This is a genomic window from Campylobacterota bacterium, from assembly GCA_040752835.1.
Classification (GTDB): domain Bacteria; phylum Campylobacterota; class Campylobacteria; order Campylobacterales; family Sulfurimonadaceae; genus Sulfuricurvum.
On record JBFMGG010000005.1, the window covers coordinates 113,371 to 213,060 of the forward strand.

General features: G+C 53.9%; 109 protein-coding genes and 5 tRNA genes (1 of these 114 only partly in view). 96 read left to right on the top strand and 18 right to left on the bottom strand.

What is annotated here, in order from left to right; translation table 11 throughout:
• From AB1763_03770 to rpsI, 13 genes are all read left to right on the top strand, one after another.
• A protein-coding gene (locus AB1763_03770) for a DUF507 family protein (GenBank protein ID MEW5831935.1) crosses the window boundary here: on the top strand, window positions 1-361 show its 3' portion. The gene continues 191 nt to the left of window position 1, outside the view; the window shows 361 of its 552 coding nt (coding positions 192-552); the start codon falls outside the window, past its left edge; it ends in the stop codon at window positions 359-361.
• Window positions 361-1,488, top strand: a complete 1,128-nt coding sequence (gene carA / locus AB1763_03775) for a glutamine-hydrolyzing carbamoyl-phosphate synthase small subunit (protein MEW5831936.1) — start codon at window positions 361-363, stop codon at window positions 1,486-1,488. Before AB1763_03770 ends, carA begins: the two co-directional genes overlap by 1 nt.
• Before the next feature lie 292 nt (window positions 1,489-1,780).
• Window positions 1,781-3,262, top strand: coding sequence for a cytochrome-c oxidase, cbb3-type subunit I (gene ccoN, locus AB1763_03780; protein ID MEW5831937.1), 1,482 nt, complete (start codon window positions 1,781-1,783; stop codon window positions 3,260-3,262).
• Window positions 3,263-3,277: 15 nt separating this feature from the next.
• Window positions 3,278-3,970, top strand: a complete 693-nt coding sequence (gene ccoO, locus AB1763_03785; GenBank protein ID MEW5831938.1) for a cytochrome-c oxidase, cbb3-type subunit II — start codon at window positions 3,278-3,280, stop codon at window positions 3,968-3,970.
• Between the two features lie 10 nt (window positions 3,971-3,980).
• On the top strand, window positions 3,981-4,196 hold the full coding sequence (locus AB1763_03790; protein MEW5831939.1) for a cytochrome c oxidase, cbb3-type, CcoQ subunit: 216 nt from the start codon (window positions 3,981-3,983) through the stop codon (window positions 4,194-4,196).
• A complete protein-coding gene (locus tag AB1763_03795; GenBank protein ID MEW5831940.1) occupies window positions 4,196-5,107 on the top strand; it encodes a c-type cytochrome in 912 nt (303 codons plus the stop codon). The genes AB1763_03790 and AB1763_03795 overlap by 1 nt, the downstream gene beginning before the upstream one ends.
• 10 nt (window positions 5,108-5,117) lie before the next feature.
• Window positions 5,118-5,324, top strand: a complete 207-nt coding sequence (locus AB1763_03800) for a DUF4006 family protein (GenBank protein ID MEW5831941.1) — start codon at window positions 5,118-5,120, stop codon at window positions 5,322-5,324.
• 122 nt (window positions 5,325-5,446) lie between these two features.
• Complete coding sequence (locus AB1763_03805; protein MEW5831942.1) at window positions 5,447-6,148, top strand: 3-dehydroquinate dehydratase; 702 nt, start codon at window positions 5,447-5,449, stop codon at window positions 6,146-6,148.
• Window positions 6,141-6,647 (top strand): FixH family protein, encoded by a 507-nt coding sequence (locus AB1763_03810; GenBank protein MEW5831943.1) that lies wholly within the window; start codon window positions 6,141-6,143, stop codon window positions 6,645-6,647. The genes AB1763_03805 and AB1763_03810 overlap by 8 nt, the downstream gene beginning before the upstream one ends.
• A 2-nt stretch (window positions 6,648-6,649) precedes the next feature.
• Entirely contained in the window at window positions 6,650-9,001 is a 2,352-nt protein-coding gene (locus tag AB1763_03815) for a PD-(D/E)XK nuclease family protein (protein ID MEW5831944.1), read from the top strand.
• Window positions 8,991-11,693 carry a RecB-like helicase gene (locus AB1763_03820; GenBank protein ID MEW5831945.1) on the top strand — a complete coding sequence of 901 codons (2,703 nt, stop codon included), beginning with the start codon at window positions 8,991-8,993 and terminating at the stop codon, window positions 11,691-11,693. Before AB1763_03815 ends, AB1763_03820 begins: the two co-directional genes overlap by 11 nt.
• 81 nt (window positions 11,694-11,774) lie before the next feature.
• Window positions 11,775-12,197: a 50S ribosomal protein L13 gene (gene rplM, locus AB1763_03825; protein ID MEW5831946.1), complete on the top strand. Its 423-nt coding sequence runs from the start codon at window positions 11,775-11,777 to the stop codon at window positions 12,195-12,197.
• Between the two features lie 9 nt (window positions 12,198-12,206).
• Complete coding sequence (gene rpsI / locus AB1763_03830) at window positions 12,207-12,596, top strand: 30S ribosomal protein S9 (GenBank protein MEW5831947.1); 390 nt, start codon at window positions 12,207-12,209, stop codon at window positions 12,594-12,596.
• A 169-nt stretch (window positions 12,597-12,765) separates the two neighbouring features.
• Here rpsI and AB1763_03835 read toward each other — a convergent pair whose 3' ends face one another.
• Window positions 12,766-14,670, bottom strand: coding sequence for an LTA synthase family protein (locus AB1763_03835; protein ID MEW5831948.1), 1,905 nt, complete (start codon window positions 14,668-14,670; stop codon window positions 12,766-12,768).
• 111 nt (window positions 14,671-14,781) lie between these two features.
• Between AB1763_03835 and AB1763_03840 the strand changes: the two genes are divergently transcribed.
• The 18 genes from AB1763_03840 to lsrK all read left to right on the top strand — a co-directional run bounded on the left by AB1763_03840 (window position 14,782) and on the right by lsrK (window position 33,068).
• Window positions 14,782-15,168: a PepSY domain-containing protein gene (locus AB1763_03840; GenBank protein ID MEW5831949.1), complete on the top strand. Its 387-nt coding sequence runs from the start codon at window positions 14,782-14,784 to the stop codon at window positions 15,166-15,168.
• Window positions 15,165-16,358, top strand: coding sequence for a TolC family protein (locus AB1763_03845; GenBank protein ID MEW5831950.1), 1,194 nt, complete (start codon window positions 15,165-15,167; stop codon window positions 16,356-16,358). The genes AB1763_03840 and AB1763_03845 overlap by 4 nt, the downstream gene beginning before the upstream one ends.
• Complete coding sequence (locus AB1763_03850) at window positions 16,355-17,407, top strand: efflux RND transporter periplasmic adaptor subunit (protein MEW5831951.1); 1,053 nt, start codon at window positions 16,355-16,357, stop codon at window positions 17,405-17,407. The genes AB1763_03845 and AB1763_03850 overlap by 4 nt, the downstream gene beginning before the upstream one ends.
• A complete protein-coding gene (locus AB1763_03855; GenBank protein ID MEW5831952.1) occupies window positions 17,407-20,466 on the top strand; it encodes an efflux RND transporter permease subunit in 3,060 nt (1,019 codons plus the stop codon). The genes AB1763_03850 and AB1763_03855 overlap by 1 nt, the downstream gene beginning before the upstream one ends.
• Window positions 20,463-20,750, top strand: a complete 288-nt coding sequence (locus AB1763_03860) for a DUF3240 family protein (protein MEW5831953.1) — start codon at window positions 20,463-20,465, stop codon at window positions 20,748-20,750. Before AB1763_03855 ends, AB1763_03860 begins: the two co-directional genes overlap by 4 nt.
• 2 nt (window positions 20,751-20,752) lie before the next feature.
• Entirely contained in the window at window positions 20,753-21,406 is a 654-nt protein-coding gene (locus tag AB1763_03865) for a response regulator transcription factor (GenBank protein ID MEW5831954.1), read from the top strand.
• Window positions 21,390-22,595 carry a hypothetical protein gene (locus tag AB1763_03870; GenBank protein ID MEW5831955.1) on the top strand — a complete coding sequence of 402 codons (1,206 nt, stop codon included), beginning with the start codon at window positions 21,390-21,392 and terminating at the stop codon, window positions 22,593-22,595. The genes AB1763_03865 and AB1763_03870 overlap by 17 nt, the downstream gene beginning before the upstream one ends.
• A 108-nt stretch (window positions 22,596-22,703) precedes the next feature.
• Window positions 22,704-24,263, top strand: a complete 1,560-nt coding sequence (locus tag AB1763_03875; GenBank protein ID MEW5831956.1) for a phosphoethanolamine--lipid A transferase — start codon at window positions 22,704-22,706, stop codon at window positions 24,261-24,263.
• Window positions 24,250-24,945 carry a phosphatase PAP2 family protein gene (locus tag AB1763_03880; protein MEW5831957.1) on the top strand — a complete coding sequence of 232 codons (696 nt, stop codon included), beginning with the start codon at window positions 24,250-24,252 and terminating at the stop codon, window positions 24,943-24,945. Before AB1763_03875 ends, AB1763_03880 begins: the two co-directional genes overlap by 14 nt.
• A gap of 89 nt (window positions 24,946-25,034) precedes the next feature.
• Window positions 25,035-25,760 carry a carbonic anhydrase family protein gene (locus AB1763_03885; protein ID MEW5831958.1) on the top strand — a complete coding sequence of 242 codons (726 nt, stop codon included), beginning with the start codon at window positions 25,035-25,037 and terminating at the stop codon, window positions 25,758-25,760.
• A gap of 36 nt (window positions 25,761-25,796) precedes the next feature.
• Window positions 25,797-27,296 (top strand): peptide-binding protein, encoded by a 1,500-nt coding sequence (locus tag AB1763_03890; GenBank protein ID MEW5831959.1) that lies wholly within the window; start codon window positions 25,797-25,799, stop codon window positions 27,294-27,296.
• A complete protein-coding gene (locus AB1763_03895) occupies window positions 27,293-27,937 on the top strand; it encodes an HAD family hydrolase (GenBank protein ID MEW5831960.1) in 645 nt (214 codons plus the stop codon). The genes AB1763_03890 and AB1763_03895 overlap by 4 nt, the downstream gene beginning before the upstream one ends.
• Window positions 27,938-28,061: 124 nt before the next feature.
• Window positions 28,062-28,619: a pyruvate flavodoxin oxidoreductase subunit gamma gene (locus tag AB1763_03900; GenBank protein MEW5831961.1), complete on the top strand. Its 558-nt coding sequence runs from the start codon at window positions 28,062-28,064 to the stop codon at window positions 28,617-28,619.
• 10 nt (window positions 28,620-28,629) lie between these two features.
• Window positions 28,630-29,046: a 4Fe-4S dicluster-binding protein gene (locus AB1763_03905; protein MEW5831962.1), complete on the top strand. Its 417-nt coding sequence runs from the start codon at window positions 28,630-28,632 to the stop codon at window positions 29,044-29,046.
• Window positions 29,046-30,266 carry a 2-oxoacid:ferredoxin oxidoreductase subunit alpha gene (locus AB1763_03910; GenBank protein ID MEW5831963.1) on the top strand — a complete coding sequence of 407 codons (1,221 nt, stop codon included), beginning with the start codon at window positions 29,046-29,048 and terminating at the stop codon, window positions 30,264-30,266. The genes AB1763_03905 and AB1763_03910 overlap by 1 nt, the downstream gene beginning before the upstream one ends.
• Before the next feature lie 10 nt (window positions 30,267-30,276).
• Window positions 30,277-31,233: a thiamine pyrophosphate-dependent enzyme gene (locus AB1763_03915; GenBank protein MEW5831964.1), complete on the top strand. Its 957-nt coding sequence runs from the start codon at window positions 30,277-30,279 to the stop codon at window positions 31,231-31,233.
• Between the two features lie 102 nt (window positions 31,234-31,335).
• Complete coding sequence (locus AB1763_03920; protein MEW5831965.1) at window positions 31,336-31,539, top strand: hypothetical protein; 204 nt, start codon at window positions 31,336-31,338, stop codon at window positions 31,537-31,539.
• Window positions 31,536-33,068, top strand: a complete 1,533-nt coding sequence (gene lsrK, locus AB1763_03925) for an autoinducer-2 kinase (GenBank protein MEW5831966.1) — start codon at window positions 31,536-31,538, stop codon at window positions 33,066-33,068. The genes AB1763_03920 and lsrK overlap by 4 nt, the downstream gene beginning before the upstream one ends.
• On the opposite strand, the gene AB1763_03930 is transcribed toward lsrK, so the two are convergent.
• Window positions 33,065-33,370 (bottom strand): putative quinol monooxygenase, encoded by a 306-nt coding sequence (locus AB1763_03930; GenBank protein MEW5831967.1) that lies wholly within the window; start codon window positions 33,368-33,370, stop codon window positions 33,065-33,067. The genes lsrK and AB1763_03930 overlap by 4 nt on opposite strands.
• A gap of 10 nt (window positions 33,371-33,380) precedes the next feature.
• Window positions 33,381-34,553, bottom strand: a complete 1,173-nt coding sequence (locus AB1763_03935) for a class II aldolase/adducin family protein (protein ID MEW5831968.1) — start codon at window positions 34,551-34,553, stop codon at window positions 33,381-33,383.
• Between the two features lie 95 nt (window positions 34,554-34,648).
• Here AB1763_03935 and luxS point away from each other — a divergent pair, with 95 nt between their 5' ends.
• Genes luxS through AB1763_03955 form a run of 4 tightly spaced genes read left to right on the top strand, consistent with a single transcriptional unit; the run spans window position 34,649 to window position 36,676 of the window.
• Window positions 34,649-35,155 (top strand): S-ribosylhomocysteine lyase, encoded by a 507-nt coding sequence (luxS, locus tag AB1763_03940; GenBank protein ID MEW5831969.1) that lies wholly within the window; start codon window positions 34,649-34,651, stop codon window positions 35,153-35,155.
• Entirely contained in the window at window positions 35,155-35,457 is a 303-nt protein-coding gene (locus AB1763_03945; protein ID MEW5831970.1) for a hypothetical protein, read from the top strand. The genes luxS and AB1763_03945 overlap by 1 nt, the downstream gene beginning before the upstream one ends.
• Window positions 35,454-35,933 carry a hypothetical protein gene (locus AB1763_03950; GenBank protein ID MEW5831971.1) on the top strand — a complete coding sequence of 160 codons (480 nt, stop codon included), beginning with the start codon at window positions 35,454-35,456 and terminating at the stop codon, window positions 35,931-35,933. Before AB1763_03945 ends, AB1763_03950 begins: the two co-directional genes overlap by 4 nt.
• Entirely contained in the window at window positions 35,930-36,676 is a 747-nt protein-coding gene (locus tag AB1763_03955) for an MnmC family methyltransferase (GenBank protein ID MEW5831972.1), read from the top strand. Before AB1763_03950 ends, AB1763_03955 begins: the two co-directional genes overlap by 4 nt.
• Here the strand turns inward: AB1763_03955 and AB1763_03960 are convergent.
• From AB1763_03960 to AB1763_03975, 4 genes are read right to left on the bottom strand one after another with little or no spacing between them, the layout of a single operon-like run.
• Entirely contained in the window at window positions 36,651-36,962 is a 312-nt protein-coding gene (locus AB1763_03960; GenBank protein MEW5831973.1) for a hypothetical protein, read from the bottom strand. The two genes, AB1763_03955 and AB1763_03960, sit on opposite strands and share 26 nt — an antisense overlap.
• 44 nt (window positions 36,963-37,006) lie before the next feature.
• On the bottom strand, window positions 37,007-37,621 hold the full coding sequence (locus tag AB1763_03965) for a riboflavin synthase (GenBank protein MEW5831974.1): 615 nt from the start codon (window positions 37,619-37,621) through the stop codon (window positions 37,007-37,009).
• Between the two features lie 12 nt (window positions 37,622-37,633).
• Complete coding sequence (locus tag AB1763_03970) at window positions 37,634-38,317, bottom strand: tetratricopeptide repeat protein (GenBank protein ID MEW5831975.1); 684 nt, start codon at window positions 38,315-38,317, stop codon at window positions 37,634-37,636.
• Between the two features lie 43 nt (window positions 38,318-38,360).
• Entirely contained in the window at window positions 38,361-38,558 is a 198-nt protein-coding gene (locus AB1763_03975; protein ID MEW5831976.1) for a hypothetical protein, read from the bottom strand.
• 119 nt (window positions 38,559-38,677) lie between these two features.
• Between AB1763_03975 and mnmG the strand changes: the two genes are divergently transcribed.
• The 9 genes from mnmG (at window position 38,678) to AB1763_04020 (ending at window position 47,034) form a co-directional block, all read left to right on the top strand.
• Window positions 38,678-40,555, top strand: a complete 1,878-nt coding sequence (gene mnmG, locus AB1763_03980; protein ID MEW5831977.1) for a tRNA uridine-5-carboxymethylaminomethyl(34) synthesis enzyme MnmG — start codon at window positions 38,678-38,680, stop codon at window positions 40,553-40,555.
• The gene (locus AB1763_03985) at window positions 40,552-41,421 is read left to right on the top strand and encodes a hypothetical protein (protein ID MEW5831978.1); all 870 of its coding nucleotides are present in this window, start codon (window positions 40,552-40,554) and stop codon (window positions 41,419-41,421) included. The genes mnmG and AB1763_03985 overlap by 4 nt, the downstream gene beginning before the upstream one ends.
• Before the next feature lie 61 nt (window positions 41,422-41,482).
• Window positions 41,483-41,983: a Rieske 2Fe-2S domain-containing protein gene (locus AB1763_03990; protein ID MEW5831979.1), complete on the top strand. Its 501-nt coding sequence runs from the start codon at window positions 41,483-41,485 to the stop codon at window positions 41,981-41,983.
• 10 nt (window positions 41,984-41,993) lie between these two features.
• Window positions 41,994-43,244: a cytochrome bc complex cytochrome b subunit gene (locus tag AB1763_03995; protein ID MEW5831980.1), complete on the top strand. Its 1,251-nt coding sequence runs from the start codon at window positions 41,994-41,996 to the stop codon at window positions 43,242-43,244.
• Entirely contained in the window at window positions 43,244-44,122 is an 879-nt protein-coding gene (locus AB1763_04000) for a c-type cytochrome (GenBank protein MEW5831981.1), read from the top strand. Before AB1763_03995 ends, AB1763_04000 begins: the two co-directional genes overlap by 1 nt.
• Window positions 44,123-44,132: 10 nt before the next feature.
• The gene (locus AB1763_04005) at window positions 44,133-44,528 is read left to right on the top strand and encodes a hypothetical protein (GenBank protein ID MEW5831982.1); all 396 of its coding nucleotides are present in this window, start codon (window positions 44,133-44,135) and stop codon (window positions 44,526-44,528) included.
• 145 nt (window positions 44,529-44,673) lie between these two features.
• Complete coding sequence (gene moaA, locus AB1763_04010; GenBank protein ID MEW5831983.1) at window positions 44,674-45,639, top strand: GTP 3',8-cyclase MoaA; 966 nt, start codon at window positions 44,674-44,676, stop codon at window positions 45,637-45,639.
• A 1-nt stretch (window position 45,640) separates the two neighbouring features.
• Window positions 45,641-46,399 carry a 7-carboxy-7-deazaguanine synthase QueE gene (locus tag AB1763_04015; protein MEW5831984.1) on the top strand — a complete coding sequence of 253 codons (759 nt, stop codon included), beginning with the start codon at window positions 45,641-45,643 and terminating at the stop codon, window positions 46,397-46,399.
• 53 nt (window positions 46,400-46,452) lie between these two features.
• Entirely contained in the window at window positions 46,453-47,034 is a 582-nt protein-coding gene (locus AB1763_04020; protein MEW5831985.1) for a 6-carboxytetrahydropterin synthase, read from the top strand.
• Here AB1763_04020 and glp read toward each other — a convergent pair.
• Window positions 47,031-48,248 (bottom strand): gephyrin-like molybdotransferase Glp, encoded by a 1,218-nt coding sequence (gene glp / locus AB1763_04025; GenBank protein MEW5831986.1) that lies wholly within the window; start codon window positions 48,246-48,248, stop codon window positions 47,031-47,033. The genes AB1763_04020 and glp overlap by 4 nt on opposite strands.
• 90 nt (window positions 48,249-48,338) lie before the next feature.
• On the opposite strand from glp, the gene AB1763_04030 reads away from it, so the two are divergent.
• The 24 genes from AB1763_04030 (at window position 48,339) to AB1763_04145 (ending at window position 65,562) form a co-directional block, all read left to right on the top strand.
• A complete protein-coding gene (locus AB1763_04030; GenBank protein MEW5831987.1) occupies window positions 48,339-48,752 on the top strand; it encodes a hypothetical protein in 414 nt (137 codons plus the stop codon).
• On the top strand, window positions 48,749-49,411 hold the full coding sequence (locus AB1763_04035) for an RsmE family RNA methyltransferase (GenBank protein MEW5831988.1): 663 nt from the start codon (window positions 48,749-48,751) through the stop codon (window positions 49,409-49,411). The genes AB1763_04030 and AB1763_04035 overlap by 4 nt, the downstream gene beginning before the upstream one ends.
• A 107-nt stretch (window positions 49,412-49,518) precedes the next feature.
• On the top strand, window positions 49,519-49,719 hold the full coding sequence (rpmE, locus tag AB1763_04040) for a 50S ribosomal protein L31 (protein ID MEW5831989.1): 201 nt from the start codon (window positions 49,519-49,521) through the stop codon (window positions 49,717-49,719).
• A gap of 85 nt (window positions 49,720-49,804) precedes the next feature.
• Window positions 49,805-50,617: a 16S rRNA (cytidine(1402)-2'-O)-methyltransferase gene (gene rsmI, locus AB1763_04045; GenBank protein MEW5831990.1), complete on the top strand. Its 813-nt coding sequence runs from the start codon at window positions 49,805-49,807 to the stop codon at window positions 50,615-50,617.
• A gap of 58 nt (window positions 50,618-50,675) precedes the next feature.
• Window positions 50,676-51,353: a 23S rRNA (guanosine(2251)-2'-O)-methyltransferase RlmB gene (gene rlmB, locus AB1763_04050; protein MEW5831991.1), complete on the top strand. Its 678-nt coding sequence runs from the start codon at window positions 50,676-50,678 to the stop codon at window positions 51,351-51,353.
• Complete coding sequence (locus AB1763_04055; GenBank protein MEW5831992.1) at window positions 51,350-52,153, top strand: hypothetical protein; 804 nt, start codon at window positions 51,350-51,352, stop codon at window positions 52,151-52,153. The genes rlmB and AB1763_04055 overlap by 4 nt, the downstream gene beginning before the upstream one ends.
• A gap of 11 nt (window positions 52,154-52,164) precedes the next feature.
• Window positions 52,165-52,803 (top strand): hypothetical protein, encoded by a 639-nt coding sequence (locus AB1763_04060; GenBank protein MEW5831993.1) that lies wholly within the window; start codon window positions 52,165-52,167, stop codon window positions 52,801-52,803.
• 70 nt (window positions 52,804-52,873) lie between these two features.
• Window positions 52,874-54,097, top strand: coding sequence for an LL-diaminopimelate aminotransferase (locus AB1763_04065; protein ID MEW5831994.1), 1,224 nt, complete (start codon window positions 52,874-52,876; stop codon window positions 54,095-54,097).
• Window positions 54,094-55,353 (top strand): homoserine dehydrogenase, encoded by a 1,260-nt coding sequence (locus AB1763_04070; protein ID MEW5831995.1) that lies wholly within the window; start codon window positions 54,094-54,096, stop codon window positions 55,351-55,353. Before AB1763_04065 ends, AB1763_04070 begins: the two co-directional genes overlap by 4 nt.
• Window positions 55,354-55,547: 194 nt before the next feature.
• Window positions 55,548-55,661 carry a 50S ribosomal protein L36 gene (gene rpmJ, locus AB1763_04075; GenBank protein ID MEW5831996.1) on the top strand — a complete coding sequence of 38 codons (114 nt, stop codon included), beginning with the start codon at window positions 55,548-55,550 and terminating at the stop codon, window positions 55,659-55,661.
• Between the two features lie 2 nt (window positions 55,662-55,663).
• Window positions 55,664-56,035, top strand: coding sequence for a 30S ribosomal protein S13 (gene rpsM, locus AB1763_04080; protein ID MEW5831997.1), 372 nt, complete (start codon window positions 55,664-55,666; stop codon window positions 56,033-56,035).
• Window positions 56,036-56,046: 11 nt separating this feature from the next.
• Window positions 56,047-56,439 (top strand): 30S ribosomal protein S11, encoded by a 393-nt coding sequence (gene rpsK / locus AB1763_04085; protein ID MEW5831998.1) that lies wholly within the window; start codon window positions 56,047-56,049, stop codon window positions 56,437-56,439.
• Between the two features lie 11 nt (window positions 56,440-56,450).
• Window positions 56,451-57,077: a 30S ribosomal protein S4 gene (gene rpsD / locus AB1763_04090; GenBank protein ID MEW5831999.1), complete on the top strand. Its 627-nt coding sequence runs from the start codon at window positions 56,451-56,453 to the stop codon at window positions 57,075-57,077.
• A gap of 23 nt (window positions 57,078-57,100) precedes the next feature.
• The gene (locus tag AB1763_04095; GenBank protein MEW5832000.1) at window positions 57,101-58,093 is read left to right on the top strand and encodes a DNA-directed RNA polymerase subunit alpha; all 993 of its coding nucleotides are present in this window, start codon (window positions 57,101-57,103) and stop codon (window positions 58,091-58,093) included.
• Window positions 58,094-58,119: 26 nt separating this feature from the next.
• Window positions 58,120-58,470, top strand: coding sequence for a 50S ribosomal protein L17 (gene rplQ / locus AB1763_04100; protein MEW5832001.1), 351 nt, complete (start codon window positions 58,120-58,122; stop codon window positions 58,468-58,470).
• A gap of 131 nt (window positions 58,471-58,601) precedes the next feature.
• Window positions 58,602-58,877 (top strand): NifU family protein, encoded by a 276-nt coding sequence (locus tag AB1763_04105; GenBank protein ID MEW5832002.1) that lies wholly within the window; start codon window positions 58,602-58,604, stop codon window positions 58,875-58,877.
• Window positions 58,878-58,925: 48 nt separating this feature from the next.
• A complete protein-coding gene (locus AB1763_04110; GenBank protein ID MEW5832003.1) occupies window positions 58,926-59,519 on the top strand; it encodes a hypothetical protein in 594 nt (197 codons plus the stop codon).
• The gene (locus AB1763_04115; protein ID MEW5832004.1) at window positions 59,509-60,804 is read left to right on the top strand and encodes a UDP-N-acetylmuramoyl-L-alanyl-D-glutamate--2,6-diaminopimelate ligase; all 1,296 of its coding nucleotides are present in this window, start codon (window positions 59,509-59,511) and stop codon (window positions 60,802-60,804) included. The genes AB1763_04110 and AB1763_04115 overlap by 11 nt, the downstream gene beginning before the upstream one ends.
• Window positions 60,805-60,933: 129 nt before the next feature.
• Window positions 60,934-61,308, top strand: a complete 375-nt coding sequence (locus tag AB1763_04120) for a (2Fe-2S) ferredoxin domain-containing protein (GenBank protein MEW5832005.1) — start codon at window positions 60,934-60,936, stop codon at window positions 61,306-61,308.
• Window positions 61,309-61,312: 4 nt separating this feature from the next.
• On the top strand, window positions 61,313-61,678 hold the full coding sequence (gene panD / locus AB1763_04125) for an aspartate 1-decarboxylase (protein MEW5832006.1): 366 nt from the start codon (window positions 61,313-61,315) through the stop codon (window positions 61,676-61,678).
• Complete coding sequence (locus tag AB1763_04130; GenBank protein ID MEW5832007.1) at window positions 61,678-61,983, top strand: YbaB/EbfC family nucleoid-associated protein; 306 nt, start codon at window positions 61,678-61,680, stop codon at window positions 61,981-61,983. The genes panD and AB1763_04130 overlap by 1 nt, the downstream gene beginning before the upstream one ends.
• A 59-nt stretch (window positions 61,984-62,042) precedes the next feature.
• Window positions 62,043-62,897, top strand: coding sequence for a polyprenyl synthetase family protein (locus AB1763_04135; protein MEW5832008.1), 855 nt, complete (start codon window positions 62,043-62,045; stop codon window positions 62,895-62,897).
• On the top strand, window positions 62,894-64,810 hold the full coding sequence (gene tkt / locus AB1763_04140) for a transketolase (GenBank protein MEW5832009.1): 1,917 nt from the start codon (window positions 62,894-62,896) through the stop codon (window positions 64,808-64,810). Before AB1763_04135 ends, tkt begins: the two co-directional genes overlap by 4 nt.
• A complete protein-coding gene (locus tag AB1763_04145; protein ID MEW5832010.1) occupies window positions 64,810-65,562 on the top strand; it encodes an RNA methyltransferase in 753 nt (250 codons plus the stop codon). Before tkt ends, AB1763_04145 begins: the two co-directional genes overlap by 1 nt.
• On the opposite strand, the gene AB1763_04150 is transcribed toward AB1763_04145, so the two are convergent.
• A complete protein-coding gene (locus tag AB1763_04150) occupies window positions 65,546-65,869 on the bottom strand; it encodes a thioredoxin family protein (protein ID MEW5832011.1) in 324 nt (107 codons plus the stop codon). The genes AB1763_04145 and AB1763_04150 overlap by 17 nt on opposite strands.
• Window positions 65,870-65,881: 12 nt before the next feature.
• Between AB1763_04150 and AB1763_04155 the strand changes: the two genes are divergently transcribed.
• From AB1763_04155 to fusA, 22 genes are all read left to right on the top strand, one after another.
• Window positions 65,882-66,763: a radical SAM protein gene (locus AB1763_04155; GenBank protein ID MEW5832012.1), complete on the top strand. Its 882-nt coding sequence runs from the start codon at window positions 65,882-65,884 to the stop codon at window positions 66,761-66,763.
• A complete protein-coding gene (gene mgtE / locus AB1763_04160; GenBank protein ID MEW5832013.1) occupies window positions 66,760-68,112 on the top strand; it encodes a magnesium transporter in 1,353 nt (450 codons plus the stop codon). Before AB1763_04155 ends, mgtE begins: the two co-directional genes overlap by 4 nt.
• 9 nt (window positions 68,113-68,121) lie before the next feature.
• Window positions 68,122-69,270 (top strand): sodium:proton exchanger, encoded by a 1,149-nt coding sequence (locus AB1763_04165; GenBank protein MEW5832014.1) that lies wholly within the window; start codon window positions 68,122-68,124, stop codon window positions 69,268-69,270.
• The gene (locus AB1763_04170; GenBank protein MEW5832015.1) at window positions 69,270-70,007 is read left to right on the top strand and encodes a YaaA family protein; all 738 of its coding nucleotides are present in this window, start codon (window positions 69,270-69,272) and stop codon (window positions 70,005-70,007) included. The genes AB1763_04165 and AB1763_04170 overlap by 1 nt, the downstream gene beginning before the upstream one ends.
• A gap of 68 nt (window positions 70,008-70,075) precedes the next feature.
• Window positions 70,076-70,151, top strand: a tRNA-Thr gene (locus tag AB1763_04175).
• 57 nt (window positions 70,152-70,208) lie between these two features.
• A tRNA-Tyr gene (locus tag AB1763_04180) sits at window positions 70,209-70,294 on the top strand.
• A 3-nt stretch (window positions 70,295-70,297) separates the two neighbouring features.
• Window positions 70,298-70,374, top strand: a tRNA-Gly gene (locus tag AB1763_04185).
• A 98-nt stretch (window positions 70,375-70,472) separates the two neighbouring features.
• Window positions 70,473-70,547, top strand: a tRNA-Thr gene (locus AB1763_04190).
• A gap of 94 nt (window positions 70,548-70,641) precedes the next feature.
• Complete coding sequence (gene tuf, locus AB1763_04195; GenBank protein ID MEW5832016.1) at window positions 70,642-71,841, top strand: elongation factor Tu; 1,200 nt, start codon at window positions 70,642-70,644, stop codon at window positions 71,839-71,841.
• Window positions 71,842-71,878: 37 nt separating this feature from the next.
• Window positions 71,879-72,031 carry a 50S ribosomal protein L33 gene (rpmG, locus tag AB1763_04200; protein ID MEW5832017.1) on the top strand — a complete coding sequence of 51 codons (153 nt, stop codon included), beginning with the start codon at window positions 71,879-71,881 and terminating at the stop codon, window positions 72,029-72,031.
• Window positions 72,032-72,058: 27 nt separating this feature from the next.
• Window positions 72,059-72,134: transfer RNA gene (locus tag AB1763_04205), tRNA-Trp, on the top strand.
• Window positions 72,135-72,195: 61 nt separating this feature from the next.
• On the top strand, window positions 72,196-72,381 hold the full coding sequence (secE, locus tag AB1763_04210) for a preprotein translocase subunit SecE (protein ID MEW5832018.1): 186 nt from the start codon (window positions 72,196-72,198) through the stop codon (window positions 72,379-72,381).
• A 9-nt stretch (window positions 72,382-72,390) separates the two neighbouring features.
• Window positions 72,391-72,921, top strand: coding sequence for a transcription termination/antitermination protein NusG (gene nusG, locus AB1763_04215; protein ID MEW5832019.1), 531 nt, complete (start codon window positions 72,391-72,393; stop codon window positions 72,919-72,921).
• Between the two features lie 21 nt (window positions 72,922-72,942).
• Window positions 72,943-73,368, top strand: a complete 426-nt coding sequence (rplK, locus tag AB1763_04220; GenBank protein ID MEW5832020.1) for a 50S ribosomal protein L11 — start codon at window positions 72,943-72,945, stop codon at window positions 73,366-73,368.
• Window positions 73,369-73,433: 65 nt separating this feature from the next.
• Window positions 73,434-74,129 carry a 50S ribosomal protein L1 gene (gene rplA / locus AB1763_04225; GenBank protein ID MEW5832021.1) on the top strand — a complete coding sequence of 232 codons (696 nt, stop codon included), beginning with the start codon at window positions 73,434-73,436 and terminating at the stop codon, window positions 74,127-74,129.
• A gap of 113 nt (window positions 74,130-74,242) precedes the next feature.
• Window positions 74,243-74,722, top strand: a complete 480-nt coding sequence (gene rplJ, locus AB1763_04230) for a 50S ribosomal protein L10 (protein MEW5832022.1) — start codon at window positions 74,243-74,245, stop codon at window positions 74,720-74,722.
• 81 nt (window positions 74,723-74,803) lie between these two features.
• Window positions 74,804-75,175 (top strand): 50S ribosomal protein L7/L12, encoded by a 372-nt coding sequence (gene rplL, locus AB1763_04235; protein ID MEW5832023.1) that lies wholly within the window; start codon window positions 74,804-74,806, stop codon window positions 75,173-75,175.
• 167 nt (window positions 75,176-75,342) lie between these two features.
• Window positions 75,343-79,488, top strand: coding sequence for a DNA-directed RNA polymerase subunit beta (rpoB, locus tag AB1763_04240; protein MEW5832024.1), 4,146 nt, complete (start codon window positions 75,343-75,345; stop codon window positions 79,486-79,488).
• Window positions 79,481-83,989, top strand: coding sequence for a DNA-directed RNA polymerase subunit beta' (gene rpoC / locus AB1763_04245; protein ID MEW5832025.1), 4,509 nt, complete (start codon window positions 79,481-79,483; stop codon window positions 83,987-83,989). Before rpoB ends, rpoC begins: the two co-directional genes overlap by 8 nt.
• A 163-nt stretch (window positions 83,990-84,152) precedes the next feature.
• Complete coding sequence (gene rpsL, locus AB1763_04250; GenBank protein MEW5832026.1) at window positions 84,153-84,530, top strand: 30S ribosomal protein S12; 378 nt, start codon at window positions 84,153-84,155, stop codon at window positions 84,528-84,530.
• Between the two features lie 77 nt (window positions 84,531-84,607).
• Window positions 84,608-85,075 (top strand): 30S ribosomal protein S7, encoded by a 468-nt coding sequence (gene rpsG, locus AB1763_04255; protein MEW5832027.1) that lies wholly within the window; start codon window positions 84,608-84,610, stop codon window positions 85,073-85,075.
• A gap of 121 nt (window positions 85,076-85,196) precedes the next feature.
• Entirely contained in the window at window positions 85,197-87,281 is a 2,085-nt protein-coding gene (gene fusA / locus AB1763_04260) for an elongation factor G (GenBank protein MEW5832028.1), read from the top strand.
• Window positions 87,282-87,328: 47 nt separating this feature from the next.
• Here the strand turns inward: fusA and AB1763_04265 are convergent, their stop codons facing one another.
• Window positions 87,329-87,937 (bottom strand): fumarylacetoacetate hydrolase family protein, encoded by a 609-nt coding sequence (locus AB1763_04265; GenBank protein ID MEW5832029.1) that lies wholly within the window; start codon window positions 87,935-87,937, stop codon window positions 87,329-87,331.
• A gap of 68 nt (window positions 87,938-88,005) precedes the next feature.
• Here AB1763_04265 and AB1763_04270 point away from each other — a divergent pair, with 68 nt between their 5' ends.
• Window positions 88,006-88,554 (top strand): cytochrome b/b6 domain-containing protein, encoded by a 549-nt coding sequence (locus AB1763_04270; protein ID MEW5832030.1) that lies wholly within the window; start codon window positions 88,006-88,008, stop codon window positions 88,552-88,554.
• Here the strand turns inward: AB1763_04270 and AB1763_04275 are convergent.
• Both AB1763_04275 and prfB read right to left on the bottom strand, forming a co-directional pair.
• On the bottom strand, window positions 88,551-89,276 hold the full coding sequence (locus AB1763_04275; GenBank protein MEW5832031.1) for an arginyltransferase: 726 nt from the start codon (window positions 89,274-89,276) through the stop codon (window positions 88,551-88,553). The genes AB1763_04270 and AB1763_04275 overlap by 4 nt on opposite strands.
• A gap of 12 nt (window positions 89,277-89,288) precedes the next feature.
• Window positions 89,289-90,395 carry a peptide chain release factor 2 gene (gene prfB, locus AB1763_04280; GenBank protein ID MEW5832032.1) on the bottom strand — a complete coding sequence of 369 codons (1,107 nt, stop codon included), beginning with the start codon at window positions 90,393-90,395 and terminating at the stop codon, window positions 89,289-89,291.
• A 70-nt stretch (window positions 90,396-90,465) separates the two neighbouring features.
• Here prfB and panC point away from each other — a divergent pair, with 70 nt between their 5' ends.
• Both panC and AB1763_04290 read left to right on the top strand, forming a co-directional pair.
• Window positions 90,466-91,287, top strand: coding sequence for a pantoate--beta-alanine ligase (gene panC, locus AB1763_04285; protein MEW5832033.1), 822 nt, complete (start codon window positions 90,466-90,468; stop codon window positions 91,285-91,287).
• A gap of 2 nt (window positions 91,288-91,289) precedes the next feature.
• Window positions 91,290-91,820, top strand: a complete 531-nt coding sequence (locus AB1763_04290; GenBank protein MEW5832034.1) for a hypothetical protein — start codon at window positions 91,290-91,292, stop codon at window positions 91,818-91,820.
• On the opposite strand, the gene AB1763_04295 is transcribed toward AB1763_04290, so the two are convergent.
• From AB1763_04295 to flgB, 4 genes are read right to left on the bottom strand one after another with little or no spacing between them, the layout of a single operon-like run.
• Complete coding sequence (locus AB1763_04295) at window positions 91,817-93,646, bottom strand: penicillin-binding protein 2 (protein ID MEW5832035.1); 1,830 nt, start codon at window positions 93,644-93,646, stop codon at window positions 91,817-91,819. The two genes, AB1763_04290 and AB1763_04295, sit on opposite strands and share 4 nt — an antisense overlap.
• Before the next feature lie 13 nt (window positions 93,647-93,659).
• Complete coding sequence (gene fliE / locus AB1763_04300; protein MEW5832036.1) at window positions 93,660-93,962, bottom strand: flagellar hook-basal body complex protein FliE; 303 nt, start codon at window positions 93,960-93,962, stop codon at window positions 93,660-93,662.
• Between the two features lie 23 nt (window positions 93,963-93,985).
• Window positions 93,986-94,480, bottom strand: a complete 495-nt coding sequence (gene flgC, locus AB1763_04305; protein ID MEW5832037.1) for a flagellar basal body rod protein FlgC — start codon at window positions 94,478-94,480, stop codon at window positions 93,986-93,988.
• Between the two features lie 10 nt (window positions 94,481-94,490).
• Window positions 94,491-94,922, bottom strand: coding sequence for a flagellar basal body rod protein FlgB (flgB, locus tag AB1763_04310; GenBank protein ID MEW5832038.1), 432 nt, complete (start codon window positions 94,920-94,922; stop codon window positions 94,491-94,493).
• 122 nt (window positions 94,923-95,044) lie between these two features.
• On the opposite strand from flgB, the gene AB1763_04315 reads away from it, so the two are divergent.
• From AB1763_04315 to AB1763_04325, 3 genes are all read left to right on the top strand, one after another.
• Window positions 95,045-96,223: a putative peptidoglycan glycosyltransferase FtsW gene (locus tag AB1763_04315; protein MEW5832039.1), complete on the top strand. Its 1,179-nt coding sequence runs from the start codon at window positions 95,045-95,047 to the stop codon at window positions 96,221-96,223.
• Between the two features lie 101 nt (window positions 96,224-96,324).
• On the top strand, window positions 96,325-97,350 hold the full coding sequence (locus tag AB1763_04320; protein ID MEW5832040.1) for a UDP-N-acetylglucosamine--N-acetylmuramyl-(pentapeptide) pyrophosphoryl-undecaprenol N-acetylglucosamine transferase: 1,026 nt from the start codon (window positions 96,325-96,327) through the stop codon (window positions 97,348-97,350).
• The gene (locus AB1763_04325) at window positions 97,340-97,960 is read left to right on the top strand and encodes a DedA family protein (GenBank protein ID MEW5832041.1); all 621 of its coding nucleotides are present in this window, start codon (window positions 97,340-97,342) and stop codon (window positions 97,958-97,960) included. Before AB1763_04320 ends, AB1763_04325 begins: the two co-directional genes overlap by 11 nt.
• Window positions 97,961-98,045: 85 nt before the next feature.
• Here AB1763_04325 and AB1763_04330 read toward each other — a convergent pair whose 3' ends face one another.
• Window positions 98,046-99,284 (bottom strand): type II secretion system F family protein, encoded by a 1,239-nt coding sequence (locus AB1763_04330; GenBank protein ID MEW5832042.1) that lies wholly within the window; start codon window positions 99,282-99,284, stop codon window positions 98,046-98,048.
• Window positions 99,285-99,434, bottom strand: a complete 150-nt coding sequence (locus AB1763_04335) for a hypothetical protein (protein ID MEW5832043.1) — start codon at window positions 99,432-99,434, stop codon at window positions 99,285-99,287. It lies immediately after the preceding gene.
• Window positions 99,435-99,690 lie beyond the last annotated feature (256 nt).

Genomic DNA, 99,690 nt, shown 5'->3' on the forward strand with positions numbered 1-99,690 from the left:
AGAGCAGATCGATTTCTACCTTGCCGACGAACGCCAGCTTTTTTTCATGATCAAAAAGAAACTGGCTCCGGAATTCGGCGTCATCCTTTCGTACGAAGACCGTTATTCGGACATTGCCCACCAGATTCTCGACGCCCTTTATGAAGAAGACCTGATCCGTTACGACGTCAGCGAAAACCGGATCAAAAACGTCATTTACGACGCGATCACCGCATCGATCGCCGATACGGCCGAGATCGAATCGGCCGTATTCCAGAAAATCAAAAGCTACAAGCGCCATCTCATTCCCGGGACCGACGAGTTTGAGATCGTTTACGACAAACTCTACAAAGAAGAGCTGGTACGAAGGGGGATCGCATGATGCGCGACGTATGGATTTATCTTGAAAACGGCACTTACCTGCAGGGGAAGAGTTTCGGTGCCGACACCACCGCCGTCGGTGAAATCGTTTTCAATACGTCTATGAGCGGATACCAGGAGATCATCACCGACCCTTCCTACGCGGGGCAGTTTGTGACCTTCACGATGCCTGAAATCGGGAATGTCGGGGTCAATGCCGAAGATATGGAAAGCACCCGTGCCCACTGCAAGGGGATCATCGTCCGTCAATACCAGGCGCGATACTCGAATTTCCGCGCCGAAGAGGCTCTGCACACTTTTCTCGAAAAACACGGTATTATCGGGATCTGCGAAGTCGACACCCGTTTCATCACGAAAATGCTCCGTACCGAAGGGGCGATGATGATGATCGCTTCTACAAAGGTAAGCGACAAGGGCGAACTCAAAAAAATGCTTGAAAGCTCTCCGCGCATCGAAGAGATCAACTACATCGAGGAAGTGAGCACGAAGAGCCCCTACAAACACCGTGACGGCGTCTACGATCCCGTAACGTTCCGCTACAACGACGCCTCTGAAGCCAAAGCGCGTCTTGCCGCGATCGATTTCGGGGTAAAACGCAACATCCTCAACGAACTCACCGAAGTGGGATTCGAAGTGGAAGTGCTTCCCAACACGTTCAATGCAGACGATTTGATCAAGCGCTATGAAGCCGGAGAGATCGACGGCGTGTTCCTCTCCAACGGCCCCGGAGACCCGCTGGTCCTGAAAAAGGAACAAGCCGAGATCAAAAAACTGATCGAGCGTAAAGTTCCGCTGTGCGGCATCTGCCTCGGGCACCAGCTGCTCAGCATCGCCCACGGGTACGATACCCACAAACTCAAATTCGGCCACCACGGCGGGAACCACCCCGTTAAAAACGTCAAAACGGGAATGGTCGAGATCACGGCGCAGAACCACAACTACAACGTTCCCGAATCGGTGCGCGAAATCGCCGACGTGACCCATATCAACCTCTTCGACAATACGATTGAAGGGCTTCGCTACAAAACGGGTCCCGTCTTCTCGGTGCAACACCACCCCGAATCGAGCCCGGGACCGAAAGAGGCCCGCACCATTTTTACCGACTTCCTTCAGCTCGTTCAGCGCTGATTCGGAGCGGCAGCGACCGCCCCATCAGCGATTTCTTCCCCCGGATATCTCTCTGTGTTACTTTTTTTCTCCTTATTCTGTATAAAACCTTAAATTTATCGTTAAGTTTTCATATGGCGAAAAACCTTTAAAAATTTAAGATTCCTTAAATACTGCGATTGCTATTATTAGAGTGTCTAATAGCCTACTTTTGTTACAAAAGTGTTAAGGGCACCCCTGAAAATCGGCTTTTACGGTTTTCAGGGGTGCCCTAATCAGGCTCTTATGCTTTGAATCTTTAAGGAGGTCGTAAATGGAGAATCGTCCATTGGAGTATGATTACACGGTCGCTAAGATGTTTATGCTTACTACTGTGTTACTCGGAATCGTCGGAATGCTCGTCGGTGTTATTTTGGCATGGCAAATGGCATTTCCGGCAGTAAATCTTATGCTGGGTGAAGGGTTGGCGGAGTACACCAACTTCAGCCGTCTTCGTCCGTTGCATACCGACGCGGTAATCTTCGGGTTTACCCTGAGCGGTATTTGGGCTACATGGTATTATGTAGGTCAGCGTGTTTTGAAAGTATCGATGGCGGAATCTAAATTCCTCATGTTCCTCGGTAAACTGCACTTCTGGCTCTATCTGCTCGTTGTTGTAGCGGTTGTCGGTTCACTCTTGATGGGTATCACTACCTCGAAAGAGTATGCGGAATTCGAATGGCCGATCGACATCGCTGTCGTAGCGGTATGGGTTATCTGGGGTATGAGCGTTTTCGGTTTGATCGGTATCCGCCGTGAAAAATCGCTTTACATCTCTATCTGGTATTACATCGCTACGTTCCTCGGTATCGCTATGCTTTACCTGTTCAACAACATGGCTATCCCTACGTATTTCGCTTCCGGCGGTATCGGTAACTGGTACCACTCTGTTTCGATGTATGCGGGAACCAACGACGCTCTGGTACAGTGGTGGTACGGACACAACGCGGTTGCATTCGGTTTCACCGTTCCCATCGTTGCGATGATCTACTACTTCCTCCCGAAAGAATCGGGCCAAGCGGTTTATTCGTATAAACTCTCTTTGCTTGCGTTCTGGGGTCTGATGTTTGTTTACCTCTGGGCCGGCGGACACCACCTGATCTACTCTACTGTACCCGACTGGATGCAGACTATGGGTTCTGTTTTCTCGGTAGTTCTGATTCTTCCTTCATGGGGTTCTGCGATCAACATGCTCTTGACCATGAAAGGTGAATGGCAGCAGGTAGCGGCAAGTCCGTTGATCAAATTCATGATCCTTGCGTCAACATTCTACATGTTCTCGACTCTTGAAGGTCCGATCCAGGCGATCAAATCGGTCAATGCGCTGGCTCACTTCACAGACTGGATCGTCGGTCACGTACACGACGGTGTTCTGGGATGGGTTGCGTTCATGATCATGGCCGCTCTTTTCCATATGGCTCCACGTGTTTTCAAACGCGAGATCTATTCTAAATCACTGATGAACACGCAGTTCTGGATTCAGACTCTGGGTGTTGTTCTGTACTTCACGTCTATGTGGATCGCAGGTATTACACAGGGTATGATGTGGCGTGCTCACGATGAGTTCGGTAACCTAGCTTACTCGTTCATCGATACGGTTTCTGTATTGCACCCGTATTTCACTATCCGTGCAGTTGGTGGTACATTGTATCTGATCGGTATGTTCTTGTTCGCGTACAACATGTACAAAACAATGACAAGCGCTCGTCGTGTTGATGAGAGCGAACTTCAAACCGCATCGCCTATGGGCGCTTAATCAGGAGGGAGAAATATGTTTCACTGGTTAGAAAAACACCCGTTCTTTTTCGCGGTTGCTGTATTCGTCGTCATTTCATTCGCAGGGCTCATCGAGATTCTGCCAAACTTCGCGCAGGCGTCTCAGCCGGTTGTCGGGACAAAACCCTACAGCACGCTGGAACTTGCGGGTCGTCATGTTTACATTAAAAACAGCTGTAACGCGTGTCACTCGCAGCTGGTTCGTCCGTTCAAATCTGAAACCGACCGTTACGGTCACTACAGCCTGAGCGGTGAATACGCTTACGACCGTCCGTTCCTTTGGGGTTCAAAACGTACAGGTCCTGACTTGATGCGTGTAGGTAACTACCGTACAACCGACTGGCACGAAAACCACATGTGGGAACCTTCAGCGGTTGTCCCTGGTTCGATCATGCCGGCGTACCGCTGGATGTTCAAAAATACGGCGGATATCGATACGGCGTATGCTGAGCAGGTAACGGTCAATAAAGTATTCGCGGTTCCTTACAACCAAGAGATCCCGATGGCTGACGGTACAAAAGCGACCGTTAAATTGGGTGCGACGTTGGAAGAAGCAAAAGCCGAAGCGCTTGAAGAAGCCAAAGCGATTGCAGCGGATATGAAAAACCAAGACGTCAAAGATGCGGTAGCGGCGGGACAGATTCCTGAAATCGTTGCGCTTATCGCATACATGAACAGCCTGAAATAAGGGGCAGAGCGTGGATATCGGTACGATTCAGGCGTATGCGTATTTTTTCTTCACGGCGTTTTTGGTGGTGGTGCTGTACGCGTACATCTACCACCTCTACAGTTCGCAGTGGAAAGGGAAGCGCGATTATGAAAAGTACGGAAATATCGCGCTTCACGACGAGATCACGGACAAACCTGTCGAAGAGATCTCCAAAAACGATGAGATAAATAAGAAGGAGCCATAATGAATAAGTTGATGGTATTCGGTGTCGTCTTCGTCGCTGCGCTGCTCGGCCTTACCTGGGTAATCGCCGGCGGCAACATGGGTGATGACATCGTCAACAAATTGGCAATGCTCGGTGCGGTCGCAACTGCGACCATCGCTATCTTCGTAGCATTGAAATACATCCGTCAGATGCAGACGGACAAAGCGGGCGGTAAGCTTGCGGACGAAAACTGGGACGGTATCGGTGAATATAAAAACGAACTTCCTTTCGGATGGGCGGTTATTTTCCTCGGTCTCAACATCTGGGCTATCTGGTACTTCCTCGCGGGTTATCCCGTCAACGCGTATTCGCAAATCGGTGAATACAACGAAGACGTAGCGGCGCACGATGCGAAATTCGAAGCGCAGCATGCGAACATGGACGAAGAGACGCTCAAAGAGATGGGCGGATCGATCTTCATCGTTCAGTGTGCTCCGTGTCACGGTCTGCAGGCCGACGGTATCGACGGCAAAGCGGCGAACCTGACGGTGCGTCTGGAAGAGAAAACGGTTAAACACGTTATCAACAACGGCCAGGGAATGCTCGGATATCCGGCGCCGATGCCTGATCGTAACGGTTTGATGAACGCCAACACGGGTGCCCTGATCACCGACGCTGAAATCGATGCAGTCGCAAAATACGTTGCGGGCGGAATGAAAGGTACCGAAGGTGCCGATGTATTCGCCGGAACGTGTGCGGCATGTCACGGACCTGACGGTAAAGGTATGGAAATGGTTGCGCCAAGCATCGCCGAGTTCAATCCTACTTTGGTTGCCGACGTTCTCAAACACGGTAAAAAAGGTGCGATCGGTGCAATGCCTGCATTCAACAACTTGACCGAAGTTCAAGTCAAAGCGCTTGGTGCGTATGTCACCGGCCTCAGCAAATAAGGAGAGTCTTATGGAAAATCGTAGCATTTTTGCATTGGACGGCATCACCGGGATGTTGATTGCAACAGTATTGTTGCTCTCCATCCTTGCTTTCCTCACGGTTTTGGGACTCGGCGCGCAGCAAAACAATGCCGCCAACTTCTACAAAATCGAAAATGAAAAAGAGATCAAGATGATTAGCACCGATAACGCTAAGCATCGGGTCAACGTAGAGTAAGGGGTTTAGTATGGCAAGTATCATGGATAAACTCATCACTTGGACATTGGTGATTTCCGCAGCGGTAACGCTGTGGGCGGTTGTTACGCCCAATCACCTGTTCGTCGGGTAAAGGGTAACGTTTGTTACTCTCGCGAGGGCTGGCGGCCCTCACCTTCATTTGTATCTTCGCATTTTCTCTTCATGCAGAATTCTTATATAAAGACGATGTTGTCAAAAATCCGGCATTTACCGAACAGATTAACGCGATCGGCACGGAGCTAAAAGCCAAAACGGGCGTTTCGCTCTACCTTGTCATGGTTCGTGACCTCGACGGCAACCAGAGCATCGCCGACTTCGAAAAGCAGCTGGCCCGGGAAATCAAAGAGCCCGCCGTCATCATGACTTTTATCGAGCTGGAACAAAAAGTCGATATCCTGGCGCGTCCCGTCTCTTTATATGAGCATTTTAACAAACAGCAGGTCCTCAGTCCCAACGCAACGTTTATCGGTGCGGTGGTGAGCGCGGTGATGTTCGCCCGCAGCTACGACGAAGCCAAAGAGCTGATAGCCAACCGCGGCGGTACGATCCTCCCGATCCTGGCCGAAAAAGCCAAAGGGGACGATATCGTCTCAAAATACTCGGTTGCCATGTACAACGGCTATGCCGACGTCGCCGAGCAGATTGCCGCGCATCAGGGGGTGAGCCTCAGCTCATCCGCCGGAAGCGGCAGCAAAAATTTCATCGATATTTTACGCGTCATTTTTTACGGTATCATTCTTTACGCAATTATCCTCTATATTCGGGGAAAATATTTTCGTAAAGAAGGTAAAAAGGATGAATAAAGACGCCGGCCGCAAATGGCCGATCATCATCGCCCTATCGATCCTCGGGATCATCGGTGCGTGTGTCGTAACGATCAAAGTCGCCCTCAATAACCCCGTTCAGATGTCCGATTACGGGCTCCAAAGCTACCACGATTACGATGCGAACGTCAATGAGATAATCGAGGCAAAAATCGCGTTCGACCGGAAATACGACGTTGCTTTGCTGACTCCGAAGATCGTTGAAAAAGGGACGGTAATCACTTACCGCGTGAGCGACAAATCGGGCAAGGCGGTCGAGAACGCAACAATCGAAGCGGTTTTGACGCGTCCGGATACGAGAGAGTTCGACATCACCCTCTCTCCTGAAACACCAAAAGACGGGAACTACACGTTTAAAGCGGTTGATCTGCCCAAACCGGGTCGCTGGGACATTCTGGCCAAAGTCAGCGTCGGCGGCGATACCCGCTATTACAACCTCAAAGCCGATACCCGAAACCCCAGCACGTTCGAATTTTAACGATGTTCTCCCGAGAGTGCGTCGTTTACCCCACCACCCGATGCATCCGTAACGCGCTGGAATCGGCGAGCGAGGGGATGCTTCCCCGCCACATGAGCATGGGGGAGTTCCTGAGCCGATGCAGCATTGCTCCTGGGCGGATCGTTCCCGATGAAGATCTCCGGCTGCTCGCACTGCACGAAGCGAGCGACTTCAAAGCGTTCGCATCCTTAGAGATCGAACGCAGCTTCTTTAGTTTTATCCAGAACGCACAGTATATTTTCCGCTTTTTCGAAGAGCTCGCCTCCGAGCAGGTCAGCGTCGATACTCTCCGCGACGTCGACGTTTACGGTGAATACGAAGAACACATCGCCATATTGATCCGTCTGCGTGAGCGTTACCGTGAAATCTGCGAGCGAAACGGCTGGGCGGACCCCATATTCGCCGCTGAGACGATGGATGTCGACACGGCATTTCTGAGCCATTTCGATTCGGTGCGCATCGAGGTGGAAGGTTACCTGAGCCGGCGGGAGATCGATATCCTCAGAGAATGTGCCCGTACGGTCGAGCTTCAGATCGTCTACAACGCGACCCCTTATAATCGTAAAATGAGCTCGCGTCTTGCCGAAATGGGATTCGATATCTCCGAGGGGAAACATTACCGTCTCTCGCTCAGCCAAAACCGCGTTCTCGAGGAATCAGAACTGCGCCAAAACCGTGCGCTCGTATGCGATACTTTCCAAAGCCGCCTCGCGCAGGTGGGATACGTCAAGGCGACGGTCGAAGCGTTCGTCCTGGAGGGGATCCCTCCCGAACGGATCGCCGTCGTACTGCCCGATGAATCGTTTGCCCCTTTGCTGGGGGCGTTCAACGATGAAGGGAATTTCAACTTCGCGATGGGGAGAAGTTTCGAGACGGCGCAAGCGTACCGCGACGTCGAAAGCGTCATGCTGTATCTCGACGAGCCCAACGTCCTCAACCGTGCTCGGATCCGCCATGTCGGCGCCGAGCGGATTGAATGGATCAAATCGCGCTATCCGAGGCCTTTTGCGATGGAAGAGCTCGTAGAGCTGTGGGAGACGGCGTCGGAAGACCAAAAGGATGACGATGAGCGCGAGATCGTTCGCGAGGAGCTGCGCCGCTTTTCCCACCTCGCGTCGGCGCTGGAGAACCTCGATTTCAAAAGCGTCCTGCGTATTTTTATGAACCGGCTGCGCAACCGTACGTTTGATGACGTGCGCGGCGGAAAAGTGACGGTCATGGGGCTATTGGAGACGCGGGGCAGCGCGTTTGATGGGGTGGTCGTGGTCGATTTCAACGAAGGCTACGTCCCCCACAAGAGCGACAAAGATCTCTTTTTGAATACCCAGACCCGCAAATTCGCAGGATTGCCGACTTCGGGTGACCGCGAATCGCTCCAGAAGCATTACTACGCGATGCTGTTCAATCGGGCAAAGCGGGTTGCGATCGCGTGTGTCCAGAATGCCGAATCGGTCCCCTCGCGCTTTTTGCTGCAGATGAAGATACCGCTGCGAAGTGCGCAGTACCGCTACGAAGAGGCGCTTTTCCCGTCGTTTGCGCCGAAAGAACGTATCCGGGCCGCCTATGAGGGGGAGTACGACTTTACCGCCCATCCCCTCTCGGCCAGTTCGCTCAAGAGCTTCCTTACCTGTCGGCGGCAGTTTTATTACCGATACGTCCTCCATCTCGTTCCGCATGAACTGCCGCGAGACCTCTCCGAGGAGAGGGACATCGGCAATGTCCTGCACGCGTCGCTCGAAGCGCTTTACCGCGAACGTGACGCCTACCGTGCCCCCTCGGAGATCAAAAACGCCCTCGAAATCCTATGGGAAGATCACAACGGCGACGATGCGCTCCAACGCCACATGAAGCGGCTGTGGCTTGAAAAGCTCGAAGGATTTTACCGTTCCGAAATCCGCCGTTTCGAAGAGGGGTGGCGGGTCGCGTACCGTGAAAAAGAGCTTTCGGCAACGATCGAGGGGATCAAGCTGGTCGGGAGGGTCGATCGGATCGACGTGCGCGAAGGGGACTTCGAAGTGATCGATTACAAAAGCGGCAACTATCCCGACGTCGACCGCGAGCCCAAAGAGGAGGATACCGATTACCAGCTCAGCGTGTATTCCTTTTTGGCCGCCACGCTCGGGCAAGTGCAGGGATGCGGTTATTATGATCTGGGGCGCGGGGAACTGTTTCGGGAGCGCTTTTTGGAGGCTAAAAACGCTCGGCTCCGGGAGATCCTGAAAACCCTCTCCGAAGGGAAAACGTGGGTCTGGGAGATGTGCGATGATCCGGGGCGCTGCCGCAATTGCGCCTACGTCTATCTGTGCAACCGGGAGGCGATGCGTGGCGTTTGAACCCTTTTTGGCGTACGAGGCGAGCGCGGGGAGCGGCAAGACTTTCAACCTCGTCGTACGTTATCTGAGTCTGCTGTTTCTGGGAGAAGACCCCCGAACGATCGTGGCCCTTACCTTTACGAACAAGGCGGCCAACGAGATGCTCGAACGGATGGTGCAGACGCTCGAACATCTGCACGAGAGGGGGGAGCTGCAGGCGATCGCCGAAGTGTGCGGCATCCCGGCCGGGGAGATCCTCGCGCGGCGGAGCGAAGTGTTGCGCCGTTTTTTGCACGCCGACGTACAGATTTCGACCATTGACAAGTTTTTCGGGCGGATTTTACGTAAATTCGCCCTCAACGCCGGATTGATGCCGACGTTCAGGACGACCCAGAACCATCATGAAGTGCGGCTTCTGGAGCGGTTTTTGAACGAGGTGGAAGTCGCGCGCTCCACCCCGGCGCTGGTTCATCTGTCGATACTGAGCGAAAAGCGGCTGGGTGCGCTGTTTACGCTGCTCTCGCAGCTGTACGCAAAGCACAAGGAGTTCGACCTCGACGCGTACGCCGGCGTCGAAGCGGGGGAAGAGAGGAGCGCGCAGATCATGGAGTACGCCTTCGCACTGCGTTCGATGCTGATCGCCAAACCCCTGAGCGATCGTTCCCGTGCCACGATGGAGTTTAGCGACCTGGCGTCGTTACTGGAGAAGACGTGGGTCTTCAAAGAAACTCTCGAATACTGGGATTTCAAAAAACATTACGAACCGGCGATGGACGATCTCCTCCGCAAGCTCCAGTCGGCTCTTCAAGAGCATTTCCGACGGCGCGAAGCGCTCTATTTCAAAGAGCTTTTCACCCTTTTGAAGCTCTATATAAAAAGCCGTCGCGCGATCGCGCTTCAAAGCAACGAACTTTCGTTCGACGACATCACGCTCAACGTTCACACGCTTCTGCGTGAAAAGCTGGAGAGCGAATTCCTCTATTTCCGCCTGGATGCGCATCTCAAGCACCTGCTGCTTGACGAGTTTCAGGATACGAGCGTGATCCAGTTCGACATCCTTCGCCCGCTGATCGAGGAGCTGCGTGCGGGTTCCGGGGTCAAAGAGGGGGGCAGTTTCTTTTTCGTCGGCGACGTCAAACAATCCATTTACCGCTTCCGCGGAGGGGTGAGCGCGCTGTTTCACCGGGTCGCGGAGCTTTTTGACGTCCGGATCGAGCCGCTGCGGGTCAACTACCGCTCGCGCAGCACGATCGTCGAATTCGTCAACCGGACGTTTGCGGAGAAAATCGCGGGGTACACCCCGCAGCAAAGTCCCGAAAAGCTCGCCGGAGGATACGTGGAGACCCTCGCAGGCGCCGATCCGCTCGAATCGCTTTTGGGGTGCGTGGAACGGCTGATCGGCAACGGCTCCGCACCCGAAGAGATCGCCGTTTTGACGGTCACCAACAGCGACGGGGGGGCGGTCGAGGAATACCTTTCGCAGCGGGGGTATGAGGTGGTCACCGAAACGACCGCGAAACTGGTGTCGCAGAGGAGTGTGCGTGCAGTCATCGAGTATCTGCGCTACTGCTATTTCGATGCGCCGATTTACCGGTTCAACGCCGCCGCGCTGCTGGGGGTCGGGGCCGACGATGTCCAGCGCGTCCTTCTCGCCGATCCCGTGGAGGCGGCGATCGGTTTCGTGCGCCGTTACGAAATCGCCGACAAAAGCGCGCTGATGTTCATCGAGGCGCTGCGGGGTTACCGCGATCTGGAAGAGGCGGTGTTCGAGGTCGACCGGCTCGAAACCGCTTCGCCGCAAAGCGATCTGCGGGGGATACGGATCATGACCGTCCATAAATCCAAGGGGCTGGAATTCGAGCATGTGATCGTCCTCGACCAGCTGGGGCGTCCGCGCGCGAAAAACGATCCCATCGTGTACGAATACGACGGTGCGTCGCTGATCGGGCTGCATTACCGGATTAAAGAGCGTGAAAAGCTCGATCCCCGTTATGCGGCGGCGCTCGAAAAAGAGAAAAAAGCGGCCGAAGAAGACCGTCTCAACGCTCTGTACGTGGCGCTGACCCGTGCTGTCGAATCGCTCCACATCATCGCGAAGGAAAAAGGGTCGTGGTTCGAACCTCTCGGGCTGGTTCCGGCGCAATGGGGGGAGCTGCGGCGGCGGGAAACGGCGCCCAAAACGCCGCAGACGCTGGAGAGCCTTTCGTACCGGGGAATGCGGTTCGGCACGCAGGAGGAAGCCGCTTCGCTCCCGCGTGAAGAAGCCTTCGACTACGATGCGGCGCAGTTTGGAACGGCGTTGCATTACGTTCTTGAAATGCTGGGGAGTTTTTCGGCCGATGCCCTCGGCGACGCTCTCGAAGCGGCCCGAAACCGCTACGGCGCGACGCTGCGTCCCGGAGCGATCGACGAGATCGCCCAGAGGGCCGGACGACTGCTGGCCGATCCGTTTTTCCTCCGCATCACGCGGGGGGAAGTGCGCAAGGAACAGACGTTGCGCCATCGCGGCGCGATTCACGTAATCGATCTGCTCATCCGCAGCGAGGAGGGGTGGATCGTCGTTGATTACAAATCGGGGCGGGAGGATGAGGGAAAATACCGTGCCCAGGTCCTCCGCTACGCCGACGCGGTCGCTGCGGCGACGAACCAAAAGGTCCGCGGCTATCTGTGTTATCTCCTCTCCGAAGGGATCGAATGGGAAGAGTGCTTATAAAAAACTTAATTTAAGCTATCTATAAGAATAAACAGGTACAATTGCGCCACTATTTATAGAGACTTTAAAAGGAGGCTCGTGATGAAATTTACAAAAATTGCCACACCAGAGCAAATCGAGCGTAAATGGGTTTTGATCGATGCGGAAGGGAAAACGTTCGGTCGTCTCATGACAGAAATCGCTACCCGTCTTCGCGGAAAAGACAAACCGTATTTCACCCCAAACGTTGACTGCGGCGACTTCGTCGTCGTCATCAACGCGTCAAAAGCGGTTATCAACGGTAACGGTAAAAACGCGACCAAAACATACCACCGCCACACCGGTTACTTCGGTAACGTCAAAAGCGAAAAGTTCGTCGAACTGATCGCGACAAACCCCGAGAAAGTATTCAAACTCGCGGCTCGCGGTATGCTTCCCAAAACGAAACTGGGCCGCGTAATGCTCAAAAAACTCAAAGTCTATGCAGGTGGAGAACACCCACACTCTGCGCAGATCGCTAAGTAAGGATAAACGATGGCAAAAACGTATGCAACCGGCAGAAGAAAAACTTCGATCGCAAAAGTATGGCTTGCTCCGGGTACAGGTAAAATCACTGTAAACGGTCTTTCACTCGACGCTTGGCTCGGTGGTCTCGAAGCGAAAAAACTGCGTGTTACGCAGCCTCTTTCACTGACAAAACAGGATACATCGGTCGATATCGTCGCGACAACGCTCGGCGGCGGTTTTTCAGGACAGGCCGATGCGCTTCGCCACGGGATCTCTCGTGCACTCTGCACTTTCGATCCTTCGTTCCGTGCGATTCTCAAACCTTTCGGTATGCTTACCCGCGACTCTCGTGTCGTCGAACGTAAGAAACCGGGTAAACGCAAAGCGCGCCGTTCTCCTCAGTTCTCGAAACGTTAATCGTTTCTTTCTCTCTTCGGAGAGAGCCCCTCTTTCTTCTTCATCGATTTTCTTTTTCCGATTCTTTTTTCTTTTTTTACCGTGACCTTCATCGGCTTTTTTCCCTATCGAATGCAGTTTCATTCCGGCCGATCGGCTCTTTGGATGGAAGGACGGGAAAGCCGCGCGTTTAACGGGCGCGGAAAAGTTTTTTGCTGTACATGTCATCCAAAACGGTAATAAACGCCAGAAGATCTTTTTCGAGTTCGGCGTCATGGGCCGAGGGGTGCAGGCGAGCCTGTGCGTAGAGGAACGTTTCGGGCGCTTTGCCCGGCTGCACAACGGCGATGCGATCTTCGGAGCGCAGGGCGAAGGTATCGTTGAACATCATCAGCGAAATTTCCTGTTTCGCGTCGCTGAAGACCGAATGCCCCAGCACCGGATAGGTCAGGTCGGTTCCGATCAGATCAAGCGCCGTGGCGAGGACGTCGGGTTGCGAGGAGAGTTTGTCGAACGTCTGGGGTTTCAGCCCCGGCGCGACGATCAGCGCGGGGATATGGAACATGTTGACCGGGACGACGTCGTCCCCGTAAACACGGACGTTGTGGTCGGCGACGACGACGAAAACCGTGTTGTTGTAATACCGCTCTTTTTTGGCCAGTTCAAACAGTCTTCCGACGGCGAAGTCGGCGTATTTGACCGCGTTTTCGACTCCGTATTTTGGTTTGCCCGGTAGAAATTCGATTTTTCCTTCGGGGAGTTCGAAGGGGGAGTGGTTCGAACTTGAAAAGAGGACGCTGACAAATTTCTCCCCTTTGGCGGCGTGTGCTTTGAATTTTTCGTTCGCTTTCATGACGAGGTCTTCGTCGCTTACCCCCCAGGTACTGACGAAGGTGGGATTTTTGTAGTCTTTTTGCTCGATCACTTCGTCAAACCCGTTCCCAAGGTACCAGCCGCGCATGTTGTCAAAGCGCCCCTCGCCGCCGTAGATGAAACTCGATTTGTATCCGAGCGGTTTGAGCAGGGAAGCGACGGTGAAAAAGTCGCTTTGGGATTTGTTGCGTTTGACCACTTCATCCCCAGCGAGGGGGAGCCATCCCGACGTCACCCCGGCCAGTCCCCGGATACTTCGGGTTCCGTTGCTGTAGAGGTTGGTAAAGGCAAGCCCTTCACGGGAGAGTTTTTCCATGTTGGGCGTCACGGCGGCGTCCCCTCCGCAAAATCCGACGAACTGCGCTCCCATCGACTCCTGGATGAAAATGACGAGGTTTTTGGGCTCTTCGGAAGGAAAACGGGTCGGTTCGCTGCGGGTGAAGGGGAGGGGCGAGCCCAGCGGGATGTTGAGACGCGCGGAGACCCGGGCGTAGGCTTCGCGCACGTCCATTTTGCCGTAGCGTTTGAGGATGTCCTCTTCCTTGGCATAACTTTTGTAGGCATATCCGACGCTGTAAAGGGAGTTCTTCGCGATTTCGTTGGCCAGGCGGTTGGTGCTGTAGAGGGCATCGGAGATGTTGGCCGGGCGGTGGCCGAAAGAGGAGCGGATTCCGATGAAAAGGACCAGCAGGATCGGAAAGAGCAGCAGCAGTCTCTGCCACTGCGGCGGTTGCATCGCTTCGACGAAACGTCGGGGGAAGAAGCGCACGTAAGCCCATGCAGCGAATCCCATCATTACCCCGGCGAGGGCGAGTTGCAGCGGGTACTCTTTGAGGATCATCGAGCTTACTTCCTGCGGGTATTTGAGATATTCGACGAACAGGTAGTTGGGGCGGACGTCGTACTGCGCGACGAAGGGGAACGTGGCGTTTTCGACGAACAGCGCCAGCAGGAGGAAAACAAGAACCCACCCGTCGATGAGGCGTTTGCCCCATGCTGCTCCGCGGCGGGGCATCGCGGTGAGGATCAGGGCGGGGATGACGAGGATGATCGAGACGGCCATCGTATCGAGTTTGAGACCGTAGAGAAAACTGAGGAGCGATTCGGCAAGCGTGATGTCACCCAGACGGTCGAAATAAAGGAGATAAAGCCCAAGCCGCCCCAGAAAAAAGAGGGCGATGAAGAGGAGGTAGAGTTTGAAGAGTTCTTTGACGATCCGCACGTACGAAATCCTGATTTTGGTTTTAAGATACAGAGTTATATCATAAAAACAGGTAATAGTTTCAAAGGGTTCCATACACCGTTTCTAATGATTTTCTCATAGTAAAAGCCTATGATTACGGATAAAGATCAGGAGGTTCCCATGCGTTACGCCCTTTTGCTTGCAGCGTTGCTTTCTTCGGCGGTTTTCGCCCGAATCGATTCGTCGGTCAAAGTTCCGGCTCCTCTGCATGAACTCGCCGTTTTCGGCAATCATGCCTCCCATCCGGTCCAGAAGATGAAAGTGCGCCAGCAGCTTCAACGACTTGCGCCCCTGAGCTGCGAAGAGGTGAAAACCAAACTCTCGGCACAAGGTTTTCGGATCGAGCAGATCGCTCTGCGCGACGTTGCTTCGAATCTGCTGTACGTCGGATGGGGATACGACACTAACGAGAAAGCGGTCAAAGTGTTCGTCGATCCGGCGACCGGCACGGTCGTCCACCGTGAAGAGCGCTCATGATACTTCGGAGTTTTTGGACCGCCGCTTTATTGGCGATTCCCGCGACGCTGGGTGCGATGACGTTTGACGAACTCAGTCGTATCGCTTACGAACGCTCTCTTGAACAAAGCGCGGCGCAGGGGCAACAAGAAGCGCTTCAGCATGAAAAAAGCGCGTACGGTGCATTCGAACCGCTTTATCTGGAAGGGGCCACACGCCGCATCCGTGCCGACGATCCCAGTGGGAATGGGAACGAGTATTCGATGATGGTGGGCATGACCGCAAAAAATCCGTGGGTCAAAGAGGCCAAAAATGCCGAGTTCGATGCCGCCATCCGTAGAGCGCAAGGGGATTCTGAGCTTCGCAAGACCCTGATACAAAGCCGTCTCAAGCACGAGTACCTTTTGGCGGAACTGGCCCGGGAAGAGGCGGAAATCTACCGCCGAAAACAGGAATCGGCCGAACAAGGGTATGCGATCGCGCGGAAAAAACACGAAGCGGGGAGAATATCGCAGATGGAGCTTGTCCGGTTTGAGACCGAGCTCGGCGTCGCCCGCAAAGAGGCATCCGAAGCGCTGATCGCCTACCGCACGCACCAGGATACGCTCCGCGAAATGACCCATATTGATACCGAAATCCGTGTTGACGATCTGTCGTTTCGGTTCGTCGATGCCGGGACTTGGGAAGAAACGATCAAACGCTCGGCGGTGCTGGAGCAGTTTTCACTTGCCGAAAAAGAACTCTCCTCGCAGATCGAAACGCTTCGCCGTTCGATGGTCGAAACGGTCGGCTTCGGTGTGGGAATGACCCGCGAACCGACGCAGCACAGCGTCGATGTGCGCGTGAGCATCCCTTTGTCGTTCGGAGCGAAAAACGAGCGCCGTATTGCGGCACTGATGGCGATGCGCAGCGCGGCGGCGGCTCAAAAGGAGCTGACCGCCCGAAAACTTTCCATTGCGGCGGAACAGTCGTTCCGCAAGCTCGGAGAGTTACAGCGCCTGATCGGGGAGGCTTTGGCGATGCAAAAACGGCATGAAGCCCTTCATGTAATGGCGGCTAAAGGGTTCGAAGGGGGCGTGGTCGGACAATTCGAATACCTGGAGACGAAAAACCGTTTTTACGCTGCTCAGGCCGAAACGCTTCGGCTCAAACGCGATTATCTGGACGAGATCGCCAAAACGGAAGAAAAAGTCGGGAGAATATGGGAATGAAAATTTTAGTGATGGCGCTTTTGTGCAGCGTTGCGGCTTTCGGGACGATCAAAATGAGTGACGCCCAGATTAAAAAACTGGGGATCAGGGCTCAAAAGGTGCAGTCGGTTCAGAGCGACACGATGGGCCCTTTCATCGGGACGTTCGATTATGCCGACGAACGCTCGTCGGTCTATACCCTCAGCAGCGAAGCGACGGTGGCCGGGGTCGTCAAAAAACCCGGGGACGCGGTCAAAGCGGGAGAGATTGTGTGCACCATCGCTTCATCCGAACTTCTCGCGGCCAGTTACGAACTCACCGACGTGCGGCAGCGTCTGAAAATCGTCCGCGAATACGCCAAAAAAGACGAAGCGCTGTTCCGGGAGGGGGTTTTATCGTTGCGTGAAGCCCAAAGAAGCGCCCTGGAGGTATCGAGCCTTAAAGCCAAAGAGGCCGAAGTATCCGGTCGTTTCCGGTATGCGGGAGCCGACAGTCGCCCAAGTGAGGGGATGACGTTTGCCATTCGGGCGAAGAGAACGGGCGTCATCTCCGAAGGGCCCGTCATGGGGGGCGAAAAAATCGCCGCGTTCGTTCCGTATCTGAAACTCTCGGATGCGTCGGTACTCAACGCGCTCATCATGGTTCCCCCCAAGCAGCTCGCTTTTATCCGAAAAGGGGCAGCGGTGAACGACAAAAACGGAAAACGGATCGGGACGATTACCTCGGTCTCGGTCTCGGTCAATCGGATGAACAATTCGGGTGCGGCCGTCGCGCGGATCACGAACCCCGATCCCTCTTTCCGCGCGGGTACGTCGGCGGAGATGTACATTGCGGCGGTTGAAAAAAGCCGCTGGGTGCTTCTGCCTCGCTCGTCGCTGACCAAATACAAAAACCGCGACATCTGTTTTGTCCGGGTTCAAGGGGGATTTGCCCCCAAAACGGTCGAAGTACGCAAATACTTCAAAGATCACGTCGCGGTAAGCGGCGAGGGGTTCACCCCCGCAACGCAGGTGGTCAGCAGCGGAACCATTTCGCTCAAAGGCGCGCTCGGCGGAATGGGATTTGAGTAATGCTAAACGCCCTCATCGAATTTTCGCTTAAACAGCGGCTGATCGTCATCCTCCTCTCCCTGGCCCTGTTCGGGTACGGGGTCTATTCGTTTCTCAAAATCCCCATCGACGCGTTCCCGGACATCTCATCGACCCAGGTCAAAATTATCATGAAAGCACCCGGAATGACCCCCGAAGAGGTTGAAAACCGGGTGGTAAAGCCGATGGAGGCTGAATTGCTCGGGCTGGAAAACCAAAAACTCCTCAAGAGCACTTCCAAGTATGCGATTGCCGACATCACGATCGATTTTAACGACGGTACCGACATTTATCGCGCCCGTGCGCAGGTGGCCGAGAAACTCTCTGCCCTGCTCCCCGATCTTCCCAAAGGGGTAAGCGGCGGAATGGCCCCCATCACGACGCCGCTGGGGGAAGCGTTCATGTTCACCGTGGAGGGGAACATCACCCAGTCGCAGAAACGGGAGTTGCTCGATTTCGTCATCCGTCCCGCACTGCGCGGGGCCAAAGGGGTGGCCGACGTGAACTCCCTGGGCGGCGAAGCCCGGGCAATCGTCGTTCAACCCGATTTTCAGGCGATGCGCAACCTTGGGATCACCCTCAGCGCCCTCGAAGAGACCCTCTCGAACAACCTCAAAAACGACGGGGCGGGGCGCGTGGACGCTTATGAGGAGAGTTATCTCGTCAAAGTGCAAAGCGGGGTCCGGGAACCTGCCGAAATTGCCAATATCACGATCCATTCGCACAACGGGCCGATCCGGATCGGCGATTTTTGTGCGGTCGAGGAGGGGGCCCGGACCCGGCTTGGTTACGTTACCAAAGACGGAATCGGCGAAGCGACCGAGGGGTTGGTGTTGACGCTCAAGGGGGCGAACGCCCAGGAAACGGTCACGCAGATCAAACAGCGCCTCGAAGCGCTCAAGCCCCAGCTCCCGGAGGGGATCGAAATCGTACCGTTTTATGACCGTAGCGAGCTGATCGAAAAAGCGGTTTCGACCGTCTCGAAGGCACTGGTCGAAGCGATCGTTCTGGTCATAGTGTTGCTGATGCTCTTTTTGGGCGATCTGCGGGCGGCGATCGCAGTGAGCGTCATATTGCCCTTTTCCCTCGCGATCGCTTTTGTAATGATGAAATATTTCGGTCTCAGCGCTAATCTGATGAGCCTGGGCGGGTTGGCCATCGCTATCGGGATGCTCGTCGATTCGGCGGTCGTCGTGGTCGAAAACGCTTTCGCCAAACTGGGGGAAGGGGAATCGTCGCTGCCGAAACTGCACCAGGTTTACCGTGCGACCAAAGAGGTTTCCGCCGCCGTTTTCAGCGGTATTTTGATCATCGCGGTCGTTTTTCTGCCGCTTCTGACGCTCGAAGGACTGGAGGGGAAACTGTTCGCCCCGGTTGCGATGACGATCGTTTTCGCACTCTTCGGATCGCTGCTCCTCTCCCTCACGCTGATTCCGGTGGTGTGTTCGCTCGTCCTGAAAAGCACCCCCCATGAAGAGACCCGTTTGGGCCGTTTTTTCAACCGTCTCTACGCTCCGCTGCTCGATTTTTCCCTGAATCGCAGCCGGACGCTTTTTACCGGAGCGGTAGCCTTTTTGGTGATAAGCTTCAGCTTGTTTTTGTTCGTCGGGAAAAGCTTCATGCCCACCCTGGACGAGGGGGACATTATCCTGGGGGTCGAAACGCCCCCTTCTATTTCGCTCGAAAAATCCAAGGAGCTCAACCTCCAGATCCAAAAAGCGATTCTCCGGCACGTTCCCGAAGTCAAAAGTATCGTCGCGCGGACCGGTTCGGACGAGCTTGGGCTTGACCCGATGGGATTGAATCAGACTGACACGTTTATCACCCTCAAGCCCCAGGACGAGTGGGAAGCCGAATCGAAAGAGAAGATCAAAGAGAAGATTCAGGCCGCTCTGGTCGATTTTCCGGGAATCAGCTTCGGGTTTACCCAGCCGATCGAAATGCGTGTTTCGGAGATGCTCACGGGGACCCGAGGAGACCTCGCGGTCAAGATTTACGGCAACGACATCCAAGAGCTTAACCGCCTCAGCGAGGAGATCGCCGATACCCTTTCGGGGATGAACGGGGCAACGGAGGTGTTTACGACGCTGAACGAGGGGGTCAACTACCTCACGCTCAAACCCAACCGGATCGAATCGGCCAAAACGGGAGTCGATTCTGCCGAGCTTGGACTGTTTTTGAAAGTCGCGCTGGAGGGGGTCAGTGTCGATGAATTGCCGATCGGCAATGCCAGGATTCCGGTCATCATGCGGATGAATCCCGAAATCGCTTCGGACATGGAACGCTTCAAGGCCCTGGAACTTCCCATGGCGGAAGGGTTTGCGGTTCCGATTGCGAGTATTGCCGATATCCAGACGAGTGAAGGGGCGCTCAAAGTCGACCGCGAAAACGGCGAACGTTTCAGTACCGTCCGTTCCAACGTCGAGGGGCGCGATTTGGTCGGTTTTGTGGAGGAAGCGAAAGAGAAAATTTCCCAAAACGTCCGTCTCCCCGAAGGATACCGGATCGTTTACGGCGGCCAGTTCGAGAATCAGCAGCGGGCGGCGGCCAAACTGATGATGGTCATCCCCCTGTCGATCGCGGTCATTTTCCTGATCCTCTTTTTCACGTTCCGCTCGGTGCCGGTTACCCTGCTGATTTTGCTGAACATCCCGTTCGCGGTTACCGGAGGGGTGATTTCGCTGTTCGTTTCGGGCGAATACCTCTCCGTTCCCGCCTCGGTCGGATTCATCGCCTTGTTCGGGATCGCCGTCCTCAACGGGGTTGTCATGGTCAGTTATTTCAACGCCCTGCTCAAAGGGGGATGCGGTATCGAGGATGCGGTACGTATCGGTGCGATGCGGCGTCTGCGCCCCGTATTGATGACCGCATTTATCGCGGCGCTGGGGCTGTTGCCGCTGCTGTTCGCCACAGGGGTGGGCAGTGAGGTACAAAAACCGCTGGCTATCGTCGTTTTGGGAGGATTGGTCACATCGACCGTCCTGACGCTACTGATCCTGCCGCCGGCATTCAGACTCCTCTATGAAAGGACGCACCGATGAACCTCAAAGGGCTGGACATCTATTTCGAACTGGAATCCAAAGACGTGCTGGTTGATTTTTTACTCTCCAAAGGGTATGATGATTTTTATTTTTTCCCCTGCAGCCGCTATTCGGCCGGGGCATTGCTGATCAATGCCCAAGAACAGGTGAGCGCACGTCGCGAATACGGGCTGTTTCGTCTTTTTCTCCATGCGGACGCGGCGCAGACGCTCGCGGATGACATCAAAAGCTCGCTGAAAAACAAGAGCATCAAAATCTTCGTTCGCGAGTGTGAGGAACTGTAACCATGCGTATATTGATCGCCGACGACGAAAAAGAGCTGTTGGAGCTGCTGAAAATGTCGTTGGAAAGCGAGTGGATCGTCGATATCGCCTCGAGCGTCGACGAAGCCAAGGGGTATCTTGATGCGTTTCATTACGCCGTTGCGGTTTTCGACCGGACGTTCGAGGGGGCTGATCGGGTCAAAGAACTGATTTCGTATGCGAAATCGGGTCATGCGGGGACGGCGGTTCTCGTGCTAAGCGCTTTGGGCGGGGTTGACGACAAAGTCGAAGGGTTCGGATACGGCGCCGACGATTACCTTGAAAAACCGTTCGACATCAAAGAACTCCGTGCGCGCATTGCTGCCCTTTCCCGCCGTTTCGCGGTTCGGAAGCTGACCATCGAGGGGATCGAGATAGACCCTGACGCCGAAACGCTCAAACGCGAGGGCGAAGCGGTCGTTCTGAGCAAAAACGAGCAGGCCCTTTTCTTTTACCTCCTCTCCAAAGCGCCGCAGGTGGTATCGCGCGAAGAGATCCTCGACGCGCTCTACGACAACCCTCAAAACATCACCTCCAACGCCGTCGACGAACTCGTGGCGCGGATCCGCAAAAAACTCGATCCCAAAGTGATCAAAACGGTCAAAACGAGAGGATTCGTCATTGAACACGGCCTTTAATACCCTAAAGTTTAAAATCGCCTTTTTGTTTTCGCTGCTGATCGCGATCGCCTTTGCCGTGAACTGGCAGGTCGCGGCGCGGACGATCCACAGCGAAAAAATCGAAGACCTCGAACAGGTGCTCAACCATCTGCTCATCGAGAGCCGGGACGAATACCTGATCGTCCCCCCCACGCCGCAGAGCGACCTGCGTTTTCTCCACGCGATCCCGCACAACGTCCTGATCTTGAAAGATTCCGAAGCCAGCCACGTCCGTTTCCGTGTGGCTGCCGCCCCTTATGCCCCTGAGGATACCGAAGTGAGCGCTTCCGTGGCACTTTCCAACGGGATGTTTCTCAGCGTTATCAGCGACCACGACAAGATCGATGCGGCGGTGGCGAGATACGGCGCGAAACTGGCGGCCCGCTATCTCGTCTCGCTGCTGTTGATCCTCTCGGTCGGTTATCTGTTGCTGGAGCGTTACATGAAACCCCTCGCACTGCTCGCGGAGCGGGCGCGCGGCTGGAAAAGCGGCGATTCGTTCGAACTTCCCCTCGATAATCCTCCCCGGGAAATCGATGAGCTTTCCCGTGCGTTTTCCGCACTCGTCCATCGTCTCGAAACCTTTCGTATCAAGGAAAAAGTCCTTTTCAAAGAGATGGCCCACGAACTCAAAACGCCCATCGCCCTCATGCGCGCGCGGCTGGATGTTTTCGAAGGGAGCGAACGGATTTCAAAAGAGAAGATCGTCTCCGAGCTGGGAGGGGATATCGAGCGGCTGATGTCCGAGCTTAAAAACGTTCTGTTTTTTGAAAGTACCGATTTCGAAGACTCCTCGCCGTTTACAATCGATGAGATCCTCTCCGAAGTGATCGCCAAAGTCGGCATCCTGACCCGGCGACGGCATCTTGCGATCCGCATAGAAGGGCAGGGCTTTGACCTGCACGCCCCCCGCAAACTGTTCGTCAAGCTGATGACCGCCCTGATCGAAAACGCCCTGACCTACGCCAAAGAGGGGAGTACGATCATAGTCGCGCTCGACCCCGAAAGCAGGAGCATCGCCCTGACGAACGAAAAAGGGGGCGAAAAATACCTCTTCAGCTCCCGCATAGGTCAGAAAATGCTCGACCGTATCGCCCGCGAGATCGGGATCGAATACCGGATCGAAGAAGACGCAGAACGCTATCGTATCCGCCTTTTTATCCGTTAACCGACTGTTAGCCGTCGATTAGCTCTCCATTGTCCGGAGGCTGTTTAGAATACCTCTTTTTAAAAGAGGAGCAATCTTTTGTTTTCCAGAACGTACAGTAGCAGGGCCGTGATTGTCGGGGTATCACTGTGGTGGGTCATCGCGGCCAATTATTCATTTTTCCGGCATGTTGTGGAAGTTTATCCGCTTGCCTGGGCCTCGGCGTTGGAGCTGTTTTCGGTCGCTTTGGTGCTCTTTGCAAGCAGCGTACTCATATTGACGCTGTTGACAAACCGCTGGGTATTCAAACCGTTGGTTATTCTCATGTTGATGGTTACCGCGGCGGTCGCTTATTTTATGGACACATACGACATCGTTGTGGACAGTCACATGATCACCAATGTGCTTCAGACGAACGCCAGCGAATCGGCCGATTTGCTGAGCGCGAAGCTGGCCCTCTATCTCGTATTGATGGGAGCACTTCCGTCGTGGATCGTCTATCGCCTCGACGTCGTCTATCCGTCGTTTCGGAAACAGGCACTCGAAGACGTCAAAACGCTTGGAATCGTATTGGGCGTGGTGATTGTATGCCTACTTGCATTCAGTCCGTTTTACACCTCGTTTTTCCGCGAGCATAAACCGCTCCGTTTTTATGCGAACCCCTCGTATTACCTCTATTCGGTCGGTAAATACGTTTCCAAATCATTTTCACACGATTATACGGGGTTGAAAATCGTCGGAGAAGATGCGAAAATACCCGCGAGCGACAAAGATCGCGAGCTGGTGATCCTCGTCGTCGGGGAGGCGGCCCGTTGGGACCATTTTTCCCTGAATGGCTACAAACGCGAAACGAATCCGCTGTTAAAAAAAGAGGAGATCATCAACTTCTCCAATTTCAGTGCGTGCGGTACCGAAACGGCGGTTTCGGTGCCGTGCATGTTTTCCTCGCTGACCCGGGAGAATTACGAGGGGGGGCGTGCCGAACATACCGAGAACGTACTGGACGTTTTGTCCCATGCGAGGGTTAACGTTCTGTGGCGGGACAATAACTCTGATTCCAAAGGGGTTGCCCTCAGGGCGCAGTATGAGGATTTCAAATCCCCCGACAAGAACCCCCTCTGCGATGTCGAATGCCGTGACGAGGGAATGCTTGCAGGGCTTCAGGAATATATCGACGCCCACCCCAAGGGGGATATCGTCATTGTCCTTCACCAGATGGGAAATCATGGACCTGCCTACTACAAGCGCTATCCGAAATCCTTCGAGAAGTTTACCCCGGTCTGTAAAAGCAACCAGCTTGAACAGTGTACTCCCCAGGAGATTACCAATGCCTACGACAACGCTATTTTGTACACGGATTATTTCCTTTCGCGCGTCATTGCACTGCTAAAACAAAACGATGAAAAATTTGAAACGGCGATGTTTTACGTGAGCGATCATGGTGAATCGCTCGGAGAAAAAGGATTATACCTTCACGGCTTTCCGTACGCGATCGCCCCTGAAGCACAGACACACGTTCCGGCCCTGATGTGGTTTGGAAAGAATTTTGCGATCGATAGGGCGACGCTGCGAAAAAAAGCGCAGCAATCCTATTCCCACGATTCGTATTTCCATACGGTTCTTAATTTTACCGAAATCGACAGTAAGGTCTACAACCCTGAATTGGATATTTTGTATGGCGTCCACTAAAAACATCCTGCTCACCGCAACGCTTCTTGTATGCGTCATCCTCTTTTTCGGATGGAATCCCTCCGTCGATGTGTGGGTCCAGAACCACTTTTACGATCCGCTGAATCATCGATGGCTGATTGTGGAGGGGGAATGGCCTTGGCTCGATTTTATTCTGTACGACGGTATAAAAAAGCTTTTGATCGTTATCTATTCGGCCCTTTTGCTGGTTGTCCTTTTTGGATACAGAAAAAACTGGGTCCAGCGTTACCGCAGGGCGATCATCATTCTGGTACTCTCAGGCATCCTCGTTCCCTCGGTCGTGGTGGGATTGAAAACGCTGACGAATGTCCCCTGTCCTCGTGACTGGCAGATGTATGGCGGCGAATACCCGCATGTCGGGGTACTGGATTCCTATCCTGAAAACTTTTGTCGGGAACACCGTATCCGATGTTGGCCTGCCGGTCATGCCAGTTTCGGCTTTTCGCTGTTGGCACTGGTTTTTGCCTTTAGACGCAAACAGGCCAAAATTCTGGCACTGATCGGCACAATGGGGATAGCATGGAGCATGGGAATTTATAAAATTCTCAAGGGCGACCATTTTCTCAGCCATACGATAATCGCGATGATTATGGGATGGCTGATTATCCTTCTTATCGTCCGTTTGATCGATCTCCTGCAGCGTGGCAGGCGTGTTCAATGAAATTGAACGTTTTACCCAATTAATTTGATTTGACCCGTCCCGTCGTTCCCCGATACAATAAGTCCTACTTATTTCAGGAGAATACCCGGATGAAAACGATCCTTGCCTTATCGGTTTCGGCGCTTTTGCTATGTGCCGGAGCCCACGCCGCAGAACACCATCAGCCCCATTGGGACTACGACGACCACGGGCCCGCGCACTGGTGCGACTTCAGCGCAATCTGCAAAGACGGAAAAGCCCAGTCGCCGATCGACATCAAAACCTCGGAGACCGTTTCGATCGCCCCGTCGCACGTCATCAAACTCAATGAAAACGTCCAGGCTTCAAGCCAGATCGTCGATAACGGCCACGCCATCCAGGTCAACGTCGAAAACGGCGGGAAAATCACCGTGGAAGGGGTCGATTATCAGCTGGTGCAGTTCCATTTCCACGGCAAAAGCGAAGAAAAAATCGACGGCAGACAGTACGATCTCGTTGCCCACATGGTACACAAAAGCGCGTTCGGGAACCTTCTTGTCGTCGGCGTCTTGTTCGAAGAGGGGAAAGAGCGCAACGCGATCCTCGACACCGTGATCAAAGGGGTCGGAACCAAAACCGTCCTCAACCCTGCCGCGCTTCTGCCAAAAGAGAGCGGCCGCTATTTTCATTACATGGGTTCGCTCACGACCCCTCCGTGCAGCGAGAACGTCCGCTGGTACGTGATGAAAGAGATCCAGAGCGCCACACCCGATCAGATCGCGGCAATGCGTAAATTCTACGACCACAACTACCGCCCGGTTCAGCCGCTCAACGGCCGTGTCGTCGAATCGAAATAGGTTTTGCTATAATCTCACCCAAAAAGCGGGTTGAGATTGAAACTTTTATTCCTCCTCATCCAAAGCGTCTGGCTTGCTGCCGCGACGCTTCACCTGAGTGCCTCGTCCAATCCCGCACGTCTCAATCCCCTCATCGCCACCGATTCGGCCAGTTCGTCCATCGCCGGATTTTTGTTCAATTCGCTCGTGAAATACGATGAAAGCGGGACGAAAATCGTCGGCGACCTCGCCGAATCGTACCGTTTCATCACCCCGACGCTGATCGAGTTCAAGCTCCGACGCGGCGTGCTATGGCACGACGGAGCACCCTTTAGCGCCCGCGACGTCGCTTTTACCTACGAACTGATCCGCTCCCCCAAAGTGATCACCCCCTACGCCAGTGATTTCCGGATCGTCAAATCGGTGCGGATAATGGATGAATACACCCTGCGCGTCGCTTATGAAAAACCCTATTTTAAAGCATTAGAGATATGGATGATGGGGATCGTCCCGCGTCATATCCTCGAAAAAGAGGGTGACGTTATGGGGAGCCGCTTCAACACGGCTCCCGTCGGAACGGGTCCTTACGTACTCAAAAAACTGGAGTTCTCCAAGCAGATCGTTCTGGAGGCCAATCCCCGCTATTTCGAACATCCGCCCAAAATCGGGAAAATCGTTTTTCACGTCATTTCCGATCCGATGACCCGCTTTTTGATGCTCAAATCAAACCGGATTGACGTCAGCTCTCTCGAACCGATGCAGTACGAACGCCAGTTGGACGGGGCGTTTCATAAACGTTTCAAAACGCTGGAACTCCCTTCCCACAGCTACACTTACCTTGGGTTCAACCTGCGGCTCAAAAAATTTCAGGACCCCCGTGTCCGCGAGGCCCTCTCGCTTGCCATCGACCGCAAAGCGCTGATCGACCTGCTCTTCCTGGGGCACGGCAAAATCTGCACCGGGCCGTTTCTCCCCGGAAGCAAAGGCTATAATGCGAAGGTAAAAGCCCCGAAGCGGGATCTGGCCCGCGCCAGGGCACTGCTCAAAGCGGCGGGATATGATGAGAAAAATCCCCTTTCGTTCGAAATCGCCACCTCCAATTCCAACATGATCCGCCCCTACGCCGCCGAGATCATGCAGCGGCAGCTTGCCGAGGTCGGGGTTCGGGTGAGTTTGCGGGTGATGGAATGGCAGGCTTTTTTGAATACCGTCGTCGCCCCCCGGAAGTTCGATACGGTGCTACTGGGATGGGCCCTGTCGCTCACCCCCGATCCCTACGCGCTGTGGCACAGCGACAGTGACGTTCCGGGGGGATTTAACCTCGTGGGGTACCGTTCGTCCAAGACCGACCGGCTGATCGAGGAGATGGAGGGATCGGTCGACCCCGAAAAGATCGCTGCGCTGCAACGGCGTATTTATGAGCGTATCGCGCACGACAACCCTTATCTTTTTTTGGTGGTGCCCAATGACATCAATGTCTACAGCCGCTCGATTCGCGGCATCAAACCCACCATTAACGGGATCTGGGAAGATTACATCGACTGGGAGAAACAGTGAACACTACCATACTTTTTGATCTTGACGGAACCCTGATCGATTCGACCGAGGCGATCGTCGAGAGCTTCCGCCATTCCCTGGCGTGCCACGGAGACGTCGGGGAAGTTTCCGAATCGCACATCACCTCCCAGATCGGCCACACACTCGAGACGATGTTCGCCGCGGTCGGGGTACCCGATGGGCGGATCGCGGCGCATGTCGAAACCTACAAACTCCATTACCGCGAGATTTCCCGTTTCAAAACATTCCTGCTTCCGGGGGCAAAAGAGGCGATCGAAGAGGCTGCGGCATTTGCGCGGCTGGGGATCGTCACGACGAAAACGGGGCTTTATTCGCGGGAATTGATGGAGCATTTCGGGGTCATGGGGTATTTCGAGGTGCTGATCGGGCGCGAACACGTCGAGAACCCAAAGCCCCATCCCGAACCGATTTACAAAGCGCTCGAAGCGATGAAGCGTCCAAGGCACACCGCATGGATGATCGGCGATACCCGGCTCGATATCGAAGCCTCTGCCCGGGCCGGCATCGGATGCGTCGCCGTGACAAGCGGATACGATAACGCAGAACAATTACTAACATTAACGGATATTATACAACCTGATGCCCTCGAAGCGGTCCGTTTTATCGCTGCACGGGGCTGAAAGTAACACTTTTCCTTTCCGCGTTTCCCTCCCATAAAGTGAAAAGCTACATTTAAGAGCAACTTTCATAAAATACACGCATTGATAAAAATCAACTTAAAACTTAAGTCATGAGGGAGAATTCATGCTAGAGATTCGATGGCACAGTCGAGCCGGACAGGGTGCCGTAACGGGCGCAAAAGGTTTGGCCGACGTTGTATCCACCACCGGTAAGCATGTTCAGGCATTCGCGTTCTACGGTTCAGCCAAGCGCGGAGCGGCGATGACGGCCTACAACCGTGTCGACGACAAAGTGATTTTGAACCATGAGAAATACATGAGACCTGACTATGTTTTGGTCATCGACCCCGCTCTGGTTTATGTCGCGGACATTACGGCGAACGAAAAAGAGGATACGATCTATATCGTTACGACGCACATGAGTACCGAAGAACTGATCGCTTCCCAGCCGAAATTGGAAGGGAAAAAAGTTTATACCGTCGACTGCATCAAAATCGCCCAGGAGACTATCGGACGCGCGATCCCCAACACGCCGATGCTGGGTGCATTGATGAAAGTATCGGGAATGTACGACATCGAGTTTTTCAAAGAGAGCATGGTCAAAGTTCTCAAAAAACTCCCTCAAAAAATTATCGACGCCAATATGATCGCGATCCAACGCGCGTATGATGAAGTGAAATAAGGAGCACATGATGGAAAAAAAAGGATGGGATGGATTCGAAATCGGTGCCATGCTCCGATCGTTTGACGGGGCGACACGCGATATCGCGACGACGCTTCCCGAAAATCGCCCTTATTCACAGTCGAACTCGTTTACCGCGAGCGTTGCGGACTGGCGCATCGAGAAACCTTTGTTCAACAAAGACTACTGCATCGATTGCCAGTTTTGCTGGGTTTACTGCCCGGACATGTCGATCATCTCGCGCGACAAAAAAATGGTCGGTGTTGATTACGACCACTGTAAAGGGTGCGGTATCTGTGTGGAAGTCTGTCCGACGAATCCGAAATCGCTCTTGATGTTCCCCGAACAAAAAGACGAAGACGCAGCACTTGCCGAATGGCCTCAAAAAGATAAAAACGCTAAAGCAGAAGAACCAAAGGAAGACTAATGGCTGATACAATGGAACTACGCGACATTGAAGTCTGGGACGGTAATATGGCCGCGAGCCAAGCGCTCCGCCAGGTACAGGTAGACGTCGTTGCGGCTTACCCGATTACCCCGTCGACTCCGATCGTTGAAAACTACGGAAATTTTACGGCAAACGGCTATGTAGACGGCGAGTTCGTCATGGTTGAATCCGAGCACGCGGCGATGTCCGGCTGTATCGGTGCGGCTGCGGCCGGCGGACGTGTCGCTACGGCGACCTCTTCTCAAGGGTTTGCCCTGATGGTCGAAACGCTTTACTCGGCATCGGGGATGCGTCTGCCGATCATCCTCAACGTTGTCAACCGTGCCCTGGGCGCACCGCTCAACGTTAACGGCGACCACTCGGACATGTATCTCGGACGCGACAGCGGATGGATCCAGCTCGATGCCTACAACCCGCAAAACGCGTACGATCTGAACTTCATCGCGTTCAAAGTCGCCGAAGACCACGACGTCCGTCTGCCCGCAATGGTTCACCAAGACGGGTTCATGACGTCGCACACGGCTCAGGGCGTTGCGACCCTCACCGACGAAGCGGCCTACAACTTCGTCGGCGAATTCAAACCGATGAACGACATGCTCGACCTCGACCACCCCGTTACCCACGGGGTACAGACCGAAGAAGACTGGCACTTCGAACACAAAGCACGTCAGCAGCACGCCCTGATGACGGCGGTTCTGCCGAAAATCCAGGCGGCATTCGACGAGTTCGAAAAACTCAGCGGACGCAAATACAACATCGTCGAAACCTACAACATGGAAGACGCCGAACTCGCCGTCGTGTGCATGGGTACGTCGGTCGAAACGGCTGAAGAGGTTTCAAACGAACTCCGCGCCAAAGGGATCAAAGCGGGCGTCGTGGGAATCCGCGTATTCCGCCCCTGGCCTCTCGAGCAGATCGCCGCGGCCCTCAAAGGGGTCAAAGCGGTCGCCGCGCTTGACCGTTCAAGCCCGCACGGCGCGATGGGGACTCTGTACAACGAACTTGCCGGTACGCTGATCAACAGCGACACCAAAGCGGTATTGACAAACTACATCTACGGTCTGGGCGGACGTGACCTGACCAAAGCTCACCTCGTCGGGATCTTCGAAGATCTCAAGGCAAACATGGACGCAGGCAAGCCGACGACTCCATTGCAACAATACATCGGTCTGCGCGGACCGAAACTCGCGTTTTTCTAAGGAGTAAGCGATGTCAGAAATGAAAAAAATCAAAAACCTCAAAGAGTTTTCGACCTCTGCTGACCGTTTCGAAGGGGCGAACCTCCTTTGTCCGGGGTGTGCCCACTCGATCATCGTGCGCGAAGTCCTCAATGCGACCAACGACGATCTGATCCTGTCGGCATCGACGGGCTGTCTGGAAGTTTGTACGGCGGTTTACCCGTATACTTCATGGGACGCTTCGTGGATCCACATCGGATTCGAAAACGGTTCAACCGCCGTTGCGGGTGCCGAGGCGATGTACAAAGCGCTCAAGAAAAAAGGGCGCCTGAAACAGCCTGATCGTACCCCGAAATTCGTTGCGTTCGGCGGCGACGGTGCAACCTACGACATCGGTTTTCAGTGGATTTCGGGCTGTTTCGAGCGCGGACACAACATGATGTACGTTTGTCTGGACAACGAAGTCTACGCCAACACGGGCGGACAGCGCTCATCTTCGACGCCGATCGGCTCGTCAACGACGACCGCGCCTGCGGGTAGCGTGAGCTACGGCGAAAAAATGAACAAAAAAGACATGCTCGCCATCATGGCGGCGCACGGCGCTCCTTACGTCGCCCAGGTCGCTCCGAACAAATGGAAAGACATGGTCGCCAAAATCCAAAAAGGTTTCGCAGCGGAAGGCCCGGTTTACATCAATGCGATGTCGGCGTGTACGACCGAGTGGAAATTCGCTCCCGAAGATACGATCGCCGTATCCGACCTGGCGACCGATTCGCTTGTTTTCCCTCTCTATGAAATCATCGACGGAAAAGAGCTCAACATCACCTACCGTCCGAAAAACGTTATCCCGGTTCGTGACTATCTGGGGGCACAGGGGCGTTTCAAACACCTCTTTACCAAACAGTACGAACACATCATCGAAGAGTGGCAGCGCCGCGTCGATGCGCAGTGGGAATACCTCCAGCGCCGTGAAGAAGCACGCGTCTAAGACGCGCTTCTTCCCCATCCCTTCTTCCCTTTCTTCCCCTTTTTTTATTTTTGGAACCTTCTTTGCTTTAAAACGTCAAATACCGTTTATGGAAAGCGCATCATGTATCGAATGACTTACAACCACAAAGGCGTTACCGGCTGTTCAGCACGTGGAATCGCCAAACGCAACACCAAAGAAGAGCTGCTCAAACTGGCCGAAGAGCTCAAAGATTCCATCTGCAACATCGACATCCGTCCGATCGAAAACTACAGCGAAAAGAGACTTCCGCTGGAAGTGTTCGCCAACACCAAAGAGTTGCGATGAAAGGCTACTTTCTGGTCCTCGATGCGGGAACGGGGAGTATCCGCTCGGTCATATTCGATACCCTGGGCAATCAGGTCGCCATCGCGCAGTATGAATGGGAACACGTAGCCGAGGAGGGGGTCGCGGGGTCGATGGGATTCGATTATGTCCGGGGCTGGGAACTCGCCAAGCGCTGTATCGGCGAGTCGATCGCGTCCGCTAAAATCGACGCTTCCGCGATTATGGCGGTTTCGGCTTCGAGCATGCGCGAGGGGATCGTCGTTTACGATGCGCAGATGCGTGAGATATGGGGGGTCGCGAACGTCGACAGCCGTGCGGGATCGGAAGTGGCGTATCTCAAAAGCCGCGATCCGTTTTTGGAAAAGGAGTGTTACCGCAGCAGCGGGCAGACGTTTGCCCTCTCGGCGGCTCCTCGACTGTTGTGGCTCAAAAACAACCGGCCCGCACTGTATGAACGTGCCCGATATTTTACGATGATCAGCGACTGGATCCTCTTCAAACTCAGCGGGGAACTCGCCTCGGAACCCTCCAATGCGGGGACCGCCGGAGCGTTTAGCCTGACGCGGCGCGACTGGAACAAACGCGAATTCGAACAATGCGGTCTCAAGGATATGTTCGTACCGATCCGGGAGAGCGGGGAAGTTTTGGGGAAGGTGAGCGTACAGGCTGCCCGGGAAAGTGGATTGAGCCCCTCGACACTGGTGGTGATGGGTGGCGGCGACGTACAGATCGGAACCGCGGGCCTGGGAGCTTCAAAGCTCGGCGACGCCGTCGTGCTGGGCGGAAGTTTCTGGCAGCAGGTCGTCAATATCCCCTCCGGGGCGACTCTTTCGGATGCGATGTTGCTGAGGGTCAATCCGCATGTGGTGGCGGGAATGTCCCAGGCGGAGGGGATCACCTTTTTTACGGGGCTGGTGATGCGCTGGTTTCGCAATGCGTTCGGATGCGGTAAAAGCTATGCGGAACTCGAACGGATGGCCCAGAACGTTCCGCCGGGTTCGCACGGGATCATCCCGATCTTCAGCGACCGGATGAATTACGGGGAATGGATACACGCCTCGCCGTCGTTTCTGGGACTCGGGCTCGACGAGAGCAAGTACAACGTCGCCTCGATGTTTCGGGCCCTCGAAGAGAACGCGTGCATCGTAAGCGCGATCAATCTCGATAACATCAAAGCGTTCAGCGGCGTTTCGCCCACCTCGCTGACCTTTGCCAGCGGTGCCTCCAACGGGACACTATGGTCGCAGATCCTCGCCGACGTGAGCGCTCTGGAGGTGCGCGTTCCGGTGGTGAAAGAGGCGACGGCGCTGGGGGTAGCGATGGCTGCGGGGATCGGTGCGGGCATTTACGAAAGCTTTGAAGAGGCGGGGAGCCGCATCGTCACAATCGAGCGGGTGTATGAGCCGAACATGGCAAACCACGCACGCTACGCCGAAGTCAAAGAGCGGTGGCTCAACGCCTACGCCAAACAGATGGAACTGGTCCGCGAGGGGACGCTGGAGCCGATGTGGAAGGCTCCGGGGATTTAAAATCCGTACGCCTTTTCATCCAGAAGATCCAGCTCTTCGGTGTATTTGTCGTCGACGAACGGCTCGTAATGCGATTTGTAGTAGGCATAATGTTCCGTATGCTTGTGCCCTTCGAGCGCTTCTTCGTTTTCCCACGATTCGACGGCGAAAAATTTTCTCGGATTGACCTGCGACTGAAAGATGTAGTAAAAGAGGCATCCGGGCTCTTTGAGCGAAGGCGCAACCATGTCCTCAAGCAGTTTTTTGACCGTTTGGATGTGTTCTTCTTTGGCGATAAAGGTCACTTTTTTCGTAATTTTCATAGATTGATCCTTATTTTTTGAGTTTTGCCTGTTCCAGCTCCCAATATTCCATCTGAAACATTTGCGGGAGGCTAAGCGACGTCCATCCCCCCAGCTGTTCGGCTGAGAGGATTGCGGTGAGAGTGTGTTTGACGATGTCGCCGATGATCAGCGACTCTTTGTCGTCTTTACCCAGTACGACGATTCCCACCCCTTTAATCACAGCGTAGCGGGGGGCGAGATCAAGGCAGATGTGCTCGCTCAAGGCGTTGGCGTGGAAATAGGCTTTGTATTCCTGGGCAAATTGCACGATACCCTGGGCGATGTCCCCGTCGATGATGGCGGGGAAGGGTTTGATCCGGATAACGTGTTCGGGAGTCAGTCCCCCCTTTTTGACCAGGGATGCAAGATTGGGAAGGATGCTGAACAGCTGTGCGCGGGGTGAATCGATCAACATCGGGGAGAGATCGCATCCGCGCAGTTTCGACGCTTCCGCGGCTACGGCCGCAGCCACAGCGGGATCGCCTTTGCCTTCGCAATCGCCGCAGGCAAGGGTGACACGCTCGGCCAGATACGTTTCGGCTGCGGTGACGATTTCGATCATTTTTTCATAGGCCCGTTTGGCGTCATTGTCAAACGTAAAGACGCCGTGGTGCATCAGAATGATCCCGGACAAGGTACTCCAGTCGACGCTCCGGGTGAGTTCATGGATATGCTTGGCCAGTTCGAACCCCGGCATCACGTAATCGACGATGAGCATATTTTTTCCGTACAGCTCCTGCACCAGCGTTTTGCCGCCCGGGGTGTTGGTGAGGGTTACGACCGCGTCGGCATGGGTGTGGTCGACGTAATCAAAGGGGATGATGGCGTGGAGAATCGCTTCGATCGAGGGGTTGGGGGCGCTTTGGTCCGACATCGCTTCGCGCTGTTCTTTGACCATTTGGGTGTCCGAGAGGCTTTCGCGCTCGGCCATCGCACACAGCGCCCCCAGATTGACCGGGGAAAACCCCGGTTTTTCGATCGTATCGAGATTCCATCCGCTCCCTTTGACGTAGAGGGTATCGCCGATTTTGACGGAGGTGTTGCCTCCTCCGTGCAGGACCAGGCTTTTTTCGGCTCCCAGCAGTCGGGAGGTATACACCCGCATGGCGAGAGGATCGTTCCCGAAGCGGGCGGCAGTGGCGTCGTCGAAAAGGCTTTTCATAGGGTTACACCTTTGGTTTAATCCACGAATTATAGCGATGCAATAGTGAAATATGCTACTATTACCCCCAATAAAGACCGAATTTAAGGATATACATGCCGCTACTTGACAGTTTTTGCGTCGATCACACCATTATGCCCGCTCCCGCCGTCCGCCGTGCCAAAGGGATGAAAACGCCCAAAGGGGACGACATCACCGTTTTCGATCTGCGTTTTTGCCGCCCGAACGAAAAGACCCTCTCTCCCGAGGGGATCCACACCCTCGAACACCTTTTCGCGGGATTCATGCGGGATCATCTCAACTCGGATAAAACCGAGATCATCGACATCTCGCCGATGGGATGCCGCACCGGATTTTACATGAGCGTCATCGGAACCCCCAGCGAGGAAGAGGTAGCCGACGCATGGGAAGCGTCGATGAAAGATATCCTCGATGTCAAATCCCAAAACGATATCCCCGAACTGAACATCTACCAGTGCGGTACCTACAAAATGCATTCGCTCGAAGACGCCAAGGCGATCGCAACCGAAGTGCTGCGCAAAGATATCGATATCATGGACAACGAAGCACTCAAACTCGACCTATCGAAGGTAGAAAAATAATGGTCCTTTTGTTGCCGATGAACGGTGACGATACCCAGGAATCGGAGCTCAGCGGTATTTTGAGCGCCGAATTCTGGGCGACGGTCGAGGTCGAAGAGGGGCGCGTCGTGGAGATCAACTTTTACCGGGACCGCTCCGCGATCGAGACCCCCTGCGATGCCGTCATCGTTATCAACAATTACGAACCCGTGATGGAATTTCTCGATCAACAGATGATGGTTCTCGTCGCCCACGCGCAACGCACCGTCGACGATATCGTCGAGGCTTATCTTTTCCGTGAGTTGCACGATCTGGCACTATGATCACCTCGCTGCTCCATCCTACGCCCCATACGAAAATCATGGTGGTGACCAGTCATCTGGACTCGATGGCGGAGGAACTGGGGCGTTTTCTCTCCCCCTATGAGGGGCTTATCGATCTTTCGCTCTTCCCCGGGGAACATCGGGACCTCGTCCACGGCACATTTCACAAAACATTCCCGATCAAAGACTACCGATCCCCCGCCGCAGGCGTTCCCCGCGATTACGCCGCCGTGATCGTTCAGGATGTGCTGCACCGTCATGAGAATCCGCACAAATTTTTGCAGATGGCTTACCGGACGCTCCTCAACGCTTCGGAGATCATCATCGTCCAGCAAAACGGCTCGATGCCGCCGGCCGAGGTCGAATCGCTGCTCGATCAGGCTGAATTTCGGGCAATTAATGCGATCATGGATTTGATCGAAGGGTACGATGTGATCGTCGGAAAAAAAATGCACATGTGGGGTAAAGGGCTATGAAGCGATGGGTGCAAAGCGACGACGGCAGCTATACCGCGTATAGCAGCGAGTACGACGAACACTACCACTCGACCAAGGACGGGGCGCTTAACGAATCGCTCAAAAAACATATCGAGCCCGCTTTTAGGCTGCATGCGCAAAAAGAGCATCTGCGCATCATAGACATCTGTTTCGGGTTGGGATTCAATACGCTTCTGAGCCTCCATTACCGCGATGCCTATTATCCCGATACGACGCTCGAAATCTATTCACCCGAACTTGACGGCGATCTGGTCGCTTCGCTGGTCGATTTTCCCTACCCCGAAATATTTGAACCGTACCGAAACATCATCACCGACATCGCAACGCTCGGCGGTTATGAGGACGAGCGGACGCAGATCACCGTGGAGATCGCAGACGCGAGGGTAGCGATACGGGAACTCTCGGGGGAGTGGGACGTCTGCTACCAGGACGCGTTCAGCCCGCAGACCAATCCGATGCTGTGGACGCGGGAATATTTTGCCGATGTGGCAGGGCTGATGGGGGAGGAGGGGGTCGTGACGACTTATTCGACGGCGCTGGCCACCCGATTGGCTTTACATGAAAACGGATTTCACGTCTATCTCAATACGGGCAAGGGGTATCGTAACGCGACGATCGCTTCACGGCGAGAACTGGCCGGGTACACGAAAGTCGATATGGCACACAAGATTGCCTGCAACCCCGATGCACGGAGCCTTAGCGACGAAAGTCCGGGTCTTTGAAGCGGTAGTGCTCGATCAGGTGGCGGAGGCGGTTCCCGTTGAAGCGCCAGAAGTGCTTGGGATCGAATTCAGGGTGTGATGTCATGCGCTGAAAGAGGGCTTCTTCATCCAACCCCGGCTCATTTCGATCGCACTCGACCATGATCCGCTCGAGCAGCTCCACCGATTCTGGGGTCGTATCGTCGTCGCTGAGGCGTCGGACCGGGAGAAAAGCGTACAGCTTCCAGACGGTGAGGATCACTCCTCCGACGAACGATCCCAGCATAATCCATTCGAGCGGTTTCATGAATATTTCCTTAATGAAGGGATTTTATTCCTTCGTCGTTCAAATTAGTATAAAGAATGGATGCGGTCGATGTCGTCCCAGCTCATCCCTTTGGGCTTCGAAGCGCTCAGGATGTGGCGGATGTATCGCGCGAAAACGTCCGTTTCGATGTTGACGCGGGTCCCTTTTTTATAGGTACCGAAGAGCGTTTCGCGCATCGTGATCGGGATGATGGTGAGGCGGAAGGCATCTTCGTATACGTCGTTGACGGTGAGGCTCACCCCGTCGATCGTAATCGAGCCCTTGGGCGGGATCAGCGGGATAAACCCGCTATCGACCTCAATGATCACGTCGTAGCTGTTGCCGTTGTCGGTAATGGAGCGGACGGTACCGATCGTGTCGACGTGCCCCTGGACGATATGCCCCTCGAACCGGTCTCCCATTGCCATTGCCGGTTCGATGTGTACTTGACCTGAGAGTTTTTCGGTCGCGATGTGCTCAAGGGTTTCGGGGGAGAGTTCGACGGTAAAGCCGTCGTTTTCGATGCTGACGACCGAGAGGCAGGTGCCGTTGATTGCAATCGAATCGCCCAGTTTCGGTTTGTGGCGCGCTTTGAGTGCAAGGCGGTTGGCGCTGAAGTTTTTGACACTCGCCATCTCCCGGATCAATCCCGTAAACATGAAACCCCTTCGTTAAAATACTATTTTACCCTCTTCCTGCAAGGAACGGATAATTTGTTTGGCTTTTTCGTGGCCGTTATAGGCCGCTTTGCGGCACCATTCGAGTGCGGCGTCGTGGTCTGCGTCGCACCCGAGCCCCTGATCGTGCATCAATCCGAGGTTGTACTGCGCTTCGGGGAGGTTCATTTGCGCGGCGCGCGAAAAACAGACGAAGGCACGGGCATAATCCTGCGGGACGCCGTACCCCTCTTTATAAAGGACACCGAGGTTGTTAAAGGCGTTCGCGTTCCCCCGTTTTGCCCCCTCTTCGTACCAAAAGGCCGCTTCGGAGAAATTCTGGACGCATCCCAGTCCCCGCTCCAGGCTCAGTCCCGCTTCGTATTGCGCCTGGGGAAATCCCAGGATCGCCGAACGCAGGAGCAGTTCGTGCGCTTTGAACTGGTCGTGCGCCACCCCCGCCCCGTCGGCGTACATCAAGGCGAGGTTGTAGATCGCCGCGGGTTCGTCGTGTTCGGCCGCCTGAGAGTAGAGGGCGAACGCTTTGTCGAGCGAGGGTTCGGTCCCCAGCCCTTTTTGGTACATGTATCCCAGCGATGCCACCGCGGTGGGGTTTCCCTCCCGCGCGAGCGCCTCGAACCGCGTCAGCGCGGCTGCGTAATCGCCGTTATTGAAAGCTTCCAATGCATCGTGAAGCATCGATTCGCTCCTTTGCGTTTTTCGGGATTATAGCGGCGCACCCTTAACGGCGCACCTTCCGGTGGCTCCGCTGTTTTTCCTTAAGGAGGGTTACAACATCTTTGAGCTCCTCTTTTTTCTTGAGCAGCTCGTCGCGGATCATGTGCTCCTCATCGCCGTCGATTTCGGGATCGTACTCGACGGGTGAGGGGTCGTAGTTTTTCAGCATCTCTTCCAATGTCAGGGGTTTGTCGTTTTTCATGGCAATCGCTCGTCATCAAAAGGTTTTCTTAATTCTAGGCTATTTTTCCTTTGGATTTTATAGGTTTCAACAATCAAGGTTATAATTGCGTTCAAAGAATGTAGTAAAGAAGCAAAATCATGCAATATGACGTAATCGTAGTCGGCGGAGGACACGCCGGAATCGAAGCGGCCCTGGCCGCAGCCCGGATGGGACACAATACCCTGATGGTCTCCATACTTGCCGAACAGGTGGGAGCGACGAGCTGCAATCCCGCCGTCGGGGGACTGGCCAAAGGGCACCTGGTACGCGAACTCGACGCCCTGGGCGGGGAGATGGGGCTGCTCACCGACGAAGCGGGGATACAGTTCCGGATTCTCAACATCACCAAAGGGCCCGCCGTTCGCGGAAGCCGCGCCCAGATCGACATGGACCGCTACCGCGTCATCGCGCGCAACACCATCCTCACGACCCCCAACCTGAGCCTGATCCAAGAGACGGTGACGTCGCTGCTGATCGAAGACGATACCGTCGTGGGGGTACAGACCCATCTGCTCAACGAATACCGCGCTTCGCGGGTGATTCTTACGACCGGGACGTTCCTCAACGGAGTCGTTCATATCGGCGAAGTGACGCAGGAGGCGGGGCGGTTCGGAGAATTTGCCGCCAAAGGGCTCAGCGATCAGCTCCGTTTGCTTGGGGTGAACGTCGGGCGGCTCAAAACGGGGACATGCCCCCGCGTCGACAGTTCCTCGATCGACTTTAGCGTGATGGAACTCCAAGACGGCGACGAGCTCCCCGCACCGTTCAGTTTCCGGACCGACCGTGAGGCGTTTGCCCGTACCAAAAAACAGCTCCCCTGCTACATCGCCTACACGAACGAGGAGACCCACAGCCTGATCGAGGGGAATTTTCACCGCGCCCCCCTCTTTACCGGACAGATCGAAGGGATCGGGCCGCGCTACTGCCCCAGCATCGAAGACAAGATCAACCGTTTCCGGGACAAAGAGCGTCATCACCTCTTCATCGAACCTCAGACGGCGGAGAACACCGAGTGCTACATCAACGGGATGTCCACCTCGCTTCCCCCCGACGTGCAGCGCGCCATGATACATTCGGTCCGCGGGATGGAAAATGCCAAAATCGTCCGATACGGCTATGCCATCGAGTACGATTACGTCGACCCGACGGAGCTTCGCCATACTCTCGAGACGAAAAAGATCCGCAACCTCTATTGCGCCGGGCAGATCAACGGGACCACCGGATACGAGGAAGCGGCCGCACAGGGGCTCATGGCCGGGATCAACGCCAGCCTCAGCCTGCAGGGGAAAGAGCCGCTTGTGCTGCGCCGTGATGAAGCCTACATCGGCGTCCTGATCGACGATCTGGTCACCAAGGGGACCAAAGAACCTTACCGGATGTTTACTTCCCGCGCCGAATACCGGCTGCTGCTGCGCGAGGAGACCGCCGATCTGCGTTTGGGCAAATACGGTCACGCGCTGGGGCTCATTTCGGACGCTCAAATGGAACGGATCGACGCGAAACGGCGACAGATTGAGGAGGGGTTGGCACTTCTGGAAGAGACGGTCTATACCCCCAACAAAGAGTTCCTGGCCTTTTTGGAAGAGATCGGCGAAGAGAAAATCAGCGACAAACTCGCCGCGACCCAGCTCGTTTCGCGTAAGACGTTCGACGAGGAGAAACTCCTGAAACTGTTCCCGCAGTTCAAAGAACTCGACCCCTACATCGTCGAGCAGATCCTGATCGAGGCCAAATACGCCCGTTACGTCGAAAAACAAAGCGACGACATCAAGCGGATGGAGTCGATGCTCCACATCGCGATCCCCTCCGATTTCAATTTCGGCTCCGTTTCCGGACTCTCTAAAGAGATCGTCGAAAAACTGGAAAAATTCAACCCGCCTACGTTGCAGGCGGCATCGCAGATAAGCGGGATCACCCCCGCCGCCCTCGACATCCTGCACATCTACATCAAAATGGCCGCCAAAGGAAAAAAATGAGATATTTCTACTACGTCCATACGGGGCACCGTATCGGTCTGGATCGCTTCCACCGCGCCGTTGCGATCGTCAACGAACTTCAAAAAGAGATCGACATCACCCTGCTGTGTTCGGATTTCCGGATCGCATCACAGGCGAGAGAATACGGGATCAAACGCGCCGTCGGGGTCGATGTCGTGCGCAACATCCCCCAAATCGCCGTTCACGGCGACAAGATCATTTTCGATTCGGCCGAGCTCAATCCGGTCTTGCACGATGACATGTGCCGTTTTTTCTCGACGTTTGTCCGAATCGGCGACGACCCTTCCGATGCGAAGCACCCGGGCGAATTCCTGATCTCCCCCTATCTCGAAGGAGAAGGGATCTGCCGCGGCGTGGTGATCGGCGAACAATACTTCCGCCCGCTTCCCAAGACGATCGCGATGGCTCTTTTCTTCGGGGACGACGACTACGAAAAGGACCTCGAAAAACTCCAGGGGATATTCGCACCGCATAAGATGGACCTGCTGATGGGCTTTTATCATTTCCTGGGATACGAGAATAGCCTGAAAGAGAGTTTCGGGACGATCCATGATTCAGAGACATACGATGAGGTGATCCGCTCGACGAACGTTTTACTCAGCGCCTCGCCGCAGGCGGTTTTGCAGAACCTCGCCGCCGGAGGCCGCCCCGTTTACCTTCAACGCCCCGATTATCCGCACGATTTTCTCCCCCTTTTCAAAGAACTGAATATCCCGGTCGTGACCGATCTTACGCAAGAGAAGCTTATGCAAACCATAAGTATCGCTTTATCAAACAACTATCACTTAATGGATAAAAACAATACGAAAGTAATCGAATTCATAAGGAAAACTTTCAATTTATAGAAACTTTAAACCTTTTTCACTTATGATAGAGTGTTAAATTTCCAAATTAAGTGAGATGACAATGATGGATGAAAGCAGAAGAGGGTTTATCGGAAAAGCCTTTGGTGCCGTCGCCGCCGTCGGAGGGATCGCATCGCTGATCGCGATGAAGAAGACATGGGATCCGCTTCCGAGCGTCATGTCTGCCGGTTTCACGACAGTCGACGTATCAGGGCTCGAAGCCAATAAACTCGAAGTCGTCGTATGGCGGGGCAAACCGGTGTTTGTCCTTAAATATACCGAAGATATGAAACCGACCGACGGACGCAGCGTCAAAATCGGGGATCACTATTTCTCTGTAATGATCGGGCTGTGTACCCACCTGGGATGTATCCCGGCTTACCGTGCCGACCAGCACGATTTCAAATGCGCCTGTCACGGCGGTGAATTCACCGATGCGGGCATCAACAAGTTCGGACCGCCGCCGCGTCCGCTCGACATTCCTCCGTTCAAACTTGACGGCGTAACGCTTGTACTGGGTGAAGAAGGCCCTGAATACAAAGCGATGATGGCAAAAGCGTAAGGGGGGAAATATGGCAGAATTTAAAAAAGCAGACTCGATGCTCGAGTGGTTTGACCAGCGTCTGGGTGTCGTCAACTTTGCAAAAGTGATGATGACCGAGTATTGGATTCCCAAAAATATCAACTTTTTGTGGGCGATGGGGGTATTGCTGACCGTATTGTTCACGTTCTTGCTGGTGTCGGGGATCTTTTTGTTGATGTATTACAAACCGGATGTCAACCTAGCATTCGACAGCGTCAACTACACGATCATGCAGGAAGTCGCCTACGGATGGCTGTTCCGTCATATCCACGCGGTGGGTGCGTCGGTCGTCTTCCTTGTCATTTACATCCATATGTTTACCGGGATCTATTACGGCTCGTACAAAAAAGGGCGTGAGATGATTTGGATTTCAGGGATGTTGCTGTTTGTCCTTTTCTCGGCGGAAGGGTTCAGCGGATACATGCTTCCGTGGGGCCAGATGTCGTATTGGGCGGCGTACGTAATTACCGAAATCTTCGGCGGGATTCCCGTGATCGGAGACGAACTGGTGGTTTGGATCCGCGGTAACTTCTACGTTTCCGATGCGACCCTGACCCGCTTCTTCATGCTGCACGTGCTGCTCATCCCGTTGCTGATCCTCGGTGCGATCGCGTTCCACTTCTACGCGCTCCGTTTCCCGCATGTCAACAACGAAGACGGCGAGTTTTTCGACTTCGACGAAGAGGCCGAGAAATACAAAGCAGGCAAGAAAAAAGAGTCCAAAGTCGTCCCTTTCTGGCCGGTGTTCCTCTCGAAAGACTTTTTCGTCCTCGGGTTCTTTATGCTCTTCTTTTTCTACCTGGTCTTCTTCCATTACGGGTTCGCGATGGATGCGATCAACTTCGACAAAGCCGACGGCCTGAAAACCCCTGCCCACATCTACCCTGAGTGGTACTTCCTGTGGAGTTACGAAGTGTTGCGCGGATTCTTCTTTGAAATCGCCGGTATTTCCGGAAAAGACCTCGGTCTGATCGCATTCGGAATCGCGAACGCGATTTTCTTCTTCATGCCGTGGCTGGACCGCTCGCCGATGGTTAAACCGGCGAACAAGCGCCCGTATTTCAAATACTGGTTCTGGTTCATGATGGTTGACCTGATCGTCTTGACGATTTACGGAAAACTGCCTCCGACCGGTGCCAACGCATGGGTAGGGTTCGCGTCATCTTTGACGTTCCTGACGCTGTTCGCGTTGCTGCCGTTTATTACCAAAGCAGAAGCTAAAAAAGTGGGGGGCAAATAATGAAAGAGTTTAAAATCTTGGCCGTCATTGTTGCTCTTGTCGGCATTACCTATTACGGGATCGAACCGTATGCACACCACGTGATGCATCCGGAGGTCGCACCCGCCGATTTCACGTTCAAAGATCTGAAAAACGTTGATACGTCGATTGCAGGGAACCCCGAAAACGGGAAAGTCCTCGTCGAAGCCAACTGTATCGCGTGTCACTCGATCGAAACGGCGGGCCATCCGCAGATGATGCCCAACGCCGATGCTGCCGCCAGCTACGGCGTCGTTCCTCCCGATCTGAGCGGAGCGGGGTGGATTTACGACAAAAACTATTTGGCCAATTTCATCTTTGACCCCGTCAGCGCGATGAAACTTCAGCACAAATACACGCCTGAAAGCGGCAAACAGTTCCCGATGCCTTCGTACAACTGGATGTCGGCGCAGGAAATCATGGATATCGTCGCGTACCTGCAGTCGATCGCTCCCAAAGCGAAATCGGGGACCGAATCGCATAAAAATACATTCGAAGCGGCATGCGGACGCTGCCACTCCATGGCGTATGCGGGACTCGAATCGACCACGCCTCCCGATGTGATCAAAAACTACATGGGAGCCACACCGCCGGATCTGTCGCAATACATCAAAAGCCGCGGCGAGCACTACCTTTACAGCTTCATCAACGACCCGCAGGTTCTCCTGCCCGGAACGTCGATGCCCAGAACGGGTCTGAACCAGAAAGCCCAAGAAGAGGTCATCGCCTACATGGAAGAGATCGGCGACCGCAAAAAAGCCGAACGCGAAAGCCTCGGGCTTTACGTGATGCTTTATACCGCGGTATTCGCTCTTCTGGCCTGGGCGTGGAAACGCAAAATCTGGTCGGAAGTACACTAAGGAGTCAGGGATGAAAATGATTAAAATGATGGCTCTTGCCGCACTGCTCGGCAGTGCGGCCATGGCAAACGAAACGCTGGCCCTGAACATGAGCCAGATGGAAAACGGCCTGAGCAACGTCCAAAAAGGGTTTTTGTACAATGCACCCGTCCTTATCAAAGGGGGCATCAGCGAAATCCAAAAAGCCAACGCGTTGTTTCATAACGCCGATGCGACCAAAAAGTATCTTCCTAAAGAAAAACAGCATATGAGCAACATCGCCTTCAATGCCGCGAAGCGTATCGACGCTTCGAGCAACGAGCTCATCAAAGCGCTGAATAAAAAAGAATACTCCAAAGCGAGCCAGTCGTATTCGGAGATCGTCAACGCCTGTACCGCGTGCCACGCCGTCGTTCGCGGCTGGTAAAGCGTACCTGCGCCCCGCGGGGCGTTCCTTCGTGTCTGCGCCTTTGGTTGTGCAGCTTTCTCTAATTCCTCCGATAAATAAAACTCCAAACAACATTTCGCTACACTCCCGCCATAATGGATAAGGTTTAGATACAAGGATCACTTTGCTAGTTGACAGTTACGGCCGTACGGTCGATTATTTGAGGGTGTCGGTGACGGAGCGGTGCAATTTCCGCTGCCAGTACTGCATGCCCGAAAAACCCTTTTCGTGGGTTCCCAAAGAGAATCTGCTCAGTTTCGAGGAACTGTTCGAATTTATCCGCGTGGCGATTGACGAAGGGGTGAAGAAGATCCGCATTACGGGGGGTGAGCCGCTTCTGCGCGAAGACCTCGACGCCTTTATCAAAATGATCCACGACTACAAAAATGACATCGATCTGGCGATGACCACGAACGCCTACCTGCTCAAAGGCTCCGCCCAAAAGCTCTACGATGCGGGACTTCGGCGGCTGAACGTCTCGATCGATTCGCTCAAACCCGACGTAGCTGAGAAAATCGCCAAAAAAGACGTTCTCGGTCCCGTACTGGCCGGCGTGGAAGAGGCGCTCAAAGTGGGGATGAAGGTTAAGGTGAACATGGTTCCCATGAAAGGGCTCAATGACGGCGAAATCCTTGACGTTCTCGAGTACTGCAAAGCCCGCGGTATGACGGTACGCTTCATTGAATACATGGAGAACGTCCACGCGGAGGTGAATATCAAGGGGATGCAGAGCCCCGAATTGCTGGAGATAATCGGTAGCCGTTACGCGTACGAAGACCTGGGATTCGACGGCCACTCACCATCGCACTATTACCGTCTCGAGGACGGCTATGAATTCGGGATCATCGAACCCCACAAAGACGATTTCTGCACCAAATGCAACCGCATCCGCCTCACCGCCGAGGGCAACCTGATCCCCTGTCTCTATTTCGACGAGGCGATGAGCATCCGTGACGCCGTCCGCCGGGGAGACATCAAAGAAGCGGCACTGGTGCTCAAAGAGGTCGTCCGTACCAAGCCGGAGAAAAACCGCTGGAGCGAAGGGGATGCAGAAGCCTCGAACCGCGCCTTCTACGAAACGGGAGGGTGAGATGCTCTACCTTGTAGAACATTTTTACTCCGTGCAGGGGGAGGGAAAATATACGGGACATCCGTCGATGTTTTTTCGCTTCGGAGGGTGCAACCTGACCTGTGAGGGATTCGGGTGCACCGAAATCGCCCCGGACGGGAGCGAAGTGATCGGATGCGATACCGTATATGCCGTCGACCGAAAGGGATTCGGCGGGATATGGATGGAGATCGAGGAACTCCAGACGCTGATCTGGATCATGAACGGCTACCGCCTTCCTCCCCATGTCGACGTCGTTTTGACCGGCGGGGAACCGCTGGTGTACGCAAGCGAGCCGATTTTCGTTCAGTTTATCGAATACCTGGTGTCGCAGGGGCACCGTGTGACCTTCGAGACGAACGGGACGATCGCACCCGACTTCGGTCGCTACCCTTTTTACCGGGAAGCGACCTATGCCCTTTCGGTCAAGCTCTCCAACAGCGGCGAGCCCAAAGCCCGACGGGTCAGACCTGAGGCGATCACCGCGATTGTCGCCAATGCGAAAGAGTCGTTTTTCAAATTCACCGTCGACGAGCCTTCCTTGATGAACCACATCGAGACGGAGATCGACGAGATCATCGCCGAATACCCCTTCACGCCCGTTTACTGCATGCCGCTGGGCGGTGACAAGGCGCATATCGAAGCCAACTGCGAATCGGTGATCGAGTTGTGCAAACGCCGGGGATTCATCTATTCCGATCGTCTCCATATCCGTATCTGGGATCAGAATCACGGGGTATAATATCGAGATTACTTGAGGTCGGAACAGGTGACCTCAAAAGGCAGTGACCCATCATGATTATCCGTAAACTTTTCAAATTCGAAAACGCCCACATCGTCCGAGGTTGTTCCACGCAGCGTTGCCGCGCCTCGATCCACGGCCATTCGTACAAGGTCGAAGTGCTGTTCGAATCCAAATACCTCGACCGGGGGCAGATGGTGTACGATTTCGGCCTGATGAAGCAGGGGATGAAAGAGCTGATTGATAGTTTCGATCATGCCGTGGCGATCTGGGATGCGGATCACACCGAATACATCGACGCGATGAAAGAGTACTCGGCACGGTGGGTCCTCCTCCCCGTTTCCCCTTCCTGCGAGCAGTTTGCGCGGGTCATTTTCCTGATGATCGACCGTTTGCTCTGTTCCACCCACATGATTAACGGTGAGCGCGGGGTAAGGCTGCACAGCGTCATCGTACACGAAACCGACACGGGATACGCGCAGGCGTTCGAGGAGGATGCTTATTCGGAATGGATGGGGACGATTGCGCTCGATGCAATCCGTTTCAGCAAAGAGGTGCGTGAGGGGTGGAGCGATCCGCAACTGTGGGAAAAGGTCCTCAACGGCGATATCTTCGTCAACCCCGATACCGTTTAAACGGTAATCAAAGAGTTTTTTTCGAAAGCGCTGAAGGGCCAGCGCGTGGGGATCACTTTGACTTCCGAGCCTTTTTCCAGCCTTTCGAGTGCGGCATCGACCATCACATAGGCGTTGGCGCGTGAAAGAGGGAGGACCATTCCGGGACCGAACTTCGGGCTCGGGGTGAACGATTCCCCGTCGTACCACCCCGGGATCAGCGCCCTTCGCCCTTTTTTGACGCGGAAATCTTCTCCCATTTTCGCCGCAAGGGCAGAGAGGTATTTGTCCCCCCGACCGCTTAGTGCAAGAATGGCACTCTGGGCGAAGAGTTCGAAACACAGCGCCGCGGCCAGGGGATTGCCCGGGAGATTGAGGACCAGCGTCGAGCCGATCCGTCCGAACGTCGTCGGTTTTCCGGGTTTGATGTCGACTGATTCGAAAGCGCTCTCAAATCCCAGTGAGGCGAACGCCTCTTTGGTATAGTCGGCATCGCCGACGCTGACGCCTCCGGAGGTGATGATGAAATCGGCACGCAGCGCGCTGCGGATGTGTTCACGGATCGATTCGAGCGTATCCTGGGCGGTGCCGGTAAAAATAACGTCACATCCCAGCTCCCGTGCCCGTGCGGCGAAAGTGGGGGTGTTGGTATTGTAAAGCTGTCCCGCACCGACGCTTTCGTAATGCATTTTCAGCTCGTTGCCCGAAGAGAAAAGGGCAATACGGGGACGGCGGAAAAGGCGTATGTGCGTAATCCCCTGCGACGCCAGTAACGCGATGTGGTGAGCGTGCAGCAGCGTGCCGGACTCGAGCAGCACCATCCCTTTTTCGATGTCTTCGCCGCGAAGGCGGATGTGTTGGGAAGGGCGGATCGAAGTGGGGAGGGTGACGCGCCCTTCTTCCAGTTGAACCTCCTCGACGGGAACGATAGCCTCGCATCCTTGCGGAATGCGCGCACCCGTCATGATCCGGATGCACTGGTCTTCGACCATGCGGATCTCTTCTTGATCGCCGGCAAAGATGGTGCACGACTGGGTGAGGGTTTTCCCCGCATCTTCCACCCGTACGGCATAGCCGTCCATCGCCGAGTTGTCAAAAGCGGGGAGGGGATACGCGGCGCTGACCTCTTGTGCCAGAACCCGGTGAACGGCGTTTTCGATCGGCTCGATTTCGCTTTCGAGCGGATGGGAAAGCGCGTAAATTTTTTCGAGCGCCTCTTCTACGCTGATCGCCATGGTGCCTCCTTCAAAACGGCGTGCGGATCGCACGGTCGCGGTTTTAAAAATGATAGACGATTATAGGCAAATTAAGGTAAAATCCCCTTTATGGAAGCTATGTATGCAGCGGGATTGAATATCCACTATTTCGGGGTCATTGTGCTGATGGGGGTCGTCCTCTTCAATATCGTCATGCTCGCCTTGTCGCAGCAGGTGGTTCGCTACGCGAAGCGGATGCGGATCGTGATGCCCATATCGGCATCCCTGATCGCCCTGATCCTTTTTACGGGGGCGGTGATGATGGCGGCCAAGCAGTTGGCGTTTAACGCTTCGAACGTGGCGATGATCGCCGTCGCCGTCGTCATGATCGTGCTGGAAGCCAAGCGCTACAAAACCCTTAAACGCCGGACCGACATTTCGAAGGAAGGGGCGTTTGAAGGTTACAAAGCCAAAGCGTTCCGTTTTCTGGGGATCGAGATGGCGCTGCTGGGACTGATGACGGGATGGATGGTGGCACTGTGAAATTTTTGCTCCATCCCGACGCGGGTGCGCCGGAGCTGAGCGTCAGCGGGGACGACTACAAATACCTGATCAAAGTCCGCCGTCACAAAAGCGGTGACCTGATCGCGTTTCGCAGCCGCAGGGCATTGCAAGAAGAGTTCCGTTACCGGTTGGAGAGAACGGAGGGAAAAAGCGCGTTGTTCCGTCTTGAAAGCCGAAGAGAAGCTCCGTGCGAGGCAACCCGAAAACTGCACATAGGGTGGTGCCTCGTGGACCCCAAAACGGTGGAAAAAACCCTTCCGATGCTGAGCGAATTGGGCGTCGGGACAATAACGTTCATCCATTGCCGCCGTTCGCAGCGCAATTTCCGCCTTGATTTCGAGCGGTTTGAGCGGATCTTGGAGAGCTCCATTATCCAGTGCGGCCGCACCTCCTTGATCGAATTGCGCGAGAGCCGCAGCCTCGGTGATTTTTTAAACGACCATCCGGATGCCGTTGTCATGGATTTCGGCGGAGAGCCTTTGCGGGGAGACGAGGGGATCGACACCATCGTCATCGGTTGCGAAGGGGGATTCGACGACAGCGAACGAAAACTGTTTCGAAACATCCGTTCATTCGCGGTCCCGACCGTCCTGCGCTCCGAAACGGCGGCGGTGGCCGCTGCCGCGGCGCTGTTGTAAAAAAATCTTTTTTAAGATATAATTCGCCTCCAAATCATCCGCCCCCGTACGGATGTAAAACTATACCGGCCGACGTACAACGACGTCGACCACCAAGGCATAACCTAATGAAAAAAGATCTTCACCCTAACGTTGTCGAAGCAACGGTAAACTGCGCGTGCGGCAACACGTTTAAAACAAAGAGCGTCAAAGAATCGATCCGTGTCGATATCTGCAACGAATGCCACCCGTTCTACACCGGTTCTGAGCGTCAGGTCGACACTGCCGGACGTATCGATAAATTCAAAAAACGCTACTCGCTCAACTAATCACCCAAGCTCCCCGGGGAATCCCCGAGGGGCCTTTTGCTCTCGCAATTACGCTTGCCTCTTTAAGGCAGAACCGGGAAGAACCATGCTTTCACTTGTCCCCACTCCCATCGGAAACATTGCCGACATCACCCTTCGTACACTAGAAGCTCTCGCGCAGGCCGAGGTTTTATTGTGCGAAGATACCCGTGTGACGAAAAAACTTCTCCATTTCCTGAAGGAACGCTACAACCTGGCCATTGCGCAAGAGCAGCAGTTTGTCAGTCTCCACTCCCATAACGAAGCCGATTTTCTGGCGGGTTTGAGCCCCGATTTTTTTGACCGCAACGTTGTCTACGTCAGCGATGCGGGGATGCCCGGCTTCAGCGATCCGGGGCAGATGCTCGTGCGCTATTGCATCGACAACGGGGTTGAGTACGACGTCCTTCCCGGAGCCAATGCCGCGCTGACGGCATTTGTCGCCAGCGGTTTCGTGGAGACGAAGATGCTGTTCGCGGGATTCCTTCCGCACAAAGGGAACGACCGTTCCGCCGCGTTGCAGGAGGCCCTTTTCAACGGCTATACCACGGTACTGTACGAAGCACCGACGCGGCTGGAAAAACTGCTGCGGGAGATTTCCGCCGCCGCGCCGCTGCGGGAAGTTTTCCTGGCAAAGGAACTGACGAAAAAATTTCAGCGCTTTTACCGCGGCACCGCGGCCGAGCTGCTTGAGAGGATGGAAAAAGAGATCCGCGGGGAATGGGTCGTAGTGATCGGAGCCTCGGAGGGGAAAAGTTCGGCGCTGTGCGAAGCCGACATCCTCGCTCTCGACATACCCAAAAAAGCGGCATCGAAGCTGATTGCCCGGATAACGGGCGAAAATCCCAAAGAGTGTTATCAGCGACTCTTAAACACATAGAGATATAATAACCGTTAAAAAACATTTCAAGCCCGCGGGCACAAGCAAAGAGAGCAGAATGCTTATTTACGGAAAACAGCCCGTATTCTACGCGCTGGAGCGCCATAAAGACCGGATCAAGACCCTTTATCTGGCCAAAGAGATCGACAAAAAAGAGTACGGCGCCCTCATGAAAATGGGCTTCGAGATCAAGCGTATCCCTCCCAACGCCGCGCAGTCGATGGTGAAGGGGGGAAACCACCAGGGCTACATAGCCGATATCTCCCCGGTCGTTCCCTATGCCTCCCCGTTTCTCAAACGGTGCGATTTCGTGGTGGTGCTCAGCTCCATTACCGATGTCGGGAACATCGGTTCGCTGGTCCGCAGCGCGTATGCCCTCGGGGTCGATGCCCTTGTCATCTGCGGGATCAAAGAACCCAATCTCGAGCCGATTATCCGTACCAGTACCGGGGCCGCGCTCGATTTGCCGCTGGTGATCGTGCACAACATCCATGATGTCATGCACGAACTCAAACAGTCCGGATTTACCCTTTATGGGGCAATGATGGAAGGCAAGGACGTACGGGAAACGCGTTTTGCCCCCAAGCGGGCGCTGATCCTCGGAAACGAGGGCGAAGGGCTCAGCGGACGGGTTCAAAAAGGGCTGGATGAGGGGGTGTCGATCCGGATGGCACACGATTTTGATTCCCTGAACGTCGGCGTTGCCGGCGCAATTTTGATGGAGAGAATGCGATGAGTAACTACAAAACGTTTGAAGATTTGCAGGCCCTTGGATCGGAAAAAATCCATGAAAGAACCCATATTTCACGGGATAAACTTGCGCTGGTACTGGACAAAGCCTACGACAAGATCGGGCGGGTTCAGTTTATGGGATTTCTCTCGATTCTCGAACGCGAATACGATGTCAATCTCGATCCGATCCGCGACGAGTATGACGCCTACCGCCAAGAACACGCCGAAGCGCTTGCCCCCAAAGCATCGGTAATCCTGCAGGCCCCTTCGAACGCCAAGCGAAAATGGCTGATCGCCGGTACCGTTGCGATCGCGCTGCTGGTCGGAGGAGGCTCATTTTTGCAGAGTTTCCTCTCCAACGAACCGCGCGAAGAGGTGATGAAGCTCACTTCGCTGGCGGTTGAAGCGGTCAAAGAAGCGGCCGAAACCAATACCAGCGTCGAAACCAACGCCACCACGGAGACGAACCGCAGCATCACGGCGGCCGAACACAATACAACCAAACCGCTTTCCCCGGCTTCGGCGGGAACGACTACCATCCTTCCGAAATACAAAGTATGGGTCGGCATGATCGACAAAGCCACGGGTGCCAAAACCCAGAAAATCACGGGTGATCCGATCGTGATCGACACTTCCAAAGAGACGCTGCTTGTCCTTGGCCACGGAATGATCGAGATCGAGACGGCGGGCGAAAAACAGCAGCTCAAAGAGAAAAATACGGTCCATTTCTGCGTTGAGAACGGTGCGCTCAAACAGATCCGCCAAAGTGAATTCATGGAACGCAACGGCGGGAAGAACTGGTAAGGAAGATTACGGTGCGTTTCGCGGCCTTGTTGCTCCTTGCCCCGCTGCTCTCTTTCGCGGCGAATCCCGCGCGCATCCAGGCACGAATAGTTTTCGAGGGGGAGCCCGCCGTTGCGCTGAAAACGCTTTACAACGGTTTTAGCGCCGTCGGATACCGTTTGGACGTACGGAGTTTCAGTGTCCGAAACAAAGAAGGCGAGATTTCGGGCGAAGCGCACGGAATCCGTCCCTTCGACGCGGCGGCATTTGCTGAAAACATGGCCGAGGAGGGGGTTTCGGTTCTCAACGAGGGATCATCCAAAGGGGTGTTCAAGATTCGCATGAATGCCCGAAACGGTATCTGGAACGTTCCCCTGATCGCCCCCGAAGAGGGAGCGCAGCTGGAACGTTCGGCCATCCCGCAATGGTTTGGGGTGGAAGCGGGACAGACGATCCGCATCGAATCCCCCTATGTCGGGAAATGGTATCCCGACGTCGCCGTTCTTGATGCGTCGATGCAGGTGCTGTATTCCGTACGGTCGGAAGTCCCGAAAGAGGAATACGCCTTTGATCTTCCCCCCGGAGCCCGTTATCTTAAAGTTTCCAATACCTGGGGAATGAAAGCGCTTCGGGAAGCGACGTGGGTCGAGTCCAAATCGCCCGGTCGCTAAGTCTTGAATTATAGATAAACTAAGCCTCTTATGCTAAAATGGCGCAATTTTTTATGCACAGGTTGTAGCCATGTTTGATGAAATCCAATTCGACCGGATTAAACGCCTTCCCAAATATGTATTTGCCGAAGTAAACGAACTGAAAATGGCGCGTCGCCGCGCCGGCGCCGACGTCATCGATTTTAGTATGGGGAACCCCGACGGAGACACCCCCGAGCACATCAGAGAGAAACTGATCGAATCGGCCCAAAAAACGAAAACGCACGGCTATTCGGTCTCCAAAGGTATTCCCAAACTGCGTCAGGCGATCTGCGACTGGTACAAACGCCGCTACGACGTCGATCTCGACCCCGAAACAGAAGCGGTCGCGACGATGGGTTCCAAAGAGGGTTACGCCCACCTGGCATACGCGATCACCAACCCCGGCGACGTCGTCGTCGTCCCCGATCCGACCTATCCGATCCATTCGTATGCGTTTATCCTCGCCGGCGGAAACGTACAGAAAATGGAACTGCCCTTCGACGAAGACTACAAAGTGGACGAAGACCTCTTTTTCGAGCGTCTGGAGCAGGCGTTTCACGTCTCTTTCCCCAAGCCCAAATACGTCGTCGTCAATTTCCCGCACAATCCGACGACCGCGACCGTGACACCCGCGTTTTACACCCGTATCGTCGAGATGGCCAAGCGCGAGCGTTTTTACATCATCAGCGACATCGCTTACGGCGATATTACGTTTGACGGCTACGCAACCCCTTCGATTCTTGCGGTTCCGGGAGCAAAAGACGTCGCGGTCGAGAGTTTCACCCTCTCCAAAAGCTATAACATGGCGGGGTGGCGCGTCGGTTTCTTCGTCGGAAACCCAAAACTGATCGGCGCGTTGCAGAAAATCAAAAGCTGGCTGGATTACGGGATGTTTACCCCGATCCAGGTTGCGGCGACCGTCGCATTGCAGGGAGATCAGAGCTGCGTCAAGGAGATCGTGGCAAAATACGATCATCGCCAGGATGTCCTGCTCGAAGCGTTTAACCGCGCCGGGTGGCCGATCCGCCGCAACCAGTCGTCGATGTTCGTCTGGGCCCGCATTCCCGAATGCGCCCGTCATATGGGAAGTCTTGAATTCTCCAAACGTCTCCTCGTCGAAGCGAACGTCGCGGTGGCTCCGGGGATCGGATTCGGCGATTACGGCGACGAGTATGTCCGTATCGCCCTGATCGAAAACGACAAACGGATCCGCCAGGCGGCGAAAAACATTAAGCATTTTCTCCAGTCGCTGGGCTGCAAGGGCGGCGAGTGACCCGTGTCGGCGTAATCGGGGTCGGGACGGTCGGCCGCTCCGTCGTTGAAATCCTTGAAGAGAACCGTTCGATCATTACCGCCCGTTCAGGGGATGAGATTGTGGTCAAAAGCGGTGTCGTACGCAACCCCGAAAAAGTTTCAGACCTCTCAATCGCGATATCGCAAAATCCCGACGATATTCTCGACGATCCCGAAATCGACATCGTCGTAGAGTTGATGGGGGGGGTTGACCTGCCGCTGCAGGTAGTCCAAAAAGCGCTTCGTAACGGCAAAGCGGTTGTCACGGCGAACAAGGCGCTGCTGGCGTACCACCGTTACGCGCTCCAGGAGATCGCGGGGGACATCCCGTTCGAATTCGAAGCGAGCGTTGCGGGGGGGATACCGATCATCAACGCGCTGCGCGACGGTTTATCTGCGAACCACATCCTCTCAATCACCGGGATCATGAACGGCACGTGCAATTTTATGCTGACCAAAATGATGAACGAAGGGGCGGCGTTTGAGACGGTACTGGCCGAAGCGCAGGCCCTGGGGTATGCCGAGGCCGATCCGACGTTCGATATCGGCGGCTTCGATGCGGCGCACAAGCTGCTGATCCTCGCCTCGATCGCGTACGGTATCGACGCGAAACCCGAGCAGATGCTGATCGAGGGGATCGAGGGGATCACACAGGCAGACATCGCATTTGCCAAAGAGTTCGGCTACACCATCAAACTTCTCGGGATCGCCAAACGCGATGGTAACGAGGTCGAACTGCGCGTTCATGCGGCGCTGGTGAGCGAAGAGGCGATGATCGCGAAAATCGACGGCGTGATGAACGGCATCAGCGTCGTCGGCGACCGTGTCGGCGAAACCCTCTATTACGGTCCGGGTGCGGGCGGAAACGCGACGGCGAGCGCGGTGGTGGCCAACATCATCGATATTGTACGCTCGGGCAAACGATCGCCGATGCTGGGATTCAACCATCCGCTCGAAGAGGGGCTCCGCCTAAAATCCAGTGATGAAATCCGCTCCAAGTATTATTTGCGCCTGCGGGTGTCGGACAAACCCGGGATTCTGGCCCAGATCACCCAGCTCTTCGCCGATCACGCGATCTCTATCGAAGCGGTGATTCAGCGCCCCTGCCAGAAAGAGTGCGCCCACCTATTGTTCGCGACCCATGAAGCGACCGAACGCTCGATCCGCGAAATGATGCTCCGGCTTGAAACGCTCTCCCCGGTTCTTGAAGCTCCGTTTATGATACGGATCGTATAAGCGGAGCGCTCCGCTCCCCTCTTCTTTTCCACCTTAATAAAAATTTAACATAAATTAATGTAACATACGCGTCCACTTTGCACACTCGGACACACAGGTTGAATGTTTCTCACTGTGTTTGACGCAGTCAGAAGTATTGGTGAGGTTTCGACCCACCTACGAGGGCAAGTGACCTAAATGAACGGAGCCTACCGATGAAAGTACGTTCTTCAGTGAAGAAAATGTGCGACGATTGCAAAATCATCAAGCGCAAAGGGGTAGTTCGCGTAATCTGCAAAACCCCAAAACATAAACAAAGACAAGGATAAGCATGGCACGTATTGCTGGTGTAGACTTACCTAAGAAAAAACGGATCGAGTACGGTCTGACCTATATCTACGGGATCGGACTTCATACGTCTCGCAAAATTTTGGATGCGACAGGGATCGATTACAATAAACGTGTATACGAACTCTCAGAAGACGAAGCGGCAACTATCGCCAAAGAGATCCGCAACAGCGGTATCGCGGTTGAGGGGGACCTTCGTAAAGAAGTCGCTATGGATATCAAAGCGTTGATGGATCTGGGTTCATACCGTGGTCTTCGTCACCGTAAAGGTCTTCCATGCCGCGGACAGAAAACGAAAACCAATGCACGCACACGCAAAGGTAAAAAGAAAACTGTCGGCTCGGCCACAAAGTAAGGGATTAGAGTATGGCAAAAAGAAAAGCAACCCGTAAAAAAATCGTTAAAAAGAATATTGCCAAAGGTATCGTGCATATCCTGGCTTCATTCAATAACACCCTCGTAACCGTCACCGACGAAATGGGGAACATGATCGCATGGAGTTCGGCAGGAAGCCTTGGTTTCAAAGGTTCTAAAAAATCGACTCCGTTCGCTGCGCAACAAGCAGTCGAAGCGGCAATGGAAAAAGCTATGGTCCACGGAATCAAAGAAGTGGGAATTAAAGTTCAAGGTCCTGGTTCAGGACGTGAAACTGCAGTTAAAAGTGTCGGCGCTATCGAGGGCGTACGCGTTTCTTTCATGAAAGACGTTACTCCTCTGCCACACAATGGATGTCGTGCGCCTAAGCGCCGTCGCGTGTAAGGAGGTTTGTAATGGCAAGATATAGAGGACCCGTAGAAAAAATCGAAAGAAGATTCGGAGTAAGCCTTGGACTTAAAGGTGAACGCCGTCTAGCAGGTAAAAGTGCCCTTGACAAACGTCCGTACGGACCTGGCCAGCATGGTCAGCGCCGCACTAAAATCTCAGAGTACGGTACACAGCTTCGCGAAAAACAAAAAGCGAAATTCATGTACGGTCTGAGCGAAAAACAGATGCGTTCACTGTTCGCCGAAGCGAAACGCCGCACGGGTAACACCGGTACCAACCTGGTAATTCTCCTTGAGCAGCGCCTTGACAACGTTGTCTACCGCATGGGCTTCGCGACAACTCGTCGTTTCGCTCGCCAGCTGGTCAACCACGGCCACATTCTGGTAGACGGAAAACGTGTTGATATCCCTTCTTACCGTGTAAAACCGGGCCAAAAAGTGGAAATTCACGAGAAAAGCAAAAAGAACAACCAGATCGTTCGTGCGGTTGAATTGACTAACCAAACCGGCCTTGCTCCATGGGTTGATATCGACCAGGACAAAGTTTTCGGTATCTTTACACGTCTTCCTGAGCGTGAAGAAGTTGTGATCCCTGTTGAGGAACGTCTAATCGTCGAGCTTTACTCGAAATAATCATTAAAGAAAGGGCGCTCAGCATGAAAAAAATTAAAACATCACCGCTTCTTCCGAAAGAGTTTGTCGTCGAGCAAATCAACGCGAACGAAGCGAACATTATTGCCTATCCGTTTGAAACCGGTTTTGCGGTTTCACTCGCCCACCCACTGCGCCGCTTTTTGCTCAGCAGTTCCGTGGGATATGCTCCGATCGGAATCAAAATCGAAGGGGCAAAGCATGAGTTTGACTCAGTACGCGGGATGCTCGAAGACATTTCGGATTTCATCATCAACCTCAAAGGGGTACGTTTCAAACTGAAAAACGGCCTCAAAGAAAAAGAGATCACCTACAGTTTCGCAGGCCCTTGCGAAATCAGTGGACGCGATCTGGACAATGATGATGTCGAAGTGGTAACGCCGAACGCGTTTTTGGCCACGCTGAACGAAGATGCGAATCTGAACTTCACGGTCAAAATCCATCAGGGTATCGGATACGTTCCGAGCGAAGACGTCCGTGATATGCTGGGTGAAGGTTTCATCGCGCTCGACGCGTTCTTCACACCGGTACGCCGCGCGACCTATTCGATCGAAAACGTCCTTGTCGAAGACAACCCTAACTTCGAAAAAGTGATCATCAACATCGTAACTGACGGTCAGATTACCCCGGTTGATGCGTTTAAAAACGCATTGGAAGTGATGTACGCTCAAATGGCTGTATTCAACAGTGAAGTGAGCATCAAAGCTCCTGCCGTGTCTGAGCGCGCCGACGAGCATCCCGAACTCAAACGTTTGGGCGCACGTATCGAAGAACTCGGGCTGAGTGCCCGCAGTTTCAACTGTCTGGACCGCTCGAACATCAAATACATCGGCGAAATCGTCATGATGAGCCAGAATGATTTGAAAGAGGTTAAAAACCTCGGTAAAAAATCGTTCGAAGAGATTTTGGAAAAAATCAATGAGTACGGTTATACCGTCGGTCAAGAATTGAGCGATGACCTGGTCAGCGCGATCAAAAAGAAAATTGAAGCTGAATAAGCTTAGAAAACAAGAGGAAGTATCTTATGAGACATCGTCACGGATACCGCAAACTCGGTCGGACAAGCGCGCACCGCGCTGCTTTGTTGAAAAACCTGAGCATTGCGTTGATTGAAAACGGCAAAATCGAAACGACTTTGGTGAAAGCCAAAGAACTCCGCTCTTTCGCGGAAAAACTGATTACAACCGCACGTGCGGGTGACGCAAACGCGCACCGCGCCATTTTCGCGGTTCTTCAGAACAAAGAAGCGACAAAAACTCTGATGAACGAAGTCGCTCCCAAATACACCGAGCGCAACGGCGGTTATACCCGTATCGTTAAAACTCGTATCCGCCGCGGTGACGCTACGCCGATGGCATACATTGAACTCGTATAACGAGTTCAATACCCACCCGCTTAAATCGAGCTTCGCTCTAAAACTATCACAATGCTATTAGTCCTTGTTTAGCCCTTTTTTCCTATTATAATAGACACTTTATTATCCCGTGTATCAAAGGCATGCAAACAATGATTCCATTTACCGATGAAGAATTAATCCAACCGGTCAGCCGCGTTATCGATAAAATCCGGCCTTCTCTTGCCCTTGACGGAGGGGATATAGCCTTTTTGACCGTCAAAAACGGAACGATTTATGTACAGCTGCAAGGGGCGTGTGTCGGATGCGCCAGCAGCGGCAATACACTCAAATACGGCGTAGAACGGCAGCTCCGTATGGATATTCACCCCGAACTGGTGGTGATAAACGTTCCGCACGGCATGGAAAATCAGATCGACGCATTATGATTTCGCGGCGGATGTCGATATAGTATTAAACTCCAGGAGGGATTATTTATGAAAACGATCCAATTATCCAAAACCCTCAAACAAGCCAACGACTATTTTCTCGCAGGACAGTATACGGATGCGCTCAGAGAATATTCTCTGGCGCTCAAAGACTATCCCGATTGCAAAGAAGCCTATAACGGCGCGATCCTCTCTGATATGGCGATGGGAGGCGAAGCCGGGGCGGAGGCACTGTTTGACTATTACACCATTTTGCGCAGCGAAGACGCCGAACAGGCGGACATTGTCATTTCCGAGATTCTCGAAACGATGGACGGGACACTCGAACAGCTCTCCGGCCTATTCGACGAAACAATCAAGCAGCGTCTGGCGTACGAAGACGGTATTATGTACAACGAGTTCAAGGAACTGGTGAAAGACGACAGCGATTTTAACCGCATTTTCGAAAACATCATGTTCTCAACCCGTGTTATTATTACGGAAAAAGAAGATTTCGTCGACTTTTTGGACAACCTGATCGATCACGGATACAAAGAGATGGCTTTGAGCTACCTCGAAAGCGCCCTTGGCGTCTATCCGAACGATCGTCAGTTGCGCAATCTCCTTCGACGGCTTGCCAAAGGGAACAATCTTGAAAATTGAAGTCAACGCTCCGGGATTTCGCTACATCAGCGAAAACTCGGCTGAATGCGGCAGCGACTGCGCATTCGTCCTTACCAAACAAAACGAAAAATACGCCGAAGACGCTCGAAGCAGAGGAACGGCCGCATTCATCACGCCGAGCGAAGCATGGGAACTTCTGGGGCTGGGGCGGATCAAAGTCATCGGCATTACCGGCACCAACGGGAAGACGACGACGGCAAGCGCCATTTACTCGTTGCTTCTTGATCTGGGGCATAAAGCGGCGATGCAGGGGACGCGCGGCTTTTTTATGAACGATGCCCCCGTAGAGGGAAAAACACTCACGACTCCCACCGTCCTCAATACCTATCGGCACATGCTCGAAGCGATCAGGGCGGGTTGCGGCTATTTTGTGATGGAAGTGAGTTCCCATGCGATCGAGCAGGAACGGATCGCGGGGATCGCGTTCGATCTGAAAATCCTCACCAACATCACCCAAGACCACCTCGATTACCATGAAAGCCTCGAGGAATACGTCCGGGTCAAAAACCTTTTTTTCGCCGACGAAGCGCGGAAGCTCATCAACAAAGACGAGCCCAAAGCGCAGTTCAACATCAAAAACGCCTACACCTACGGCGTCGAAAACCCCGCGACGTACAAGATCGTCGCCTATTCGCTCAATAACGGGGTTAGCGGCGTTTTGAAACATTTCGAAGAGTTGGTGACGTTCGAATCGTCCCTGCACGGATTTTTCAATCTCTACAACATCACCGCGGCAATGGCGGCAGTGCATCTTGTCAGCGGTGAAAGCCTCGAAAAAATTGCCGAGGCGCTGGAGAATTTCGGCGGCGTCAGCGGTCGGATGGAGGTGGTCAGCACCGATCCGCTGGTGATCGTCGACTTTGCCCACACCCCCGATGGGATGGAGCAGGTGCTGGGAGCGCTGAAAGAAAAAGAGGTTCTGGTCGTATTCGGGGCCGGAGGCGACCGCGACCGCACCAAGCGTCCCCTCATGGGACGGGTCGCTTCGGCTTACGCGAAAAAGCTCTACGTCACGAGTGACAATCCGCGGTTCGAGGATCCCGATGCGATTATCGAGGATATCCTCGCCGGGATTGAAGACCGCAGTAACGTCTATGTCGACGTCAATCGGCGCAACGCGATCGCGCAGGCGCTGCGTGATCGCAGCGGCGAGGAAGTGGTGCTCATCCTGGGCAAGGGGGATGAAACAAGCCAGATCATCTACGATCAGCATCTCCCCTTTGACGACCGGGTGGTGGCACGGGAACTTTTGGAACAAAGGTAACACTCGGCTAAAATGCCCCTTAAAAGGTAGAGTTGCGTAACAGAGCTTAATCTCTGCGCGCCGATTTTGGCTATAATGCCGATACTATTTTCCGGTGCGAAAAGCGCCGTGCTATTCAAGGAGGGTCCGATGGGTATCCCACAACCGGCTTTTTATATTTTCAAATGCGAGCAAAGCTCCCCTCCGGGTATGCCCAAGCCAAGCTGCGTGAATCCTCAGACGCAGGATATTTTTCAGCATTTGGCGCAGACGCTGATGCAAAAAGGGCTGATCGCGACCGTCCAGCCCATCCGTACGTCGTGCATGAACCGCTGTAACGTGGGGCCCGTGATGCTTGTAGAACCCGGACACGTCATGTATGCGGGCCTGACCAAAGAAAAAATCAATGAAATCATCGACCGCCATATCATCGGCGGCGAAGTCGTGCAGGAGTACGTGATCCCCGCCGAGCTGTGGGATGCGCCGATTACCCCTGCGGACATGATGAAGCAGATGGGTCGATAAAACGATGCTGATCGAAATGCTCTACAGCAAAATTCATCGTGCCACGGTGACCGATGCCAACCTTAACTACGTCGGTTCGATTACCATCGACGAAGAGCTGCTCGAAGCTTCCAAAATGCGGGTCGGTCAAAAAGTCGAAATCCTCAACATCAACAACGGCGAGCGCTTTTCGACTTACGTGATCCTCGGGGAGCGGGGCAAACGGGACATCTGTCTCAACGGCGCCGCAGCACGGAAAGTCCACAAGGGGGACAAGATCATCATCGTCGCGTATGCCACCTATAACGATGCCGAGCTGGAAAATTACAAACCCACGGTCGTCCTTGTCGACGACGAAAACGGTATTACCGATATTATCGAGAAGATCTGATGTTCGGAAATCTCTCTGAGATGGGCAAAATGTTCGAAGCGCTCCAGTCGCAGGCCAAAGCGATGGAGGAAGAACTCTCCGAACGCCGTTACACCGTCAAAAGCGGCGGCGGCATGGTCAAACTTACCCTCAACGGAAAAGGGGAGGCCATCGATCTGGAGATCGACGATTCCCTCCTTGAAGACAAAGCTTCCCTGCAAATCATTCTCCTCTCCGCCGTGACGGATGCTTATAAAATGGTCGAGGACAACAAAAAACAGCATGCGCTCGGCATGCTCGGAGGGATGAACCCGTTTACGAAATAAACGGGATAAAAGCTCCGGGATGGTACAATTTCGCCAAAAACGGGGAAAGGTAGCGGGTTATGGAAGCGTTTGAAGCCTATCTGTCGGCACATCTCCCCTGCGTCCCCAGTTTCCATCCCCATTACGAGCGCTCGCTTCGCCAGATGCTCGAAGGGGGAGGAAAACGGTTTCGCCCCGCGTTGCTGCTGGGTGTCGTCCGCGCTTTCAATCCGTTGATGCTCGAGGGGGCCTATCCCGTTGCCCTTTCGCTCGAACTGCTGCACACCTATTCGCTGATTCACGACGACCTCCCTTCGATGGACAACGCCGATCTGCGCCGCGGGATGCCGACGCTGCACACGACGTACGACGAGGTGAGTGCGATACTCGCCGGAGACGCCCTCAATACCTACGCGTTCGAGGTCCTCTCCAACGCGCCGCTGAGTGAGCGCGTCATCGTCAGGCTGGTGCGTGAACTCTCCTCCAACGGAGGAGTGTCGGGCATGGTGCTGGGGCAGGCGATCGACTGCCATTTCGAAAACACTCCGCTGGACGTCGAACAGGTCCGTTTTCTCCACATTCACAAAACGGGCAAATTGATCGCCGCGTCGCTCAAGATGGGGGCCATCGTGGCCGGGCGCGACGATATGGCCGAACGTCTCTACGATTTCGGGATCGATCTTGGATTGCTGTTTCAGATCCAGGACGACATCCTCGACGTGACGATGAGCAGCGAAGAGGCCGGGAAAACGACGAACAACGATTCGGCGAAAAACAGTTTCGTGACGCTGCTGGGCTATGACGAGGCGCTGCGACAGGCCGATGAACTGGCGCAGAAGCTGCTGGGCATGATGGAGAGTTTTGACGAGAGTTTACGGCGTGAACTCTCCCCAACACTGATCCACTACATCAATCGACATAAGGAACAAGTATGAGCAACGCAATGCGTCAAAAGATGGCGGATACAATCCGTTTTTTAGCCGCGGACATGGTACAACAGGCCAACTCGGGCCACCCCGGGGCTCCGATGGGGCTGGCGGACATTGCCGTCGTCCTCTCCGAACACCTGAACCACAATCCCAAAAACCCAAAATGGCTCAACCGCGACCGTCTGGTCTTCTCCGGCGGACACGGGACGGGGCTCATTTATTCGCTTTATTACCTCTGGGGATACGGTCTGGAGATGGAAGATCTCCAATCTTTCCGCCAGCTCGATTCCGCAACTCCCGGGCATCCCGAATACGGTCATACGGCCGGGGTAGAGATTACGACGGGGCCTCTGGGACAAGGTGTTGCGAACGCCGTCGGATTTGCGATGGCGGCTTCCTATGTCGGCCAGAAGGTCAATTCGGAAACGGCAAAATTGATCGATCACAACGTCTATTGTCTCTGCGGTGACGGCGACCTGGAAGAGGGGATCAGTTACGAGGCGTGTTCGCTTGCGGGGCATCTGGGGCTTGAGAACCTGATTTTGATTTACGATTCCAACCGCATCACGATCGAAGGATCGACCGAGCTGAGCATCAGTGAAAACATCCGCGGCCGTTTCGAGTCGCAAAACTGGGCCGTTCTTGAAATCGACGGGCACAATTTCGACGAGATCGACGGCGCGATCACGCAGGCCAAGCTAATGAGCCGGCCGGTTCTCATCATCGCCAACACGGTGATCGCCAAGGGGGGGGACAAGCTGGAAGGCTCGCATCACTCCCACGGTGCCCCGCTGGGACACGACGTCATCAAAGCGGCCAAGCATGTGGCCGGGTTCGATCCTGAAAAAACGTTCCACGTCGATGCGGATGTGCTCGAGCGGTTCCGCTGCGCTATCGAAAAAGGAGATCTCGCCGAACGCGAATGGAACCACCGTCTCAAAGAGCTTCCGCTCTCGGAACAGAACGAAGCGTACGAGCAGCTAATCAACCCCGATTTCAGCCGTATCCAGTGGCCGGCGTTTGAAAAAGCCGACGCAACCCGTAATACCAACGGCATCATCCTCAATGCTATCGCCAAAGCGATTCCGGGATTCCTCGGCGGTTCGGCGGATCTGGGCCCCTCGAACAAAACCGAACTCTCGGGGATGGGCGATTTCCCCAAAGGGAAGAATATCCATTTCGGGATCCGCGAACACGCGATGGCTTCCATTACGAACGCGATGGCGCTCTACGGCCCGCTGATCCCTTTCAGTGCCACGTTTTTCGTGTTCAGCGACTACCTCAAACCCTCTGCCCGGATCGCGGCACTGAGCGGAATTCAGCACTTTTTCATCTGGACGCACGACAGCATCGGCGTGGGCGAAGACGGCCCGACCCACCAGCCGATCGAGCACTTGAGCCAGTTTAGAGCATTGCCGAATTTTTACGTGTACCGTCCGGCGGACGGAAATGAAAACGTCAAGTGCTGGCAGAAAGCGCTCCAGATGAAAAACGCCCCCTCGGCGTTCGTCTGCTCCCGCCAGAACCTTCCCCTTCTCCCTTCTGCGGCAAAAGGCGAGGTCGCCAACGGCGGGTATTTGCTGGTCGAAAAACCGAACGCGACGGTAACGCTCATGGCGTCGGGCTCGGAAGTAGGGCTTGCACTTGAGACCGCGCAGCTGCTCGAAGCCAAAGGGACCGCCGCCAACGTCGTGAGCGTCCCGTGTTTCGATCTGCTGCTTGAACAGCCGCAGAGCTACGTCGAGTCGATCATCAAACCTTCGACCAAAAAAGTGGCGATCGAAGCAGCCCGCGGGCTCGAATGGTACCGTTTTGCCGACACCGTCGTCGGAATGGAAAGTTTCGGCGCCAGCGCGCCGGCCGATAAGTTGTTCGAACGGTTCGGGTTCAGCGCGCAGGCGATCGCTTCGAAAATCTGATGCACGATTCACCCGAATATCTAGAGAAAAAACGTTTTTTCGATTCGCTGGTGACCCTGTACGGCCGCAATGTGGCCGTAGAGGTGCTTCGTGACCAATCGGTCGAAATCCACAAACTGCATCTTTCCAAAAGCAACCGGATCGACGAAACGATACAAGAAATCGTCGATTTGGCCGAAATGCGGGGCGTTGAGATCAAATACCATACGAAAGAGGCGTTGTCGCGCATCTCGAAAAACAGCGCACAGGATCAGGGAGTCGCCCTGGACGTCAAGGCGCTCAATTACCGCAGCGCCGCGCAGATCGGCAGCGATTTTCCCGGAGCGTTCCGCCTGCTGGCCCTCGATGGGATCAACAACCCCCAAAATCTGGGGATGATCATCCGCTCCGCCGCCGCAAGCCGGATTGACGGCATCGTGCTGCCCAAGAAAAACTCGACCAGGCTCTCCCCTTTGGTGATGAAAGCGAGCGCGGGGACATTGTTCAAAATCCCGATCTACTACTGCGATACGCTCAGCGAGATACTGGGATTGGAAGAGACGGCGTTCATCACCCTTTCATCCCACGCGCGCGACGATATCCATTCCCTGAAAATCCCCTCACGTGCCGTTTTTGTGCTGGGGAACGAATCCGAAGGGGTCAGCGATGCGGTCATGCGGGCGTCGACCCACAGCGTAAGCATTCCGATGCACCGCGGGGTCGAGTCTCTCAACGTCGCCGTGACGGCGGGAATCGTCAGTTTTCTACCATAAGGCAATACGGTCGCTCAATCGCGTCAATGACTTCACCCACACTCATATGGCGGCTTTTGCGCAAGAATTCCCGCCCCTGAAAGAAAATCAAAACGGTCGGAATGGCGAAGACGCTAAAATGGGATGCGATTTCGGGTGTTTCGGAGATGTCGATACTCTCAATGATGAACGTAGGGAAGTGTTCCATAACGGCTTCGGTCAGTTTGGGTTTGAGGGCATGGCAGACGTTGCATCCGGGTGCGCTGAAGTAGAGCATGACCGCATCGTTCGTGTTTAGGGTATGGCTGATCGTATCAAGTGTTTGCATGAGGGGATTATAATGAAATTTTTCCGCGCTTACGTTGAAATAACCAACATCTGCGGTCTCTCGTGCAGCTTCTGTCCTCCCAGAAAACAGCCGAATACGACGATGCCCCTGCCGTTTTTCCGGCAGGTTGTGGATCAGCTCAGAGACTACACCGACGAAATCGCTTTGCACGTCATGGGGGATCCGATGGTGTTGTCCAACCTCGACGCCTATTTGGACGAAGCACACGCGCAGGGGCTCAGGGTGATGATCACGACGAGCGGATTTTATCTGAGCCCGGAACGGCGTTTCATGCTCTTGCATCCGTCGATCCGCCAGGTAAACGTATCGCTCAACAGTTTCGACAAAAACGGTGCCGGACGGAGCTTTGAGGAATATTTGGAACCGATTTTGGCCCTGTGCGATGAAAAAGTGGACAGAAAAACCGATGCGTTCATCAACCTGAGGCTTTGGAATCTGGCAGGGGCGGAAGGCGACGAGGCTTTCAATGATCGGTTGTTTGCAAGGCTCGAAGAGCATTTCCGTCTGGAAACCGGCTACATCCGTTCACATGCGAGCGGAGAACGCCAGGGGATTCGGGTAGCCCCGAAAGTGCTGATCCATTTCGACCGCTATTTCGAGTGGCCGAATCTGCGTAATCCCGATGCGGGAGACGGTTATTGCCACGGCCTGCGTTCCCAGATCGGGGTATTGGCGGACGGTCGTGTCGTCCCCTGTTGCCTGGATGGGGAGGGGGTGATCGATTTGGGTAACCTGCACGAGACAAATTTGGATAGAATTCTCTCATCGAAACGCGCCGAAGCGATTGTGGCGGGGTTCGAGGGCGGGAAAGCCGTGGAAGAGCTGTGCCGAAAGTGCACCTACAAAAAACGATTTGACAAGGAGTCAACATGATTGAAAACCTGCTGGAATCGATCAACAATCGTGTCGCTCTGTACAACGAGGGGATTGACGAAAACGTCCATATCTACGAAATCGCAATCCTCCTTAAAAACCTTCACGACGAAGACGAAGAACTTTATACCCAGACGCTGGAGACCCTTCCCAAAGAGATTTTGGCCGAAGTCCTTTTGGAAATGCCTCAGCAGCACATGGAAGAAGCTTACGAACAGTTGGGGGCCGAAGGGCTGGCCAACCTGGCTTCGGAACTCGACACCGACGATGCCGCCGACCTGATCCAGCACATCGAAGAGGTGAATGAAGAGCTGGCCGAAGAGGTCCTTTCAAAACTTCCCGAAGAAGAGCGTGCAACGATCGAAACCCTCATTTCGTACAATGAAAACGAAGCGGGTGCGTACATGCAGACCGAATTGTTCGAAGCGCGGGCGGATGAGAGCGTCGGCGAATCGATCAAACGCCTGCGGGCGATGAAAGCCGAAGAGCTGATCGACAACGTCCATCAGGTTTTTATCGTCGACAAACATCGTCGGCTGATCGGCGCGATTTTGCTCGAAGACCTGATCCTCCACGAACCCGACGAGATATACCGCGATATCATGCATGACGGTCACAATACCGTACATGTCCACGCGCACGACCCGATTTACGACGTCGTCGAAGTGTTCGCCAACTACAACCTCAATACCCTCGCCGTTGTCGATGACAACCAGATCCTGCTGGGGCGGATCACCGCCGACGACATCCACGACGTTATGGAAGAGCGGGCAACCGAACAGATCTATCACATGGCGGGGGTCAACGAGGACGCCGAAGAGGACGAAGAGTTCTGGAGCATCGGGAAAACCCGGGCGATCTGGCTGGCGATCAACCTGGTGACCGCCATTGCCGCTTCGGTGGTTATCGGGATGTTCGACGCGACGATCGAAGCGATCGTCGCGCTGGCGATTTTAATGCCGATCGTGGCGTCTATGGGGGGAAATGCCGGGACGCAGACGCTCACCGTAACGGTGCGTAAAATCGCACTGGGCGAGATTGAGGGGAAGGAAGCCTATACGACCGTCAAGCGTGAGGTGTTGCTGGCGTTGTTTAACGGGTTTATTTTCGCCCTTGTCATCGGCGCGGTCGCCTATTTATGGTTTAAGATACCCCTTCTTGGCTTAGTAATTGCGTTATCGATGATAATTAATCTTTTCTTTGCGGGATTTTTTGGTACACTAATTCCACTGGGGCTGCGGCGCGCCGGAATCGACCCCGCAATCGGATCGACCGTTATTCTGACGACGGTGACCGACGTTGTCGGCTTTTTAAGCTTTTTGGGGCTTGCAACCCTCATATTACTATAAGGATCGGAATTGGACAGGCGAGTACGCTATTTTATCGAGGATTACTGGGATATTTTTATCGGGGTGGTCTCGATAGCGTTGGCATTCGTTTTTCATCTTCAGCACGAGTCGTCTCTGGCGACCCTTTTCGCCGCCATCGGCATTGCGGCCCTTTCGCTTACGGTGGCCGAAGTCGCCGACATCCTCTCCGAACGCCTCCAGGAACCTTACGGCAGTTTTGTCCTCACTTTCAGCGCGGTTGCGGTCGAGATCATTCTGTTGTACGTCATTTTGCTGGAGGTCAAACACTCTCCCGAAGTACTCGAAACGGTCAAGGGGGGGATTATTTCGGCGGTCATCGTCGACCTGAACGTCCTTCTGGGGCTCGCCGTCTTTTTGGGCGGGCTGGCCTATACGCAGCAACAGCATAACAAAGAGACCTCCAGCACCTACAGCACCGTTTTGTTCGTCTCCTCGTCGGCACTGCTGGTCCCCGGATTGCTCAGCCACACCGAACACGGTGCGGATGCGTTGACCCACGTCAGTCACCTGATCGCCGGCGTGCTGCTGCTGTTTTACATCGTCATCTTTATTTTTCAGACCCGGACCCATACCCATTTTTTCAAAGCGACGGCGCGGAGCCGTTTTTTCCGTCTTAAACGGAAACTTCAAGAGCACGACGGCGAAATCGACGAGAGTCAATCGACCGATTATGTTTTCGAGCACATGAGCACGGCATTCAATTTCGTCGCGATCTTTTTCTTTATCGCGATTATCGCTTTCGGCGCCGAGATTTTTGCCGGTGACGGGGTTGCGGTGGCGAAGCAGTACGGCATTTCGGCCGGGCTTGCGGGGCTTGTCATCGCAATCATCAGCGTCAGCCCGGAGATTTTCACCGCCGTACGGGCCGCGCGCAACGACCAGATTCAGCGGGTTGTCAACATCGCCATGGGGGCGTCGACCGTATCGATTATCCTGACGGTGCCGATTTTGATGCTGCTGGCCTATTTTAGCGGGATCAACCTGACTCTCGATTTCAACCCGCTGCAGATCGGGGCGTTGCTGCTGACGATCCTGCTGGTATGGAAAACGACTGATGAAGGGGAGACAAACTATTTCGAAGGGGCGTCGCACCTGATGTTTTTTACCAGTTACGCGATCATCGCCGCCTATTACTGATGGTTGTTTTGTTTGCCCCCAGCGAGGGAAAACGCCCGGGAGGTGAGGCCGAGCCTCTTTCGTCGGCCTCGCTCCTCTTCCCCGAACTCTATTCCCGCCGTCTCGAAATGGCCGGGCGTTACGAAGCAATCGTGAGGGAAGGGGACGATGCGGCCCTGTCGGAACTTTTCGGCCTCAAAGATCCCCGCGAATTCGACCGCTACAAAGTTCCGTTTGCCCGTGCGGCGACGATGAAAGCGATCCTCCGTTACGACGGGGTGGCGTACGATTATCTCGATTATCCTTCGCTCGATCAGCGCGCGCAGGAATACGTCGACCGGCACGTGATCGTCTTTTCAAACCTTTTCGGACCGATCGCGGCGGGCGATTGCATCCCCGATTACAAACTCAAGCAGGGCTCGGCTATCGGAGGGAGCGCTCCGGAAACGTTTTACCGCAAACATTTCGCCGAAGCGCTGGACCGCTGGATCGGGGAGCGTGAAGTGCTCGACATCCGCGCCGGATTCTACGACAAGTTCTACGTCCCGAAAAACAGACCCGTGACGATGAAATTTCTTAAAGAGGGAAAAGCGCTCAGCCACTGGGCCAAGGCGTATCGCGGGAAAGTTCTCAGGGAAACCGCCCTTCACCGCCCACAATCGATCAGCGAACTCCTTTCGCTCGACATCGAGGGGCTGAAACTCGAAGAAATACGCGAGACCAAAAAGTCCAGAGAGATCGTTTATTCCATTTGTTGAAAATCTTTTGGCGGAGTCTTGACAATCGGCATCGAAATGACTATAATTGCAGCTCCATTTCGCCAAATGCCGGTTTAGCTCAGTTGGTAGAGCAACTGATTTGTAATCAGTAGGTCGGGAGTTCGAGTCCCCCAATCGGCACCATTGTCCGGAATCGGAACGCATTATTTATTTATCAGTGTTAGACCAGATTATGGCCGTGGTGAGATACTCAAGTGGCCAACGAGGGCAGACTGTAAATCTGCTGATTTTTATCTTCGAAGGTTCGAATCCTTCTCTCACCACCATCTGCGGGAGTAGCTCAGTTGGCTAGAGCGTCAGCCTTCCAAGCTGAATGTCGCGAGTTCGAGTCTCGTTTCCCGCTCCACTGGGAGCTGAAGTACAACCATAATACTACTTCAATCATTACCTTAAAACTGTAAAAATAGTTTTTAAGCTTCCAAATACGAACGTATCATTGTTTATGCTCACGTGGCTCAGGGGTAGAGCACTTCCTTGGTAAGGAAGAGGTCGGCGGTTCAAATCCGCTCGTGAGCTCCAGTAATATTTTTGTAATATTTGAAAGCTTGAAAGCTATTTCAGCTGTTTTTTGGTATAATTCCAATTTCATTTACACATTCAGTCGGAGGACACAATGGCAAAAGAAAAGTTTACGCGTACTAAACCACACGTTAACATCGGTACAATCGGTCACGTTGACCACGGTAAAACTACTTTGACAGCTGCTATTACAGCTGTACTCGCAGTAACAAACGGTGCTGCTATGATGGACTACGATCAGATCGACAACGCTCCTGAAGAGCGCGAGCGCGGTATTACGATCGCTACATCACACGTTGAGTACGAAACAGACAAACGTCACTACGCGCACGTTGACTGTCCTGGTCACGCCGACTACGTCAAAAACATGATTACGGGTGCTGCTCAGATGGACGGCGCTATTCTCGTTGTTTCTGCAGCGGACGGCCCGATGCCACAAACGCGTGAGCACATCCTTCTTTCTAAACAAGTCGGTGTTCCTTACATCGTTGTTTTCATGAACAAAGAAGATATGGTTGACGACGAAGAACTTCTTGAGCTTGTTGAAATGGAAATCCGTGAATTGCTCAGCAACTACGACTTCCCAGGTGACGATACTCCAATCGTAGCCGGTTCTGCACTTCGCGCTCTTGAAGAAGCGAAAACTGGAACACTCGGTGAGTGGTCTGCGAAAATCCAGAAGCTGATGGCTGCGGTTGACGAGTACATCCCTGAGCCGACTCGTGAAACAGACAAAGATTTCTTGATGCCTGTTGAAGACGTTTTCTCAATCTCTGGACGTGGTACGGTTGTAACTGGTCGTATCGAGCGTGGTGTTGTTAAAATCGGTGACACGATCGAGATCGTTGGTCTTCGCGACACTCAGACAACTACCGTTACCGGTGTTGAAATGTTCCGTAAAGAAATGGAGCAGGGTGAAGCGGGTGATAACTGCGGTATCCTCCTTCGCGGTACGAAAAAAGAAGATGTTGAGCGTGGTCAGGTTCTTTGTAAGCCTAAATCAATCACTCCTCACACAAAATTCGAAGCTGAGATTTACGTACTGAGCAAAGAAGAGGGTGGACGTCATACTCCGTTCTTCAACGGTTACCGTCCTCAGTTCTACGTTCGTACAACGGACGTAACAGGTGCGATCACTCTGCCGGAAGGTACAGAGATGGTTATGCCTGGCGATAACGTTAAAATCAATGCCGAACTGATCCATCCGATCGCGATGGAAGAGGGTACTCGCTTCGCGATCCGCGAAGGTGGACGTACTGTCGGTGCAGGTGTCGTTTCTAAAATCCTTGCATAATTTCTTCCGGTCTGCGGACCGGATTTAAAGGTTAACCATGCGTGAAAATATTCACTTGGCTTGTGAAAAGTGCACACGCCGCAACTACCACACAAGCAAAAACAAAAAGACTCACACTGAAAAATTTTCAGTGAAAAAGTTTTGCAAATTCTGCCGCGAACACACCGTTCACAAAGAAGCGAAACTTTAAGTCCTTTCCCTTCGGGGATTCAACCATAGGTCAGTAGCTCCAATGGTAGAGCGCCGGATTCCAAATCCGATGGTTGGGGGTTCGAATCCCTCCTGGCCTGCCACCATTTTCGACTAATAGTGCTTGAGAGCTTTATTCGTTGGAAATGTCCCAAGGATACAATGATGAAAAACACGTTGAGCAATTACATCCACAGCGCCAAAATGGAACTGGCAAAAGTCATTTTCCCGACAAAACCCCAGGTCCGCCAGGCATTTATCGCGGTGCTGGTCGTCGTGACGTTCGTCGTTTTGTTCCTTGCGTTGGTGGACTTCATCATGTCATCAACCGTTTCGGCAATTTTGAGTTAAGGAAAGAACATGGCACATCGTTGGTACTCGATTCAAACGTATGCCGGCAGTGAGCGGAGCGTCAAAGCGGCGATCGAAAACATCATTGCCGAAAATCATCTCGAAGAGGTAATCACCGAAGTTATCGTTCCGACCGAAGACGTCATCGAAGTCAAGAACGGCAAAAAGAAGATTTCGGAGCGTTCCCTCTACTCGGGGTACGTGTTCGCGAACATGGACCTGAGTATCGATCTTCAGCATAAAATCCAGTCTCTGCCGCGTGTCGCGGGATTCATTGGCGAAGCGAACAAGCCGACTCCGTTGAGCGACAGCGACATTAAAGTCATCCTCGACCGGGTAACGAACCGCTCTGCGCCGAAGCCGAAGGTTTTCTTCGACAACGGCGAAATGGTACGTATCGTGGACGGTCCGTTCGCGAACTTCACCGGAACCGTGGATGAATACGATCTTGAACACGGTACGTTGAAGCTCAACGTTTCGATCTTCGGCCGAAGCACACCGGTCGATATTTCGTACACTCAAGTCGAAAAAATCATTTAATCTCAAAAAAAGGAAGCACAAATGGCAAAGAAAATAGCTGGCTACATCAAGTTGCAAATTCAAGCCGGTGCGGCTAACCCGGCTCCTCCGGTTGGTCCTGCCCTTGGTCAACGCGGTGTCAACATCATGGAATTCTGTAAAGCGTTCAACGAGCGTACAAAAGATAAAGCGGGTTACAAACTCCCGACCGTTATCACCGTGTATGCGGACAAAACCTTCTCTTTCATCACAAAGCAGCCGTCAAACACTGCATTGATCATGGAAAAGGCAGGGATCAAAAAAGGGTCTGAAAATCCACTCAAAAACAAAGTGGCAAAAATCACCAAAGCCCAGATCATGGAAATCGTCAAGCAGAAAATGCAAGACATGAACACTGACGACGCCGAGTCCGCTGCGCGTACTATCGCCGGATCCGCTCGTTCTATGGGTATCGACGTCGTCGAATAATCAATTACTCTTCGACCGCAAAGAGGCTAATCCCTGCGGCAGATTCTAGAAATGGAGAATTCATTATGGCAAGCAAACGCTATAAACAACTAAGTGAAAAAATCGATTTGGCGAAAAGCTACACTGTAGACGATGCGTCAACGGCAATTAAAGAACTCAAATCGGCAAAATTCGACGAAACCGTTGAAATCGCTTTGAACCTCGGTGTAGATCCACGTCACGCTGATCAAATGATCCGTGGTGCGGTTGTGCTTCCACACGGAACAGGGAAAGTGGTGCGTGTCGCCGTTTTCGCAAAAGGCGCAAAAGTGGATGAGGCCAAAGCGGCGGGTGCAGACATCGTCGGTGCCGAAGATCTCGTAGACGAAATCAAAGCGGGCAACATCAATTTCGATATCGTTGTCGCTGCTCCCGATTGTATGGGACTTGTCGGTCAGGTAGGGCGTATCCTCGGGCCAAAGGGGATGATGCCGAACCCTAAAACCGGAACCGTTACCGCAGAAGTCGGTAAAGCGGTCAGCAACGTCAAAGGCGGTCAGGTTAATTTCCGCGTCGACAAAAAAGGAAACATCCACGCCGGTATCGGTAAAGTGAGTTTCGATTCAGACAAAATCGCCGAAAACATCAAAGCGTTCGTCGGCGCGATCAACCGTGCGAAACCTTCAACGGCAAAAGGTCGCTATATCAAGAACGCGGCGCTCTCTTTGACGATGAGCCCGGCGATCAAATTCGATACCCAAGAACTTTTGGATATCCGCTAAACGAAAAGCAAAGGCGTAACCGCCTTTATCTTATGGACTGAAGACAGTAGGGGGCCTGTGCCTTAATCGGTGAAAACCGCCCCGCTTGAAGTCATGTCTGGAAAGGAGAAACGATGAACAAAACGCAAAAAGCTGAGATTGTTGGCGCTCTGAGTGAAGAGTTCAAATCGGCAAAAGCAGTCGTTATGTGTGATTATCGCGGTCTCACCGTTGCAGACCTCGAATCATTGCGCAAAATCGCACGTGCTAAAGAAGCAAAAGTCCAGGTTGTGAAAAACACCCTTGCGACAATCGCTCTGAACAATGCCGGGATGAGCGGTATCGACATTAAAGATACCAACATCTTCGTATGGGGTGAAGACGCTATCGCCGCTTCAAAAGTTGCTGTCGACTTCGGTAAAGACAACGATAAATTCGTTATCCGTACCGCATACATCGACGGCGAAGCGGCGGATGAGAAAAAAGTCCGTGCATTTGCTACGCTTCCGGGTCGCGAAGAGCTGCTCGGAATGCTTGCTTCTGTCTGGATGGGTCCGGTTCGCAATTTCACAATCGGCCTCGATGCGCTTAAACGCAAAAAAGAAGAAGCGTAATGACCGCCCTTTCGGGCAAATCAACCACGCTGCGATAAATGTCGCGGCGTAAAAAAACAGAATATCCATAAGGAGAATACCATGGCTGTAACAAAAGAAGATGTTCTTGAGTTTATCTCAAACCTTTCAGTACTCGAGCTTTCTGAGCTTGTAAAAGAATTCGAAGAAAAATTCGGTGTATCTGCTCAGCCTGTAGCGGTTGCCGGCGGTGCCGTAGCAGCTGTTGCCGCTGAAGAAGAAAAAACTGAGTTCGACGTCATCCTCAAAGACGGCGGAGACAAAAAAATCAACGTTATTAAAGTTGTTCGCGGTCTGACAGGTCTTGGCCTTAAAGAAGCGAAAGACGCGGTTGAAGGCGCACCTACAACGATCAAAGAAGGCGTTGCCAAAGACGTTGCAGAAGCGGCTAAAAAAGAGCTTGAAGAAGCTGGCGCCGTCGTCGAAATCAAATAATCATTCTATGATTGGGGCTTCGGCCCCGCCTCCCACAGGGCACTTTACGGAACAGATTTTTATCTGCTCGGTAAAGTGCCCATACGTCGTTATAGGCTCAGGGACGCCTGAGCTGTAGACTTTGCACTTATCCCTATGGGATCAAAAACTTCGATTGAGGTAGCCTAATGTTAAACACTCTTCACTCCGGAAACCGCTTACGCGTCGATTTCGCGAAAACTCCCCAGCAAATTGAAGTACCTAATTTGTTACAACTCCAACAAAGTTCTTACGAATCCTTCTTGATGTTGGATCAGAAAGATCGCTCAAAAAGCGGTATTGAACGCGTATTCCAGTCGGTGTTTCCGATCCACGACACGCAGAACCGCCTTTCGCTCGAGTACCTCGGTTCCGAAGTAGGACGCCCGAAATATACCGTACGCGAATGTATGGAACGCGGCCTGACCTATTCGGTATCGCTCCGCATGAAAACGCGGCTGGTGATCTGGGACCGCGACGAAAACACCAAAGAAAAAACCGGTGTCAAAGACATCAAAGAACAGACCATTTTCATCCGTGACATCCCGTTGATGACCGACCGTACGTCGTTTGTCATCAACGGCGTCGAGCGGGTTGTCGTCAACCAGCTCCACCGCTCTCCGGGTGTTATCTTCAAAGAGGAAGAATCGACAACCGCCGGCAGCAAGCTGATCTTCACCGGTCAGATCATTCCCGACCGCGGTTCGTGGCTCTATTTTGAATACGATCCCAAAGATATCCTTTACATGCGCATCAACAAGCGCCGTAAAGTTCCCGTAACGATTATGTTCCGAGCCCTGGGATACAGCAAGCAGGATATTCTCAAAATGTTCTACCCGCTCCAGAAAATCCGCGTGGAAGAGAACAAATATCTGATGGATTTCGACCCGGAACAGTTCGCCGGACGTCTGGGATACGACCTGGTCGATGCCGACGGGAAGTTGCTGGTCGCCGCCGGTAAACGCCTTTCGACCAAAAAAGCCGAAAAACTGATTGCCGAAGGGGTCAAATCGATCCAGTACCCGATCGAAACCCTTATCGAGCGCCACCTTGCAGAGCCGATCATCGACGCGGAAAGCGGTGAAGTGATGTTCGACACCATGACGCAGCTGGACGAAACCAAACTGCGCAAAATGGCCGATGCGGGCGTAAAAGAGTTCATTATCGCCAACGACCTTGCCGAAGGGCACGACAGTGCCGTCATCAATGCGTTTATCGCGGATGCGGACTCCCTGAAGCTGCTCAAACAGACCGAAGAGATTGAGGATGAAAACGATCTCGCGGCAATCCGTATCTACAAAGTGATGCGTCCGGGCGAGCCGGTAACCAAAGAAGCGGCGAAGGTATTCGTCAACCAGCTTTTCTTTGATCCGGAACGTTACGATCTGACGCGCGTAGGTCGTATGAAAATGAACCACAAACTGGGTCTGAACGTTCCCGAATACGTGACCGTCCTGACGCATGAAGACATTATCAATACCGTAAAATACGTCGTTAAAGTCAAAAACGGCCAGGGACACATCGACGACCGTGACCACCTCGGTAACCGCCGTATCCGTTCGATCGGTGAACTGCTCGGTAACGAGCTGCACAACGGTCTGGTCAAGATGCAAAAAGCGATCAAAGACAAGCTCAGCACCATGAGCGGACCGACGACCGAGCTGATGCCGCACGATCTGATCAACTCGAAAATGATCACAAGCACGATCATGGAGTTCTTCAGCGGCGGACAGCTGTCGCAGTTTATGGACCAGACGAACCCGCTCTCGGAAGTGACGCACAAGCGTCGTCTTTCCGCACTTGGTGAGGGCGGTCTGGTTAAAGAGCGTGCCGGATTCGAAGTGCGCGACGTCCACCCGACCCACTACGGCCGTATTTGTCCGATCGAAACGCCTGAGGGTCAGAACATCGGTCTGATCAACACGCTGGCAACCTATTCGAAAGTGAATGAGCACGGGTTTATCGAAGCACCGTACAACGTCGTCAAAGACGGTGTCGTTACGGGTGAAGTGGTCTATCTGACTGCGACTCAGGAAGAGGGCAAAATCATTGCCGCAGCATCGAGCCGCGTTGACGACAAAGGGAACTTCCTGGATGATCTGGTGGAGATCCGTCAAGACGGCGAGATTATGCTCAAATCGCCTAAAGAGTGTGAACTGCGCGATTTGACTCCGCACATGGTCGTCGGTGTCGCCGCGAGCCTTATTCCGTTCCTTGAACACGACGACGCGAACCGTGCGTTGATGGGATCGAACATGCAGCGTCAGGCGGTTCCTCTGCTCCGTCCCGAAGCACCGATGGTCGGAACCGGGGTTGAAAAACTCGTTGCCCGCGATTCGTGGGAGTGTGTCAAAGCCGAACGCAGCGGTGTGGTCGAAAAAGTTGACGCCAAACACATCTATGTGATGGGCGAAGACGAAGACGGAACGTTCATCGATTACTATCCGTTGCAGAAAAATCTCCGTACCAACCAGAATACGACGTTCATGCAGCGCCCGACCGTCAAAGCGGGACAGGTTGTCCGGAAAGGGCAGATTATCGCCGATGGTCCGAACATGGACAAAGGGGAACTGGCACTGGGGATCAACGCGCTCGTCGCGTTCATGCCGTGGAACGGATACAACTTCGAGGATGCGATCGTCATGTCCGAGCGGATGATCCGCGAAGACGCGTTCACTTCGGTTCATATCTACGAAAAAGAGGCCGAAGCGCGTGAACTCAAACACGGGGTCGAAGAGATCACCCGCGATATCCCGAACGTCCGTGACGAAGAACTTGCCCACCTTGATGAGAGCGGTATCGTCAAAATCGGTACCTACGTCAAAGGGGGAATGATCCTCGTCGGTAAAGTATCGCCCAAGGGTGAAGTGAAACCGACTCCCGAAGAGCGCCTCCTGCGTGCCATCTTCGGTGAAAAAGCGGGTCACGTCGTCAACAAATCGCTCTACTGTACGCCGAGTATGGAAGGGGTGGTCGTCGACGTCAAAGTTTTCACCAAAAAAGGATACGACAAAGATCCTCGTACCCTCGAACTCGAAAAACAAGAGCGCGACGAGCTTGAGCGCGAGCATTACGACCGCCTGCTCATGATCGATAAGGAAGAGATGCTCCGTATCGTCTCGTTGTTGACCAAACATCCGCTGATCAGCGATGTCAGCGTCAACGGCGTCGAGTACAAAGCGGGCCAGAACGTCAAAGCCGAAGACCTCAAAGAGGTAAACCGTTTTGCGATGAACAACATCGTCAAAGCGTTCAGCGACGACGTCCAGGAAAAATACAACCAGACGAAGAACCACTTCCAGAAAGAGAAGAAAAAATTCCGCGACGAGCACGAAGAGAAGCTTTCGATCCTGGAAAAAGACGACATCCTCCCCAACGGCGTCGTCAAATACGTCAAGGTGTACATTGCTACCAAGCGTAAACTCAAAGTCGGGGATAAAATGGCGGGTCGCCACGGGAACAAAGGTATCGTCTCCACGATCGTTCCCGAAGTCGATATGCCGTACATGGCCAACGGCCGTGCCGTTGACGTGTGTCTGAACCCGCTGGGGGTACCGTCTCGTATGAACATCGGGCAGATCCTCGAGATGCACCTGGGTATGGTCGGGCGTGAGCTGGGCTATCAAATCCAGGAAGTGTTCGAAGCGAAACAAAAAGATTTCATCGCGCAATTGAGAACCAAGATGGTCTCTTTCGCCGACGTTGCCGGACTGATGGACGCCGCTGCGGCTATCGGCGCGATGGATGACGAAACATTGCTCTCCTATGCGCAGGACTGGTCTAAAGGGGTGAAATTCGCAACGCCTATTTTCGAAGGGGTCACGGCTGAAGAATTCGGCCGCCTGTTCGAACTGGCCAAACTCGACAATGACGGTAAAATGGAGCTTTACGACGGTAAAACCGGTGAGAAGCTCAAAGAGCGCGTCAACGTCGGATACATGTACATGCTCAAACTCCACCACCTCGTAGACGAGAAAGTCCACGCCCGTTCAACCGGGCCGTACTCTCTGGTCACGCAGCAGCCGGTCGGTGGTAAAGCACTCTTCGGCGGACAGCGTTTCGGGGAGATGGAAGTGTGGGCTCTCGAGGCTTACGGCGCTTCCGCCGTCCTCAAAGAGATGCTGACGATCAAATCGGACGACGTCGACGGACGTGTCCGTGCTTACAAAGCGATCACGAAAGGCGAAAGCGTTCCTGCATCGGGTATCCCCGAAACGCTCTTCGTATTGACCAAAGAGCTCCAGTCTCTTGCACTGGATATTGAGATTTTTGACGAGGTAGATGACAATGAGTAAATTAGTACCGGTTACCGTAACGGAAGAGAATCGTCCGACAGACATCAAACAGCTTCAGTTCCGTCTGGCCTCCCCTGAGAAAATTCTCTCATGGAGCCACGGGGAAGTCAAAAAACCCGAAACGATCAACTACCGCACCCTCAAACCTGAGCGCGACGGGTTGTTCTGTGCCAAAATTTTCGGGCCTGTACGCGACTACGAATGTCTGTGCGGCAAATACAAAAAAATGCGCTACAAAGGCGTCGTGTGTGAAAAATGCGGCGTTGAAGTCACGTCGGCGAAAGTCCGCCGTATCCGGATGGGGCATATCGACCTGGTAACCCCGGTCGCCCATATCTGGTACGTCAGCTCGCTTCCAAGCCGTATCGGAACGCTGCTGGGCGTCAAGATGAAAGACCTTGAACGGGTATTGTATTACGAAGCCTACATCGTCAAACAGGGCGGAGAGGCGTGTTACGACGCCGAACAGAGTTCACCGGTCCTGAAATACGACGTATTGAACGAAGAGCAGTACCGTACCCTCGTACAGCGTTACGGAGATGCCGGTTTCGTTGCCGAAATGGGAGGACAGGCGGTTCGTGATCTCCTAGACGAACTTGACCTGGTCGACCTTTTTTCATCATTGAAAGAAGAAGTCGCCGCGACGAATTCCGAAGCGAAGCGTAAAACGATCGTCAAACGCCTCAAAGTCATCGAGTCGTTCCTCAATTCCGGGAACAACCCGGCGTGGATGATGCTGACCGCACTTCCGGTACTTCCTCCGGAACTTCGCCCGCTGGTAAGCCTGGACGGCGGAAAATTCGCCGTATCGGACGTTAACGACCTGTACCGCCGCGTCATCAACCGTAACCAGCGTCTCAAACGCCTCATCGAACTTGAAGCGCCCGAAATTATCGTGCGCAACGAAAAACGGATGCTTCAGGAAGCGGTTGACGCGCTGTTCGACAACGGCCGTCGTGCCAATGCGGTCAAAGGGGCTAACAAACGTCCGCTCAAATCGCTCTCTGAAATCATCAAGGGTAAACAGGGGCGTTTCCGTCAGAACCTTCTGGGTAAACGGGTCGACTTCTCGGGCCGTTCGGTTATCGTCGTCGGTCCGAATCTGCGGATGGATCAGTGCGGTTTGCCCAAACAGATGGCATTGGAGCTTTTCAAGCCGCACCTGATCGCGAAACTCGAAGACAAAGGGTACGCGACGACCGTTAAAGCGGCGAAAAAAATGATCGAAGAGAAAACCAACGAAGTGTGGGAATGTCTGGCCGAGATCGTCGAGGGATACCCCGTCATGCTCAACCGTGCGCCGACGCTTCACAAACTTTCGATCCAGGCGTTCCACCCCAAACTGATCGACGGTAAAGCGATCCAGCTTCACCCGCTCGTCTGTGCGGCGTTCAATGCCGACTTCGACGGTGACCAGATGGCGGTACACGTTCCCCTTTCAGCCGAGGCGATTGCCGAAGCGAAAGTCTTGATGCTCTCGAGCATGAACATTCTTCTTCCGGCTTCGGGGAAAGCGATCGCAACCCCGTCTCAGGATATGGTCTTGGGTCTGTATTACCTTACCCTGGCCAAAAACGAAGCGAAGGGATCGAACAAACTTTTCAGCAATGTTGATGAGATCATGGTCGCACTGGAACACAACGCACTGGATCTGCACGCCAAAGTACGTACCCGCGTCGAGGGCCGGATGATCCATACGACGGCTGGCCGGATGATCCTCAAATCGATCCTCCCCGATTTCGTTCCGGTCGAACTGTGGAACGTCGTCATGAAAAAGAAAAACATCTCCGCGCTCGTCGACTACGTCAACAAGCACGGCGGCGTGGCCGTAACGGCCGGATTCCTGGACGACCTCAAAAATCTCGGTTTCCGTTATGCGACCAAGTCGGGGGTATCGATTTCGATCGCCGACATCATCATCCCCGAAGCAAAAGAGGGGCTGATCAACGCATCGAAAAACCGTGTCAAAGAGATCCAGAAGCAGTTTGAAGCGGGTCTTTTGACGGAGCAGGAACGTTACAACAAAATCATCGACGTCTGGACCGATACGAACAATACGGTTGCCGGCGGCATGATGGAACTGATCCAGAGCGACAAAGAAGGTTTCAACTCGATCTTCATGATGGCCGACTCGGGTGCACGGGGTTCTGCGGCGCAGATCCGTCAGCTCGCCGGTATGCGGGGACTTATGGCGAAACCGGACGGTTCGATCATCGAAACACCGATTATTTCGAACTTTAAAGAGGGTCTGAACGTTCTTGAATACTTCATTTCGACCCACGGTGCCCGTAAAGGTCTCGCGGATACGGCTCTGAAAACGGCGAATGCCGGTTACCTGACCCGTAAACTCGTCGACGTCGCTCAGAACGTTAAAATCGTCGAGCACGACTGCGGTACGCACGAAGGGATTGAGATCACCGATATTTCCGTCGGTAATGAACTGATCGAGCCGCTCGAAGACCGTATCTACGGACGGGTGCTGGCCGAAGACGCGATCGATCCGATCACCAACGAGATCCTTTATTCCGAAGGGACGCTGATCGATGAGATCATGGCATCCAAAATCGTTGAAGCGGGGATCAAGGCGGTCCAGATCCGTACTCCGACAACGTGTAAATCCGAAGGGGGCGTTTGTGCACTGTGTTACGGCCTCAACCTCGGAACCGGCCAAATCGTCAAGAAAGGGGAAGCGGTCGGTATCGTCGCGGCCCAGTCGATCGGGGAACCGGGTACGCAGCTGACCCTTCGTACCTTCCACGTCGGGGGAACCGCATCAAGCACCCGTGAAGAGCGCCAGGTCATCGCATCCAAAGAAGGTTTCATCCGTTATTACAACATGAAAACCTATACCTCCAAAGAGGGTAAAAACATCGTTGCGAACCGCCGTAACGCCGCGATCTTGCTCGTAGAGCCGAAAATCAAGGCTCCGTTTGCGGGAACGGTGGAAATTCAGACGATTCACGACGAGGTTATCGTCAGTGTCAAAGGCGAGAGCCAGACGGTACGCTACACACTCCGTAAAAACGAAGTGGCCAAACCGAACGAACTGGCCGGTGTCAGCGGCAAGATCGAAGGGAAATTCTATCTGCCGTATGAAAACGGCGCCAGCGTCAAAGAGCACGAATCGATCGTCGAAACGATCAAAGACGGCTGGAACGTTCCCAACCGTATCCCGTACGCTTCGGAAATCCAGGTCAAAGACGGTGCCCCGGTAACGCAGAAAATCTATGCCAAAGAGAAAGGGACGGTTAAATACTACCTCCTCAAAGGCGATTACCTCGAGCGTCACCACGAGATCGCCAAAGGGTACAGCGTTGAAGAAAAAGGGCTCTTCGCCGTCGTCGCCGATGCGGACGACCGCGAAGCGATCCGTCACTACATTGCCCGCGGATCGATCATCGAGATCAACGACAACGAAAGCGTCAAAGCCGACACCCTGTTGGCGAAACCGCTCAAAGAAGAGTCGATCGTGATCGCCGAATGGGATCCGTATTCGAACCCGATCATCTCCGAAACCGACGGTGTCGTGACGTTCGAAGACATTATCCCGGGCGTCACCGCATCCGAGCAGTTCGACGAACTGACGGGTAAAACGCGTCTGATGATCAACGAATACGTTGCTCCGGAGTTTAAACCGGCGATCGTTCTCGCTTCGGCGGACGGTTCAATCATCCGTTATGCGGTTGAGCCGAAAACGGCAATCTTCGCGCAGGACCGTGCTGAAGTGAAAGTGGCCGACATTCTGGCCCGTACGCCGAAAGCGCTTCAGAAATCGCGCGACATTACCGGGGGTCTTCCACGGGTTTCCGAGCTTTTCGAAGCGCGTAAACCCAAAGAGGTCGCCCTCATCGCCGAGCTCGACGGTGTGGTCAGCTTCGGCAAGCCGCTCCGTGGTAAAGAGCGTATCATGATCACGTCTGAAAACGGTATGATCAAAGAGTACCTTGTCGATAAAAACCTGAGTATCCTTGTTCATCCGGGCGAGTTCGTTCACGCCGGCGAGCGTCTGACCGACGGTATCGTCAGCTCGCACGAGATCCTGAGAATCCTCGGGGTTAAAGCGCTGTACAACTACCTGGTAAGCGAAGTTCAGCAGGTTTACCGCCGCCAGGGGGTTAACATCGCCGACAAGCACATCGAGGTGATCTTCACCCAGATGCTCCGCCAGGTGAAAATTCTCCGCTCGGGCGACACGAAGTTCATCGAAGGCGACGTCGTCAGCAAAGCGCAGTTCAAAGTCGAGAACGAAAAAATCCTCCGCCTCGGCGGGGAACCGGCAATTGCCGAGCCGTACCTCGTGGGTATCACCCGCGCGGCGGTCAGCGCCGACTCGATCATCTCGGCCGCGTCGTTCCAGGACACGACCAAAGTTCTTACCGAAGCGGCGGTCGCGGCAAAAATCGACGACCTGACCGATCTCAAAGAGAACGTTATCATCGGCCGCACCATCCCGGTCGGTACCGGTATCTACAAAGACCAAAAAATCCAGTTTGGCGAATAATTTCGGCGGCATCGGCCGCTGAACCCTCCTTTTTCCTTCTACTTACAAGTTCCTTAAAATAAGCTCCATTTAATTGAAAATCCGGTACAATTGCGCGTTTATTAGTCCCCTCGTTTGAGTGGATTGAATATTCTACTGGAACAAATTCAATAAAGGAGATTGTGTGCCAACAATCAACCAACTTATTCGTAAAGAGCGTCAGAAGGTGGTTTACAAATCCAAATCACCTGCTTTGGTGTCATGCCCGCAGCGCCGCGGAGTATGTACTCGTGTTTACACCACAACCCCGAAAAAACCGAACTCGGCTCTTCGTAAAGTCGCTAAAGTTCGTTTGACTTCAGGGTTCGAGGTCATCAGTTATATCGGTGGGGAAGGCCACAACCTGCAGGAGCACTCGATCGTTCTCGTTCGCGGCGGCCGGGTAAAAGACCTTCCGGGGGTTAAATACCACATCGTTCGTGGTGCACTCGATACTGCGGGTGTTAAAGATCGTAAAGTTTCTCGTTCTAAATACGGAACGAAAAAACCTAAGGCTAAGTAATTAGTCACTAAACCGACAAAATCCGGTTGATGATGACCGTATTTTGAGTAAATGAAAACCATTGAAGGAAAAGTAAAATGAGAAGAAGAAAAGCGCCCGTTCGCGAAATTATGCCCGACCCGATCCACGGTTCAAAAGTATTGACAAAGTTCATCAACAAACTCATGTGGGACGGTAAAAAAAGCGTCGCCGAGAAAATCATGTACGGTGCTTTGGATATCATCAGTTCACGTGGTGAAAAAAGCGGTATCGACGTATTCAACGCCGCAATCGATAACATCAAACCCGTTATCGAAGTAAAAAGCCGCCGTGTGGGTGGAGCGACCTACCAAGTTCCAGTAGAAGTACGCCCTGTCCGCCAGCTTTCTTTGGCGATCCGTTGGTTGACGGATGCAGCGCGCAAACGCAACGAGCGTACAATGGCCGAGCGTTTGGCTAATGAATTGATGGATGCTGCCAGCGATAAAGGTACAGCGTTCAAGAAAAAAGAAGATACGTACAAAATGGCAGAAGCGAACAAAGCGTTCGCTCACTACCGCTGGTAAGATTTTTCTTAAACTGACGTCGGCCTCTCCGGGAGACGTCGTTCGTCAAGCACTGAAAGGGGATCTTTCTTCTTTCCGCGCTTGTCTTTAATATTTAACCAAACACACTAAGGCTGTTATCATGGCAAGATCCCATAAACTTGAAGACGTAAGAAACATCGGTATCGCCGCTCACATCGACGCGGGTAAAACGACTACTACCGAGCGTATTTTGTTCTACACCGGTATTTCACACAAAATCGGTGAGGTTCACGAAGGTGCCGCCACCATGGACTGGATGGAGCAGGAGCAGGAGCGCGGTATTACGATTACATCGGCTGCGACCACTTGTGAATGGCGCAAAAAACAGATCAACATCATCGACACTCCGGGCCACGTTGACTTCACCATCGAAGTTGAGCGTTCTATGCGTGTTCTTGACGGTGCCGTTGCGGTATTCTGTGCGGTCGGCGGCGTTCAGCCCCAGTCAGAAACAGTATGGCGTCAGGCAAACCGTTACGGTGTTCCCCGTATCGTATATGTCAATAAAATGGACCGTATCGGTGCCGATTTCTACAACGTAGAGAGCCAGATCACCGAGCGTCTTAAAGCGCGTCCGGTTCCCATTCAAATCCCTATCGGTCAGGAAGATGCTTTCAAAGGGGTTGTTGACCTCGTTAAAATGAAAGCTATCCTCTGGGACGACGATGCGGCGATGGGTTCAAACTACCGAGAGGAAGAGATTCCTGCCGATTTGTTGGAGAAAGCCGAAGAGTATCGTGCAAAAATGATCGAAGCGGCGGCCGAGGGTGACGAATCTTTGATGGAGAAATACTTCGAAGAGGGCGAACTGACGACCGAAGAGATCATGCGCGGTATCAAAGCGGGATGTCACAAAATGGAGATCATCCCGATGGTGTGCGGTACGTCGTTCAAAAACAAAGGGGTTCAGACGCTTCTGGATGCCGTTGTCGATTACCTCCCATCACCTCTGGAAGTTGCACAGATCCGCGGTACGAAAGAAGACGACGAGGAAGCCGAAGTTATCGTTAACTCGACTGACGATGAGCCGTTTGCCGGACTGGCGTTCAAAATTATGACCGACCCGTTCGTCGGACAGCTCACCTTCGTACGTATGTACCGCGGTATCCTCGAATCGGGGTCGTACGCGATCAATACCACCAAAGGTAAAAAAGAGCGTATCGGACGTATCGTTAAAATGCACGCGAACAAACGTGAAGAGATCAAAGCGCTCTACGCTGGTGAAATCGGTGCGGTTGTCGGTCTTAAAGACACCACGACGGGTGATACCCTGTGTGACGAGAAAGATCGCGTTATCCTCGAGCGTATGCACTTCCCTGAGCCGGTTATCTCCGTTGCGGTAGAGCCGAAAACGAAAGCCGACCAGGAAAAAATGGGTATCGCTCTGGGTAAACTGGCTGCGGAAGACCCTTCTTTCCGTGTTCACACGGACGAAGAGACAGGTCAGACGATCATCAGCGGTATGGGTGAACTTCACCTCGAGATCCTTGTTGACCGTATGTTCCGTGAGTTCAAAGTCGAAGCGGAAGTGGGTGCTCCTCAGGTAGCGTACCGCGAAGCGATCCGCAACGAAGTCAACCAGGAATACAAATACGCGAAACAATCAGGCGGACGCGGTCAGTTCGGTCACGTTTACCTTCGCGTCAAACCGGGTACTCCGGGAACCGGTTTCGTATTCCACAACGAAATCAAAGGTGGGGTTATTCCGAAAGAGTATATCCCTGCGGTTGAAAAAGGGTGTGCGGAAGCGATGCAAAAAGGTGTCCTCGCCGGTTATCCGATCGAAGATATCGAAGTGGCCGTTTACGACGGTTCGTACCACGAGGTCGACTCATCCGAAATGGCGTTCAAACTTGCCGCTTCTATGGGTTTCAAAGAGGCTGCGCGTAAAGCCAACCCTTGTATCCTTGAGCCGATGATGAAAGTCGAAGTTGAAGTTCCAGAGAACTTCATGGGTGACGTTATCGGTGACCTTAACCGCCGCCGCGGCCAGGTTAACAACATGGGTGACCGTTCCGGTAACAAAATCGTTAACGCGTTCGTTCCGCTCTCAGAAATGTTCGGTTACTCTACCGACCTTCGTTCGGCAACTCAGGGTCGCGCAAGCTACTCTATGGAATTCGATCACTACGAAGAAGTTCCACGCAACGTTGCGGACGAAATCATCAAAAAACGTAACAGCTAAGGCCGTTACGCCCCTTTTTGCGCCCCCGGGCGCATTTCTTTCCTCTTTTATTCAACTCTCCAGGAACTTTCCATCAGCAACAGATCGCCGCTGTAAATACGTCCGACAAATTCATCTCCGAGATTGTACGATGCTACCCCTTTGGGCGTGCCGCTCATGATGATATCACCGTCTTCGAAACTCATGAAACTTTTGATCTCCTCGATCATATCAAGCGGTTTGTAGATCATCAACTCATAGGTCGCTTCCTGCGCTAAGGCGCCGTTGATGTGGAGCGTCATGCGAAGGGATTCGAGCGGCCCGCTGAAAGGGACGAACTCTCCCAGTACCGCCGAACCGTCGAACCCTTTGGCCCGTTCCCACGGCAAACCCTTGGTTTTTAGGTGGTTTTGTATCTGTGCTTTGGTGAGGTCAAGGCCGAAACCGACTCCCGCGATCGCCCCGCCCATCATCAGAAAGCAGATCTCCCCTTCGAAGCGAGTATCGTCGGAGATGAAGCGGAGCGTACCCGTGACGGCGGAGTTGGGCTTGTTGAAAACGACCATCGACGAGGGGATCTCGTTCCCCAGCTCATGGATGTGCTCGACGTAGTTGCGGCCGATGCAGACCACTTTGGACGGGGTGCATAGCCGCTCGGCAAAACGGACGGTATTCATGTTGATCTCGCATTAATAGTCTATTGAATTCTTCGTGGTATGATAGCGTATCTATTGAAGGAGTTTTCATGCGTCAATTTTCCCCTTTATACCGGATCTGGCACTGGCTGCAGGCGGTTGCCGTGTTCGGGCTGTTTATCACGGTTGTATTGCGGATGAGCGTCATGCACAAGGAACAGATCGGAGGGATCGTTCAGGCCAAACTGGCCGAAATCGGGACGATAATCACGGACGAGCAGGCGGTGATGATCGGCAAGGCGGTGCGCGCGCCGATGTGGGACTGGCATATTTATCTGGGGATTGCGGTAGCGGTGTTGCTGGTAGTGCGGATCGCGATGGTACTGAAAAACGGATTCGGATTCGACGACAACCCCGCCATGCAAAAAGTCTACACGCTGTACAAACTTTTTTACGGGGTTTTGGCGGCGATGTCGCTCAGCGGGCTGGTATTGTACTGGAAGCTGGCCGGGGAGGGCAAAGAGATCGTCGAGAGCGTCCATATGTATCTGGGCTGGAGTGTGTTCGCGTTTATGGCAATCCATATCGCGGGAGTCGTCCTTGCGGAAAAAAGTGATCAGGGCGGCCTGGTTTCACGGATGATCAGCGGGCGGGATTAAGGGGCACTCCGCCAAAGGGGCGTTTCATCCTCTTCGGGGCGCCCCTGGAGCTGTAATGCGGGCTTGTACGAGCCTTTGTACGAGAGGCTCCGGCATTGTTCGACGTAATACCCAAGGTAGATCCATTTCAGCCCAAGACGCTGCGCGAGGCGGATTTGCTCGAGCAGTGTGTAGCGTCCCAGCGAAAATGAGGGGTAATCGGGATCGTAGTAGCAATACAGGGCGCTGATCCCCTCGTCGAGAATATCGACCAGGTCGACGGCAATGAGGCGTTCGTCGTCGAAATAGAGGATTTCGAATCCGAAATCGCCGTGCCCCTGCACGAATGAGGCGTAATAGTTTTTGGGATCGACTTTGGGTTCGTCCCAGGAGCGGGTATGGTGTTTGTAGCGGTGATAGCGTTCGAAAAGCTCCAGGTGGTCGCGCGTGAGGGTCGGGGGACGGATCAGGGTGTTCCATGAGCCGTTTTTCCGGAGGATGCGGCGTTCGGACTTGCTGAACGTGTAGTTTTGTACATCGATCTTGAGGCTTTCGCACGCGCGGCACTCCTGGCAGATGGGGCGAAAATACATCGACCCGAAACGCCGCCAGCCTCTGAGAATCAGCGCTTCACACTGTTCGCGGCTGCACTCCTGGATGATTTTGTAATGGATGCTCTGGGAGTTGCCGCTGATGTAGGCACAGGGCTCATGAAGGGCACACTCTTTGAGAATCTGGTTCATGGGCGAGGAGGATTACTCTTCCTCTTTCCGGCTGAGCGAGATGAGAACCCCTTCGAGCATTTCGTCGAGGTCGCCGTCGAGGATCGCGTTGATATTGCTGTACGCTTCGCCCGAACGGCTGTCTTTGATCTGCTGGTAGGGGGCCATGACGTAGGAACGGATCTGGTGGCCCCAGCCGATCTCGCTTTTTTCGACGCCGTCGATCGCGGCGCGCTGTTTTTCGAGTTCGAGTTCATAGAGGCGGGATTTGAGCATTTTGAAGGCGGTCGCCTTGTTTTTGTGCTGGCTTCGGTCGTTCTGGCACTGTACCACGATTCCCGTCGGGATGTGGGTGATACGGATCGCCGATTCGGTTTTGTTGACGTGCTGGCCGCCCGCCCCCGATGCGCGGTAGGTATCGAGGCGGATATCCTTGTCCTCGATCTCGATTTCGATGTCGTCGTCGATTTCGGGAGAAACGGTGACCGAGGTAAATGACGTGTGCCGTTTGGCTGCCGAGTCGAACGGGCTGATCCGCACGAGGCGGTGAATGCCGTTTTCGACTTTGAGATAGCCGTAGACGTTGACCCCTTTGATCAGCAATGATGCATCCTTGATCCCCGCCTCTTCACCGGGCTGGTAGTCGAGCATTTCAACGCTGAAGTCGTGGCGTTCGGCCCAGCGGGTGTACATTCGCAGCAGGATCGATGCCCAGTCCTGGGACTCGGTTCCCCCCGCACCCGGATGGATGGTGAGGATCGCGTTGTGGCTGTCGTGCTCGCCGCTTAGCAACACCTCGATCTCCATCGATTTGACCTGGTTCTCCAGTCCGGGGGCATCGGCGAAAAGGCTTTCGATTGTTTCGTCGTCTCCCTCTTCCTTGGCCATGTCGTAGAGGTCTTTGGCATCGCCGAGGGCATTGAAGGTCTTGGCGTATTTTGCCAGGCGCCGTTCGGCCTGGGTTTTCTCTTTCTGAACCGCTCCGGCGGCTGCCGCGTCGTTCCAGAACTCAGGGGAGTTTTCGAGCTCCGCGATCTCTTTGAGGCGCGCTTCGATGAGGTCTGGACGGACGACGTCGGTGACGTTTTGCATTTTCGTCGTCAGCGTTTTGAGAAGTTCGGTATATTCGTAGTGGTCCATAAGTGGGAATACCTTGTGATATATTATAATTGCGATTATAGTACACCTCCCCTGCATAAAGGCTAAAAGCATGATTATCGCCAGATCGGCGCAAGAACTGCGCAACGCTCTTGATTCCAAAACGGGATCGGTCGGTTTCGTCCCGACGATGGGGGCGCTCCACATCGGCCATCGCACCCTCATCGACGCGGCGCGGCGTGAGAACGATACCGTCGTCGTCTCGATCTTCGTCAATCCGACCCAGTTTCTGCCGGGGGAAGACCTCTCCAAATATCCCCGCCGCGAAGAGGCCGATTTCAAAATCTGCGAGCTCAGCGGGGTGGACGTGTTGTTCTACCCCGACGTGAGTACGATGTACGGCCGTGATGAAGTGCGGATCACCGCTCCCGACGTGCGCGGCTACATTCTCGAAGGGGCATCCCGCCCGGGGCATTTCGACGGGGTCCTTACCGTCGTTATGAAGCTTTTCAATCTCGTTCGCCCCACCCGCGCCTATTTCGGGAAAAAAGATGCGCAGCAGCTCTCCCTGATCACCCAGATGGTGGGGAACTTTTTTATGGATCTTACGATCGTCCCGATGGATACGGTCCGTGAAAACGACGGGCTGGCCCTCTCAAGCCGCAATGTTTACCTGAATCCTTCCGAGCGGACCGAGGCGCTGAAACTCTCCGCGTCGCTCAAACGGGCGACGAAACTGGTAATGCAGGGGACGCTCGAATCCGATGCGATCAAGGCGCAGATGCTGGAGATCCTCGAACCGTTGGAGGTCGAGTACGTCGCAATCGTCAACCGTGCCTTCGAGTCGATCGGACGGGTCGAAATCGGCAATACGATCGTCCTCGTCGCCGCACGCGTCGGATCGACGCGCCTGATCGACAACGTATGGATGTGAGGATGAGAAAGTTTGCCGCCGCCGCACTGACGGTTTTGTTGCTGGGGGGATGTGCCCCGAAGCTGGGGAAAGATATTTTCGTCGAGCCCGAAGGGAACGTGCGATGGGAAAATTCCGGTTCGGAAGTGGTGCTGGGTGTCCTTTCGCTTCTGGGGGCACCGCTGCAGAGCGCTCCGATCCGGATCGGAAGCGACCTGAAGGTCAACAACCAGTGGCACAGTGATTTCAAAGTGGTGTCGCTCACCTACGCCCTCGTCGACGACAAAGAACGCTTCGCCCAGGGGCAGGCCAAAATCGATACGCTCGGATCAATGCTGATCCCCAGCGGGGAGAGTAAAATCATCCCGCTCGAACTCGAAGTCGATCCGCGGGGATTGAAGAGCGATCGGATTATCGGTATCGTCAAAGCCAAACGCAAAGTGATGCTCAAAGGGGAGCTTATCATCGAAGTGTGGGGAATCCGCAAACACTACCCCTTTGAGAAAGAAGCGACCGCGCTGATCCAAAAGGCGCTGAAAAGCGCGATGCGTTAACGGACTGCCGCGGCGCTCTCTTCGGCCGTGGTGGGGGCAGCCGCGGCGGCGGCGGCTTCGGCGGCGGCGACCGCTGCGGGATCGGGAACGAGCATTTTTTCTTCGACCATCACGTCCACAATCGCTTTGAAAACCGGGACGGCGGTGATGGAGGCGAAATAGACGGTACGCGGTTCGATGACGGTGATCCCGATCGTGTATTGACGCTTTTTGTCGTTCGCGAAGCCGACGAACGACGTATGGTAGCTGTTGACGTATTTCCCTTTTTTGGCGATGTGCGCCGTCCCCGTTTTTCCGCCGATCTCAAGCCCGGGCGTTTTGGCCCCGATCCCCGTTCCGACGTTGACTGTTTTGATAAGGATCTGTTTCATCCGCTCGGCCGTGGCGGGGGCGATCACCTGCGTAGGGGACTGAATCTGCATCGGGATGGCGCGGCCGTTGTCGTCGTAGAGCGCTTCGACGACCATCGGGTTGATCAGTTTGCCTCCGTTGTTGAAAACGTTGTAGGCTTTGAGAATCTGCATCGCATTGGCCCGCATCCCGTACCCGTACGAGGTGATCGCCTTGTAGAGATAGTTGTTGAGCTGCGTGGACGAGGGGATGCTTCCGCGCTTTTCGTAAGGGAGGTCGACCCCGCTGAAGCGGGTAAACCCGAATTTCTGGAGCCCTTCGGTGTATTCGACGCCGCCCAGTTTCTGCGCGAGCTGGGCGATACCGATGTTGGAAGAGTGGACCAGGACGTCTTCGGCGCTGATCATGTCGAATTTGTGCTCGTCGACGATCACCTTGCGTCCGAATTTCCATTTCCCGCCGTGGCCGTTGACCATGTCGTAGGGGTTGATGAGGTTACGGTCGAGCAGCAGGGCGAAGATGATCGGCTTGATGACCGAGCCGGGTTCATAGCTGTATTCGATCGCATTGGTGTTGAGCGAAGGGTAGTCTTCGTGGCGGATGCGGCTGGGGTCGAAACGGTTGGAACTGGCCAGCGCGATGATTTTGCCCGTTTTGGCCTCCATGACGGTGGCGATGATTTCGTCGGCCTGCAGCTGCTCTTTGATCTGGTCGGTGATCGTTTCCACCCGCGCCTGGAATGCGATGGGAATGTTGAGTTTGACGGTAAGGCCGTTGATCTGGCGTTTGACGTCGCTTTGGCGGTTGAGGATGAGGTAGCCGTTGACGTCGCGTAGTGCTTTTTGGGTTTTGTTCTGCTGGGGGTTGAGCTCTTCGTCGAAGAACTTTTCAAGTCCCTTGATCCCGTAAACGCGGGTGTAACCCTCTTCCTCGATTTTGCGCGGATAGCCCAGCAGCGGTGTCAGAAGACGCCCATAGGGGTAACGGCGCGCTTCGCCGCTTTCGAGGATATTGAGTCCCTGGAGGATCCGGTCTCCGCCGGGGGTCTCGTATTCGATAAAGACTCCGAGCCTCCGCAGCTCGAATGCAAGGGTTTTGAGGTACATCGCTTCTTTGGGGCTGATATGGTAGCTCAGCGTCACCGAGCCTTTGCGGGTATGGAGACGCTGACGGATTTCATCGGGATCGGTACCGCTGTAGATGCTGAAAAGCTGGATAAACAGCTCCTCTTTATCGGGATCGATGTTGCGGGTATTGACGACGGCCTTGTAGAGCTTTTGGGTCGTGGCGATATAGTATCCGTCGGCGCTGACGATCGAACCGCGCTGGGCTTTGGCGGTGTCTTCGGAATAGATGGAGGGGATGTCGCGCTCATGCAAGGCGGTGTAGAGCATCACCGCCAGAAAAATCACAAATCCGGATAAGAGGACGAGAAAAAGGGCAAGTATTTTTTTGGATTTGTTGGAATGGCGCATAAAAGAGGCTAAATCAAATCTGGGTTCGGGTGATTTCTTTATAGGCGCTCAGGGCTTTGTTCCGCACTTCGAGCATCAGTTTCATGCTGATTTCGGCTTTGTCGATCGCGATCGCCGCCTGGTGAAGGTCTTTGACGGCGCCGGTCGCGATGTCGCTCATCGCCTTTTCCCCTTCAACCTGCATCTGGTTGACGTTGCCCAGCGCGTTTTTAAGCTCCTGGGCGAAGTCGGTCTGGCTTGTTTCGGTCGCATTGCCGCTTTTTTTGGCCAGCAGATCGGCTGTGGAGAGAGATTTGATCGATTGGATATCAGCCATCGTGGTCTTCCTTTCTTAATCTTTTATGATTGCATCATGGAAACAGCGCTTGAAGCCATGTTTTTGGCACTTTCAAACGCGGCGACGTTCGCCTGGTACGAGCGGGTTGCTTCGACTAAATCGGCCATTTCCACAACGGGATTAATGTTTGGGTAGGCAACGTAGCCGTTCGCGTCCGCATCGGGATGTGACGGATCGTATTTCATTTTCGGCGCGGTGTCGTCCCGGGCGATCTTATCGACGATAACGCTCATGATCGCCGGGTTTGGCTTGATCCCAGCGAGCCCTTCTTGGAGGGGGTCGCTGTAAGAGAGGGCCGATGTGTTGCGTTCGAGCGCCTGGTTGTAGACCTGGTTGAAATCGATCGCTTTGAAAACGACTTCCTGCCGGCGGTAAGGCCCCCCCTCGTCGGTCCGGGTAGTCTGGGCGTTGGCGATGTTGGAGCTGATTGCGTTGACGCGGACGCGCTGCGCCGAGAGTCCGTATCCGCTGATGTCGAAGCTGTTCAGAAAAGCCATAACCTAATCCTTACGATGTTTTGGATGAAGCGTCGATAACGCTTTTGTAGATGCCGGTCCCTTTTTTCTTGGCCGCGATGATGGCGTTGTACATCATCGAGTTTTTGGCCATTTCGGTCGTTTCGACATCGAGATCGACGCTGTTCCCGTCGTTGCGCGCCATGTGGCCGTCGCGGAAAAAAACCGTCGGTTTGGGATCGGAAATCCCGTTTGTACCGCTCAGATGGGCGCCGTTCGTCCGCGCCATCGGCAGAACCTGGTTTTTGGGTCCGAAGATGGCGGCACTTTTTTGGGCGAGCGTCTCTTCGAACCGAATGTCTCTGGGACGGTAAAAAGGGGTGTCGGCGTTGGCGATGTTGCCCGCGATCATATCCTGTCGTGCGGCGCGGTAATCAAGCGCTGCATTCATCAGTTCATGTGCTTTTGAAATCATCAAACCCATTGCCGGCTCCTTATGTCAAAGTGTAAAGCAAAAAATATTCCAAAAATTGGGTGTCTCTTTTTATCGAACTCTTTTACAAAGAGCGATATACTGTCGCTAAATTATACAGTATCAAGTGAACAATGGCGGATAAAAAATTATTTATTTTGACGACGGCGCTCATTACGGTAGGGATCATCTGCTCGTATACCCTCTCGGCGTACACGGTTATTTTGTTCGAATACAACGATTTCCATTTCGTGATCCGTGAACTGGGGGTGGGAATCGTCTCGATCCTGCTGATGTGGACCCTCTCCCGCCTCGATCCTGATATTTGGCTCCACCGTCTGGGGCTGACCCTCTTTTTCGGGGGGATGCTGCTGATGGCGGTGATGCCGTTTCTGCCCGCGTCGCTGGTGAGCGAAGTGGGTGGGGCGAAGCGGTGGATCAAGCTCCCGGGCTTTTCGCTCGCCCCGGTGGAGTTTTTCAAAATCGGGTTCGTCTATTTTCTGGCCTGGAGTTTTTCGCGTAAGCTGGGGCATCACGCGGGGATCGGGGTGTGGGAGGAGTTCAAACGCTTTGCCCCCTACGCGGCCGTATTCGTCCTCGTGATGTTTCTGATCGCCATCATGCAAAACGATCTGGGGCAGGTTGTGGTACTGGCGCTGACACTTGCGTTTATGCTCTTTTTTGCGGGGAGCAGTTTCCGTTTTTTTATGACCCTCATCGGCGGCGCCGTCGCCTTTTTCCTCTTTTTCATCCTTACCGCCGAACACCGGATCAACCGTATCCTCTCGTGGTGGGAAGGGGCGCAGAGTACGATCCTGGCGTTTTTTCCCGAATCGATAGCCAAACACCTTCGGATCGAAAACGCCGAAGAACCCTACCAGATCGGCCACTCGCTCAACGCGATCCACAACGGCGGGATTTTCGGAACGGGGCTTGGGGAAGGGACCTTCAAACTCGGATTTTTGAGTGAAGTGCATACCGACTTCGTTTTGGCGGGTATCGCCGAAGAGTTCGGATTCGTGGGGGTGCTCGGGGTGACGATGCTCTTTATCATGATTTTGCACCGCCTCTTTAAAATCGCCAACCGTTCCCACAACGATACCGCCTACCTCTTCAGCCTCGGGGTGGGACTTCTGATCACCTTCGCGTTCATGATCAATGCCTACGGCATCAGCGGCCTTACCCCGATCAAAGGGATCTCGGTGCCGTTTTTGAGCTACGGGGGATCGGCGATGCTCGCTTCGTCGATCGGGATTGGAATGGTGCTGATGCTCTCCAAAAAAATCGTTTATAAACCTGGAGACAGAAAATGATCAAAGCACGCTTGCGTGCATGGGCCCGCTGCCGAAGCGAACACAGCGTTAGCGTAGACATCGGGATCGATTCCGATGTCGTGTAACAGGAGAATGGAAAAATGAATATTATTTTTACCGGCGGCGGGACGGGAGGGCACCTCGTCATCGCATTGTCGCTGGCCGAAGCGGCCAAATCCAGGGGGCACCGCGTCATGTTCATCGGTTCGACGTCGGGACAGGACCGTCAGTGGTTCAGCGAAAGCACGCTGTTTGAAGAGGCCCATTTTCTTGAAACGACGGGAGTCGTAAACAAAAAAGGGCTCGGAAAACTGGGGGCACTGTGGAAGGTTTTCAAGGCGCTTCTGGCATCGCGCCGGCTGATCCGTTCTTTCGGTGCGGATGCGGTGGTGAGCGTCGGGGGGTTTTCGGCGGCTCCGGCCGCATTGGCGAGCGTGATGACGAAAACACCCCTCTATATCCATGAGCAAAACGCCGTAACTGGTAAGCTCAACACGATTCTTCGCCCCTATGCGAAACGGTTTTTCAGCTCGTACGAAGAGGGGGAAAATCATTGCGATTATCCGGTCAACCCCGTCTATTTCGAAAACGCGCGGGTGCGCGACCGGGTCAAAACGATCATTTTCCTGGGGGGATCGCAAGGGGCCAAGTTCATCAACGATCTCGCCCTTGAAATCGCTCCGTGGCTCTCAAGCGGGGGGATCGCCATTATCCACCAGTGCGGCGCCAAGGAAGAAGAGAGGGTTCGCGCCGCCTACCGCGAAATGGGGATCGACGCCGAAGTCTACGGGTTTACGACCAAGATCGCCGAACTGATCGCACGGAGCGATTTCGCGGTGAGCCGTTCGGGGGCCAGTACTTTGTGGGAGCTTTGCGCGGCGCGGGTTCCGACGTTTTTCATCCCATTCCCGTTCGCGGCGGCGGATCATCAGTTTCATAATGCGCAGTATATTCTCAAATACGATTGCGGCTGGTGCGAGCGACAGGGGGAGGAACTCTCCCTGAAGCTTCAAGAAGCGATACTGAGCGATATCCGCCCCAAAAGCGAACGGCTGGGGAACCTGATCGCCCCATCCGGAGCGGTGCATATCATCGAAGCGATCGAAAAGGGGAACAATGCTGGCTGAAATGACGCAATGGCTGGTCGATACGGTGGCGGGGATGGGATACGTAGGAATCGTCGCCCTGATGGCGGTAGAGAGTTCGTTTATCCCTTTTCCCAGTGAAGTGGTGATGATCCCCGCGGGATACCTTGCCTCACAGGGGAAAATGGACCTGTGGCTGGTCATTCTGTCGGGGCTGGCGGGATCGATGATCGGCGCTTACGTCAACTATTTCGGGGCTCTGTGGGTCGGGCGCCCTTTCCTCGAGCGGCACGGGCGTTATTTCTTTATCTCCCTCGCCACCCTGGCGAAAATGGACCGTTTTTTCGAGCGGCACGGGGTCATTTCGACGTTCATCGGGCGGCTGATTCCCGGCGTGAGACAACTTATCTCGGTTCCGGCCGGACTGGCGCGGATGAATCTGCCGCTTTTTAGCGCGTACACGGCGCTGGGTGCGGGGATATGGGGAACGATTCTCGCGGTTTTAGGATACATGATCGGCGGTAACGAGGCCTTGATCGAGTTGTATCTGCGCGAAATTACGCTGGCTCTCGTCGTCGGTGCCGCTTCGGTCGTGGCCGGATACCTGTGGTTTATGAAAAAAGAGGTCGAGGAAGACGTTAAAGCCGGGTGATCTTGTGGATGATCCAAAACGCCGCGGCCAGAACGAAGGCGCTTGAAAAAGCGATGACGAGGGTGCCGCTTTCGATTTCCATCGGTCAGCCCGCCAGCTCTACCATCGACCACATCGGCAAGAAGATCCCCAGCGCCAGGATGAGGACGAATCCGGCGATCGCGGTGATGAGGACGGGCTCGATCATCGCCGTGATGTTGTCGACGATATAGGTATAACGGCTCGCGTAGACCTGGGTGATCTTGCGCAGCATTTTTCCCAAAGAGCCGCTGCTTTCCCCCGTGCGGACCATCTGCACGATCATCCCCTCAAACTGTCCCGTTTCACCGAACCCCTGCGCCAGCGACCTTCCGTCTTCGATTGCCCCGGCGATTTTCTGGAGTTCCTGGCGCAGGTAGGTGTTGTCCACCGAACTCGCGGCGATTTCGAGTGAACGTTTCATTGGGATCCCCGCATCGCTCAGCGCGTCGAAAAGATAGATGAAACGGCCGATCATCGCGTAATAGGTCACTTTACCCACGATGTAGACTTTAAGCCAGTAGCGGTCGGTTTTGAGGCGCAGGGCGGGTAGGGTTTTGTAGGCGTGGTTGAACCCTGCGGCCAGTAATAGTGCGGCACCGAGGATGTAGGGGCCATAAAGCCGGATCGCGTGTTCGGTCCACAGCAGCACTTTGGTCGGGAACGGGAGTTCCAGCCCCGATTGGGTGAAAAAAGCCTGAAACTGCGGAACGACGAACGTGATCACGACGACGAAGGCAATCCCCATCGCGGTGATGATAAAGAGGGGATAACGGGTCGCTTTTTTGAGCATCCGGCGGTTGTCGTGCATCTGCTGGAAAATGGCCGCAAGTTTTGCGACGGCGATGTTGAGGGTCCCCGTCTGCTCGCCGAGCTCGAACATCGAGAGGGTCAGGGTCCCCAGCTGGTTTTGGAATTTGGAGAGGGCGTAGCTGAGGCTCTGGCCGCTTTCGATGTTGGAGAGTACTTCGGCGAAAATGGCCCGTATCATCGGTTCGTCGGTGTTTTTGACGCTGTCGGCGAGGCAGGTGTTGATCGGAATCCCCGCATCGAGCATGATGGCGAGCTGGTCGAGGAAGGCGATGTAGGGTTCGTCTTTGACCCTTCTCTCTTTGATCGGGTTGGCGAAACGCTCCCTGTAACGTCGAAACCGCAGGTTCAGGGGTTCGGAGACTTCGTACACTTTTTGGGGGACGCCGAGGTTTTTGTCCCGGAACTGTTTGAGCGCTTCGAGTTTGTTGGCCGCTTCGAGGACCATGGAAGATTTGCGTTTTCCGATCTTGTAGTGAATCTGAAAAAACTTCACCTATTTTTCCTTGGTGATCCGGAGCACTTCTTCGAGCGAGGTGATCCCCTGGAGCACTTTGTTGAGGCCGTCGGCGATCATCGGTTCAAACCCCGTGTGTTCCTGTGCGTAGCGCGAAATTTCGTATTTGGATGCCCCCTCGGCGATCATTTTCGAGATCTCTTCGTCGACGGTCAGGATTTCGGAGATCAGTATCCGTCCGCAAAAGCCGGTATCGGAGCATTTCGGGCACCCTTTTCCTTCATGGAACGTCGCGTTTTCAGGGATGAGGTGTTCGATTTTTTGGGTCTCCTAAATAAGTGGTAGATATTGATTAAGTTTAATATGCACTATCTTTATTATATGGTTGATATTTTTATATAAAAAGAGTATAATTTAATAATTCACAATAAGGACATAACATGAG

Excerpts from the sequence above, each read along its gene's own strand:
- AB1763_04320 (MEW5832040.1), top strand. The coding sequence starts at position 96,325 with ATGAATATTATTTTTACCGGCGGCGGGACGGGAGGGCACCTCGTCATC.
- AB1763_04015 (MEW5831984.1), top strand. The coding sequence starts at position 45,641 with ATGCTCTACCTTGTAGAACATTTTTACTCCGTGCAGGGGGAGGGAAAA.
- AB1763_04335 (MEW5832043.1), bottom strand. The coding sequence starts at position 99,434 with ATGATCGCCGAGGGGGCATCCAAATACGAAATTTCGCGCTACGCACAG.
- fliE (MEW5832036.1), bottom strand. The coding sequence starts at position 93,962 with ATGGCTGATATCCAATCGATCAAATCTCTCTCCACAGCCGATCTGCTG.
- AB1763_03995 (MEW5831980.1), top strand. The coding sequence starts at position 41,994 with ATGGCAGAATTTAAAAAAGCAGACTCGATGCTCGAGTGGTTTGACCAG.
- AB1763_04135 (MEW5832008.1), top strand. The coding sequence starts at position 62,043 with ATGGAAGCGTTTGAAGCCTATCTGTCGGCACATCTCCCCTGCGTCCCC.
- AB1763_03950 (MEW5831971.1), top strand. The coding sequence starts at position 35,454 with ATGATCACCTCGCTGCTCCATCCTACGCCCCATACGAAAATCATGGTG.
- AB1763_04265 (MEW5832029.1), bottom strand. The coding sequence starts at position 87,937 with ATGAATACCGTCCGTTTTGCCGAGCGGCTATGCACCCCGTCCAAAGTG.
- AB1763_03865 (MEW5831954.1), top strand. The coding sequence starts at position 20,753 with ATGCGTATATTGATCGCCGACGACGAAAAAGAGCTGTTGGAGCTGCTG.
- panD (MEW5832006.1), top strand. The coding sequence starts at position 61,313 with ATGCTGATCGAAATGCTCTACAGCAAAATTCATCGTGCCACGGTGACC.
- AB1763_03855 (MEW5831952.1), top strand. The coding sequence starts at position 17,407 with ATGCTAAACGCCCTCATCGAATTTTCGCTTAAACAGCGGCTGATCGTC.
- AB1763_03935 (MEW5831968.1), bottom strand. The coding sequence starts at position 34,553 with ATGAAAAGCCTTTTCGACGACGCCACTGCCGCCCGCTTCGGGAACGAT.
- AB1763_03985 (MEW5831978.1), top strand. The coding sequence starts at position 40,552 with ATGAGATATTTCTACTACGTCCATACGGGGCACCGTATCGGTCTGGAT.
- AB1763_03945 (MEW5831970.1), top strand. The coding sequence starts at position 35,155 with ATGGTCCTTTTGTTGCCGATGAACGGTGACGATACCCAGGAATCGGAG.
- AB1763_03915 (MEW5831964.1), top strand. The coding sequence starts at position 30,277 with ATGTCAGAAATGAAAAAAATCAAAAACCTCAAAGAGTTTTCGACCTCT.
- AB1763_03845 (MEW5831950.1), top strand. The coding sequence starts at position 15,165 with ATGATACTTCGGAGTTTTTGGACCGCCGCTTTATTGGCGATTCCCGCG.
- rpoB (MEW5832024.1), top strand. The coding sequence starts at position 75,343 with ATGTTAAACACTCTTCACTCCGGAAACCGCTTACGCGTCGATTTCGCG.
- ccoO (MEW5831938.1), top strand. The coding sequence starts at position 3,278 with ATGTTTCACTGGTTAGAAAAACACCCGTTCTTTTTCGCGGTTGCTGTA.
- AB1763_04055 (MEW5831992.1), top strand. The coding sequence starts at position 51,350 with ATGAGTAACTACAAAACGTTTGAAGATTTGCAGGCCCTTGGATCGGAA.
- secE (MEW5832018.1), top strand. The coding sequence starts at position 72,196 with ATGAAAAACACGTTGAGCAATTACATCCACAGCGCCAAAATGGAACTG.
- rplK (MEW5832020.1), top strand. The coding sequence starts at position 72,943 with ATGGCAAAGAAAATAGCTGGCTACATCAAGTTGCAAATTCAAGCCGGT.
- AB1763_04150 (MEW5832011.1), bottom strand. The coding sequence starts at position 65,869 with ATGCAAACACTTGATACGATCAGCCATACCCTAAACACGAACGATGCG.
- rpsD (MEW5831999.1), top strand. The coding sequence starts at position 56,451 with ATGGCAAGATATAGAGGACCCGTAGAAAAAATCGAAAGAAGATTCGGA.
- rpsI (MEW5831947.1), top strand. The coding sequence starts at position 12,207 with ATGGCAAAAACGTATGCAACCGGCAGAAGAAAAACTTCGATCGCAAAA.
- flgB (MEW5832038.1), bottom strand. The coding sequence starts at position 94,922 with ATGGGTTTGATGATTTCAAAAGCACATGAACTGATGAATGCAGCGCTT.
- AB1763_03795 (MEW5831940.1), top strand. The coding sequence starts at position 4,196 with ATGAATAAGTTGATGGTATTCGGTGTCGTCTTCGTCGCTGCGCTGCTC.
- AB1763_03880 (MEW5831957.1), top strand. The coding sequence starts at position 24,250 with ATGGCGTCCACTAAAAACATCCTGCTCACCGCAACGCTTCTTGTATGC.
- rplA (MEW5832021.1), top strand. The coding sequence starts at position 73,434 with ATGGCAAGCAAACGCTATAAACAACTAAGTGAAAAAATCGATTTGGCG.
- AB1763_03840 (MEW5831949.1), top strand. The coding sequence starts at position 14,782 with ATGATTACGGATAAAGATCAGGAGGTTCCCATGCGTTACGCCCTTTTG.
- AB1763_04170 (MEW5832015.1), top strand. The coding sequence starts at position 69,270 with ATGGTTGTTTTGTTTGCCCCCAGCGAGGGAAAACGCCCGGGAGGTGAG.
- rpsG (MEW5832027.1), top strand. The coding sequence starts at position 84,608 with ATGAGAAGAAGAAAAGCGCCCGTTCGCGAAATTATGCCCGACCCGATC.
- AB1763_03800 (MEW5831941.1), top strand. The coding sequence starts at position 5,118 with ATGGAAAATCGTAGCATTTTTGCATTGGACGGCATCACCGGGATGTTG.
- flgC (MEW5832037.1), bottom strand. The coding sequence starts at position 94,480 with ATGGCTTTTCTGAACAGCTTCGACATCAGCGGATACGGACTCTCGGCG.
- AB1763_04155 (MEW5832012.1), top strand. The coding sequence starts at position 65,882 with ATGAAATTTTTCCGCGCTTACGTTGAAATAACCAACATCTGCGGTCTC.
- luxS (MEW5831969.1), top strand. The coding sequence starts at position 34,649 with ATGCCGCTACTTGACAGTTTTTGCGTCGATCACACCATTATGCCCGCT.
- AB1763_03975 (MEW5831976.1), bottom strand. The coding sequence starts at position 38,558 with ATGAAAAACGACAAACCCCTGACATTGGAAGAGATGCTGAAAAACTAC.
- AB1763_03900 (MEW5831961.1), top strand. The coding sequence starts at position 28,062 with ATGCTAGAGATTCGATGGCACAGTCGAGCCGGACAGGGTGCCGTAACG.
- AB1763_04275 (MEW5832031.1), bottom strand. The coding sequence starts at position 89,276 with ATGAACCAGATTCTCAAAGAGTGTGCCCTTCATGAGCCCTGTGCCTAC.
- rpsM (MEW5831997.1), top strand. The coding sequence starts at position 55,664 with ATGGCACGTATTGCTGGTGTAGACTTACCTAAGAAAAAACGGATCGAG.
- AB1763_04315 (MEW5832039.1), top strand. The coding sequence starts at position 95,045 with ATGGCGGATAAAAAATTATTTATTTTGACGACGGCGCTCATTACGGTA.
- AB1763_03920 (MEW5831965.1), top strand. The coding sequence starts at position 31,336 with ATGTATCGAATGACTTACAACCACAAAGGCGTTACCGGCTGTTCAGCA.
- rsmI (MEW5831990.1), top strand. The coding sequence starts at position 49,805 with ATGCTTTCACTTGTCCCCACTCCCATCGGAAACATTGCCGACATCACC.
- AB1763_04145 (MEW5832010.1), top strand. The coding sequence starts at position 64,810 with ATGCACGATTCACCCGAATATCTAGAGAAAAAACGTTTTTTCGATTCG.
- AB1763_03970 (MEW5831975.1), bottom strand. The coding sequence starts at position 38,317 with ATGCTTCACGATGCATTGGAAGCTTTCAATAACGGCGATTACGCAGCC.
- AB1763_03960 (MEW5831973.1), bottom strand. The coding sequence starts at position 36,962 with ATGAAACCGCTCGAATGGATTATGCTGGGATCGTTCGTCGGAGGAGTG.
- rpmJ (MEW5831996.1), top strand. The coding sequence starts at position 55,548 with ATGAAAGTACGTTCTTCAGTGAAGAAAATGTGCGACGATTGCAAAATC.
- rpsK (MEW5831998.1), top strand. The coding sequence starts at position 56,047 with ATGGCAAAAAGAAAAGCAACCCGTAAAAAAATCGTTAAAAAGAATATT.
- mnmG (MEW5831977.1), top strand. The coding sequence starts at position 38,678 with ATGCAATATGACGTAATCGTAGTCGGCGGAGGACACGCCGGAATCGAA.
- AB1763_03905 (MEW5831962.1), top strand. The coding sequence starts at position 28,630 with ATGGAAAAAAAAGGATGGGATGGATTCGAAATCGGTGCCATGCTCCGA.
- AB1763_03810 (MEW5831943.1), top strand. The coding sequence starts at position 6,141 with ATGAATAAAGACGCCGGCCGCAAATGGCCGATCATCATCGCCCTATCG.
- AB1763_04270 (MEW5832030.1), top strand. The coding sequence starts at position 88,006 with ATGCGTCAATTTTCCCCTTTATACCGGATCTGGCACTGGCTGCAGGCG.
- AB1763_03910 (MEW5831963.1), top strand. The coding sequence starts at position 29,046 with ATGGCTGATACAATGGAACTACGCGACATTGAAGTCTGGGACGGTAAT.
- AB1763_03965 (MEW5831974.1), bottom strand. The coding sequence starts at position 37,621 with ATGTTTACGGGATTGATCCGGGAGATGGCGAGTGTCAAAAACTTCAGC.
- tuf (MEW5832016.1), top strand. The coding sequence starts at position 70,642 with ATGGCAAAAGAAAAGTTTACGCGTACTAAACCACACGTTAACATCGGT.
- AB1763_03955 (MEW5831972.1), top strand. The coding sequence starts at position 35,930 with ATGAAGCGATGGGTGCAAAGCGACGACGGCAGCTATACCGCGTATAGC.
- rplL (MEW5832023.1), top strand. The coding sequence starts at position 74,804 with ATGGCTGTAACAAAAGAAGATGTTCTTGAGTTTATCTCAAACCTTTCA.
- rpmE (MEW5831989.1), top strand. The coding sequence starts at position 49,519 with ATGAAAAAAGATCTTCACCCTAACGTTGTCGAAGCAACGGTAAACTGC.
- AB1763_03990 (MEW5831979.1), top strand. The coding sequence starts at position 41,483 with ATGATGGATGAAAGCAGAAGAGGGTTTATCGGAAAAGCCTTTGGTGCC.
- rplJ (MEW5832022.1), top strand. The coding sequence starts at position 74,243 with ATGAACAAAACGCAAAAAGCTGAGATTGTTGGCGCTCTGAGTGAAGAG.
- lsrK (MEW5831966.1), top strand. The coding sequence starts at position 31,536 with ATGAAAGGCTACTTTCTGGTCCTCGATGCGGGAACGGGGAGTATCCGC.
- rplM (MEW5831946.1), top strand. The coding sequence starts at position 11,775 with ATGAAATTTACAAAAATTGCCACACCAGAGCAAATCGAGCGTAAATGG.
- AB1763_04105 (MEW5832002.1), top strand. The coding sequence starts at position 58,602 with ATGATTCCATTTACCGATGAAGAATTAATCCAACCGGTCAGCCGCGTT.
- nusG (MEW5832019.1), top strand. The coding sequence starts at position 72,391 with ATGGCACATCGTTGGTACTCGATTCAAACGTATGCCGGCAGTGAGCGG.
- AB1763_03885 (MEW5831958.1), top strand. The coding sequence starts at position 25,035 with ATGAAAACGATCCTTGCCTTATCGGTTTCGGCGCTTTTGCTATGTGCC.
- glp (MEW5831986.1), bottom strand. The coding sequence starts at position 48,248 with ATGGCGATCAGCGTAGAAGAGGCGCTCGAAAAAATTTACGCGCTTTCC.
- AB1763_03850 (MEW5831951.1), top strand. The coding sequence starts at position 16,355 with ATGAAAATTTTAGTGATGGCGCTTTTGTGCAGCGTTGCGGCTTTCGGG.
- AB1763_04290 (MEW5832034.1), top strand. The coding sequence starts at position 91,290 with ATGAGAAAGTTTGCCGCCGCCGCACTGACGGTTTTGTTGCTGGGGGGA.
- rpmG (MEW5832017.1), top strand. The coding sequence starts at position 71,879 with ATGCGTGAAAATATTCACTTGGCTTGTGAAAAGTGCACACGCCGCAAC.
- AB1763_04000 (MEW5831981.1), top strand. The coding sequence starts at position 43,244 with ATGAAAGAGTTTAAAATCTTGGCCGTCATTGTTGCTCTTGTCGGCATT.
- AB1763_04020 (MEW5831985.1), top strand. The coding sequence starts at position 46,453 with ATGATTATCCGTAAACTTTTCAAATTCGAAAACGCCCACATCGTCCGA.
- tkt (MEW5832009.1), top strand. The coding sequence starts at position 62,894 with ATGAGCAACGCAATGCGTCAAAAGATGGCGGATACAATCCGTTTTTTA.
- carA (MEW5831936.1), top strand. The coding sequence starts at position 361 with ATGCGCGACGTATGGATTTATCTTGAAAACGGCACTTACCTGCAGGGG.
- panC (MEW5832033.1), top strand. The coding sequence starts at position 90,466 with ATGATTATCGCCAGATCGGCGCAAGAACTGCGCAACGCTCTTGATTCC.
- ccoN (MEW5831937.1), top strand. The coding sequence starts at position 1,781 with ATGGAGAATCGTCCATTGGAGTATGATTACACGGTCGCTAAGATGTTT.
- AB1763_03860 (MEW5831953.1), top strand. The coding sequence starts at position 20,463 with ATGAACCTCAAAGGGCTGGACATCTATTTCGAACTGGAATCCAAAGAC.
- AB1763_04030 (MEW5831987.1), top strand. The coding sequence starts at position 48,339 with ATGGAAGCTATGTATGCAGCGGGATTGAATATCCACTATTTCGGGGTC.
- rpoC (MEW5832025.1), top strand. The coding sequence starts at position 79,481 with ATGAGTAAATTAGTACCGGTTACCGTAACGGAAGAGAATCGTCCGACA.
- rlmB (MEW5831991.1), top strand. The coding sequence starts at position 50,676 with ATGCTTATTTACGGAAAACAGCCCGTATTCTACGCGCTGGAGCGCCAT.
- AB1763_04110 (MEW5832003.1), top strand. The coding sequence starts at position 58,926 with ATGAAAACGATCCAATTATCCAAAACCCTCAAACAAGCCAACGACTAT.
- prfB (MEW5832032.1), bottom strand. The coding sequence starts at position 90,395 with ATGGACCACTACGAATATACCGAACTTCTCAAAACGCTGACGACGAAA.
- rplQ (MEW5832001.1), top strand. The coding sequence starts at position 58,120 with ATGAGACATCGTCACGGATACCGCAAACTCGGTCGGACAAGCGCGCAC.
- AB1763_04325 (MEW5832041.1), top strand. The coding sequence starts at position 97,340 with ATGCTGGCTGAAATGACGCAATGGCTGGTCGATACGGTGGCGGGGATG.
- fusA (MEW5832028.1), top strand. The coding sequence starts at position 85,197 with ATGGCAAGATCCCATAAACTTGAAGACGTAAGAAACATCGGTATCGCC.
- AB1763_04120 (MEW5832005.1), top strand. The coding sequence starts at position 60,934 with ATGGGTATCCCACAACCGGCTTTTTATATTTTCAAATGCGAGCAAAGC.
- AB1763_04130 (MEW5832007.1), top strand. The coding sequence starts at position 61,678 with ATGTTCGGAAATCTCTCTGAGATGGGCAAAATGTTCGAAGCGCTCCAG.
- mgtE (MEW5832013.1), top strand. The coding sequence starts at position 66,760 with ATGATTGAAAACCTGCTGGAATCGATCAACAATCGTGTCGCTCTGTAC.
- AB1763_04295 (MEW5832035.1), bottom strand. The coding sequence starts at position 93,646 with ATGCGCCATTCCAACAAATCCAAAAAAATACTTGCCCTTTTTCTCGTC.
- AB1763_03930 (MEW5831967.1), bottom strand. The coding sequence starts at position 33,370 with ATGAAAATTACGAAAAAAGTGACCTTTATCGCCAAAGAAGAACACATC.
- AB1763_04005 (MEW5831982.1), top strand. The coding sequence starts at position 44,133 with ATGAAAATGATTAAAATGATGGCTCTTGCCGCACTGCTCGGCAGTGCG.
- AB1763_04095 (MEW5832000.1), top strand. The coding sequence starts at position 57,101 with ATGAAAAAAATTAAAACATCACCGCTTCTTCCGAAAGAGTTTGTCGTC.
- AB1763_03815 (MEW5831944.1), top strand. The coding sequence starts at position 6,650 with ATGTTCTCCCGAGAGTGCGTCGTTTACCCCACCACCCGATGCATCCGT.
- AB1763_04065 (MEW5831994.1), top strand. The coding sequence starts at position 52,874 with ATGTTTGATGAAATCCAATTCGACCGGATTAAACGCCTTCCCAAATAT.